General features: G+C 59.3%; 104 protein-coding genes and 1 tRNA gene (2 of these 105 only partly in view). 58 read left to right on the top strand and 47 right to left on the bottom strand.

From position 1 onward, the window contains the following. Together F0M18_RS08170 and F0M18_RS08165 are read right to left on the bottom strand one after the other, a co-directional pair. Positions 1-604, bottom strand: the 5' portion of a protein-coding gene (locus F0M18_RS08170) for an enoyl-CoA hydratase-related protein (protein WP_149610912.1). It extends 188 nt beyond the left edge of the window; only the first 604 of its 792 coding nucleotides appear in the window; its start codon is at positions 602-604; its stop codon lies beyond the left edge, outside the window. Between the two features lie 22 nt (positions 605-626). Then, positions 627-1,844 (bottom strand): acetyl-CoA C-acyltransferase, encoded by a 1,218-nt coding sequence (locus F0M18_RS08165; RefSeq protein ID WP_149610911.1) that lies wholly within the window; start codon positions 1,842-1,844, stop codon positions 627-629. A 152-nt stretch (positions 1,845-1,996) separates the two neighbouring features. Between F0M18_RS08165 and F0M18_RS08160 the strand changes: the two genes are divergently transcribed. Genes F0M18_RS08160 through F0M18_RS08135 form a run of 6 tightly spaced genes read left to right on the top strand, consistent with a single transcriptional unit; the run spans position 1,997 to position 9,312 of the window. Continuing rightward, positions 1,997-3,115, top strand: coding sequence for an acyl-CoA dehydrogenase family protein (locus tag F0M18_RS08160; RefSeq protein ID WP_149610910.1), 1,119 nt, complete (start codon positions 1,997-1,999; stop codon positions 3,113-3,115). A gap of 37 nt (positions 3,116-3,152) precedes the next feature. After that, the gene (locus F0M18_RS08155; protein WP_149610909.1) at positions 3,153-4,370 is read left to right on the top strand and encodes an acyl-CoA dehydrogenase family protein; all 1,218 of its coding nucleotides are present in this window, start codon (positions 3,153-3,155) and stop codon (positions 4,368-4,370) included. Positions 4,371-4,398: 28 nt separating this feature from the next. Continuing rightward, entirely contained in the window at positions 4,399-6,075 is a 1,677-nt protein-coding gene (locus F0M18_RS08150) for an acyl-CoA dehydrogenase family protein (RefSeq protein WP_149610908.1), read from the top strand. Then, complete coding sequence (locus F0M18_RS08145) at positions 6,075-7,283, top strand: CoA transferase (RefSeq protein WP_223177929.1); 1,209 nt, start codon at positions 6,075-6,077, stop codon at positions 7,281-7,283. The genes F0M18_RS08150 and F0M18_RS08145 overlap by 1 nt, the downstream gene beginning before the upstream one ends. Positions 7,284-7,330: 47 nt before the next feature. Further along, positions 7,331-8,083, top strand: a complete 753-nt coding sequence (locus tag F0M18_RS08140) for an SDR family oxidoreductase (protein WP_149610907.1) — start codon at positions 7,331-7,333, stop codon at positions 8,081-8,083. Positions 8,084-8,100: 17 nt separating this feature from the next. Then, positions 8,101-9,312: an acetyl-CoA C-acetyltransferase gene (locus F0M18_RS08135; RefSeq protein WP_262500873.1), complete on the top strand. Its 1,212-nt coding sequence runs from the start codon at positions 8,101-8,103 to the stop codon at positions 9,310-9,312. Here F0M18_RS08135 and F0M18_RS08130 read toward each other — a convergent pair. Beyond that, positions 9,309-10,589 (bottom strand): TetR/AcrR family transcriptional regulator, encoded by a 1,281-nt coding sequence (locus F0M18_RS08130; RefSeq protein ID WP_149610906.1) that lies wholly within the window; start codon positions 10,587-10,589, stop codon positions 9,309-9,311. The two genes, F0M18_RS08135 and F0M18_RS08130, sit on opposite strands and share 4 nt — an antisense overlap. A gap of 254 nt (positions 10,590-10,843) precedes the next feature. Here F0M18_RS08130 and F0M18_RS08125 point away from each other — a divergent pair, with 254 nt between their 5' ends. The 12 genes from F0M18_RS08125 (at position 10,844) to F0M18_RS20100 (ending at position 24,795) form a co-directional block, all read left to right on the top strand. Next, the gene (locus F0M18_RS08125) at positions 10,844-12,469 is read left to right on the top strand and encodes an AMP-binding protein (RefSeq protein ID WP_149610905.1); all 1,626 of its coding nucleotides are present in this window, start codon (positions 10,844-10,846) and stop codon (positions 12,467-12,469) included. A 29-nt stretch (positions 12,470-12,498) separates the two neighbouring features. Further along, entirely contained in the window at positions 12,499-13,932 is a 1,434-nt protein-coding gene (locus tag F0M18_RS08120; protein ID WP_149610904.1) for an aldehyde dehydrogenase, read from the top strand. Between the two features lie 4 nt (positions 13,933-13,936). Then, on the top strand, positions 13,937-15,142 hold the full coding sequence (locus F0M18_RS08115) for an acyl-CoA dehydrogenase family protein (protein WP_149610903.1): 1,206 nt from the start codon (positions 13,937-13,939) through the stop codon (positions 15,140-15,142). A gap of 25 nt (positions 15,143-15,167) precedes the next feature. After that, positions 15,168-16,676, top strand: a complete 1,509-nt coding sequence (locus F0M18_RS08110) for a class I adenylate-forming enzyme family protein (protein WP_149610902.1) — start codon at positions 15,168-15,170, stop codon at positions 16,674-16,676. A 35-nt stretch (positions 16,677-16,711) separates the two neighbouring features. Further along, positions 16,712-17,491, top strand: a complete 780-nt coding sequence (locus F0M18_RS08105; protein WP_149610901.1) for an enoyl-CoA hydratase/isomerase family protein — start codon at positions 16,712-16,714, stop codon at positions 17,489-17,491. 28 nt (positions 17,492-17,519) lie between these two features. After that, on the top strand, positions 17,520-18,668 hold the full coding sequence (locus F0M18_RS08100) for an acyl-CoA dehydrogenase family protein (protein ID WP_149610900.1): 1,149 nt from the start codon (positions 17,520-17,522) through the stop codon (positions 18,666-18,668). Positions 18,669-18,710: 42 nt separating this feature from the next. Next, positions 18,711-19,541, top strand: a complete 831-nt coding sequence (locus tag F0M18_RS08095; protein WP_149610899.1) for an enoyl-CoA hydratase-related protein — start codon at positions 18,711-18,713, stop codon at positions 19,539-19,541. Between the two features lie 25 nt (positions 19,542-19,566). Continuing rightward, positions 19,567-19,968: a nuclear transport factor 2 family protein gene (locus F0M18_RS08090; RefSeq protein WP_149610898.1), complete on the top strand. Its 402-nt coding sequence runs from the start codon at positions 19,567-19,569 to the stop codon at positions 19,966-19,968. A gap of 260 nt (positions 19,969-20,228) precedes the next feature. Continuing rightward, the gene (locus F0M18_RS08085) at positions 20,229-20,660 is read left to right on the top strand and encodes a cupin domain-containing protein (RefSeq protein ID WP_188109646.1); all 432 of its coding nucleotides are present in this window, start codon (positions 20,229-20,231) and stop codon (positions 20,658-20,660) included. Between the two features lie 37 nt (positions 20,661-20,697). Continuing rightward, positions 20,698-22,794 (top strand): outer membrane protein assembly factor BamB family protein, encoded by a 2,097-nt coding sequence (locus F0M18_RS08080; RefSeq protein ID WP_149610896.1) that lies wholly within the window; start codon positions 20,698-20,700, stop codon positions 22,792-22,794. Between the two features lie 81 nt (positions 22,795-22,875). After that, entirely contained in the window at positions 22,876-23,757 is an 882-nt protein-coding gene (locus tag F0M18_RS20105; RefSeq protein WP_262500872.1) for an NAD(P)-binding protein, read from the top strand. Positions 23,758-23,769: 12 nt separating this feature from the next. After that, the gene (locus tag F0M18_RS20100) at positions 23,770-24,795 is read left to right on the top strand and encodes a flavin monoamine oxidase family protein (protein ID WP_262500871.1); all 1,026 of its coding nucleotides are present in this window, start codon (positions 23,770-23,772) and stop codon (positions 24,793-24,795) included. Positions 24,796-24,891: 96 nt separating this feature from the next. On the opposite strand, the gene F0M18_RS08070 is transcribed toward F0M18_RS20100, so the two are convergent. Next, on the bottom strand, positions 24,892-25,314 hold the full coding sequence (locus tag F0M18_RS08070) for a cupin domain-containing protein (RefSeq protein ID WP_188109645.1): 423 nt from the start codon (positions 25,312-25,314) through the stop codon (positions 24,892-24,894). Positions 25,315-25,634: 320 nt separating this feature from the next. Between F0M18_RS08070 and F0M18_RS08065 the strand changes: the two genes are divergently transcribed. From F0M18_RS08065 to F0M18_RS08055, 3 genes are all read left to right on the top strand, one after another. Beyond that, positions 25,635-27,941, top strand: coding sequence for a TonB-dependent receptor (locus F0M18_RS08065; protein ID WP_149610894.1), 2,307 nt, complete (start codon positions 25,635-25,637; stop codon positions 27,939-27,941). A gap of 142 nt (positions 27,942-28,083) precedes the next feature. Then, entirely contained in the window at positions 28,084-28,509 is a 426-nt protein-coding gene (locus tag F0M18_RS08060) for a cupin domain-containing protein (RefSeq protein WP_188109644.1), read from the top strand. A gap of 37 nt (positions 28,510-28,546) precedes the next feature. Next, positions 28,547-28,951, top strand: a complete 405-nt coding sequence (locus F0M18_RS08055; protein WP_149610892.1) for a nuclear transport factor 2 family protein — start codon at positions 28,547-28,549, stop codon at positions 28,949-28,951. Between the two features lie 148 nt (positions 28,952-29,099). Here F0M18_RS08055 and F0M18_RS08050 read toward each other — a convergent pair whose 3' ends face one another. From F0M18_RS08050 to F0M18_RS08030, 5 genes are read right to left on the bottom strand one after another with little or no spacing between them, the layout of a single operon-like run. Then, positions 29,100-29,810, bottom strand: a complete 711-nt coding sequence (locus F0M18_RS08050; protein WP_149610891.1) for a hypothetical protein — start codon at positions 29,808-29,810, stop codon at positions 29,100-29,102. 40 nt (positions 29,811-29,850) lie between these two features. Continuing rightward, positions 29,851-30,279, bottom strand: a complete 429-nt coding sequence (locus tag F0M18_RS08045; RefSeq protein WP_188109643.1) for a nuclear transport factor 2 family protein — start codon at positions 30,277-30,279, stop codon at positions 29,851-29,853. 19 nt (positions 30,280-30,298) lie between these two features. Continuing rightward, positions 30,299-32,188, bottom strand: a complete 1,890-nt coding sequence (locus F0M18_RS08040; protein WP_149610889.1) for an NAD(P)-binding protein — start codon at positions 32,186-32,188, stop codon at positions 30,299-30,301. 21 nt (positions 32,189-32,209) lie between these two features. Next, positions 32,210-32,614 carry a nuclear transport factor 2 family protein gene (locus tag F0M18_RS08035; RefSeq protein ID WP_149610888.1) on the bottom strand — a complete coding sequence of 135 codons (405 nt, stop codon included), beginning with the start codon at positions 32,612-32,614 and terminating at the stop codon, positions 32,210-32,212. Between the two features lie 44 nt (positions 32,615-32,658). After that, on the bottom strand, positions 32,659-33,876 hold the full coding sequence (locus F0M18_RS08030) for a cytochrome P450 (protein WP_149610887.1): 1,218 nt from the start codon (positions 33,874-33,876) through the stop codon (positions 32,659-32,661). 170 nt (positions 33,877-34,046) lie between these two features. Here F0M18_RS08030 and F0M18_RS08025 point away from each other — a divergent pair, with 170 nt between their 5' ends. After that, entirely contained in the window at positions 34,047-35,231 is a 1,185-nt protein-coding gene (locus tag F0M18_RS08025) for a thiolase family protein (RefSeq protein ID WP_149610886.1), read from the top strand. Between the two features lie 44 nt (positions 35,232-35,275). On the opposite strand, the gene F0M18_RS08020 is transcribed toward F0M18_RS08025, so the two are convergent. Both F0M18_RS08020 and F0M18_RS08015 read right to left on the bottom strand, forming a co-directional pair. Further along, positions 35,276-36,028, bottom strand: coding sequence for an SDR family NAD(P)-dependent oxidoreductase (locus F0M18_RS08020; RefSeq protein WP_149610885.1), 753 nt, complete (start codon positions 36,026-36,028; stop codon positions 35,276-35,278). A 39-nt stretch (positions 36,029-36,067) separates the two neighbouring features. Next, a complete protein-coding gene (locus F0M18_RS08015; RefSeq protein WP_149610884.1) occupies positions 36,068-37,348 on the bottom strand; it encodes an FAS1-like dehydratase domain-containing protein in 1,281 nt (426 codons plus the stop codon). Positions 37,349-37,456: 108 nt separating this feature from the next. Here F0M18_RS08015 and F0M18_RS08010 point away from each other — a divergent pair, with 108 nt between their 5' ends. Next, the gene (locus F0M18_RS08010) at positions 37,457-38,449 is read left to right on the top strand and encodes an NAD(P)H-dependent flavin oxidoreductase (protein WP_149610883.1); all 993 of its coding nucleotides are present in this window, start codon (positions 37,457-37,459) and stop codon (positions 38,447-38,449) included. 56 nt (positions 38,450-38,505) lie between these two features. Here the strand turns inward: F0M18_RS08010 and F0M18_RS08005 are convergent, their stop codons facing one another. Together F0M18_RS08005 and F0M18_RS08000 are read right to left on the bottom strand one after the other, a co-directional pair. Beyond that, a complete protein-coding gene (locus tag F0M18_RS08005) occupies positions 38,506-38,916 on the bottom strand; it encodes a Zn-ribbon domain-containing OB-fold protein (RefSeq protein ID WP_223177928.1) in 411 nt (136 codons plus the stop codon). Positions 38,917-38,972: 56 nt separating this feature from the next. Continuing rightward, positions 38,973-40,460 (bottom strand): aldehyde dehydrogenase family protein, encoded by a 1,488-nt coding sequence (locus F0M18_RS08000; protein ID WP_149610882.1) that lies wholly within the window; start codon positions 40,458-40,460, stop codon positions 38,973-38,975. A gap of 119 nt (positions 40,461-40,579) precedes the next feature. Here F0M18_RS08000 and F0M18_RS07995 point away from each other — a divergent pair, with 119 nt between their 5' ends. The 5 genes from F0M18_RS07995 to F0M18_RS07975 all read left to right on the top strand — a co-directional run bounded on the left by F0M18_RS07995 (position 40,580) and on the right by F0M18_RS07975 (position 43,813). Next, positions 40,580-40,771, top strand: a complete 192-nt coding sequence (locus tag F0M18_RS07995) for a ferredoxin (RefSeq protein WP_149610881.1) — start codon at positions 40,580-40,582, stop codon at positions 40,769-40,771. 6 nt (positions 40,772-40,777) lie between these two features. Beyond that, on the top strand, positions 40,778-41,803 hold the full coding sequence (locus F0M18_RS07990; protein WP_149610880.1) for a histone deacetylase family protein: 1,026 nt from the start codon (positions 40,778-40,780) through the stop codon (positions 41,801-41,803). A 94-nt stretch (positions 41,804-41,897) separates the two neighbouring features. After that, on the top strand, positions 41,898-42,221 hold the full coding sequence (locus tag F0M18_RS07985) for a 2Fe-2S iron-sulfur cluster-binding family protein (protein ID WP_149610879.1): 324 nt from the start codon (positions 41,898-41,900) through the stop codon (positions 42,219-42,221). 2 nt (positions 42,222-42,223) lie between these two features. Beyond that, positions 42,224-43,093 carry an alpha/beta fold hydrolase gene (locus F0M18_RS07980; protein WP_223177927.1) on the top strand — a complete coding sequence of 290 codons (870 nt, stop codon included), beginning with the start codon at positions 42,224-42,226 and terminating at the stop codon, positions 43,091-43,093. Positions 43,094-43,144: 51 nt separating this feature from the next. Continuing rightward, complete coding sequence (locus F0M18_RS07975; protein ID WP_223177926.1) at positions 43,145-43,813, top strand: SDR family NAD(P)-dependent oxidoreductase; 669 nt, start codon at positions 43,145-43,147, stop codon at positions 43,811-43,813. Between the two features lie 704 nt (positions 43,814-44,517). Here F0M18_RS07975 and F0M18_RS07970 read toward each other — a convergent pair. After that, a complete protein-coding gene (locus tag F0M18_RS07970; RefSeq protein WP_223177925.1) occupies positions 44,518-46,104 on the bottom strand; it encodes a winged helix-turn-helix domain-containing tetratricopeptide repeat protein in 1,587 nt (528 codons plus the stop codon). Between the two features lie 166 nt (positions 46,105-46,270). Here F0M18_RS07970 and F0M18_RS07965 point away from each other — a divergent pair, with 166 nt between their 5' ends. Then, positions 46,271-46,492 (top strand): tautomerase family protein, encoded by a 222-nt coding sequence (locus F0M18_RS07965; RefSeq protein WP_149610878.1) that lies wholly within the window; start codon positions 46,271-46,273, stop codon positions 46,490-46,492. A 78-nt stretch (positions 46,493-46,570) separates the two neighbouring features. Here F0M18_RS07965 and F0M18_RS07960 read toward each other — a convergent pair whose 3' ends face one another. Continuing rightward, positions 46,571-47,590, bottom strand: coding sequence for a Kelch repeat-containing protein (locus F0M18_RS07960; RefSeq protein ID WP_149610877.1), 1,020 nt, complete (start codon positions 47,588-47,590; stop codon positions 46,571-46,573). Positions 47,591-47,844: 254 nt separating this feature from the next. On the opposite strand from F0M18_RS07960, the gene bicA reads away from it, so the two are divergent. Continuing rightward, on the top strand, positions 47,845-49,521 hold the full coding sequence (bicA, locus tag F0M18_RS07955; protein ID WP_149610876.1) for a bicarbonate transporter BicA: 1,677 nt from the start codon (positions 47,845-47,847) through the stop codon (positions 49,519-49,521). A gap of 66 nt (positions 49,522-49,587) precedes the next feature. Here the strand turns inward: bicA and F0M18_RS07950 are convergent, their stop codons facing one another. Then, complete coding sequence (locus F0M18_RS07950; RefSeq protein WP_149610875.1) at positions 49,588-50,823, bottom strand: phytanoyl-CoA dioxygenase family protein; 1,236 nt, start codon at positions 50,821-50,823, stop codon at positions 49,588-49,590. A 209-nt stretch (positions 50,824-51,032) separates the two neighbouring features. Here F0M18_RS07950 and F0M18_RS07945 point away from each other — a divergent pair, with 209 nt between their 5' ends. Together F0M18_RS07945 and F0M18_RS07940 are read left to right on the top strand one after the other, a co-directional pair. Then, on the top strand, positions 51,033-52,217 hold the full coding sequence (locus tag F0M18_RS07945) for a hydroxymethylglutaryl-CoA reductase (protein ID WP_149610874.1): 1,185 nt from the start codon (positions 51,033-51,035) through the stop codon (positions 52,215-52,217). A gap of 94 nt (positions 52,218-52,311) precedes the next feature. Then, positions 52,312-53,097 (top strand): SDR family oxidoreductase, encoded by a 786-nt coding sequence (locus tag F0M18_RS07940; RefSeq protein ID WP_149610873.1) that lies wholly within the window; start codon positions 52,312-52,314, stop codon positions 53,095-53,097. A gap of 75 nt (positions 53,098-53,172) precedes the next feature. On the opposite strand, the gene F0M18_RS07935 is transcribed toward F0M18_RS07940, so the two are convergent. Continuing rightward, positions 53,173-54,573, bottom strand: coding sequence for a phosphotransferase family protein (locus F0M18_RS07935; RefSeq protein WP_149610872.1), 1,401 nt, complete (start codon positions 54,571-54,573; stop codon positions 53,173-53,175). 5 nt (positions 54,574-54,578) lie between these two features. Beyond that, positions 54,579-55,844, bottom strand: a complete 1,266-nt coding sequence (locus F0M18_RS07930; protein ID WP_149610871.1) for an acyl-CoA dehydrogenase family protein — start codon at positions 55,842-55,844, stop codon at positions 54,579-54,581. A 331-nt stretch (positions 55,845-56,175) separates the two neighbouring features. Between F0M18_RS07930 and F0M18_RS07925 the strand changes: the two genes are divergently transcribed. Beyond that, positions 56,176-57,471, top strand: a complete 1,296-nt coding sequence (locus tag F0M18_RS07925; RefSeq protein WP_149610870.1) for a TauD/TfdA family dioxygenase — start codon at positions 56,176-56,178, stop codon at positions 57,469-57,471. 25 nt (positions 57,472-57,496) lie between these two features. On the opposite strand, the gene F0M18_RS07920 is transcribed toward F0M18_RS07925, so the two are convergent. Both F0M18_RS07920 and F0M18_RS07915 read right to left on the bottom strand, forming a co-directional pair. Further along, positions 57,497-58,549: a hypothetical protein gene (locus F0M18_RS07920; RefSeq protein WP_149610869.1), complete on the bottom strand. Its 1,053-nt coding sequence runs from the start codon at positions 58,547-58,549 to the stop codon at positions 57,497-57,499. Positions 58,550-58,614: 65 nt separating this feature from the next. Further along, positions 58,615-59,028, bottom strand: coding sequence for a nitroreductase/quinone reductase family protein (locus F0M18_RS07915; protein ID WP_149610868.1), 414 nt, complete (start codon positions 59,026-59,028; stop codon positions 58,615-58,617). Positions 59,029-59,231: 203 nt separating this feature from the next. Between F0M18_RS07915 and F0M18_RS07910 the strand changes: the two genes are divergently transcribed. Together F0M18_RS07910 and F0M18_RS07905 are read left to right on the top strand one after the other, a co-directional pair. Continuing rightward, positions 59,232-59,537: a hypothetical protein gene (locus tag F0M18_RS07910; protein ID WP_149610867.1), complete on the top strand. Its 306-nt coding sequence runs from the start codon at positions 59,232-59,234 to the stop codon at positions 59,535-59,537. A gap of 82 nt (positions 59,538-59,619) precedes the next feature. Then, positions 59,620-60,039, top strand: coding sequence for a DUF2784 domain-containing protein (locus F0M18_RS07905; RefSeq protein WP_149610866.1), 420 nt, complete (start codon positions 59,620-59,622; stop codon positions 60,037-60,039). A 61-nt stretch (positions 60,040-60,100) separates the two neighbouring features. Here the strand turns inward: F0M18_RS07905 and F0M18_RS07900 are convergent, their stop codons facing one another. After that, positions 60,101-60,898 (bottom strand): SDR family NAD(P)-dependent oxidoreductase, encoded by a 798-nt coding sequence (locus tag F0M18_RS07900; RefSeq protein WP_149610865.1) that lies wholly within the window; start codon positions 60,896-60,898, stop codon positions 60,101-60,103. Positions 60,899-61,259: 361 nt separating this feature from the next. Between F0M18_RS07900 and F0M18_RS07895 the strand changes: the two genes are divergently transcribed. Then, the gene (locus tag F0M18_RS07895) at positions 61,260-62,639 is read left to right on the top strand and encodes a DsbA family protein (RefSeq protein WP_149610864.1); all 1,380 of its coding nucleotides are present in this window, start codon (positions 61,260-61,262) and stop codon (positions 62,637-62,639) included. 30 nt (positions 62,640-62,669) lie between these two features. On the opposite strand, the gene F0M18_RS07890 is transcribed toward F0M18_RS07895, so the two are convergent. After that, on the bottom strand, positions 62,670-63,743 hold the full coding sequence (locus F0M18_RS07890; RefSeq protein WP_149610863.1) for an MBL fold metallo-hydrolase: 1,074 nt from the start codon (positions 63,741-63,743) through the stop codon (positions 62,670-62,672). Positions 63,744-63,999: 256 nt separating this feature from the next. Between F0M18_RS07890 and F0M18_RS07885 the strand changes: the two genes are divergently transcribed. Together F0M18_RS07885 and F0M18_RS07880 are read left to right on the top strand one after the other, a co-directional pair. After that, positions 64,000-65,106: a zinc-binding dehydrogenase gene (locus F0M18_RS07885; protein ID WP_149610862.1), complete on the top strand. Its 1,107-nt coding sequence runs from the start codon at positions 64,000-64,002 to the stop codon at positions 65,104-65,106. 159 nt (positions 65,107-65,265) lie between these two features. Next, positions 65,266-66,213: an NAD(P)H-dependent flavin oxidoreductase gene (locus tag F0M18_RS07880; RefSeq protein WP_149610861.1), complete on the top strand. Its 948-nt coding sequence runs from the start codon at positions 65,266-65,268 to the stop codon at positions 66,211-66,213. A 24-nt stretch (positions 66,214-66,237) separates the two neighbouring features. Here F0M18_RS07880 and F0M18_RS07875 read toward each other — a convergent pair whose 3' ends face one another. Further along, positions 66,238-67,563 (bottom strand): MFS transporter, encoded by a 1,326-nt coding sequence (locus tag F0M18_RS07875; RefSeq protein ID WP_149610860.1) that lies wholly within the window; start codon positions 67,561-67,563, stop codon positions 66,238-66,240. Positions 67,564-67,707: 144 nt separating this feature from the next. Next, positions 67,708-68,502 carry a methyltransferase gene (locus tag F0M18_RS07870; protein ID WP_149610859.1) on the bottom strand — a complete coding sequence of 265 codons (795 nt, stop codon included), beginning with the start codon at positions 68,500-68,502 and terminating at the stop codon, positions 67,708-67,710. A 286-nt stretch (positions 68,503-68,788) separates the two neighbouring features. Here F0M18_RS07870 and F0M18_RS07865 point away from each other — a divergent pair, with 286 nt between their 5' ends. The 4 genes from F0M18_RS07865 to F0M18_RS07850 all read left to right on the top strand — a co-directional run bounded on the left by F0M18_RS07865 (position 68,789) and on the right by F0M18_RS07850 (position 73,688). Then, a complete protein-coding gene (locus F0M18_RS07865) occupies positions 68,789-69,868 on the top strand; it encodes an SMP-30/gluconolactonase/LRE family protein (RefSeq protein WP_188109642.1) in 1,080 nt (359 codons plus the stop codon). Positions 69,869-69,995: 127 nt separating this feature from the next. Next, positions 69,996-71,768, top strand: coding sequence for an acyl-CoA dehydrogenase C-terminal domain-containing protein (locus tag F0M18_RS07860; RefSeq protein WP_149610857.1), 1,773 nt, complete (start codon positions 69,996-69,998; stop codon positions 71,766-71,768). 92 nt (positions 71,769-71,860) lie between these two features. Further along, positions 71,861-72,742, top strand: a complete 882-nt coding sequence (locus F0M18_RS07855; protein WP_149610856.1) for a TIGR03619 family F420-dependent LLM class oxidoreductase — start codon at positions 71,861-71,863, stop codon at positions 72,740-72,742. 73 nt (positions 72,743-72,815) lie between these two features. Then, the gene (locus F0M18_RS07850) at positions 72,816-73,688 is read left to right on the top strand and encodes a DMT family transporter (protein ID WP_188109641.1); all 873 of its coding nucleotides are present in this window, start codon (positions 72,816-72,818) and stop codon (positions 73,686-73,688) included. A gap of 2 nt (positions 73,689-73,690) precedes the next feature. Here the strand turns inward: F0M18_RS07850 and F0M18_RS07845 are convergent, their stop codons facing one another. The 3 genes from F0M18_RS07845 to bamE form a co-directional block, all read right to left on the bottom strand. After that, entirely contained in the window at positions 73,691-74,065 is a 375-nt protein-coding gene (locus F0M18_RS07845) for a phage holin family protein (RefSeq protein ID WP_149610854.1), read from the bottom strand. Between the two features lie 120 nt (positions 74,066-74,185). Continuing rightward, the gene (locus F0M18_RS07840) at positions 74,186-74,794 is read right to left on the bottom strand and encodes a hypothetical protein (RefSeq protein WP_149610853.1); all 609 of its coding nucleotides are present in this window, start codon (positions 74,792-74,794) and stop codon (positions 74,186-74,188) included. Continuing rightward, positions 74,772-75,128, bottom strand: coding sequence for an outer membrane protein assembly factor BamE domain-containing protein (gene bamE / locus F0M18_RS07835; RefSeq protein WP_149610852.1), 357 nt, complete (start codon positions 75,126-75,128; stop codon positions 74,772-74,774). Before bamE ends, F0M18_RS07840 begins: the two co-directional genes overlap by 23 nt. A 162-nt stretch (positions 75,129-75,290) precedes the next feature. Here bamE and F0M18_RS07830 point away from each other — a divergent pair, with 162 nt between their 5' ends. After that, positions 75,291-75,779 (top strand): DUF1003 domain-containing protein, encoded by a 489-nt coding sequence (locus tag F0M18_RS07830; RefSeq protein ID WP_149610851.1) that lies wholly within the window; start codon positions 75,291-75,293, stop codon positions 75,777-75,779. Beyond that, on the top strand, positions 75,776-76,312 hold the full coding sequence (locus tag F0M18_RS07825; protein ID WP_262500870.1) for a mechanosensitive ion channel family protein: 537 nt from the start codon (positions 75,776-75,778) through the stop codon (positions 76,310-76,312). The genes F0M18_RS07830 and F0M18_RS07825 overlap by 4 nt, the downstream gene beginning before the upstream one ends. A gap of 11 nt (positions 76,313-76,323) precedes the next feature. On the opposite strand, the gene F0M18_RS07820 is transcribed toward F0M18_RS07825, so the two are convergent. Further along, a complete protein-coding gene (locus F0M18_RS07820) occupies positions 76,324-77,628 on the bottom strand; it encodes a succinylglutamate desuccinylase/aspartoacylase family protein (RefSeq protein WP_262500869.1) in 1,305 nt (434 codons plus the stop codon). Between the two features lie 246 nt (positions 77,629-77,874). Beyond that, on the bottom strand, positions 77,875-78,882 hold the full coding sequence (locus tag F0M18_RS07815) for a hypothetical protein (RefSeq protein WP_149610850.1): 1,008 nt from the start codon (positions 78,880-78,882) through the stop codon (positions 77,875-77,877). Positions 78,883-79,389: 507 nt separating this feature from the next. Here F0M18_RS07815 and F0M18_RS07810 point away from each other — a divergent pair. After that, positions 79,390-81,384 (top strand): DUF3604 domain-containing protein, encoded by a 1,995-nt coding sequence (locus F0M18_RS07810; RefSeq protein ID WP_149610849.1) that lies wholly within the window; start codon positions 79,390-79,392, stop codon positions 81,382-81,384. Positions 81,385-81,467: 83 nt separating this feature from the next. Further along, entirely contained in the window at positions 81,468-82,838 is a 1,371-nt protein-coding gene (locus tag F0M18_RS07805) for a wax ester/triacylglycerol synthase family O-acyltransferase (RefSeq protein ID WP_149610848.1), read from the top strand. Here F0M18_RS07805 and F0M18_RS07800 read toward each other — a convergent pair. The 6 genes from F0M18_RS07800 to F0M18_RS07775 all read right to left on the bottom strand — a co-directional run bounded on the left by F0M18_RS07800 (position 82,835) and on the right by F0M18_RS07775 (position 92,104). Further along, entirely contained in the window at positions 82,835-84,424 is a 1,590-nt protein-coding gene (locus F0M18_RS07800) for a WS/DGAT/MGAT family O-acyltransferase (RefSeq protein WP_149610847.1), read from the bottom strand. The genes F0M18_RS07805 and F0M18_RS07800 overlap by 4 nt on opposite strands. A gap of 28 nt (positions 84,425-84,452) precedes the next feature. Then, positions 84,453-86,513: an SDR family oxidoreductase gene (locus tag F0M18_RS07795; protein WP_149610846.1), complete on the bottom strand. Its 2,061-nt coding sequence runs from the start codon at positions 86,511-86,513 to the stop codon at positions 84,453-84,455. Positions 86,514-86,590: 77 nt separating this feature from the next. Then, the gene (locus F0M18_RS07790; RefSeq protein WP_188109640.1) at positions 86,591-88,900 is read right to left on the bottom strand and encodes a dehydrogenase; all 2,310 of its coding nucleotides are present in this window, start codon (positions 88,898-88,900) and stop codon (positions 86,591-86,593) included. A 134-nt stretch (positions 88,901-89,034) separates the two neighbouring features. Beyond that, a complete protein-coding gene (locus F0M18_RS07785; RefSeq protein WP_149610845.1) occupies positions 89,035-89,235 on the bottom strand; it encodes a hypothetical protein in 201 nt (66 codons plus the stop codon). 176 nt (positions 89,236-89,411) lie between these two features. Continuing rightward, positions 89,412-91,196: a carboxyl transferase domain-containing protein gene (locus F0M18_RS07780; RefSeq protein WP_149610844.1), complete on the bottom strand. Its 1,785-nt coding sequence runs from the start codon at positions 91,194-91,196 to the stop codon at positions 89,412-89,414. A gap of 53 nt (positions 91,197-91,249) precedes the next feature. Next, positions 91,250-92,104: a phytanoyl-CoA dioxygenase family protein gene (locus F0M18_RS07775; protein WP_149610843.1), complete on the bottom strand. Its 855-nt coding sequence runs from the start codon at positions 92,102-92,104 to the stop codon at positions 91,250-91,252. A gap of 142 nt (positions 92,105-92,246) precedes the next feature. Here F0M18_RS07775 and msrA point away from each other — a divergent pair, with 142 nt between their 5' ends. Beyond that, a complete protein-coding gene (gene msrA / locus F0M18_RS07770; protein ID WP_149610842.1) occupies positions 92,247-92,825 on the top strand; it encodes a peptide-methionine (S)-S-oxide reductase MsrA in 579 nt (192 codons plus the stop codon). 9 nt (positions 92,826-92,834) lie between these two features. On the opposite strand, the gene F0M18_RS07765 is transcribed toward msrA, so the two are convergent. Then, positions 92,835-94,049 carry a serine hydrolase domain-containing protein gene (locus F0M18_RS07765; protein ID WP_149610841.1) on the bottom strand — a complete coding sequence of 405 codons (1,215 nt, stop codon included), beginning with the start codon at positions 94,047-94,049 and terminating at the stop codon, positions 92,835-92,837. 58 nt (positions 94,050-94,107) lie between these two features. Then, complete coding sequence (locus F0M18_RS07760; protein ID WP_188109639.1) at positions 94,108-95,658, bottom strand: gamma-glutamyltransferase; 1,551 nt, start codon at positions 95,656-95,658, stop codon at positions 94,108-94,110. Between the two features lie 156 nt (positions 95,659-95,814). Here F0M18_RS07760 and F0M18_RS07755 point away from each other — a divergent pair, with 156 nt between their 5' ends. Then, entirely contained in the window at positions 95,815-96,528 is a 714-nt protein-coding gene (locus tag F0M18_RS07755) for a YebC/PmpR family DNA-binding transcriptional regulator (protein WP_149610839.1), read from the top strand. On the opposite strand, the gene F0M18_RS07750 is transcribed toward F0M18_RS07755, so the two are convergent. The 3 genes from F0M18_RS07750 to F0M18_RS07740 all read right to left on the bottom strand — a co-directional run bounded on the left by F0M18_RS07750 (position 96,525) and on the right by F0M18_RS07740 (position 99,460). Continuing rightward, positions 96,525-97,103, bottom strand: coding sequence for a DUF3833 domain-containing protein (locus F0M18_RS07750; RefSeq protein WP_149610838.1), 579 nt, complete (start codon positions 97,101-97,103; stop codon positions 96,525-96,527). The two genes, F0M18_RS07755 and F0M18_RS07750, sit on opposite strands and share 4 nt — an antisense overlap. A 247-nt stretch (positions 97,104-97,350) precedes the next feature. After that, positions 97,351-98,889, bottom strand: coding sequence for an AbgT family transporter (locus F0M18_RS07745; RefSeq protein ID WP_149610837.1), 1,539 nt, complete (start codon positions 98,887-98,889; stop codon positions 97,351-97,353). A 127-nt stretch (positions 98,890-99,016) separates the two neighbouring features. After that, positions 99,017-99,460 (bottom strand): YybH family protein, encoded by a 444-nt coding sequence (locus F0M18_RS07740; RefSeq protein WP_188109638.1) that lies wholly within the window; start codon positions 99,458-99,460, stop codon positions 99,017-99,019. Between the two features lie 81 nt (positions 99,461-99,541). Between F0M18_RS07740 and F0M18_RS07735 the strand changes: the two genes are divergently transcribed. Together F0M18_RS07735 and F0M18_RS07730 are read left to right on the top strand one after the other, a co-directional pair. Beyond that, positions 99,542-100,903: a DUF2868 domain-containing protein gene (locus F0M18_RS07735; protein WP_149610835.1), complete on the top strand. Its 1,362-nt coding sequence runs from the start codon at positions 99,542-99,544 to the stop codon at positions 100,901-100,903. Then, a complete protein-coding gene (locus F0M18_RS07730; protein ID WP_149610834.1) occupies positions 100,900-102,321 on the top strand; it encodes a DUF3482 domain-containing protein in 1,422 nt (473 codons plus the stop codon). The genes F0M18_RS07735 and F0M18_RS07730 overlap by 4 nt, the downstream gene beginning before the upstream one ends. Positions 102,322-102,357: 36 nt before the next feature. Here the strand turns inward: F0M18_RS07730 and F0M18_RS20095 are convergent, their stop codons facing one another. From F0M18_RS20095 to F0M18_RS07700, 6 genes are all read right to left on the bottom strand, one after another. After that, on the bottom strand, positions 102,358-102,615 hold the full coding sequence (locus F0M18_RS20095; protein ID WP_262500868.1) for a hypothetical protein: 258 nt from the start codon (positions 102,613-102,615) through the stop codon (positions 102,358-102,360). Between the two features lie 358 nt (positions 102,616-102,973). Further along, on the bottom strand, positions 102,974-104,431 hold the full coding sequence (locus F0M18_RS07720; protein WP_149610833.1) for an NAD-dependent succinate-semialdehyde dehydrogenase: 1,458 nt from the start codon (positions 104,429-104,431) through the stop codon (positions 102,974-102,976). A gap of 182 nt (positions 104,432-104,613) precedes the next feature. Then, positions 104,614-105,600, bottom strand: a complete 987-nt coding sequence (locus F0M18_RS07715) for a YheT family hydrolase (protein ID WP_149610832.1) — start codon at positions 105,598-105,600, stop codon at positions 104,614-104,616. Positions 105,601-105,610: 10 nt separating this feature from the next. Continuing rightward, on the bottom strand, positions 105,611-106,795 hold the full coding sequence (gene kbl / locus F0M18_RS07710) for a glycine C-acetyltransferase (RefSeq protein WP_149610831.1): 1,185 nt from the start codon (positions 106,793-106,795) through the stop codon (positions 105,611-105,613). 9 nt (positions 106,796-106,804) lie between these two features. Continuing rightward, positions 106,805-107,833 carry an L-threonine 3-dehydrogenase gene (tdh, locus tag F0M18_RS07705; RefSeq protein WP_149610830.1) on the bottom strand — a complete coding sequence of 343 codons (1,029 nt, stop codon included), beginning with the start codon at positions 107,831-107,833 and terminating at the stop codon, positions 106,805-106,807. Between the two features lie 102 nt (positions 107,834-107,935). Then, positions 107,936-108,256: a hypothetical protein gene (locus F0M18_RS07700; RefSeq protein WP_149610829.1), complete on the bottom strand. Its 321-nt coding sequence runs from the start codon at positions 108,254-108,256 to the stop codon at positions 107,936-107,938. Between the two features lie 128 nt (positions 108,257-108,384). Here F0M18_RS07700 and F0M18_RS07695 point away from each other — a divergent pair, with 128 nt between their 5' ends. From F0M18_RS07695 to F0M18_RS07660, 8 genes are all read left to right on the top strand, one after another. After that, positions 108,385-109,068: an ATP-dependent zinc protease family protein gene (locus F0M18_RS07695; RefSeq protein ID WP_262500867.1), complete on the top strand. Its 684-nt coding sequence runs from the start codon at positions 108,385-108,387 to the stop codon at positions 109,066-109,068. Between the two features lie 7 nt (positions 109,069-109,075). Continuing rightward, positions 109,076-110,599, top strand: a complete 1,524-nt coding sequence (locus tag F0M18_RS07690; protein ID WP_149610828.1) for an inactive transglutaminase family protein — start codon at positions 109,076-109,078, stop codon at positions 110,597-110,599. Continuing rightward, positions 110,596-111,543 (top strand): alpha-L-glutamate ligase-like protein, encoded by a 948-nt coding sequence (locus tag F0M18_RS07685; RefSeq protein ID WP_149610827.1) that lies wholly within the window; start codon positions 110,596-110,598, stop codon positions 111,541-111,543. The genes F0M18_RS07690 and F0M18_RS07685 overlap by 4 nt, the downstream gene beginning before the upstream one ends. Then, positions 111,543-111,962, top strand: coding sequence for a hypothetical protein (locus F0M18_RS07680; protein ID WP_149610826.1), 420 nt, complete (start codon positions 111,543-111,545; stop codon positions 111,960-111,962). The genes F0M18_RS07685 and F0M18_RS07680 overlap by 1 nt, the downstream gene beginning before the upstream one ends. Positions 111,963-112,040: 78 nt before the next feature. Next, positions 112,041-112,415 (top strand): hypothetical protein, encoded by a 375-nt coding sequence (locus F0M18_RS07675; RefSeq protein WP_149610825.1) that lies wholly within the window; start codon positions 112,041-112,043, stop codon positions 112,413-112,415. Between the two features lie 43 nt (positions 112,416-112,458). Next, positions 112,459-112,875: a hypothetical protein gene (locus F0M18_RS07670; protein WP_188109637.1), complete on the top strand. Its 417-nt coding sequence runs from the start codon at positions 112,459-112,461 to the stop codon at positions 112,873-112,875. A gap of 104 nt (positions 112,876-112,979) precedes the next feature. Continuing rightward, positions 112,980-114,263, top strand: a complete 1,284-nt coding sequence (locus F0M18_RS07665; protein ID WP_149610823.1) for an acetyl-CoA hydrolase/transferase family protein — start codon at positions 112,980-112,982, stop codon at positions 114,261-114,263. Between the two features lie 124 nt (positions 114,264-114,387). After that, positions 114,388-114,464, top strand: a tRNA-Arg gene (locus F0M18_RS07660). A 20-nt stretch (positions 114,465-114,484) separates the two neighbouring features. On the opposite strand, the gene F0M18_RS07655 is transcribed toward F0M18_RS07660, so the two are convergent. Continuing rightward, positions 114,485-115,343 carry the 3' portion of a tyrosine-type recombinase/integrase gene (locus F0M18_RS07655; protein ID WP_027948881.1) on the bottom strand. 305 nt of this gene lie beyond the right edge of the window, so 859 of the gene's 1,164 nt are visible here — the last part of the coding sequence; its start codon lies beyond the right edge, outside the window; its stop codon occupies positions 114,485-114,487.

The following is a 115,343-nucleotide window of genomic DNA, read 5'->3' as shown; positions in this document are numbered from 1 at the left end:
CCTTGCGTGCCAGTTCCAGTGCCCTGGTCAGGGCTTGTCCCTCTTCAGTCAATTCGCTCACCAGCCCCAACTGGTACGCGCGCTCACCCGTGAGCGCCTCGCCGCACATGAGCATCAGGCTGGCGACGGGCTTGCCCACCGATCGCAGCAATCGCTGGGTTCCGCCGGCACCCGGCATGATGCCGACCTTGGCCTCTGGCTGGCCAATACGGGCACTTGTATCGGCAACGACAATATCGCACATCTGCATTAATTCGGAGCCGGCACCCAGGCAGTAACCGTTGACGGCGGCGATCACTGGCTTCTCGCAAGAGGCAACGGCGTGCCAGTAGCCTGCGAGGTTGAGTTCCGCCACTTCCTGCGAGCCCTTGTCAACCAGTAGCTTCAGGTCGGCACCGGCTGCGAATACCTCATCGCCGCCGGTCACGACGATGACCAGGATATCCGGTTCTGCCGCAAGTTCACCGAATGCGGCAGCAATGGCCTGCCGCATTTCCAGGTTCAGGGCATTGAGTCGTTCGGCCCTGTCCATTGTCACGATACCGATGCCCTGGTCCCGTTCCACTTGAACCGGGGGGGCGCTGCTGTTGTTTTCTGTCTGCATACCTACCTGTCTGGAGATCCAGTTACATTCTCTCGATAATCATGCTGGGAGCCAGGCCCCCGGCGGCACACAGGGTGACCAGGCCGCGCTTCAGCTCGCGCCGCTCCAGTTCATCCAGCAGCGTACCCAGCAGAATAGCGCCCGTGGCGCCAATCGGGTGGCCGAGGGCGATGGCCCCGCCGTTCACGTTGAGCTTGTCGTGATCTACACCCATTAGCTTCATAAAGCGTAGCGGAACCACCGCGAAAGCTTCATTCACTTCGAACAGGTCTATATCATCGACCGTTAATCCCGCACTGGCGAGTGCTTTGCGCGCCGATGGTACAGGTTCGTTCAGGTTGTACTCCGGGCTTCCCGCCACGGAGGCGCTGGATACAATCCTGGCCCGCGGCTTGAGACCGTTCGCCCGCGCATATTCGGGTGAAGCGAGCACAACTGCAGCGGCGCCGTCGACGATTCCCGAGGAGTTTCCTGCGTGATGAACGTGGTCAATCTCCAGGTCGGGCCAGGTCATGCGTGCGACCTCACCGAAAGTGTGGTTGTCATCCATGGGGTAGTCCAGGAAGTCGGCAAATACCGGCTTCAATTCTGCCAGTGCCTCAGCAGTGGTCCCAGGTCTGGGGTACTCGTCACGGGCCAGGGCGAGTGAACCATCATCATTCTTGATGGGGACTATGCTCTTCTCGAAATAGCCGCTGTCGATGGCCTGTAAAGCCCGCTGTTGGCTTCGGGCGGCAAAGGCGTCCACATCGCTGCGGCTGAAACCCTCCTCGGTGGCGATCACATCTGCGGAGATACCCACGCTGGTGATCGGGTGCTTTTCTCGCAATTGCAGGTTGTGCTGATCGGTGGCCAGGTTGGGTTTCTCGGGTAGAGACATCATCTCAACCCCGCCGGTTATAACCAGGTCATGCATTCCGGTGCTGATGCAATTGGCGCCGAACAGGGTCGCCATCAGGCTGGAGCCACAAAAGTGGTCTACGGTTGTGCCGCTGCTGTGCAGCCAGCCTGCGTCCAGCGCCGCCATGCGCGCAATATCACCTCTCTGGGTGCCTGCGGGATTGCCGCAACCCACGATCACATGCTCAATAGCGTCTGTTCGCAGCTGGTTGCGTTCAGCGATGGCGGCCAGTACCTGGGAGAGCAGGCGCTGGGGGTGTATGTGCGCCAGGCTCCCCTTGTCGGGGCGTCCCAGTCCGCGAGGGCTGCGGGCGGCATCGATAATCCATACTTCTTGCATAGTGTGTCCACATGGGTAGGGCGGGTGGATTGCGCAAGAGGCGACTGTTTGTCTTTCCCGCTTGCAGTGTCTTGTTGAAACTTTACAGTGGTGATAAGCTAAATGCAATCTTATGAGTAGGCACCAAAAATGATGGTCCAGGGTATCCAGTCGTGAATTTTGATTTCTCAGAGGAGCAGAAAGCACTGCAGAGTGAAGTGCAGCGCTTTCTTGCAGATCGCAGTGACCTGTCAGTGGCCAGGGCGGTGCTCGACGATGCCAGTATGTCTCATGCCGAAGCCGTCTGGCGTGAAATGCTGGAGTTGGGGTGGGCAGGAATAGCGATTCCGGAGCAGTACGGGGGTGTTGGCCTCGGTTACCTGGAGCTTTGTGTAATGGCCCAGGAGTTAGGGCGTTCACTGGCGCCGGTTCCGTTCTCGTCGACGGTCTACCAGTTTTGTGAGGCTGTTTTGCGCGGTGGCAGTGAAGAGCAGCGAGGCGCTGTGTTGGCCGCGGTCGCTGCGGGAGAAACCATAGGCACCCTGGCCTTCGCCGAGGGTGTGGGGTTCCCGGCCCCCGGTCGCATCAAGCTGCGTTGCGAGCAGGGCAGGCTGCACGGTGAAAAGTGGCCGGTGGCGGATGCGATGATTGCCGATGCCGCGGTGGTATTGGCAATCAATGAGAGTAATGAACCCTGCCTGTGCCTGGTCGACCTCGCACAGGATGGCGTGCAGCGGCGAGCGCTGGATTCTATCGACCCAACCCGAAACCAGGGCGCCCTTGTTTTTGAGGGTGCCGAGGCTCAGCTCCTGGGCAAAGCCGGCGACAGTGCATGGGCGGTGTTCAGGGCGGTACTCGATGCAGCGGCGGTCCTGTTTGCATTTGAGCAGGTAGGTGGTGCAGAGGCTTGCCTGCAAAGCGCCATCGACTTTGCCAATGAGCGAAATGCCTTCGGCAGGCCCATTGCCTCTTTCCAGGCAATAAAACACAAGCTGGCTGATGTTTATGTCGGTAATCAGCTGGCGCTCAGCAATGCCTACTACGGTGCCTGGGCCCTGGCCTCTGGCGCCGATGAGTTGCCCCTCGCAGCAGCCGTCGCCCGGGTAAGCGCCACTGAAGCCTATGAAAACGCCGCGGCAGAAAACGTGCAGGTGCACGGAGGTATGGGCTTTACCTGGGAGGCAGATTGCCATCTCTTTTTGCGCCGTTCCCGTTCCCTCGCAGTGCTGATAGGTGACCCCGGGATGTGGAAGAAACAGATTACCGCTGAATTTGAGCGCAAAGTGGCCTGACACCGTATCGCGGTGCAGGCGTAGTGCTGGAGAGATTATGGATTTTGAAGATACCCCGGAAGAAGCTGAATTTCGGGCAGAAGTTAAAGCCTGGTTGGCTGAGCAGGCGGCGGAGTACGACCTGTCGAATCACGGTGAGCTGAGCGTCGACCAGCAACTGGCGCTGGGCAGGGCTTTCCAGGCCCGCAAAGCGGACAGGGGCTATGCAAAAGTCACCTGGCCCAGGGAGCTGGGTGGCATGGGCGGTACTCCCATGCAGGCGGTGATTTACGATCAGGAGGAAGAAAAGTACGATTTTCCCACCGTCTTTTTTGGCATCAGCGTGGGAATGCCTATTCCTGTAATGCGCCGCTTTGCAACAGAAGAGCAGCAGCAGCGCTACCTGGTACCCGCGCTGCGGGGTGAGGAAATCTGGTGCCAGCTGTTTTCCGAGCCGGCGGCCGGCTCTGACCTTGGCGGCATTCGCCTTCGCGCGCTTCGCGACGGCGACGACTGGGTACTCAATGGCCAGAAAATCTGGACATCCTGGGCGCACATCTCCGATTACGGGGTCATTATTACGCGGACTGACCCCTCTGTGCCCAAGCACCGGGGCATGACTTATTTCTTTGTCGATATGAAGGCACCGGGAGTCGAAGTCAGGCCCATCCAGCAGGCAGCCGGCGGCGGTGAATTCTGCGAGGTGTTCTTCACCGATGTTCGGGTTCCCGATTCCGCCCGCCTTGGCGAAATCAATGGTGGCTGGCAGGTGGCCATCGCAACTTTGATGGAGGAGCGATTCGCGGTGACCGAAGCCTCCGGGGGCGGTGCTTCCCTTGAAGACACGGTGCGGTTTTTGCGGCGGGAGTTCGATGATGGCGAATCCGGCCTGGACGACCCTATAGTGCGCGACAAGATTGCCCAGTGGTATGTTGCCGAGTCGGGCATCAATAACTTCCATGCGCGCCAACTGACCGGATTGTCCCAGGGACAGTTGCCCGGCCCCGAGGCGGCATTGAGCAAGTTGGTGATCGCACGAAAGTTACAGGCGCAGTCAGCCTACATCATGGATACCTGTGGTCCGGCAGGCGCGATCTATCCGGATCACCCGATATCGCGGGCAAGTGATTACCGTATGGCCTGGCTGGAAGCGGCGGGTTATCGCATCGCCGGCGGTACCGATGAAATTCTGCGCAATACCATCGCCGAGAGAGTCCTGGGGTTGCCCGGTGATGTTCGGGTGGACAAAAACATACCGTTCGAGCAGTTGGGCTAAGCCTTTATCGATGGGAACAGCATCTTCAATGATCAATTTTAGTAACAGCGAAGGCTTCGGGAGTTTCTTTGATGGATTCCCTGGCCTGATTCAACAAGCGACCGAGAGCCTGGCGAAATCCTGCAGCAAAGATGGGGCGCTTGATCCACAGAGCCTGGATCAACAGCAGGTCGCCAGTTACGAATTGGCGCTGGCTTACGCCGAGTATCGGGCAGCGAAAGTGGCGTGGGAAAGTTACAACAGTCCTGCCACCCAGATGCAGCAGGCGCTTTGCGGGATATACATAGCCACTGCTGTACAGTCCATTAAGGCGCGACTGGAGCCATTGTCGCCGGTGTTTGGTATCGAGCAGTCGGACTTTGACCGGTTTTTCTGCGGGGGTGAATTGCGCTCGGCGATGCAGGCCTGTCTTGCGCCGGCTCACCTGGCGGAGGTAGGTCGGGAAGTGATTCAGCTCCAGGGGGAGGTTGGCCAGGTCGACATCGACGATGACAAGGGGATGATGCAAACGGCTTTTCGCAAGCTCGCTGCCGATATTATCGAGCCCCGTGCCGAAAGCATTCATCGCCAGGACCTGACTGTACCGGAAGAGATTCTCCAGCCGTTGCGAGAGATGGGCGTATTTGGTATCTCGGTTCCCCAGCAATACGGCGGTACTGCGCCCGATGCCGATGCGGACAATCTCTCAATGATCGTCGTCACCGAGGCCTTGTCTGAGGCCTCCCTGGCGGCCGCGGGCAGCCTGATTACACGTCCGGAGATCCTTGCCAGGGCGCTGCTCAGTGGCGGCACCCAGGAGCAGAAATCCCGCTGGCTACCCCAGGTGGCGTCCGGAGAAAAACTCTGCGGCATTGCCATAACCGAACCCGATTATGGCTCTGATGTGGCGGGGCTTTCTCTCAAGGCCTCACCGGTCCCGGGGGGCTGGCTGCTCAATGGTGCCAAGAGCTGGTGCACTTTTGCCGGCAAGGCACAGTTACTCTTTGTGATTGCGCGAACCGATACCGACAGGTCACTGGGGCACAGGGGGCTGAGCGCCTTTCTGGTGGAGAAGCCGGGCACCGATGAACATGAATTCTGTTTTGAACAGGAGTCAGGCGGCCGTTTGACTGGCAGCTCCATCCCCACGATTGGTTACCGGGGTATGCATTCCTATGACCTCGTGTTTGAGGACTACTTTGTACCAGAGGCGAATCTTATTGGCGGCGCTGAGGGCCAGGGAAGGGGGTTCTATCTCGCCATGGCCGGCCTTACGGGGGGGCGGATTCAGACGGCAGCGAGAGCGTCAGGTGTGATGCGTGCTGCGCTGAAAGCCGCTGTCCGCTACTCGCAGGACCGCAAGGTGTTTGGCGCACACCTGGGTGACTACCAGCTCACCCAGGCAAAGCTGGCCAGAATGGCCGCCCAGGTCGCTGTCAGCCGTTGCTTTGCCTACAGTGTTGGCGCACTGCTGGACAGCGGTGAGGGACAGATGGAGGCGAGCCTGGTGAAGTTGTTTGCCTGCCGATCTGCGGAGTGGATTACACGCGAGGCGCTGCAGATACACGGCGGCATGGGGTATGCCGAGGAGACCGCGGTAAGCCGTTACTTTGTCGACGCCCGGGTACTGTCCATTTTCGAGGGCGCCGAAGAGACGCTGGCCCTGAAGGTAATCGCCCGGCAGCTGTTACAAGATGCGCTGGACAACGGGGAGCGCCACTCCTGATGGGTATTCTGGCGGGCCTGCGCGTGGTTGAGGTTTCCGCCTTTGTGGCGGCGCCCTCTGCCGGGCTGGCACTGGCCCAGATGGGGGCCGAGGTGATTCGCATCGATGACATTCGGGGCGGGCTGGACTACCGGCGCTGGCCTGTCACCGAGGACAATACCAGCCTCTTCTGGCAGGGCCTGAACAAGAATAAGCGCTCCGTGGCCATTGATATTCGCAAGCCCGAGGGCAGGGAGCTCGCCCGATCGATTATCTGCGCCAGTGGGGAAGATGCCGGCATCCTGCTGACCAATTTTCCACCCAGGGGTTGGCTGGACTATGAAAGCTTGCGAGAGGCCCGCGAGGATTTGATCCAGCTGACCGTTATGGGCAATCGCCATGGTGGGTCCGCTGTCGACTACACCGTCAATCCCGCCATCGGTGTTCCGATGTTTACCGGGCCAGAAGAGCATAAGGGCCTTGTAAACAGTGTGATACCGGCCTGGGACTGTATTACCGGGCAAATGGCTGTCTCGGGTCTGTTGGCCGCAGAACGGCATCGCAGGCGCACCGGTGAGGGGCAGCACATCAAGTTGGCACTGGAAGATGTTGCCATGGCCACCATGGGTACACTCGGCTTTATCGCCGAGGCGGAACTGGGTGTTGATCGTGAGAGATCCGGCAACTACCTGTACGGCGCATTCGGGAGAGACTTTATCTCAGCCGATGGCTTTCAATTCATGGTCGTTGGCCTCACGCCCAAGCAGTGGCGCGGACTTTGTTCGGCCACGGGACTGGGCGTGGAGATGGAGCATCTTGCACAGCTCAGGAGGCTGGATTTCAGTCGCGAGGGGGATCGATACGAGGCGCGCAGGGAAATCGCAGCGCTGATTGAGTCCTGGGCGGCAACCAGGAACATCGGCGAAATTGAAGCGGCCTTTGCGGCAGAAAATGTTTGTTGGAATCGGTACCAGAGTGTCAAGGAAATGGTGCTGAATGATCCGGCATGTTCTGAGGAGAACCCCCTGTTTGTTCGACGGGAACAAGCGGGGATAGGAGAAATGCTGATGCCGGGTAGCCCGCTTGAATTTACCGGGCTGGATCGGGAGAGCTCTGCCGGAGCGCCCGGCCTTGGTGAGCACACCGACCAGATTCTAGCCGAGTTGTTGAATATGTCCCCCGGCGAGATCGGGCGGCTGCACGACCAGAAGCTGGTAGGCAGTGGCTGATCTCACCTAACCAGACGTTCAAATTAAACATACCAGAGGGTTTTACGATGTCATTCAAGGACAAGGTAGCGATTATCACCGGCGGTGGCCAGGGAATAGGGGAAACCTACGCCAGGCGCTTTGCCGCACAGGGCGCGTCAGTGGTCATTGCTGAACTTAATGAAGAGGCCGGACAACGGGTTGCCGACGAAATCTGCCGGGCGGGGAACGCGGCGGTTTTTGTGAAAACCGATGTGTCTAGCGAGAGCGACGCAGCAGCAGCTGCCGGTGTGGCACAGGAACAGTTTGGCGGTATTGATATTCTGGTGAACAACGCTGCGATTTTTCATGGCATGCGTTATGAAACCCTGCTGGATGTGGATCTCGACTACTACTACCAGATTATGAAAGTGAACATGCACAGCCCGCTGGTAATGACACGCGCGGTAGCCCAATCAATGTCCGAGAGGGGCGGTGGGAGCGTGATCAATCAATCTTCCACGGCAGCCTGGAAGGCACAGGGAGGCTACTACGGTGTCGCCAAGCTGGGCGTGCAGGGGCTGACAATGTGCCTGGCCAGTGAACTCGGTGAGCGCAATATCCGGGTCAATGCTATCGCCCCCGGCCCCACTGATACTGAGGCCACCCGGCAGGTGCCAGCGGAGATACTCGACCAGGTGGTGAATGGATTGGCACTGAAAAGACTGGGCGATACCGCTGATATCGTCAATATGGCCATGTTCCTGGCGTCCGACGAGGCGGCCTGGATTACCGGTCAAACCTTCAGGGTTGATGGTGGCGACACCATGCTGCCCGCCTGAGGCGCGGGGATAGAATGATGAAAATCAGGCAGACATATATCTGTGAGCCCGTGCGCACGCCGGTAGGCAAGTTCGGTGGCGCCTACAAGCAGTTGGACGCGCAATTCCTTGGCGCTGCGGTAGTGAAGGGCCTGCTCGAGAGAATGGGGCTTCCCGCCGATAGGGTGGACGATGTGCTCTTCGCCCAGTGTTACTCCAGTATGGATGCGCCTGCGCTGGGCCGCGTGGTGGCGCTGGACGCAGGCCTGCCGGAAACGGTGGGCGGGCTGCAACTCGATCGGCGCTGCGGCTCCGGTTTACAGGCGCTGATTTATGCCTATCTCCAGGTAGCAACAGGTGGCTCTGATGTGGTGATAGCCGGGGGCGCTGAATCAATGAGTAACGCGCCTTTCTTTACCCATCGCGCTCGCTGGGGTATTCGGGGGCCGGCGCTTGAATTACAGGATTCCCTGGCGCGTGGGCGCGTCACAGCGGGAGGTGTCAACTATCCGGTCCCGGGTGGCATGCTGGAAACGGCGGAAAACCTGCGTAGAGAGTATGGAATATCCCGTGAAGAGCAGGACATGTTCTCGGTGGAATCCCAGCGCCGAGCCATTGCCGCTCAACAGCAGGGCTTGTTTGACGACGAAATCGTTCCCGTCACTGTCCCGGGTCGCAAGGGCGATACCGTCGTGACCAAAGACGAGCCCCCCCGGGAAACCTCACTGGAGGCGCTGGCTGGCCTGAAAGCGATCAGGGCAGGTGTCGACCCACAATCCACAGTAACCGCGGGCAACGCCAGTACCCAGAACGACGGGGCGTCTGCCTGTCTCGTGGCGAGTGAGGAAGCAGTCGCACGGTATGGTCTCAAGCCCTTTGGTCGGCTGGTGTCCTGGGCTGTTGCGGGGGTCGAGCCCGCGCGTATGGGTATTGGGCCGGTACCGGCTGTGCAGAAGGTATTGCAGAACGCGGAGTTGAAATTATCAGATATTGACCTGATTGAGCTCAACGAGGCCTTTGCGGCGCAGGTGTTGGCCTGTACCCGGGGGATGGGCTTTGAACAGTCTGATTTCGACAGAATGAACGTCAACGGCTCCGGTATTTCATTGGGACATCCGGTAGGGGCGACGGGCGGCCGCATCCTCGCTACCTTGCTGCGCGAAATGGAGCGCCGGGGGAGCCGTTACGGTATCGAAACCATGTGCATTGGCGGGGGTCAGGGGCTGGCTGCTGTATTTGAGCGGGTTTAGTCCAGTTCCGGTGGCGGTGGCCATTCCGCTTTGGCGGGCGGCGTGAAAATACCCTCGAACACAAAGTTTTTGTAGGTCTTGCGAAAGCGTTTTGCCTGCTTCGCCCGCTCCTTTACCGAGTTAGCTTCGTTGAGCACCAGGAACAGCCCCGCCAGCGATGCGCTCGCGGTAATGATGGCGGTCATGTCCGGGTCCATGTCCTCCCGCAGATGCCCGTGCTTTGCGTGCCAGCGGAAGAGTTTGCGGTAGTGGGCAATAAGTGAATCCTTGCGGGCGCCGTCCCTGAGCATTTGCTGAATGCGAATCTTGAGCAGACTCAGGTCTTCCGCGCTGAGATCCGAGGCATCCTCGAAGGACTCGCGCTTGGCAAATGAACGGTCCAGTGTGTAGATGAGTCCCTTGTCGAGCTTCTCCTCGACAGCGGCAATCAGTTCTTCCTTTTTCTTGAAATGGTAGTAGGCACCGGGGCGCGTGACACCGGCCCTGCGCGCTACCTCGGATACGGAGACGGCCTGCTCCCCAACCTCTGCCATGAGCAGCATTGCAGTCTTCATCAGCAGCTCGCGGGTTTCGAGAGACTTGGCCTTTCTGCCATCCTGAATCGCAGTGTCTTTTGCGGTTTCAGGTTTTGCCGTGTCGCCCCCGGCAGGCGAATACCTGGGCAGTTTTGGCCAGTGTTGGAGCTTTTCCGGCAACAGGGCGCCATCGAAAACCAGTTGGTAATTGGTTTTACCAAAAAGCCTGGCTTGCTTGTGGCGGCGGCTTTTCTGCTTGAACTCGGAGACGGCCAGGAATGATGAAATCAGGGTGGTGCTGGTAATTATGGCGGCGATATCAGGTTCGATGCCAGGTTTCACCAGGCCTTCACGCGCTGCCCTGGTAAGGCCTCGCCGCCGAGAGCTTATGATCACGTCATCTGCGCCCTGTTCTAGCATACGTTGGATGCGCAGATAGATGGTGTCCTGGTCTTCTGCGGCGAACTCGGCGGCCTGTGAGTAAAGGTATTTGTCTTCCTTGCTGCCGGCGAGCGTCCTGACCAGTTGGTGGTCAGTATCGTTGCGCACGGCCTCGAGCAGGGTATCGCGGGTTTTGAAGTGATAGTAAGCGCCGGGGCGCGTAATTCCTGCCGCTTCGGCTACAGCAACGACAGATACCGAGTTTATACCCTTCTCAACGATCAGTTTCGAAGCGGCTGCAATCAGCTTCTGGCGGGTCGCCCGGCTGCGGGCTGACCAGCCGTTCTCTGGCGCAGGCGTAGACTCGATTTTGGATGCCATTGTCGTATCCAGCTTGTTGTAGTCTGGAGGCCTGATCCGTCAGGCCTCTCTGCCAATCGAGCATAACAGAACCGCTATGAAGTCTGCAAAGCGTCGTCTCCGCGTTGAACCTGAATCGCCGGAGGCGACTTGCATTCTTGCAGTTAACTTTACACATGTGATAAGCTAAAGATCAAGTCGCCGTGCCGAATCCGTCTGGGTTGCCGCCGGCGTTGAGTGACTTACTGGCTTGAGTTAAGAGGAATAGGGCGCTAATGACCAATCCTGCCTGGAGAACGGAGCAGCGACACACCATACTCGAACTGTGGAAAGAAGCTGTGGCCGCGTCGCCTGATACGGTGTTCCTGCACTTTCTCGACGACGACGAGAAGTACACCTACGCCGAATTCGACGAGTTGTCCAACCGCCTGGCGCAGGGTCTGTTGAGCAGTGGAGTCGCCCCGAGGGATCGCATCGCCACGCTACTGGACAGCCACGCGGATTCAGTCGCCCTGTTGATTGCGGCCTCCAAGGTCAACGCTATATATGTGCCGGTCAACACTGCCAATAAAGGCGAGTTCCTGAGGAATCCCCTGGCCAATTCCGGGGCCAGAGTCCTGGTCAGTGAAGCCAAATACCTGGAGCGGGTAGAGGCGATCAGGGAGGGCTTGCCCGATCTGCAGACTATCTACGTGCGGGGAGAATCCGGGGCGATGGCAATGGCCTGCGAGTCATTTACAGACCTGTACTCAGAGAACAGTGCCGATACGGATATCCGCCTGGAGCCCGGAGACATTGCCGGTATCATTTACACCGGGGGCACAACCGGCCCCTCCAAGGGCTGTATTCTCAGCCAGAACTATATTGCCAACCAGGCCCTCAGGACCCGGGAAATGTGCGACCCCCGGCCCGGTGAGGTCAATTGGACCTGCCTGCCCCTGTTCCACCTGAATGCCATCGTCGTCACCCTCCTGTATTCGGTTGTAAGCGGGACCACCGCTGCGATTACTCCCCGGTTCTCGCTTTCCGGCTTCTGGGCGGATATAGAAAAGAGTGGTGCCGCGGTAGCGTCAGTGCTGGGCTCCATGATACCCCTGATCGCCAATATGCCCGACAGCGAGGAAATGCTGCGCTGCAAGGGGCAGCTGAGAATGGCCAGGGGAGCGCCATTTCCCGGAGAACTACAGGATGTCTGGCGGGACAGGTTCGGCGCTGAGATTGTGGGGGCCCATGTTTACGGTCTTACCGAATCGAGCTTCATCTCCATGCTCTCCTATGATGAAGCCGCAGACGCACCACCGGGGTCATCCGGCAAACTGAACCATCGCGACTTCGAGGTGATGATCGTCAGCGACGACTTCCAGGAAGTACCGACAGGGCAGACCGGAGAGATAGTGGTGAGGCCCAAGCGCCCCAATGTGATGTTTGAAGGCTACTGGGGCAGGTCGCAGGAGACCCTGGATGTCTTTGGTGGTATGTGGCTTCACACGGGGGATATCGGCAAGTTTGATGAGAATGAATTTTTCTATTTCGTCGACAGAAAGAAGGATTACCTGCGCCGCCGGGGGGAGAACATCTCCAGCTACGAGATGGAGACCACCTTCGCCTTGCATCCCGATGTCAACGAGGTAGCAGTACACGCGGTTCCATCCGCGCTCACCGAAGACGACATCAAGGTCACTGTGGTCAAGGAAGCGGGATCGCCTTTGACCGAATATGAGTTGGCAACGTGGGCGATAGACAATGTCCCGTATTACGCGGTACCGCGTTACATAGAGTTCAGGGCCCAGTTACCCAAAAACCCCGTGGGCAGAATCCTGAAGCACCAGCTGCGCGACGAGGGCTGCACCGGTTCCACCTGGGATCTCGAACAGTCAGATATAACCTACAAAAAGGGCTGACCGGCCGACGGCCCTCAGTTGGAATAGTCATGGATTATCAGAATATTTTCGTAGGCGGGCAATGGCGTGAACCCGCATCAGGGAAACGTATATCAGTAGAGTGCCCGGCCAATCGGGAAATCATTGGTTCCTGTCCTGAGGCGACCGAACAGGATGTCGACGCTGCAGTAAATGCCGCCATGGCGGCCCTCGCCGCACCGGAATGGTCCGCAACCTCAGGCGAGGATAGGGCGTCCTACATCGATGCGTTGTCTGCAGCTATCAAGTCGCGAACGGATGACCTGGCTGCCTGTGCCGCGCAGGAGATCGCCGCGCCCTACGGCTTCTGCAAAGGCCAGGTTGCCATGGCCAGAATGACGCTCAAGTTTTACGGACAACTTGCCAGAGATTATGAATTTGAAGAACGCAGGCAGGGTTACTTCGGCCAGGTGCTGGTGCGCAAGGAACCGGTCGGCGTGGTCGCGGCGATTGTGCCGTTCAATGGTCCGCTATTTGCCGCGATGCTCAAGATTGGTCCCGCACTTGCTTCCGGCTCAACCGTGGTGCTCAAGGTGCCGGTGGAAACCCCCTTGTTTTCCTATGTCCTCGCTGAGTGTATTCAGGAGGCGGGGTTGCCGGCCGGCGTCATCAATATCCTCGCGGCCGACCGCGATGCCAGCGAGCACCTGGTGGCGCACCCCGACGTGGCCATGGCAAGCATTACTGGCAGTGTTGTCGCCGGCCGGCGGGTCGCCGAGATCTGTGGCTCCCAGGTGAAGCGGGCGGCCCTGGAGCTGGGCGGAAAGTCTGCGGCGATTGTCTGCGCCGATGCGGATCTCGCCATTGTCGTGCCTGAACTTGCTAAAGCGTCTGTGATTAACAGCGGACAGGCCTGCGCAGCCCAGACTCGTATTCTCATCCCCAGGAGCCGTTACGAAGAGTATGTTTCGGCGCTTGCCGACGCTTATGGATCGATGAAAGTGGGAGACCCATCGGACCCTGAAACAGAGCTCGGACCGATGATTCACGAACGCCACTTTAATCGTGTGAAAGCGTGTATTAACGCCGGCGTAGAAGAGGGCGCCAGGCTGGTGACGGGTGGTGGAACACCTGAGCACCTTGAACCGGGTTACTTTGTCGAGCCGACACTGCTCGCCGATGTGACCAACGATATGCAGGTTGCGCGTGAAGAAATATTCGGACCGGTGGTTTGTGCGATCGCCTACGATGACATCGACGACGCTATTGGCATTGCCAATGACTCCGAGATGGGGCTCTCCGGCTCAGTTTGGACGGCGGATGTGGAAGCCGGTATTGAGATAGGTCGGAAAATACAAACCGGGAATTTCACCATCAACGGTTTCTCGATGGATATAGCGGCTCCCTTTGGTGGTTACAAGTCCTCTGGGCTTGGTCGAGAACTGGGTGAGGAAGGACTACAAGACTACCTCGAATTCAAGTCCATAAACCTGCCGGCAGGCTAAGTCCATGGATTTCAGTGATACTCCTGAAGAGGCGAATTTCCGGGCGGAAGTAAGGGCATGGCTAAAGGCCAACGGCGGCGCTCTTCAATCCACCGCGCCGGATGAGCTGTACACAGAGGCAGATATTGAGCGCTGTCGTCAGTGGCAGCGCACGAAGGCCGAAGCGGGTTATGCCCACCTGGTCTGGCCACAGGAATACGGTGGCATGGGCGGCACCTGGATGCAGGCGGCAATTTTCGACCAAGAGGAGAGGCGACTGCCGCGGCCTTTCAATTACTTCTCGGTTGGCATAGGGCAGTGCCTGCCACCGATCATGACCTATGGCTCAGAGGAGCAGAAACAGTTGATCCCGCGGACGCTCCGCGGAGAGTTGATCTGGTGTCAGTTGTTCTCGGAGCCCAATGCGGGAGTTGACCTGGCTGCGGTGAGAACCCGGGCAGTTCGAGAGGGCGATAGCTGGAAAATCAGTGGCCAGAAAGTATGGACCTCCGGCGCGCAAGTTGCCGATTTCGGGATACTGCTGGCCCGGACTGATCCTGAATTGCCGAAGCACAAAGGCCTGACCTTCTTTATCGTAGATATGCGCCTGCCGGGTGTGGAGGTCCAGCCGATCAAGCAGATTTCTGGCCACAGCGAATTCAATGAAGTCTTCCTGGATGGCGTGGAACTGCCAGAATCCTGCCGTCTCGGTGAGGTAAACCAGGGATGGCAGGTGGCCATGCATGCCCTGTCGGCTGAGCGTTTCAAACGCTTGAACACGCGGATGCCGTCGATGTTGTCGGTGCTCGAGTTGGCCCAGAGCTGCGATATCGAGGGTACAAGCGCTATAGATCGGGATGATGTCAGGCAGTATCTCGCGGGAGCAATGGCCAACAAATGCGCCCTGGAAAATTTTATGTCGCGCATGTTGACGGTGCTTTCCGAAGGGGGCGAGCTGGGCAGCGAGGCCTCGATATTGAAATTGATGTCCTGTCAGCTAAATCAGGACCTCAGCGCCTACACCATGGACCTGTTTGGCGAGCAGGGCGCAATCCTGGATGAACAGACGCATGTGCTGCAGGACGAGCTCTATGACGCCTATCTATGGACTCCCGGTCTGCGTATTGCCGGTGGAGCCGATGAAATATTAATGAACATTATCGCGGAACGAACCCTGGGCCTGCCTGGCGAGCCGCGCCTGGACAAGGGCAAGGCATTCAAGGACCTGTGATGACAATAGTCGGACGAAACAGAAGATGAGTGAGTTAACTTTTGGCCAGATCATGCGCCGCAACTGCGAGATCGATGCACAGGCCGGGGCCATGGAATTTCAGGGGCAGTGGTATGACTGGGCCTTTCTGGCCGAGACCATTGATGGTTTAGCGGGCATATTTCAGGCATTCCATGTTCCAGAGGGGGCTGAAATTGCTGTTGTGTGTCGCAATCGCCCCCACCAAGTTGCGGCATTCTGCGCAGTAATCTGCAGTGATCGCTGTGTGGCGCCGGTCAATCCGTTTGCTTCCGCCGAGAAAATTGTGGCTGATTTACGGGACCTGGACGCCGCGGTGCTCATCGCCAGCGCGACGGAATGGGAGTCTCCCGTGCTGCAGGCCTACGCCGAGAAGAACAAAATACTTGGGATCAGCCTGGATGAAACGCGCAGCACCGAACACCTCGCGACCTTGCCTTATTGCAAATCTGTCGACGAGGTCACATCGGCGCGCCTGAATCCCGGGGTGGCGGTACTGATACAAAGCAGCGGAACCACTGGCAAGCCCAAGCGGATTCCCATGTACGCGGCCAAACTCAGCGCTGCTTACAGTAACATTCCCGTTGGCATGACCAGCGACGGTGGCGCAAAGATCAAAGGCAAACCGGCGCTCATTACCCAGCCCCTAGTGCATATCGGCGGCCTTTTTTGGGTGGTCCATTCACTGCTGGAAGCGCGCCCTATCAGCCTGTTGGACAAGTTCAATGTGGAGCATTGGGCACAAGCGGTGGAGCAGTATCAGATCAGGGTATGCTCATTGGTGCCCGCCATGATCAATATGGTGCTGGAATCTGATTTGCCCGCCGACAAGATTTCGAGCCTGATCTGCGTTCGATCTGGCACCGCGCCACTTTCGGTGGAAGCACAACAGGCCTTCGAGCAACGATTTGGGGTTCCCATCCTGCCTACCTATGGCGCCACCGAGTTCTCTGGTGCCGTTTGCGGCTGGACTCTGGAAAGCAAGAATGAGTTCGGCGACCAAAAAGCTGGCAGTGTGGGTCGTGCCTACGAGGGCGTAGATCTTCGAATTGTCGACCAGGAGAGTGGGCAGGTACTAGCCGAAGGTGAGACAGGCATACTGCAAGTCAGGTCTGTTCAAATGGCAGAGGAACATGAGTGGGTGTCCACCACTGATCTCGCCAGCATAGATGCCGATGGCTTCGTCTGGCTCAGTGGTCGCGCCGATGCGGCCATTAATCGCGGGGGTTTTAAAATCATACCTACCGAGGTCGCTGCTATTCTGGAGAGGCATGCGCAGGTGAAAGAAGCCAGCGTTGTCGCAGTCAATGACGCGCGCCTGGGCCAGGTACCCGTGGCAGCAGTAGAACTTGTCGAGGGCACGAAGGGGGTTTCCGAGGAGTCCTTGAAGTCATGGTCGAAAGAGAATATGACCAGCTACTTCGTGCCAGTGCGCTTTGCGATAGTAGACGCCTTGCCGCGGACGCCCTCGATGAAAGTGAGTCAGGGGGACGTAAGGCGCCTGTTCGAAAATTGATAGAGGCTGGATTTCCAGCCAGGGTGAGAAGCACTATGTTCGAGACGATAAGCTACGAGACCCACGAAGATCATGTGGCGACAGTGACGATCAATCGCCCGGATGCCATGAACAGCTTCAACAGCCAGATGGTTGAGGAGATGGCGGCAGTCTGGGAATTGATCAAGGCCGATGACCAGGTCCACGCCGTGGTGATCAGGGCGGCGGATGGCAGGGCATTTTCCACGGGTAAGGATGTCAAGGAAACAGATTCCATCTGGCGCGAGGGTGTGGTCTGGTCCCAGTGGGACCCGGGCAAGAAACTGGGGCCCAAGCAGAACGAAATGTGGAAGCCCATCATCTGTGCCGTACATGGCCTGTGCTGTGGCGGTGCGTACTACTGGCTCAACGAGTCGGATATTGTGATTTGCTCCGAAGACGCGGAGTTCTTTGATCCCCATGTGAGTTTCGGCATGGTCAGTGCCTGTGAGCCCATCGGTCTTACCCGGCGGATCGCCTATGGCGAGGTTATGCGCATGAACCTGCTGGGCAATGACGAGCGAATGTCGTCTGCAACGGCGCTGCGGATCGGCCTGGTCAGCGAGGTGATGGAATCCCGGGAAGCACTGTGGACGCGAGCAAGGGAACTGGCAGCCAAGGTTGCCAGCAAGCCTACCCTGGCTACGCAGGGCACGGTCAAGACCGTTTGGCAATCACTGGATAGCGGCCTCTCCACGGCCCTGGACAGGGCAATGCTCTATATACAGGTGAATAACCTGAGTGACGGCCAGGTTGACCGGGGCTCGGCAAAAAAATCTCCCCATGAAGTGCGCTGACTTGTGCCAATAACATAGATTTTTCTCAATGAAATTCGAATTTGACGAAGACCAGCAATTTATCCGTAACGATGCCCGCCGCTTTCTGGTCGACAGGTGTCCGATGGATGAAGTCCGCCAACACCTTGATAGCGACCCGGGTGTAGTCAGTCCGCTGTGGCGGGAAATTTGTGAGCTTGGTTGGCTCGGGGCGGCTATACCAGAAGCCTATGGTGGGCTGGGTATGGGATATCTGGAGCTTTGTGTTTTGGCGGAAGAATTGGGAAGAGTGGTGGCACCGGTGCCATTTTCCTCGAGTATCTATCTCGCGGCTGAGGCGATTCTGCAGTATGGATCTGAAGAGCAGAAGCAGCGGTATCTTCCTGGGCTGGCCTCCGGTGAACTCATCGGCACGCTGGCGTGGTGCGATGGCGGTGAAAAAACGGTAGTGCTAGAGAATGCTGCTATCACTGGAGCGAAGCGCCCGGTAGCTGCTGGCACCCTGGCGGACATCCTGGTCGTCAGCGCCGTGACGCCTGAAGATGGACAGGTTCTGGTGTTGGTAGATCTCGCAGAAGCAGCAGGGACGAGTGGTAAGTGCGTACAACGGGAGGCGCTGAAGTCTGCAGACCCCTCTGTGCGCAACGCTCAGCTCACATTTGACGCTTGCCCCGCGCAGATATTGGGCAATGGGGGGGAGGGCAGTGGGGCGCTTTGCGGGCTGCTCGACCGGGCTGCCGTGCTGCTGGCCTTCGAGCAGATAGGAGGAGCGGATCGCTGCCTTGAGTTGGCCGTAGATTACGTCAAAGAGCGCAAGACTTTTGGCCGTGCTGTGGGCTCCTACCAGGCGGTCAAGCATAAACTCGCAAAAATGTACGCGCACAATGAGCTGGCACGTTCGAATGCCTACTACGGGGCCTGGGCACTGGCATCTGGAAGTGAGGAACTACCTATAGCTGCGTCCGCGGCGCGCATCAGTGCTACCGAGTGCTTCGAGTTTGCCGCGCGAGAAGGGCTGCACCTGCACGGCGGTATGGGCTATACCTGGGAGGTCGACTGTCACCTGTATTTGAAGCGCTCCCGGGACCTGGCATTGCGCCTGGGAGGTTTACGGCAATGGAAGGAAAAGCTCGTCAGTGCAGCCCTGGCTGCGACAAGTTCCCCGGCGACTACGCCCACCTGGCTCGCCAACTCCTGAGGCGGATTCGGCACCAGCAATACATAGAGATTAGGCGGTTACATGAAAGCTGAAGACTTCGAGAAAATACACTACCGGGTATCCAGGGGGGTCGCACTGGTCACCCTCAATAACCCGGATCGACGCAATGCCTGGGGTGGTCGGATGTCTGTGGAATATCGTTGGGCCCTTTACAACGCGCATTCAGATGATAGCGTCAGGGTAGTCGTGGTTACCGGTAGTGGCGATGATTTCTGTGTCGGGGCTGACGCGAAGGAGCTGAACTCGATCGAGAGCGCCGGTGGCAACTACAAGAAAAGCAAGCTCGACCTTCCTCCTTACCCGGAAAATACACCAGAGCAATTCCAGCGTAATCACGCCTACCCGTTGTCTATCTCCAAACCCGTGATCGCTGCCGTTAACGGTAGCTGCGCCGGCGTCGGTTTTATTGTCGCCAGCTATGCCGACCTCCGTTTCGGCGCTGACAACAACATTATCAAGAGTGCGTTTGCGCGCCTGGGCTTGCCCGCAGAGTACGGCCTGGGCTGGATACTGCCGAAGATCATGGGCAGCAGTAATGCACTGCAGATACTGCTGGATGGGGACCGGATTGATGGCGCCGAAGCACTTCGCCTGGGCTGGTTGCAGAAAATTTTCCCGCCGGAAGAGCTTCTCGAGAAAACAGTGGATTACGCCGCCAGGCTGGCAAGGGAGAGCTCTGGCTTCTCCATGGCTTGCATCAAGCGGCAGGTCAATTTTGACGCAGAAGGGGATTTTTCTGCGGCTTACACCCGCTCTGTTGAGGATATGAACGCGGCGATCAAGCTACCCGATTTCAAAGAGGGGCTGCGAGCACTCAAAGAGAAACGAGCGACCAATTTTCTGGATAGTTAGACTTACTGACACAAGGAGAGCAACGATGAACACTGAACTGCTGGCGGACAAATTACTACTGGCCGAAATGGGCGCGCGCTACTGCGATGCCTGCGATCGCAAGGACTGGGATGCGGCACTGGCCCTGTTTGCAAAAGACGCCCACCTGGATGCCAGTGCAGTCTACGGAAAGACCTTTGATGGCCACGAGCAAATCCGGGAGTTCTTCGAGTCTGCGCCCGACTGCCTGGGGCATCATGCGACGGGCTTCTACTCCGATGTGGTCAGCGATACGCGGGCGACCGGGCGGCTCAAGATGTTGACCCTGTTCAAGCGCAACACATTTACCGTTGACTATGACTGGGAGCTGAACAAAGTGGACGACGAGTGGAAGATTGCCACCCAGAGCTTCAATATCCTCGGCAAGCAGGATATCAGCCCGGCTTGATAGTCTGGTATAGCCGGGGAAGTTTTCAGCTGGAGGGCTTGTAATTTAAACTAGACACATCTGTATAAAAATATTAATCTTTCGAATCTGGGTGCTGTAGATCTGTTATGGCATTCGGGGTGCGAGACCTCTTTGCCGGAACCTGGCGTGCGAGTCGGTTCCGGCCTTTTTAACCGCACGGTTTTCAGGATCGGGTTGTACGCTATCCATTCACAATGCCTATTCCGGCATGCAGTTTGCTACTTTCAGGACAAGACGTTATGAGCGAAGAATCTTCAGCAGAACCACAGGGAATTCTACCGATTGCCATCGAACAGGGCATTCTTGATGGTAAAGGCCTGACCCAGGGCGATATGAGCGAATTCGAAGACAAGGACAATGTTACCCAGGGTGAAGACGGATCCGCCGGTTTCAGCACCCACATGTTCCATACCGGTAAAATCATGGTGGCGGTCTATGAGGCCGAACCCGGCAAGGTCCATATTGATGGTGCAGTCTATGATGAATTCGTCCAGATTCTGGAAGGGCGGCTGATCCTGACGCCCGACAGTGGCGGGGAATTCGAATTCAAGACGGGTGAGTCCCTGGTGGTGCCAAAAGGGTACAAGGGCGGATGGCATATGCCTGAGAAATACCGAGAGTTGATCGTGATTGATACCGCCTATCTCGAAGAAAGCGGCGACAATTCCTGAAGATGCTCCTCCTTCCACTAAATATCAGGTAGCAGCAATGAATATCGAATGGCTTCGCGTAGTCGTGATCGGCGCCCTTTTCGCAGTTGTGGGCACCGGATATGCGATGGACGCAGTTGATGAACAAGTGCCCTCGTCGATGGCGAGCGACGCCAGGTCCACGAACTGGGAGTTGCTCGGCAACTCCCCCGACATGCAGCACCACTCCGGCCTGAGCCAGATCAACACCGAGACGGTGTCGGACCTGGGGCTCGCCTGGGCGATCGATCTCCCTACCCGGGATGGGCTCGTTGGCAATCCTCTCATCAGGAATGGACGAATCTTCCAGGGCGGATCGCAGAGCCAGGTCTTCGCCAACGATCTGCAGACGGGGAAGCTGCTCTGGACATACGAGCCTCTCGCCGACAGGCCTCCGGGGTCGTTTCTGGAGACCTGGTTGAGGAGTATTAATCGCGGAGTCGCGCTCGTTGATGACCTCGTCATCATCGGAACATCAGACTGCCGGCTCGTCGCAATCGATCAAGCGACCGGGGCCAAGCGATGGGAGACCGAAACCTGTGATGGCAGCCAGGCCTATATGATTACCGGTGCACCTCGCGTTGGGGGCGACAAGATCTTTATCGGCAACTCCTGCGCTGATATGGGTCTCAATCGCGGTCATGTGGATGCGGTTGATGCGAGAACTGGGAAACACCTGTGGCGCTTCTACACGGTTCCAGGCGACCCAAGCAAGTCTCAAGATAGTGCGCTCTATGAAATGGCGGCGAAGACCTGGGGTGAAGGGTGGTATGAGACGACCAGGGGCTGCGGCAGCGTTTGGGAAGCCATGGTTTACGACCCCGAATTGGACCAGCTCATCATCGGAACCGGCGCACCGGCACCTTCGGATCCGACCAAACGTGGCAAGGGCGCTGGCGACGAGCTCTTCACCAATGCCGTCGTCGCCCTGGATGCCCAGACCGGTGCGTACCGTTGGCATTTCAGCCAGGTGCCAGGTGACGGATGGAACTACGAGCCCGCTGTTGGGCTCATGACGGCCACCTTGCCGATCGACGGCGAGGACAGGCGCGTTGTCCTCAGCGTGCCGAAGAATGGCTTCGTCTATCTCCTGGACGCGAAGACCGGCGAGTTCATCTCGGGGCGCAACTACGTGCCGGTCAACTGGGCCAAAGGCCTTGACGGCGAGACCGGGCGACCGATCTTCGACTCTGCTGCACGCTACTGGGAAGCGGCCGACGGTGAGTCGACGATTGTTGTTCCGAGTAGCGCAGGTGCGCATGATTGGACCGCTCTGGCATTTGACCCCCAGAAGAATGTGCTCTTCATCCCCGCGATCACGATGCCTGAACGGTACGAGCGAACGGCCAGTGGAGATTACACCTACGATTACTCGCACGGCAGTCAAAGTGGCCCCGAATCGCAGGCATTCGCAGAGCTCGTTGCGTGGGATCCGGTCACCCAGAACGAGGTGTGGAGGCAGCGCAATGCATTGCCCCTGAACGGCGGGGCCTTGCACACGGCGGGCGGACTCGTCTTCCAGGGGACGGCCGAGGGCTATCTGAACGCCTACGATGCTACCTCGGGAGAGCTGCTGGAGTCGTTCACAGCCGGTGGCGCGATCCGGGCTGCGCCGTCGACAGTAATGGCCGACGGTCTACAGTACATCATCGTGCCTGCTGGTGCGCCTTCCTCATCCACCGCATCGTCCGGATTGACAGACTACAGCTCGACGAAGGAGTCGCGCAGCCGGCCACGGTTGTTGGCCTTCGTGCTGGGAGGGGATGCATCGACGCCCCCATGGGCCGCCCCGCTGACTTTTCGGAAACCGTCGGTCGACCCATATCCACCGGAAGTGGCGGCGATGGGGGAAGCTATTTATTCGCTCGCGGGATGCGTGGCATGCCACGGATATGGCGGCCAATCCGTCGGGGGCGCGGCAGCCGACCTGCGCATGCGCCTGCCTCCAACTATCGATTACTTGAAGGCAGTGCTGGGCGGAGCGTTCGCCCCGCGTATGCCAGAGGTGGAGCTAGACGATGCCAGCACCGAGGCGCTCTACGCCTACCTGGTTAACACCGCCTGGAGCGCATACGAGGATGCCAATACGCATACACGAGCTGTCGGCCAGGAATAACGGGAGACGGAGGCAGGCCCCGTCCCGGAGGACTCGCCAGGGAACCGGCAGCGACATTAACAAAAATGGCGCAAACCAAGCATGAAGAAAAGCATTAAACGCAGAGATTTTCTCAATGGAGCGGCGATCGCGATCGCCGCGGGCAGCACACTGCCCGCCCGAAGTTTAATCGCGTCAGATTCTGTCGAGCAGTTATTACCTACGCCTGCATCAGATGGCTTGGGAAAAAAGTACTACCCCCCTACACGGACGGGTATTCGAGGTAGCCACAACGGTTCCTTCGAAATCGCCCATGACCTGGCCTGGCGCGGCAACAAACCTGAACAATACAGTGAACTGGATGAGGGCTATGACCTCATTATTGTGGGTGGAGGCATCAGCGGTTTGGCGGCAGCCTACCTCTATCAACAACAGGCCGGCGCCGACAAAAAAATTCTTATATTAGATAATCACGATGACTTTGGCGGTCACGCAAAGCGCAACGAATTTCAGCTGGGGGATCGTACCCTGCTGGGGCCTGGTGGCAGTTTCAATCTCGAACACTACTCTTTTAGCGATACAGCAGCACGAGTCATCAGTGAACTGGACATCGACTTAGACAAGCTCGACGCCGCACGCGAGCCCGACTTTCTTCTGGCCCAGCTTAACTCGTCGCAGGGATACTTTCTCAACGAAGAGCATTACGGTCAGAATAAGATTATACAGGGCCACTGGCCCAGTGCCCTGGAGGGTGACGAAGAAACCGTTGAACTGATCCAGGAGCTGGGACTGCCCCCGGAACAACATCAACGCTTACTCGACCTGATCAATGGTGAAAAGGACCTGCTCGACGATCTCTCCCTGTTGGAAACCAAAGACTACATCGGCGCCACCTCCTACGAGGAGTTTTTGATTAAAAAAGCGGGGCTGTCATTGGATACCGTCAGGACGTTTGAGTCTTTTAATAAGATATTTATGGGTTAGGGCATCGAATCCGTGTCGGTGGAAACAGCATTCATGCTCGGTTACCCCGGTGCCAACAGCGTCGGTTATACCGGCAAGCTGCTCAACAAGCTGATGGATAGTCTCGTCGACAATATCAGTTTTCCGGTATTTCCAGATGGCAACGCCTCGGTCGCTCGCCTGCTGGTGCGCAAGCTTGTTCCTGCGGTTGCTCCCAACACATCCGGCGCATCCAGCAACGCAATGGAAAGTATCCTCACAGACCGTTTTGACTACAGCCAGCTCGATCGCAGCGATGCGCCTGTGCGTATTCGACTCAACAGTACGGCAGTTAATGTAAAGAATATTGATGATGGCGTAGAGGTATCCTACGTCCAAAATGGCAAGCCTTACAAAGTGCAGGCCAGGCACAGTATCCTGGCTTGTTACAATGGCCTTATTTCCCACCTGTGCCCGGAACTTCCTGAAGCACAAAAAGAAAACCTAAAGTACGGTGTAAAAGTACCGTTGGTTATGACCAGTGTACTTATACGCAGCGGTGCCTCGGTTCATGCCTCAGGTCCAGTACAATACCAATGCCCCGGCAGTTACTTCTCAGTCGTCACCAAAGCGCCGCCCGTAAGCCTGGGTGATTACCGCGATGGCAGCCGTGGCGACAACCCGCTGGTGCTGGTGATGCTTCATGCCCCTGCCCCCCGTAACAACGGCCAACAAAACGCCCGTGACCTTTACCGCCTCGGGCGCCATAAGCTTTATACCACCACCTTTGAAACCTATGAAAAGGAGGTAAAAGATCAACTAACGGCGATGTTTGGTGGCAACGGTTTTGATGCCGAACAGGATATTGAAGCGATTACCGTCAACCGCTGGTCACATGGCTACAGTTATGAATACAACAGTCTGTTTGATCCAGAGTGGGAAGAAGGGCAAGCCCCTCACGAGTTGGGACGAGCAGCAATAGGCCGTATCAGTATTGCCAATAGTGATTCAGAAGCGCAAGCCTATCTGCACAGTGCTATTGATGCGGCTGCACGAGCCGTTAACGAGATAATTGGATAAGCCGTTAGCGAGGCAATCACAGCGTAAGTACTCGAACAGGGCATTCCTGATCGTAAAGACCCGCCCCAGGGCAATAACTGGCGCGGTTCTGACCGGCTATTCCTCGCCCGCTTTTAAGGCATTCTCGTAGGACTCCCTTTCCACGACGATCAGCTCGCGGTAGTTCCCGAGCATCTGCCAGGTGCCAGTGAAGCCCTTCGGTACCATCAGCGAATCTCCCGCAACGAACTCCTGCATCTGACCATCCGCGTCCGTCAAAATCAGCTTGCCGCTAAGCACCATCACGTACTCATCGACGGGGAAAGGATTGGTGATTGCATGCGTGCCAGGATCATCTTCGTAGATTTCAACGACCAGCTCTTTGCCCCAATAGAGAGCGTCTCCGCGCGGTCGGTGATTTCCTTCTAGAAGGTCCTCGGGAGCGAGGAACGGCTCTCCCGCCGTGAGATCCACACCGGCGATTTTGTCGGGATTCATTCTCACCGGGGAGGGTGTAGTTTGTGTCTTGATCTCTTCCATCGTGTTTCCTCCAGCTTGTTCCGCCAGTGTGGGCTCCGCAACCAACAGGACCGCACACAGCGTGAGTCCCATGCATCCGATTCGCCCAGTTTGCTTTTTCGCCGGGCGGAGAGTTGTAGGTACGCCGAAGCGTGTTCTAGTAAGTGTGAGTACCGCCATTCTTGTTCCTCCTTCTGTTAGTTGCGACGGGTAGGCATTATGTATAGCTCAGCCTGGACTGGCAATAATTTACATAGACAGATCTGTAAAATAATAATAGGCTTTACATTGCTGTATAAATATAACCTGATTCACTTAAATATAATAGCCGGAGTGGTGAGATGAAAACCGTACAAAAGACCCTGATAGCCATGGCCATAGCAGGTGTAGCTACACCTTTCGCGGCTCATGCTCAACTTGAAGAAATAGTTGTTACGGCCCAGAAGCGAGAGCAGAGCCTTCAGGACGTGTCCATCGCGATCTCGGCGTTTGACAGCTCCCAGCTCACTGAGTTGGGGTTGACGAATCTGGAGCAACTGCCCTATGTCATCCCCAGCGTACAACTTTCTGATGCACGCGGTGCCGGACAGCCTACCTGGGTTATTCGTGGCGCCGGCCTGGCCGACTTCAACGCCAACAATACACCTGTCGCTGCTATCTTCTACGATGAAGTGTATATGACCTCCAATGCCCTGGGGGGAATAGGGCTATTCGATGTCGAGCGTGTCGAGGTGCTCAAGGGGCCCCAGGGTGGTCTCTATGGCCGTAATGCCACTGGCGGCGCGGTCAGAATTCTGTCTGCGCGTCCGGACCTGAGTGAAACAAGCGGTTTCGTGGGTGGGACCTACGGTGAATGGGACCGCTGGACCCTTGAAGGCGCTATTGGTGGTCCGATTATCGAGAATACACTGGCCTATCGGCTTGCGGTCAATACGGACCAGGGTGGCGGCTGGCAGGATTCCCTGGCTACGCCGGGAGATGACGAGCACGGCGATCGCGATTTCCAGGCGATAAGAGGTCAGCTGCTATTCGCTCCCAGCGATGAGCTCGAGTTTTTGCTGAAAATCGATTCTGGTAAGGATGAGTCAGAAACCACACTGGCTAGATCGACTGGCGCCTATGAGCCATTCTTTGGGTACTGTGATGCGATCCTCCAGGGGCGTCGTGACGATTCGACCTGTCTCGGGTTCCACAACCTGATCGGGGATCCGCTTCTGCCGTCTGATCAGAAGAAGAATGGTGAAACCGTACTGTCGAATCCAATCAATGAACTGGATAACGAGTGGACAGGATACAATTTGTACATAGATTGGGATTTAGGGTTTGCGGATTTCAAATCGATCACGTCCTATTACGATTACGATTACTACCAGTTCTTCGATTATGACGCCACTCCACTTGAAATTGTCACCAGTGTAGAGGGGTTCCCCGACGCGGATACCAATATCGAGCAGTGGTCGCAGGAGTTTCGTCTGACATCCACGGGTGATGGGCCTTTGACCTGGCTCGCGGGTGCCTCTTACGCGGAGGATACCAACGAGAGCATACAGAGTTTCTCAGTGCAAACGCTGGCAGACCTGGGTTTTGTGGAATTCACGCATGGCATCGCAGATTACACCCAGGATACCGAAGCCTGGGCTGTTTATGGCCAGGTGGGATATGACCTGACCGAACGCCTTAACCTTCATGGTTCGCTTCGCTACACGGATGAAGACAAGGACATTGACTATCTATCTACATTGATTATCGGTGGGTCCCCAGTTCCCCTTGGTGATGTCGAAGGTTTTGAGACATCCCTGGACGAGAACTGGTCAGGGCATATTGGTTTGGATTGGAGCGTAACCGACCACGTACTCCTGTACGCCAGGTTTTCCCGAGGTGTTAAGTCCGGTGGCTTCTTCGCCGCATTCACAGACAATAATGACCAGCTGACGCCTTATGCTGAGGAAGTCAATGATTCATTTGAAATCGGCGTGAAGTCCAACCCGACCGAAGAGCTGCAGATTAACGCGGCGGCTTTCTTCTACGATTACCAGGACGCCCAGGGAGGCATCCAGGTCGAATCGGACGGCTCCCCCAGCGGTACTCTCTCCACAATTGGTACGGTGGGTGACGCCGAGCACTACGGTGTGGAAGTGGACCTGGTGTGGGCACCTTCAGCTCTGCCTGGTTTTCAACTCGGTGTGGCCGCTGCCTGGCTTGACGCCGAGATAACCGACTCAGACGAGTTTTCTCTTGATCTGTCCGGAGGCCTGGTGGGCGAAAATCAACCGCAACCCCTGGAGGGCCTGGATCGCGAGTATTCACCGGAATGGAGCTATACCATTAATGCCCGACAGGAAGTCACCTTTGCTGACAACCTGCTCGGAAGTATATCGGCCATTTATAGCTGGCGTGACGACCCGATTACCCGGGATATGCGCTTGTCGGACGTGGACTACGGACTAATCCAGGAGGAGTCCTACGGCCTGCTGAGCCTGCGCGTTGCACTGGCCCACCTTGATCAGGGCTGGGAGATAGCACTCAGGGGCGACAACTTGACGGATGAAGAGTACACCACCATTTCCTCGGGGGATGGTGGCGGTAACTTCTGGGATATGCCCGGGCGTCCCGCCAGTTGGACTGTAGAGCTACGGTATGACTTTTAACACATGATACCTCTTTCCGGAGCTGGCACTCGGTGCTGGTTCCGGTTTTTTTTTGTCAACACGCTAACGCTTCCGGAGACTATCTATGTTCTACGCTAAACTTGCTACGTTTCTACTACTTATCCTTTCAGGAGCAAGCGTAATGAGCCAGGAGTCATATTCAGCGCCAACGACAGTGATACCGATTGCTATTGAACAGAGCTATCTGGAAGGCAGGGGACTGACCAGGGTTGATCCATCAGAGTTCGATGGCGAAAATATTACCCGAGACGATGACTATACCTCGGATTCCTATAAGCATGATTTTCATTTCGGGAAAATTCTGGTTGCTGTCTACGAGGCTGGGCCAGGCAGGGTCTACATTGATGGCGCCGTTTATGACGAATTCGTTCATATTCTGGAAGGGCGTCTGATACTCACCCCGGATGGCGGGGACCCTGTCGAATTCAATCAGGGAGACTCCCTGGTGGTACCCCAGGGTTATAAAGGGTACTGGCATATGCCTGAAAAGTATCGGGAGCTAATCATCATCAATACAGATTATGCTCAAACGGAAGATGGGTCTTAAAGAGGGGCTATACTGCTAAGTGACTGATTCAAACTCAATGGCAAGCCCTGAAGAGGTGGTCAGGGCCTATTATGCAGAAGTCTCTGAAGGGCGCTTTGAGGACGCTGCTGCGCGCCTGTCACCTGATTCCACGCTCTGGATACTGGGAGAGGGCCACTGGCCACTGGGCGGCCGCCATGATCTCTCAAGCCTGAAAAAGATACACGCCACTGTCGCAGAGCGATTCCCGGGCGGCCTTAAGGTAACTGTGAAGGGGCTGACCGTAGAAGGTGAGCGCGTTGCTGTGGAGGCCGAGTCCCTGGGCACTCGTATTGACGGTAAGATCTATCACAACAACTACCACTATTTGATAATCGTCAGAGACGGGTTGATCCGTGAGCGGCGCGAGTACCTGGATACCATTCACGCCAACGAGATGCTCTGCGGTCCCCTCACTAACTAGCCAAACGCCTGGCTGACGGTCTATATACTGGCCATTCAGTACTAATCACAGACAATACAAATGTCACTCGTAGTATGTGAGGGCGGCCTATGCCGGCTGCGGCAATAGGCCCTGATCACGTTCTTCCAGATCGCGTTGTTCATGTTATTCACGCGCCGGTTTTGGCTTCTCCGCGGCAGTAAATCCCCATTGCAAATGCCCCAACCCATGCCAACAGCATGAAGGTACTGTAGTCCATGATGTCGGCCAGAGGGATTACACCGGTGACCAGAAAGCCATAGAAGACGGGATAGATAATACCGAAGAGGCCCAGGCTGACAGCGGCAACCTTTGCACTGGTTGAGAATTGGAACAGTGGGCGGGCGACCAGTAGGCCGAACAGCGACCAGAGCCATAGCCCCAGGTAATCGAAGTAACTGGTCAGGCTGTAAGGGTAAGACTGGCTATTAATGGAGAGTAGGGTTAGCCCCGGCTCCTGGCTGGCTGATCCTGCGGCCAGATCCTGGGCGGCCAGGGGGAGGATCCAAAGTTCGGTGCCCTTGGTGATTAGTATCGCCATGGTGCCGAGCATCAATACGATGCCGCCTGATACTGCCGCCAGCGGGTTAATGCTGAAAGCCTTCCAGCATGCGGCAGCAAAAATTGCTGCAAGCGTGAACACCTGGACAATCTGGGTGACCCAGCTGAGAACAAAGGCGCCGTTGTTTTCATTCAGCCAGGCGACTTTCTCGGCGGCAGTGCTGCCAGCGGGGGCGTCATAGACGCCGAACATGCTCACGGCTGTGAACACGAAAAGGACGATAGCCGACAGGTATGTGGCTTTGTTGATTTGACTGTCTAATCGAGCGGTAGTGCTCATAGTTAACTCCATAGAAAATAACTGTTTGTTGTTTTTCGCTTTACTTCACTTTTTCAACCACGGCATTCACATCCAGGTCCAGTTCAACCCGGCGCCGATGATAGCGCCAGCCTTCCTCGGTTCGCTTCAGCTCGTCGATATACCAGCCTGAGGCGACAAATTCATTGCGAGTTCCCTTGCCGTCCTGGAGAACAGTGAGCATGCGAACGCGCTGCTGGGCGGTATCGCCGCTGATGTCGATTTCCGGTTCTGTAGTCACATGGACGGCCGTCGTGGTGGCGTTGCAGCGTGCGGCAATCTGCTCGCGCCCGACGTAGATTCCTTCGCCAACGATATTGAACTGTGCGTCCTCCGTGAAGAGATTGGAGTACGACGTGCCGTCTGCCAGGTCGGCATAGCGATTGTATTTGGCATTCAATTGCCGTATTGCCACATAGTCTAAAAGGTTCTGCAGTTCGGTTTTTTGCATGAAATATTCAGTCGCCTTGCTAGCCGATGTCCAGTTGCTCATTGACAGCCCGCCAGGCTGCGTCGATAGCAGCGTCGAGGTAGGCCTTGTTTTCGGAATCTGAGTTGGCGATGCTGATGCGACCAAAGCGCTTGCGGCCCAGTTCGTGAGGCGCTTCGCCTTCCGGCCATTGCGGGTCGTAGAGCTCCATGTAATCGTAGGCGTAGCCGTGTGACCAACGGTTGATGGTGATCGCTTCGATGTCGCGCTCGGCATCGAAGCCGAAAGCGCCAAACATACCGGTTAGTTGCTCGCGTATCTCCTGCTCATAGTCGGCAAAGGTCGTGGTATAGAGTTTATGCCTGGCCTGGCGGTAAAGGTCGCGGCCGGTCTGGCTGCCGTTGTTTCTGTCCGTAGGCGATGTCAGCATATAGATGAGCATGGGCGAATCGGTATCGTCGTTTGCCTTGTAATCACCGATCGAAACGGGTGGCGCGCTGGATACCAGATGGTAGTGGCTGGTGGGGCAGTGAAATACCTCAACGCCTGCTTTGTTGAAGGCCTGGCGATTACGAATCAGTACGTTGGTCGCCAGCAGTGGTACTTTGACGCTATAACGCAAGTTCTCCTTCTGCTCCTCGGGCATGTCCGGGCAGAGGTGAGGGATGAGTCCGTTGTAGCAGGCCATTACGCAATGCTTGGCCTTAACCCGATAGGCCGTCCCTTTGGTCACGTAGGCTACTGAAACCGAGCCGTCGGGGTTATTGCTCGCGTTGACCGCGGAGCTGTTTAGGCGAAGCCGTATCGGGTGGTTCGGTAAATCCAGTTTGTTGTAGTCGAAGCGGGCCGTGACCAGATCCTCGATAGTGTCGCCGGGGGCCACTGCGGGAATCAGTCGACGTACCATTTGCCTGGTCAGGGAAGCATTGCCATCGGGCATCCAGACGATATCGGATTCTTCCATAATCAGGGTGTCTGCGAGGGTCGCGTAGGCTTCCTCTCCAAGCACACTGAAGCCAGGCGCTCCCCACTTGACCGCCTCGGCAATCGAGATGGAATCGGGGTACAGGCAGAAAGTGACGCCGATGATGGTGTTCCACAGAGATGAGGTGGGTTCCGCCAGTCCAACGTAATCTGTCAGGAACGCCTGGTAACTCGTGCTCTTGAGGAAGCCCTTGATATTCTTCTCTGGTATTGCCTTCTGGAGCTCAAGGGTGCCCTCCACAAATGCGATGAGTTTTTTTTGCTCGGAAGCGGGTACCGTCAGGGATTGGATAAGCTCCCGGTAGTTGCCCATGCCGAACCAGGTGCCCATCCAGGGACCGTTGACGATTTTGTCCTCACCGAAGTGTTTTCTGTCGGTATACAGGCCAACTTCAACATCTGCGTCTGCCATGCCCCAGCCGGGTGCCATGGCATCCCTCACCTTGTTCAGATCAAAGCCGAGATCACTGATCAGATTTTTGGATTGCTGGGAATAGAGGTGAGAATCCTGGAAGTTACCGCTGCCACCGGGGCCGAGCAACATCTGGCCCTGACTATGAAATTCATTGCGCCTGGCGTGGCCGCCAAATTCATCGTGGTTATCCAGCAGCAGGATGCGTGCATTTTTTCGAGCCTTCTGCTGGTAGAACAGGGCGGCAGCCAGGCCGCTGATGCCCGCGCCTACCACTACCAGGTCATACTCTTCATCCAGGTCCTGGTAACTGGAAGGCTTTTCGCCGTTCCAGGCCAGGGCATGTGACACTTCAAATGCGCCGTCATGATTGCCGCGAATACCAGTCAACGCCGGCGGGTAGTAATCGCCTGAGTGTCCCGATGCTGACTTTACCGCCTCCGCCAGTGCTGTCTGTGGGCTGACCATGGCCGCGCCGGCCAGGCTGATGGTAACGCCGTTGAGAAAGTCTCTTCGTGTGATTTGCTTGGCCACGCTATTCCTCCGTCGGGGGCTCTATTGTTCCAGTAACTTGTAAAACAGGTTCGTGTCCAGGAACTCGGTAATACTGCAGATCTTGTCGTCTCGGTAGCGGAGCAGGTGCACATACTCGTTGTTGTAAGGCATACCTGTCCGGCCCTTTGCTTTCCCGTTGAACTGTACAAAGGCGATACCATCCGCTGTCACAATGTCATTTACGGTGATTGCGACGCCGTTCTCATCGATATGCTGGAAAACCTTCATCCAGCAATTTTCCAGGATGTCCTGCATCCCTTTGAATTCACGGCCCAGTTCTTGATGGGTGCCAATTGGCCTGAAAGTTATGTCCTCAGTGGTGTTCTTAAAGGCACCTTCCAGGTCGCCGCTGTTGACAGCATCGGAAAATTCCCTGTAGACCTTCTCTTCAACGCTCTTGCTCATATCAGCTCCTGATTTAGTTATCGTCTCGCGGGTTTACGGTACTTTTACCAGACCAGCGGAAGCCTGGCGAGGGAGACAACAGCGCCCAGGTTGACATCGATTTCTGCGTCTTCCTCAATGCTGAATTCAGGCAGCCGGTTGAGCCATTCCTCCAGAGCCACCCGCATCTCCAGTCGCGCCAGGTTGGATCCCATGCAGCGGTGGGGCCCGAACACGAACGCACAGTGCCGATTGGGGGAGCGCTCAAAGTCCGCTTCCAGGGGGTTCTCGAACTCCTTGCTGTCGAGGCTGGCCACCGCTGTAATTAGGTTGACGAAGTCGCCCTGTTTTAGCTGTACACCGTGAAATTCCACATCCTTTGTCACGCTGCGCCGTACTTCCACCACTGAGTGCATACGGAAGAACTCCTCGATCGCACCGGGAATCAGGTCCGGATTCTCCCGCAACTGCTGCTGCGCCTTGGGATTGGCCGCCAGGTAGCGCCAGGCGAAGCCCAGTGAAGAGGCTACCGTGTCCAGCCCGCCGACGAACAGCAGGAAATACATACCCAGTATCTCCTTGTCGGTCAGTTGACGGTCGTCGACGGTGAACCCCAGTATGGCGCTGGCCAGGTCGTCCTTGGGGTTGGCGCGCTTGTCAGCAAGCAGGTCGACAAGGTAGTCATAGATATCCCGGGCTGCCTGGCTTCGAGTTTCGATCGTATTGGATACGTGCAGCAATTTGTTTTCATAGTCGAGGATTCGGTCGAAATCCTCTGGTGGCATGCCGAACAGGTCCATGAAAATGCGCACCGGGAAATGAATAGCAAAGTCCTCCACGAACTCACACTGGCCACTGGATTGAAACTTCTCCAATAGTGAAATCGCCGTGGATCGAACCGACTCTTCCCTGGGCGCTATTGAGCGGGGGGACAGCGGTTTGTTGAAGTGGATCCGGTACTTCATGTGTTCGGGCGGGTCGATCTCCAGCGGGATCAGGTCCAGTTCTCGTCCCAACAGGAAGGAAAAACCCGTGTTGTTTTTCGAGGAAAACAGCTCGGGATTCTGCAGAACTTCCTTTATGATCGCGCCATCGGAGATCGACCAGCCTCCCGCTCCCTGAAAGGCCGCTGGATTGAAGAATATCGGCGGTGCCTCTTTATGCAAATCAGCGAATACCGCAAACGGATTTTTCTTTAATTGCGGGTGGGACTCACCATCCAGAGGAAAGATCAGTTCTTCTGGAATATGATCAGGTATCGTGTAATCGAACATGGTAGTCATATGGTATAGCCTGTGAGTTCGCGACGTGGCCGAGCCGGCCTATTCCGGTGTTGTGATGTGCCGTCAGATTACATAAACTGTACACATCTGTAAAGATAAATGCAGTTAGCTTGCCTGTCGGTATACTGAATTTCAGGCGCGTTGGTATTTATGTGAAGCGGGAAATCTGCATGTTTGATGCGAAACAGGTTGTTTTCAGCGGTGTAGGCCAGTCTCAGGTCGGGCGCAAACTCGACCGGTCGGCAATCGACCTTACGCTGGATGCCGCACTGGAGGCGATCGCCCATGCCGGCCTGGATATTGCCGATATCGACGGTCTCTGCTCCTATCCTGGGGTCCGCAAGGATATCTCACCGGGATTCGGTCCCGTAGCCCTGGCTGACGTCAAGAATGCACTGGGGCTGAAGTTGAGCTGGCATTCCGCGGGCTGGGAAGGTCCGGCCCAGGCCGGTGCGATCGTCAACGCCTGCGCCGCCGTGGCCAGTGGCTTGTGTCGCCACGTGCTGGTTTTCCGCACTGTGACGGAGGCATCTTCGGTAACAGCGGATCGCAAGGCCAGTGTCTCGGGGACGGGCGGCGAGCGGATTTCCGGGCCGTTTCAGTGGATGGTTCCCTTTCGCGGTTATTCAGCCGTAAATAGCGTTGCACTGTACGCCCAGCGACACTTTCACGACTACGGCACCAGCCGTGAAACGCTGGGAGAGATCGCCACCAACAACAGGCGTAATGCGGCACTGAACCCCAAGGCGGTGTTCACTGAGCCGCTGATTATGGAGGATTACCTCAACGCACGCATGATCAGTTCACCGCTGTGCCTGTTCGATTGTGATGTGCCGGTGGATGCCAGTACGGCGATTATTGTATCCCGTGCTGAGGTAGCGAAGGATGTTGCCAGCCCCATTTATCTCGAGGCGATGGGCTGCGCGCTTCACGGCCAGGATTCCTGGGACAACTATTCACCAGACCTGACCGAGATGGCTGCCCACGATGCTGCGTCTGCAATGTGGTCACAAACTGAGCTGACGCCGGCAGATGTCGAAACAGCGCAGCTCTACGATGGTTTTTCCATGTTGGCCTTATCCTGGATAGAGGCCCTCGGCTTTTGTAAAAAGGGGGAGGCCAGGGATTTCCTGCAGGGCGGCGGCAATATAGCCCGGGATGGCCAGTTGCCGCTGAATACCAATGGCGGCCAGCTGTCAGGGGGGCGCACCCATGGCTTTGGCTACTTTTACGAGGCGATCCTGCAATTGAAGGGGGAGGCGGGTGAGCGCCAGTTGGGCAGGCAACCTCGGGTTGCTGCGGTGGCGAACGGCGGTGGGCCGCTCGGGTCCTGTTTCCTGCTCAGGACAGACTAGCGCCCGCCAGGTCGGGCAGGCGATAGCCACGGCCCCAAGACGCTTTACATGCGTATGGCGCCGTCCAGGCGAATGGTTTCACCGTTGAGATAGGGATTTTCCGCAATCTGGGTGGCCAGCAGGGCGAACTCTTCCGGCTGTCCCAGGCGCTTCGGATACTGCACCAGGCGCTCCAGGCCCTGGCGAAAATCTTCTGGCATGGCCATCATCGCGGGCGTGCCCATCAGCCCCGGGGCAATCACGTTGATGCGTACGCCCAGTTCCGCGAGATCCCGGGCGATCGGCAGGGTCATGCCGACAATGCCGGCCTTGCTGGCGCTATAGGCAGCCTGGCCCTTCTGGCCATCCATGTAGGCCACGGAGGCGGTGTTGATGATGACGCCTTTTTCTTCACCCTCGTTGGCACTCATCTTCTCGACGGCGAGACGCAGTACGTTGAAAGTTCCCACCAGGTTGACGTTAATCACGTTCTGAAACTGGTCCAGCGGGTGGGGACCCTTGCGGCTGCTGTAGGTCTTCGCGCTGGGGCCGAAGCCGGCGCAGTTGATGCAGACATCGATAGCGCCGAAATCTTCCACAACCTGGTTGATATTGGCGGCGACATTTTCTTCGCTGGTGACGTTGGTCTCGTAATATTTTATCTGCCCCGGGTTTGCCTCGGCCAATGCTCCGGCGTCACCCTCTTGTAGGTCAAAGACTGCAACCTTTGCACCCTTGGCGAGATACGCCTTCGCTGCTGCCATTCCCAGGCCACCTGAGCCGCCAGTGATGATGGCGACTTTATTCTGTAAATCCATGTTTTTCTCCGTGAGTTACTGCCTGATCGCGGACTGGTATCAGGCGTGTTCCTGGTTGTATTTCTCGACCTCGAACTGAATCAGGTCGGTGAGATTGTCCGCTGGCGGCTCCGGTAGCAGAACTTCGCCATGCTCTTTGGAGGGCAGCAGTACGACGGCGTTGCCCAGGCTGGATTTTTCACCTGCACGGTTCAGGCACCACACATCCAGGTGTACCTCGAATCGGCCGTCCTGCTCGCGCTTGTCGGTGACCTCGCCATGCAGCCAGGAGGTATCCCCGAGAAAGTTGAACTTGCGGTGCTGCACCGAGAACTTCCACAGCCAGCCGTCATCACCCATCCAGTTGGTCAGCAGGTGCGTGAGCCATACCTCGCGCTGGCCGCCGTAATCGTAGGGCCCCGGGAAGCCCAGTTGCTGTGCCCAGTCCTCCTGCCAGTGGCAGCGCTGCACCGTGTCGGGCACCCCGAGGTGGTCCTTGGGGAACAGACCGGGTACCTTCTTGCGTACGTCGTAGGTCAGCTTGAATGCCCCCGGGGGCGAGATCTGCAGGCCCCAGCCCATGTGCCAGAGAATCAGGTCGGTGAGTTTCAGGGGGCCCTTGACCATCTTCGGCAGGCTGTCACCCACTGCCACATCTTCCCAGTAGCGGGGGGTTGTTCCTCTGCGAATGCCGTCCTCTGCTTCGTAGCAGGCATCGATTTCAGCAAGTTCCTCATCGCTATAGGGCTCAGGGAGCGACATCGGCTTTTTTTTCTTCTCGGTCTTTTTGTCACCCTTGTCCTGGCTGCGCTCGTTGGCGATAAACAGGCCTCGCCGTGCGGCTACAGGCTCGCCATCCTGGTTGCGCTGGAAGATCCCGCGTACTTCGTGAATCGACTTGCCGCCCACGCGACCCTCCGCCAGCCGGGTGCCGACCAGGGCCTTGCGTAAGTAGCAGCGATCGCCTTCGCGTAAGGGTTTCCACCACTCAAAAGTCATTTCCGCCTGGTACGCGCCCAGTCCAGTGAGCGGATCGCCCTTCAACTTCTGCTTGAGTTCCGGGGGCAGGGGAGGGACGTCATTCTCTCCCATGGTGTAGGTAAACCCGGGCGCGGTGATCAGGCCGCCCCAGCGGGTATCTTTGGCATAGTTGGCATCGCAGTAGAGCGGGTTGTCATCCCCATAGCCCCAGCAAAAGTGGCGCGATCCATCCTGGGTGACCACATCGTTGTGGTAGCGTCGGGGTTCCGGTACCTCTACGCCAACGCGTTCCTGCATTCGGCGCAGCGTGGTATCTGTGATTTTGCCGGTGTCGGACTGTTCGGTTTTGCTTTCACTCATCAATCTGGCTCCTGTGCATAACGGGGCATTGTATATTAACTTTACAGTAGTGACTAGTAATAGTAGGGTGGGCGATCTCTTTATTGGGCTGATAGAAGGTGCATTTGAATGAAGCGGGTCTTTACAACGCGAATCACGGAGCTTCTGGGGATAGACCACCCGGTAGTGTGTGGTGGAATGACCACGGTAGGCCGTGCTGAGTTGGCTGCGGCGGTTTCCAATGCCGGAGCGCTGGGTATGGTGACGGCCCTGACCACCGGCTCTCCGGAAAACCTGGAGCTTGAGATCGCCAGAACGAGGGAAATGACCGACAAACCCTTCGGTATCAACCTGACCATTCTGCCCACAATCAATCCGGTGCCCTTCGATGAGTACGCCGATGTTATTGCCAGCTCAAAGGTGGCAGCTGTCGAGACGGCGGGCCGCAACCCGGAGCAATACATCCCGAAGTTCAAGGAAGGGGGTCTGGTCTGTATTCACAAGGCGGTGTCCGTGCGCCATGCCCTGACCGCGCAGCGTATCGGCGTGGATATCGTCAGCATCGATGGCTTCGAGTGCGCAGGGCACCCGGGTGAGGACGACGTCTCCAATATGGTGCTGGTGCCAGCAGCAAGCCGGCAACTGGATATCCCGGTGTTAGCGTCGGGTGGATTTGGCAATGGGCAGGGACTTGTCGCGGCCCTGGCGCTCGGGGCCGAAGGCATCAATATGGGTACCCGGTTTGTTGCGACCCGGGAAGCCCCTGTCCACGACAATATCAAGCGCGCCTATGTCGAGTCGTCTGAGCGGGATACCCGCTTGCTCTATCGCCCCCTGCGCAATACGGCGCGGTTCTTGAAGAACGAGGTAACCGAAGCTGTCCTGCAGATAGAGCGGGATAAAGGCCAGGATTTACAGTTTGAAGATGTCCGCGAGCTGGTGGCAGGGCCGCGACAGCGAGAGGCCTGGCTGGAGGGCAACAAGGATCGGGGGGTGATTACCACCGGTATGGTGGTTGGCCTGATCGACGATATTCCCAGCTGTAGTGAACTGGTGGAGCGCATTGTTGCCGAGGCGGCTGAAATAGTTGAGCGCGGCCTGCCGAGTAAGTTAGCCGGGTAGATAGTTATTGGGGACAGACCACTTTTAAATGGCATTAAATGTGGTCTGTCCCCCATTTACGACCGGGGTTCAAACAGGGGGAGGTAAATATCTTCCTGCTGTTCGAATACCACCTGCACCGGCATACCGATGGACACCGCCTCGGGATCGATGTTGATAATTTCGGTGCTCAAGTGCAGGCCCTGCTGTTCGTCGAGTTCCACGGCGGCGAACACATAGGGCACGGGCAGGTCTGGCACCCAGGGCATATGGTTGACGGTATAGGACGCCACCGTGGCCATGCCTGACACGGCTACCGCGGTGACGTCTCTGCTGTGACAGGAGGGGCACATGGGCACGGGGGGGTGAACATAGCGCTGGCAGGCCTGGCACTGGTTGATCATCAGATGGCCTGACTTACCCCCCGTCCAGAATGCCTCGGTGTGCGGCTCAACGTCGGGTAGTGTTCTTGGTACGGGATTTCCCACTGATTCACTCTTCCTCGGAATTCTGTTGTCTGTCTTCGCCTGGGTGCACGAGCGGTTCAGGCGGCCCGGAAATCGATGACCTTGATTTCCAGGTACTCGTTCAGGCCTTCTTCGCCGTATTCGCGGCCAATGCCGGACCGTTTATACCCTCCAAAGGGTACGCTGGGATTCAGCCGGCCGCCACCCCCGTTGATCAGTACGCCGCCGGTGCGCATCTGCATGGCGATACGGTAGGCTCTGCCGGGGTCCTGTGAAAAGACACCGCCGCTCAGGCCGTATTGTGAGTCGTTGGCGATAGCAATGGCTTCGTCTTCGGTATCAAAGCCGATGACGCAGACTACCGGGCCGAAAATTTCCTCCTGGGCAATCGCTGTACTGTTGCTGGGGCAGTCGAAAATCGTAGGCTCGACAAAAAAGCCGCGATTCAGACCCGGTGGGATGCTGCCGCCGTAGACCAGCGAATTGCCATCGGACTTGCCCTGTTCGATATAGGCGAGCACCCGTTCGCGCTGTGCGGCGCTGATCAGTGGCCCCATGCCGGTATCGGGGTCGGCGGGGTCGCCCATTTTTACCTGGCTTGCCATCGCCTTGAGCATCTCGATGTACTGATCCTTGATGGAATTGTGCACTAGCTGCCGTGTTTGCAGAATACAGCCCTGGCCGCACTGGTTAGTGAAATTGACCACACCGGCGAAGGCCGCCTGTTCCAGGTCGGCGTCTTCGCAGACGATCATGGCGGATTTGCCGCCCAGTTCGAGGGCCACTCGCTTGAGAGAGGGGGCTGCCTGGGCCTGGATTATCGCGCCGACCTTGTCCGACCCGGTAAAGGATATCTGGTCCACCCTGGGATCCGTGGTCAGTTTCTCGCCCACGTCTACGCCACCGGTGACAATACTGAAGACGCCGGGAGGAATGCCCACTTCGCTTGCGATCTCGCCCAGAATCATCGCTTCCAGAGGCGTCTGGGGCGCCGGCTTCAGAATAAAGGTGCAGCCGGACGCCAGGGCGGGGCCCAGCTTGGCCAGGTTCAGGAAAAACGGGTAGTTGTAGGCGGTAATGCCCACGGACACACCCAGTGGCTCGTACACCTTGACGGTGCTGCCGAGGGTTTCGCCGCCTGTGGCCCAGTTGGTGTGTGCCGAGACGGAGCTGGGTATGACGAATTCGCGGCGTTGAATCTGGTCGATATAGTACTGCAGGCCGTCCAGGGCCATATCAAACTGCATGATGCTGGCGACGGGAATGATGGACCCGGCTTCCGCAACGCAGAGCTGGACAATCTCGTCCTTCCTGGCAACCAGGACATCGTGGAATTGCTGCAGAATCACCGCGCGCTCGCGCCAATCCATCCTGGGCCAGGGGCCGTGATCGAACGCTTCCCTGGCAGCGGCAATGGCGGCATCGGCGTCGGCGGCCGTTCCAACCGGTACCTCGCCGACGGCTTCCTCGGTGGCAGGGTTAATCACGGTATAGGCTTCGCCGCCTTTAGGCTTTACCCAGCTTCCACCGATGTACAGTGATTCGTAGTGTGTTGTGAGGGGCATTCTTCGTATCCTGTGTGGGCGCGTTGACAGCGACCCTTATGATAATTAAGCTTTACATAAGTGTATAGTATAAATTCCGTGTTAGCCGGTGTTTTTTGGCCGGGAATTGGAGATAGGGAATGAAGATTGTAGTCGATTGCGATAAGTGCCAGGGCCACGCCATGTGCGCCTCTCAAGCACCGGAAATCTATGAACTGGACGACACCGGTTATAACAGCATGGGTGAGTTCACTGTCGTCGAGGGGCAGGAGGAGGCAGCAAGGCTTGGCGCTTCCTGGTGTCCCGAGGGCGCCATTACAGTGATAGAGTAATGCGGTATGAGAACGATTTACAGTGAGCAGCACCGCCTGCGGGATGCCAGGACAGAGCTCTACGGGGGGGAGCTGGTGCAGCCCTTCGAGAAGCCGTCCCGGGCGGAAACCGTGCTCAGGGTGGTGCGGGAGTCGGGCCTCGGCGAAATTTCACCCCCGGAGGCGTTTTCGCTGGAACCGGTACTGGCGGTGCACGACGCCGACTACATCGCTTTTCTCGAGACCGCCTGGCAGGAGTGGCAGGACGCGGGCTATGCGGGGGAGGTGATTGCCAGTGTCTGGCCGGCCAGGCGTATGCAGTCCCGGGTGCCAAGGTTTATCGATGGCAAGGTCGGCTACTATGCCATGGCGGCGGAAACCTCAATCTCCGAGGGCACCTGGGCGGCGGCATTGGCATCCAAGGACGTGGCGCTCACGGGTGCAAAAGCCCTGCTGGATGGGGAGCGCGGGGTGTTTTCCCTGTGCCGCCCTCCCGGTCACCACGCCGCGCTGGATATGTATGGCGGCTATTGTTTCCTAAATAATGCGGCCATCGCGGCACAATACCTGCGCGATCACGGCGCCGAGCGCGTTGCCATCCTCGATATCGATTTTCATCACGGTAACGGTACCCAGGATATCTTCTACGCGCGTGACGATGTGCTGTTCTGCTCCCTGCATGGGGATCCCGAGGATGCCTTCCCGCACTTTCTCGGTTATGCCGATGAGACTGGCTCGGGGCTGGGTACCGGTTATAACCGCAACTATCCCATGCCACCGGGAACGCCATTTGCGCAATGGCGGGAGGCCCTGGCGGATGCCCTGGCCCGGGTGGGCGAATTCTCACCCCAGTACCTGGTTGTCTCCCTGGGCGTGGATGCCTTTGAGAACGATCCGATCAGTTTCTTCAAGCTGACCTCTCCCGATTTTCTGACTACCGGCCAGATGATCGGCGCGCTCGATATTCCCACCCTGTTCGTGATGGAAGGTGGCTATGACGTCGACGAAGTAGGCGTCAATGTGGTCAATGTTCTGAAGGGTTTTGATGCTTAGCCTGGTTTCCGAAAATATCCCCAAAGCGGGAAGAAATATCCAGTGAACACCGCCTGGGTGAGATACTTGCCCACCTGGGTTAGGAGTGTATGACATGACAACCATCACCTTTATTGAGGCCAGTGGTCGCAAAGTGGAGGCCACCGTGACTGGTGAAACGACACTGATGGAACTGGCCGTGGCGCACGATGTTGAAGGTGTGCTGGCCGATTGTGGCGGCGCCTGTGTTTGCGCGACTTGCCACTGCCAGTTGGATGCCAGCTACAGCGATACCCTGGGAGGGCCCGGCCCCATCGAAGCCATGATGCTCAACGAATTGCTGAATGTCTCCGAGCAGAGTCGGCTGGCCTGTCAGATTGATTTGAACGCCGAGCTGGACGGGCTGGTGGTGACAATTCCCCCCGTCGAGTATCTGTAAGTTTGAATTTGACTGATCACTTGCAGGAGACAAGGTTCGAAACCGCGAGCGGACTGACGCTCGCGGCAGATATCGGCGGGCCCGAGACAGGTCAGCCAGTTATCCTGCTACACGGGGGAGGCCAGACGCGCCATTCCTGGAGCAAGGCCGTCTTTGAATTGGTGGCAGCGGGATACAGGGTGATATCTCCTGATTTGCGAGGACATGGGGAGAGCCAATGGTGCCCCCTTGGCCGTTACACCTTGGATGACTATATTGCCGATCTGGGGCTCATCGTGGCCACCTTGCCTTCGGCGCCGGTATTGGTGGGCGCCTCATTGGGTGGCGTGGTCTCGCTAATTGGTCAGGGTGAACAGCGGCTGCCCCGCGCGCGGGCACTCGTGCTGGTCGATGTTGTACCGCGCATGGAGACGGCTGGCGTACAGGAAGTGATTGATTTCATGTCCACCAACCCCGGTGGATTTGTGTCGATTGAAGCTGCGGCCGATGCAGTTGCGCAGTATCTGCCGCATCGCTCTCGGCGTTCCAGCAATGATGGCCTGCTCAAGAACCTGAGGCAACGCAGCGATGGGCGCTACTATTGGCACTGGGATCCTGCGGTCCACAACGGTGCAGGCTCACCCGATTACATCGAGGCCATGGCACGGCGAATGGAAGAGGCTGCCAGGCTAATCGATGTTCCTACCCTGGTGGTGCGGGGAGGACAGAGCCGCGTGGTGAGTCCGGAGGGGGTGGCGCACCTGGCGGAACTGATACCCCACGCTGGCTATGTAGATGTTGCCGCGGCGGGGCACATGGTTGCTGGCGATCAGAATGACGAGTTTAACGCGATCATCCGAGAGTTCCTCGCCTCTTCATGTGGAAGTGCTTGAAATTCCCGATAGCATCCGAGGGGCTGCTCTTAACAATTTTGGAGTCAAATAGTGAAACCATTGGAAAATCGCACAGTTGTAATCACTGGTGCACTGGGCGGGCTGGGCAGAGCTGTATGCGCAGTCGCTGAATCCCAGGGCGCTCGTGTTATTCGTTTGGATATTGCCCGCGACGAGAGTCTTCCTGATTGTCATGCGGTCGATCTCACCAATGCCGATGCCACACGCGAGTTGATACAGAGTCTCGGACCTTTCGACAGCCTGGTCAATCTCGCCGGCGGCTTTGCCATGGGTACCGAGAGCTGGGACTCGGATGACGAGCAGTGGGGCCTCATGTTCAGTCTGAATGTGGCTACCATGCGCAATGCCATCAAGGCCGCTGTTCCTGTGCTGCTGGAACAGCCCTCGGGAAGTATCGTCAATGTCGGCGCTTTTGGCGCGCGTGAAGGGCAGGGTTTGATGGGGGCCTACTGTGCGTCCAAGAGTGTGGTGATGCGTCTCACCGAGACGCTGGCAGAGGAACTAAAAACCAGGCGTGTCAATGTCAATGCCGTGCTGCCTACGGTCATTGATACGCCCGCTAACCGAGCTGCAATGCCCGCCAGCGACCCTGCCGATTGGGTGTCACCAGACGACCTGGCCAGCGTTATCTGCTTCCTGCTTTCTCCGGCTGCCAGGGCGGTGCACGGTGCGCTGGTGCCTGTACGTGGATTGAGTTAGTGAGCGATTTGTTGTGGTGATTGTTGCAAATCCTCGGCGGTCATCCGCTATCGTTATATCTTTAAGCGTCGCCACAATGAATCCAAGCCCATCAATACTGGGGTCGTGCGCATAACGACAATTGATTTAAAACAAGAACGTTTCATAGCATTTTGGCAATGAGGGCGACGGTACCTCATTCTATGATTGGTTGGGTACCATTCACCATTCTGGCGCATAGACGTCAAAATATTCTAGTGAGAAGGAATCCATACTATTGCCCACGATACAGGGCTCATGGGACCACCTTGGGACCACGCCCCCGCCCTCAAATGCCATCCAATGCCAACCCCGTTTTTCTAACCCTTTGATTTTGAGGGCATTGAAGGGCATTCGTAGGCGTCAATTTCACTCTGTGAAGTTTCGAATCCCTCGCTCTCCGCCATCTAACGAAAAAGGGCTGCCCTCAAAAGGCAGCCCTTTTTCGTTAGCGGCGTTGAGCGAGGACTTGGTTCAAACCTCCGGTTCGACAAATTCGCCTTGGAGGCGAATTTAGACGCCGCAGGCGCCCGCAGGGTCAGAGCAGCCCCAAGGCTGTTCTGATCAATCCCTCGCGCGGAACCTTATAACAAAGCCGATTTTCAGTTTCGTCCGCGAGGTTGCTATACCGCCCAATCCCTCGCTCTCCACCACCCATAAACACACAAGGCCTGCCGCCAGCGCCCCTAGAAGCCCAGCGATTGGAGCGCGGTGTTCAGCGCGCGATGCAGCGCAGGTGAGCGCATGGGGAACGCCCCGAAAAATTCGGTCCGGGTCAGGGCAGGGTTGATCTTGCGGGCCTCGCCGGCCCAGTACTGTGCACGCTGCGTGTCGCCGGCAAGCACGTGTGCGGCGGCGGCAATCATTGCAATCAGCGCATGGGCACCCGGCGAGCGGGCACCGCGGTCGGTCCACTCGGCCGCTTCGCGATAGTCGCCGGCGGCGATATGGGTCAGCCCCCGGGCCGCCAGCATCGCATAGTACAGCGGATCCAGCGGACTGAGACGCATCGCGAGGTCGAGGTGTTCGCGGCTGGTACCGGCGTTCCCGGCCATGGTCTCTGTCCAGGCCCGGGCATAGAAGCCCTGCGCATAATTGGGACTGAGGTCGGTGGCCCGTTCCAGCCACGACAGCGCCCGGTCCAGGTCGCCTTCCAGCCAGTAGGTGCGACCCATGGTGAAATTGACGAAGGGGTCCAGTGGGTCGAGATCGACCGCACGCAGCGCCAGCTCTCGGGCCAGGGCGGTGGCGCCGGCAACATCGTCGGTGTGCCTGAGGAAAGCCGTCTGGAAATGCACAAAGGACAGGCCCGCGTGCGCGCGGGAGAAGCCCGGGTCCTGCTCCACCGCCCGGGTGAACAAGTCAGCGGCCAGCGAGTTATCCGCACGGCTGAATCGATAAATATGTTGCAGCCCGAGGTGATAGGCCGACCACGCATCAAGGCTCTCCGGCACCGCGAGCCTTGCGCCAGCCGCTTCGTGCAGTGGTATCTGTATCTCCAGGGCAGCCAGCGTGCTGCTGCGGATATCTGCGCGCATACTATGCAGTTCATTCAGGTTGTCCTGGTAGCGTTCAGACCAGACCACCTCGCCGCCCCGGGTGTCGGACAGTTCGGCGGTAACGGTCAACGCTTCTCCGCGCAGCTCCACCGTCCCTGAAAGGCAATAGCGCACCCCCAGCAATTCGCCCACGGTGCGCGGATCCAGTTCATCACCCCGGAGCCTGAAGGATGAACCCCTTGCAACCACAAACAGCCAACGCAGCCTTGCCAGTTCGGTGATCAGTTCATGGGGCAGGCCATCGGCAATGGCGGTCAGGCCGCCCGTGTCGCCGAGGGTGCGAAACGGCAACACGGCGATTGACGGCCTGCCCACCGGGGCGGCCTCGTTTGCCATGGGCTTGGCTGCAGGTTCTGCCGCCACGGTACTTATAGATGGCATCACGCTTACCGCCGCCACAAACCGGAGCCCCTGCCCGTGAACCGTTTTAATGACCGCCTGTCGCTGACCGTCGTCATCGACAGCCTTGCGCGCCGACTTGATACGGCTGGCGAGCGCCGCGTCACTGACCACACGGCCCTGCCACAGCTTCTCAAGCAGTTCATCGCGCGTTACCAGTCGGTCCCGGTGTTCGACGAGGTAAGCCAGCAGGGCGAACACCTGCGGCTCCACTGGCCTGGGCTTGCCATTGGCGCGCAGTTCCGCCCTGGCGAGGTCGAGTTCAAGCATGTCGAACGCGTAGATCATGTACGGGAGTGTAGTTGAGGGCTTCATGGGCGGCTAACCCTTTGTTGCCATTAAACTTTCAGAGCTCCATAAATTCCCCATGAAATCCTCATGGGATCTTCAAGCACCGGGGCGCCGACGCCCGCACAATACAATCACTGGCAACGAAGAGATTGTTGCCGACCACGACAAATCAACTGTAAGGAGAACTACCATGCCGCTCGTAACCATTGACGTTATCAAGAACGTGTTTACCCCCGAGCAGAAAGAACAACTCATTGAGAAGGTCACTGAGGCGATGATCGCGGTGGAAGGAGAAGCCATGCGCCCCGTCACCTGGGTGAGAATCAAGGAGTTCGAAGGGGGTGACTGGGCCATTGGCGGGAAGCGCCTTTCCGCCAGTGACGTACAGGCAATGTCCGCCGACGCTGCCTAGCGCCTGGCACACTGGCCGGCATCCTGTCCTGGATGCCGGTCAGCTTCCGGGCTCAGCTTTTAAACGAATATCGACCGCCTACTGGCCGTTCCCGCCCACTGGCAGCACCAATACCTCGTTCACATCACTGGTTCCGCTGCCACCCGGTTCCGTGGCGCCACCGATGACGAACACTTCGTCGCCGATACGGCCGGCACCGATGCCGTGTCGCGGAGTAGGCATCTGCGGCAGTTCCGTCCACCTGTCGTTGCTGAGTGAGTAACGCCAGACGTTGGGAAACACCGCGGCTTCCGGCTGGAAGATCTCACCGCCAAAAATGATCAGGCCGTCATCGACAACGGCACTGGCTGTTCCGGCCTGGGCCAGGGGTAGCGGCGCGGCCGAACGCCATCGGTCTTCTCGCAGGTCGTAAATCTCTGTGGTGTCGAGGTTGCCCGAGGCGGTGCGACCGCCGCTGACGATCAGTTGTTCTCCTACCCAGCCACCGGTGGCACTGTTGCGCGCGGTCGGTATGGGCGCGAGTGACTCCCAGCGGCGGCTGCCCGGGGCGCGAATCCAGTGATCGACCACTTCCACATGGTCTGATCGCTGGCTGTTGTCCTCGCCGCGCGGCGACTGGCCGGTGACCAGGTGAACGGTGCCGCCGGGACCGGTGGTCAGCACACCCTCGGCGCGTGGCCGTGGCAGGTTGCCGTCGTTCACCCAGCCTTCCTCGAGCAGGCGATACACTGCACCACGCATTCGCCACACGTGGCTATAAGCGCCGTTGAAACCGCCCGCAAGGATGACGTCTCCATCGTGTACGGTTAGGGCGGCATGGTGCAGAGCTTCGGGTAATGCCGCGAGTTCAGTCCATGCGTCCGTCGCAGGATCGTAGGAGTAGGCCTGTTCCGAGAACCAGGGCGCACCGAGTCTGCGCGAAATGCCTCCGGCCACTACCAGCCTGCCGTTATGGACTGTGGGATAGATCTCCTGTGTGCGGATGGGCAGGGCAGCGCTGGCGCGCCACTTCACTGTGGGCGTCCTGGCCGCGGCGGGCAGGAGGCCGGAACTGAGTAGAGCCGTGGTGAGCAGAAACTGGCGTCGTCGTATGGGCATTTCTCATTGCTCTTGCAAAGGTCTCAAACTGGGCCGCGAGGGTTGGGGCCCCGAAGCGCCAAAAGTATAGGGCATATTTGCCGCGCTGTGTGACGCGGCAATCAGGTTGTTCGTGCATACCTGAACGGCTAATTCGCTCGTGGTGATTTGAGGTTGCTGTCCCTGACAATGCAGTTGCAGGCAGGGTTTGCTATTCTCGCGCGCAAACCTGCGATCTTTACGAAGCAAACAAGCGGATAGTTGCGGCTGCCTACATGAAAAGTGTGTTCAATACCTTCGAGTTCAACAATCTACGGGGCGATATCTCTGGGGGTGTCACCGCTGCCATCGTATCTCTGCCCATGGCCCTGGCGTTTGGTGTGGCCTCTGGTGCAGGCGCCGAAGCCGGGTTGTACGGCGCCATCCTGGTGGGATTTTTCGCGGCCACTTTTGGTGGCACGCCCACGCTGATTTCAGAACCCACGGGCCCGATGACGGTGGTGATGACCGCCGTCATTACCACCATGATTGCCAGTGAACCTGAGCATGGGCTGGCCATGGCGTTCACCGTGGTGATGATTGCCGGCGTTTTCCAGATCCTGCTTGGCACACTCAGACTGGGGAAATACATCACCCTCATGCCTTACAGCGTGATATCCGGTTTTATGTCGGGTATCGGGGTGATCCTTATCCTGTTGCAGATTGCGCCATTCCTCGGGCAGGCATCGCCACCGGGTGGAGTGACCGCCACCTTGGCCAGCTTCCCGGACTTGTGGACGAATATCAAACCACAGGAAACGCTTTTGGGCGTTTTCACTCTCGCGATCCTGTTCTTCACGCCGGAGAAAATCGGTCGTTACCTGCCGCCACAACTGTTGGCACTGGTGCTGGGAACCGTTGTTTCCCTCACGCTATTGGCGGACGTGGATATTCGCAGGATAGGGGAGATCTCGCTCGGTCTGCCCAGTATCATCCTGCCAACCTTCACACCGGAACAAGTCACGTCCATGTTGCTCGATGGCATGGTGCTGGGCACCCTTGGTTGCATCGATGCGCTGTTGACCTCGGTTATCTCCGACAGTCTCACGCGACAGGAACACAAGTCCGATAAAGAACTCGTTGGTCAGGGCGTGGGAAACCTCATGGCCGGCTTGTTCGGAGGCCTGCCCGGAGCAGGTGCCACCATGGGAACCGTGGTGAATATTCAGACAGGGGCACGCTCGGCCCTATCCGGTGTCGTCAGGGCACTGGTACTGGTGGTAGTGGTTTTGGGTGCGGCTGAACTGACAAAAACCATCCCCCTGGCCGTGCTGGCTGGCATTGCGCTGAAAGTGGGCCTGAATATTCTCGACTGGAGCTTTGTGAAACGGGCGCACAGGGTGTCGCTGCACGCGACACTGATCATGTATGGGGTGATGCTGCTTACAGTGTTTATCGATCTGATCGTAGCGGTTGGCCTGGGCGTCTTTATCGCCAACATCATCACCATCGAGCGCCTCAGCGCCGTGCAGAACAACAGTATCAAGGCCATGAGTGATGCGGATGATGCAGTACCGCTTACACCCAAAGAAAAGCAACTGCTTGACAGCGCTGCCGGCAAAGTCCTGCTGGTGTATTTCAGTGGCCCGATGATCTTCGGTATGTCAAAGGCGATTGCCAGGGAGCATAACAACATCCAGAGGTATCAGTCGATTGTGCTGGATCTCAAGGAAGTGCCATTGATCGATACCACCATTTCCCTGGCGATCGAAAACACCATCAGGGATGCGGTGGGTCAGGAGCGCAGGGTGTTCATCGTCAAACCGCGTGACCAGGTCAAGACGACGCTGGAACGCCTGGGCGTCTTCGAATTAATCCCCGGGGCGCAACTGGCTGAGACCCGTGAAGAGGCGCTCGAGAAAGCGATATCCAATTTGCAGGCGATGGATGCGCCCACTCAAGGGCGGGTCTAGTGCAGGCGCTGCATCACCTTCGCCCAATGAAATGCGGGTCGTCGCCATCTGCGAGATAACGCAGCCTCAGGTTGGCGATTCTGTGTCGGCAATGCGCTCCTGCACATTGGTCAGCTTTGCCCTGGCCGCACGCTGTTTTTCCGCGGGAACGTCGTCGATCACGTCGCCCGGCATAAGCGGTTGCTGCAAGCTGGTGTAGACGACCTTGCGTGGACGTTCGATCGGAGGGTAGGCGCGGTGGAGCGTATCACTGCAATGCACGGTAATGTCCCCGGTTTGCGTGACCAGTTTGATTGCCGGCAGATCGAGACTGTCGTCTTTGCCCGCGCTTTGTACATTGGCGCGGTGGGAGCCGGGTACCACCCCGAGGGCGCCGCTGCGTTCGTCCGCCCCGGTTATGGAAATGCCCACAGTCAGGCCGTTGCACAGGTAAGAGTGGCGCCCCTGGCCACAGTCCTTGTGCCAGGGCAGGTCTGACAGCCCCGTCCTGATGTCGAGTGGTTTGATCAGGCCTTCCGCGCCCAGCTTGCCCGAGCCCTCTACGCTGCCAACGAGTTTGTCGCCGGTAATATTGGCCAGCCAGCCGATGCGTTCGTCCTCCATCAGTCTGCGTAGTGCGGTAGATTGTTCATGGAAAAACAGTACGCGCACCGCTTGCTGCACTCCCTTCGAATCTCCCGCCCACCAGGAGGCACCATCATCGGGCCGGGCGCGTGCCAGGGCCGCGTCGAGATCTGCGGACACAGCCGCCATCTCGTCCTCGGTAAATACGCCGCGTACATGGAGGAACCCTGCCTGGTGTAAAAAGTGAGAAATCTCGACATGATCATCATCGAGTTCGAAGCCTCGACTGAGGTCGAGTTCACTGCCGTCCAGGCCAGTCATGGTGATCGCCCCAGCTTCATGTACAGGGCGTCCGTCGAACAGGGCACGGAGCACCGGTTCCCAGCCAAGCCAGTGTTCGAAGCTGCCGCGGACGATCCTGACGCGCGAATTCATGGCCAGCCCCATGGTCGTTGCCCAGTCCTGGACGAGATCCGACAATGCATCGCTGTCCAGTTGTGCGCGAACGCTATCGGCTGCGTCGCCCGCCTCGAGGCGGAGTTCGCCGCCCTGGTCGCGCAAGGTGACGCTGCGGCCCGCGACACTGATTGAGAGGGCAGGGAGTTTCTTGTACCGCAGCCCCCTGGCGGCGATTGCGGCATTGCGCACCAGGACCCGGGGAATAAGCGAATCGAAGATTTCGTCCCGCTCCAGGGGCTTGCGCTCGCAATGACGTCGGGTACGGCAGTCGATGGACACAGTGCACTCCTGATCGTGTGAGCGGCCGATAGTACCATGGGCATCCGCCCGCAAGGTTTGCCGGCATGTCGGCTGGGGCAGGGCGGCGGCCTGTTGAGTCGGGGCAGAGCGCAGGCCCTTTCCGGGCCGCGCTCTCTGGCTAACAACCTGGCCTGTCGCGGTGTTAAAGTATGGCGTATATAGCTTGATGGTAGAAGGATAAAAATTTCATGAGCAATAAAATTCCCCGCAGTAACGAAAACGACTACAGCGCCGACATCATTGGCCAGCGCCAGCAGTTCCTGGAGGAAAAGACGGGCGCCACCCTGGAACACATCCGTCAATACAGCTTTGACCCTGCCAGTATGGACGGCAACTGCGAGCACCTGTTTGGCGTGGCCCAGGTGCCCATTGGTGTGGCCGGCCCGCTGCTGGTGAACGGCGAGCACGCCCAGGGTGAGTTCTATGTGCCCATGGCGACCATCGAGGGCACATTGATCGCCAGCTACAACCGCGGTATGCGGGTGATCCGCGAGAGCGGCGGTGTTACCACCACCGTCTGTGGCGAAGCGATGCAGCGGGCCCCGGCGTTTGTGTTCCGCTCCGGTCGGGAGGCGCGTGATTTTTCACTGTGGCTGAAGGAGCACTTTGCCGAGATCAAGGCCCAGGCAGAAGCCACTACCTCGGTGGGCAAGCTGGTCGACATAGAGAGCTACGTATATCACAACTGGGTGAACACCCGGTTCAACTACACCACCGGCGACGCTGCCGGCCAGAATATGACCGGGCGCGCGACCTATGTCGCCTGTGAGTGGATCAGCCAGCAATACCCCCAGCTGCGGCACTACATGCTGTCCAGTAATTTCGATACCGAAAAGAAACCCTCTGCGGTCAATTCACTCGGTACCCGGGGGCGCCGTGTTACCGCCGAGCTGACCATACCCAGTGATGTGCTGCAAAACCTGCTGCGAATCACCCCCAAGCAAATGGCGTACGGGCAGACCATCAGCCTGATGAGTTCCTATATTGCCGGTTCTTCCAGCAACGCCGCACACCCGGTCAACGGCCTGGCGGCCCTGTATATTGCCACTGGCCAGGATGCGGCCTGCGTGGGCGAAGCGGCCCAGAGCACTGTTTACTCCTATGTCGACCGCCGAGGCGACCTCTACTTCTCCATCACCCTGCCGGCACTGGTCATGGCGACCTACGGCGGCGGTACTGGCCTGGCAACCCAGCGCGAGTGCCTGGAACTGATGGGTTGCTACGGCAAGGGCAAAGCCTACAAGTTGCTGGAGATTGCCGCGGCCACAGTCGTTGCCGGAGAGCTGTCACTGGGTGCTGCCACACGGCGTGACAAGGACACCGGCAAAAATGAATGGGTTGACGCCCACGAGACCCTGGGGCGTAATCGCTGAGCCGAATACTGCCGCGTAGGGCGCAGGGCTGTAGCCTGTCGCCATCGCCAGCGGGGTCGTTTAAATCCATTAACAAATAGGAAACACAGCAAGCATGTCAGATTATCTTGATTCACTGTTCAGTCTCAGCGGTAAGTCCGCCCTGGTCACCGGTGGCGCCAAGGGTATCGGCCGCATGATTTCCGAAAGCCTGTTGCAGGCTGGTGCGCGGGTCTATATTTCGTCGCGCTCGGCGGAGGATTGTGAAGCGGCAGTCAGTGAGATGGCCCGGTACGGGGAGTGCAGGGCATTCCCCTACGATTTGTCCACGGTGGACAACATCGCGGCGCTGGCGGCGGATATAGAGCAGGCGGGTAATGGCCTGGATATCCTGGTCAATAACTCCGGTGCCACCTGGGGCGCGCCACTGGAGGCGTTCCCGGAGTCCGGTTGGGACAAGGTGATGGATCTCAATGTGAAGTCGCCCTTTTACCTGGTTCAGAAGCTGGTGCCACTGTTACAGGCGGGCGCTGCAGAGGCGGCGCCTGCGCGCATTATCAATATTGGTTCAGTGGCTGGGCTGCTCACGGAAAGCCAGAGCGCATACTCCTATATGGCCAGCAAGGCTGCCATTCTGCACCTCACCAAGGGTCTGGCCAGGGACCTCGCCGGCAAGCACATCACGGTGAATGCCATCGCTCCGGGCTTCTTCCCCAGCAAGATGACCAAACACCTGGTCAGTGATGAGGGCGTGAAGGACATGGTCATCTCACACATCCCCCTGGGCAGGCTCGGGGAGCCTGCGGATATTGGCGGGCTGGCCATCTTTTTGTGCAGTACCGCGGGCGCCTACATGACCGGCACGGTGGTGCCCGTTGCGGGCGGGGTGGAACTGACCTAGCTAGAGCGCTGTAGGAGCGGCTACAGCAGCGTATAAGCGATCCAGGACCCAAATGAATCGCGGCTGTAGCCGCTCCTACGGGTTCGCTCGGGAAAAACGCAGTGCAGAGTAGCCGGGCTGGTCGATACTCAACTGGCCGGCGATGGTGCGCCGTAGGTGCTCGGCCAGCCCGTCACTATCCAGGGCCATTCCGTCGCGCAACTGGCAGCTGAGCTGCCTGCGCAGTCGCTGCAGTGATCCTTTACCCAGCAAGGCGGCAAGTCGTTCCTGTTCTTCCAGGGCAAGTGCCGGGCCGTACAGGAATTCGCGCTGGGCGATGCCCAGCGAGTTGGCAGCGACTTTTGCCAGGAACCCGAAACGCTGGCTGTCGGCGGCCGCGACCTCGTCTTGCAAAAAGTTGCGCACGCCTTCCAGCAGTTCAGCGGGCATCGGCAACTGCGTGCCCTGGTCCAGTTCGATCGGGTCTGGCGGGTCAAAGTCACCCGGGATGATCAGGTTGACGCAGTCCATCTGTGCTTCGGAAGAGCGCCTGCCGATCACCGGCCGCTCCAGGCTGGGGGTCTCGCCACTGCGCCAGGAGGCAGCCATGTTAAGCGTGGCCACAGACCACCAGAATGAACCGAATACCTGCCAGAAATGCAGTGCTTCCTTACTGACGGCAATGCCGGATTGCTCCTGGTATCCCGCCAACAGCTCGTCAATCGTGCCAAAGCCACCCACCGGCAGATCGCTGATGCCAAAGCGCCATGAGTTCACGCACAGCCAGCCCAGGTCGCGCACGGGGTCGCCGATCTGGGCCAGCTCCCAGTCCAGTACCGCGACAACCCCGGACTCGTCGACCATCAGGTTGCCGTTGCGGAAGTCACCGTGCACCAGGGTACGCCGTGAATTCACCGGCAGGTTATCGAGCAACCAGCGCGCGGTGAAGTCGATCATGGGCGCCGGTATATCCAGGGCCTGGTAGGAATCCCATGTCTCTTGCACCAGTGCGGCCGGCGTGACGGCAGGGAGCCCGGCTAGCGCATCGTCATCGATTGCGATGGCATGCAGCCGCGCCAGCACCTCGCCGCACTGCCTGGCCAATCGCGGCCGGACGTCCGCCAGTGACTCGGAGCGCACAATACGCTGGCCCAAGGTCTCGCCTTCGAGCCACTGCATCAGGAAGCCCTCACCGAGCTTGTCACGCTCCTCCAGCAGGTAGATAACCTCGGGTACCGGGATGCCGGCCTCTGCGGCCAACTGCAGTAATTCTGCCTCCGTGGCCAGGCCAACGGTGCCCAGGTTCGACGCATCCTTGCCGGCGGCCTGGTTGCGGCGAAACGCGTAGCGCAGTTCGCCCCTGTCGGTTGCCACCAGCAGGCGATAGGTTTCCTGGCTGGCGCCGGCAGTGAGTTGCTGGCACTCCCTTAACTCCCGGAAACCGGTGACCTGACGTTTAAGCACTGCCTTCAGCGCAGCGAGAAAAGTCGAATCCATGGCGACTAATCCACCCCTTTGGGTTTTTGTTGTTGCATAAAGCCGAACAGGTAACCGGCCACCCGGCGCATCTGTATTTCATCGGCGCCCTCGGTGATGCGGTAGCGCCGGTGGTGGCGGTAAATGTGCTCGAAGGGTTTGTAACGGGAATAACCCAGCCCACCGTGGACCTGCATGGCGGTGTCCGCCGCTTCACAGCACAGGCGGTTGGCCTGGTAGTTGCAGATCGATACCTTGTCGGATACCGAAAAGGCGCCGTCACGGTCCATCAGCCAGGCCGTCTTGTGAATCAGCGCCCGCAACATTTCGCAGCGAGCCTGAAGGTCGACCAGTGGGAACTGGATGGCCTGGTTGCTCGCCAGTGGCTTGCCGAAGGGTTGCCGTTCCCGCGCGTACTTCACCGCCTCGTTCACGCAATACTGTGCCGCGCCAAGACTTGAAGCGGCCTGGCGGATGCGATTCTCGTTAAAGAAATGCTGCACAACCTGCAGGCCCTTGCCCTCGCCGCCGAAGATCGCCGAGTCGGGCACACGTACATCCGTCAAGGACACGCGGGCGTGGTCGGAGGGCATGTTGAAGGTCCACAGGTACTCCTCGACCTTGAGCCCCGGCGCATCCATGGGCACCAGGAAGGCAGTGATGCCGGTGGCGTCGCCCGGTTTGCCTGAGGTGCGGGCCATTACCATGTCGCTGTGCGCGATATGCACGCCCGTGTTCCAGGTTTTTTCGCCGTTGATGACCCAGTGATCCCCGTCCCTGACCGCGCCGGTTTCCATCCAGGTGGCATCCGAGCCGTGTTCGGGTTCGGTAATGCCGAAAGCGAAACCACGGGTCGCGTTTTTCAGGCCGTCCACCCACTCGGCTTTCTGTTCATCGGTGCCGTACTCCAGCATGAGTAGCAGGCCCACATTATTGCCCACCACGGAGTGCTCGTTCTGCAGGTCGTTGTGCAGGCCGAGACCTTTGCAAGCCAGATGTTCACGAATAATGGCCATGCCCAGGTTGCTGCCGTCGCGTCCGCCGTGCTCGGCGGGGAAGGGGTAGCTGTAGATGCCTGCCTCGATTGCCAGCTGCTTGGCCTGTTGCAGCAGTTGCTCCCACTGCTCATTGGGCAGCCCGTCCCGCTCCCAGTCCGTGCGGGCATCCTCGCGGCGATGATCGAAGAAACGGATGTTATCGTCCGCCTGTTCCAGGGGTTTTATCTTCGCCTCGATAAAGGCGTCGAGCTCGTTCAGGAAATTGCTGATGTCTTTTGGAATATCAAAGTTCATGTGTCTACAACCCCTTGCTGCGTATCTGGTTCCGCCATTGTGCCGTTTGAAACTGTCTCGTTTCGTGCAGGGCTTGACGCGCAGCGGATCCAAATTCGACGGTCACCGCGACCGGCAAAGCCCGGGCTAGACGCCAGAGTATATTGGCTCACGGAGCCAGGTGGTGAATTTTCGCATCAGTACCGCAATCGCGGAACCACGGTGTCCAGCGTAGCACGTCGTTAACTGCTGCCAAGTCCAGAAAAGTCTGGACTGCCTTGTCATGTATGGTAATTGTAGAAAGACAACGAACGGAGCCAGAGTGACTGGCGAAATAGCAGGTGCTTGATAAATGAGTGATCTGAATATGTGCGCGCTGGACACGGCCACGCCGGGGGGACCACTGCAGGTGTGCCCCGCTGCTGGTCAGGAATGGCATGAACTGCTGGCGGCGAATCGGGAAGAACTGCTGCAGGAACTGTCTGCACACGGGGCCATTCTTTTTCGTGGCTTTGCGATACGCAGTGCGCAGGATTTTGAAGCCTTTACCGGTGCGTTGGTTGAGAAGTGGATGGATTACAAGGATCGGGCGAGTAAGCGCAGCCTGGTGGCAGGTAAGGTTTATACCTCCACGGACACGCCGAGTGGGTTCAGGATCCAGCTGCATAACGAGAGCTCCTTCACCTCGAGATGGCCGGGAAAGATATTCTTCTATTGCCAGAAAGCGGCTGCACAGGGCGGGCGTACCCCGATTGCCGACAGCCGCAAGATTTACCAGACCCTGCCAGCGGAACTGCGCGCACCCTTCGAAGAGCATGGGGTGATGTACGTCCGCAACTTCGGGGAGGGCGTGGGCATGGATTGGCGAGATGTCTTCCAGGTCGAGACCAGGGAGGAGCTCGAGCAATACTGTACCGAGGCCGCGATACAGTTTACCTGGCTGGACCAGGACCGCCTGAGAACCATCCAGACCCGCCCGGCTAGCCTGCGGCACCCGCTGACCAATGAAACAGTCTGGTTTAACCACGCCATGGCGCTGCACGTGAGTTCCCTGGATCAGTCCCTCCGGGATGTACTGTTGCGCCAGCACGGCGAAGAAAACCTGCCGCACAATACCTACTATGGCAATGGGCAGCCTATTGACGATGACACCATGGGCAGCATCCGGCAAGCCTACGAGGGCGCAACCACCCTGTTCGAATGGCAGGCGGGCGATGTGTTGATGCTGGACAACCTGCTCTATGCTCACGGCAGGGAGGCCTACTCTGGAGAGCGCAAGGTGTTTGCCGCGATGGCGGACCCGGGTTCCTGGTCTGCTTGCGGGTACGCACTCGAACTGCCGAAAAGTGAGCCGTTGACCAGCGTCAATGTAAACGCGAGTGGTTTAGCAACGGCAGTTCAGAACCAGGAGACGGTGTCGGCATTAGAGGATTGGTTCCTGGATGCGGTCGCGCGCGAACTGCAGCTTGCATCCGTCCAGGGGGCGGATAATTTTGTGGATATGGGCGGTGATTCACTGTCGGCCGTGGCGCTGCTGGAGGATTCCTGTGAAAAATTTGGCGTCGAGATTGATCTTGACGTATTCCTGTCAGCGGAGACGCTGGATGCAATCCTGGCTGCATTGCGGGCTGAGCTAGAGGCGAATTGATCCTGAGCAGGTATCCAATGCTGGACTATGTATGCGGCTGTGTTTCCCGCTCTGCCCAGGCCAGGAGTTCGGCACGGCGCCACAGGTATGCCCAGGCCCAGGGTTGGTAGTCGCCGCGTTCGTAAGCCGCCGCGCGAACACGAGATCGACTTAATAAGGCATCGACATCCTTGCCGGTAATCGGCTTACAGGGCCCGTACCTGGCGCCGTTACTCACCGGCGTGGCAGAGAGAAACGCGAGCTTGGGTTCCATTGCGACGACCTGCGGATCAAGGAACCAGCTACTGCGATAGAGACCGACCAGGTCCTCCTCAGACTGGAGGAGCAGGGCGATATTCAGATAGGCCCCGCGAAGCTGGCGCTCCGAGAATAGCCGCCGATAGCGGTCTGCGGTGTGAATCACAAGATAGTTTTTATAGCGACCATTCAGCGCATACCATCTCTTGCGCATCGCGATAAGGAAGTCCCGGGCTCCGCATTTCTGCACAAGGCTCTTCACCCTCGCATAGGGGCCTGACGTCGCGGTTTGAACGGAGATGGCAGATGGACGTCTATCGGTGAATAATTTCTCATAAACCAGGTGGCGCCGCTCCACGATCCAGGCACCGCCAACGGGAAGCGCCCGACCCGCACAAACCGCAAAATCCCTCTTCAGGTTGTCAAGTTGCCTTGCGTCCGGTGACAGCGCATCGTAGTACCCTGTCTCCTGCTTGCCCACATCCTCTAGCACGCGCTCTAACCACTGGAGGGTGAGCTGTTGCAGTTCAGTCGGGAGATCGAGGAAGCATGTCTTATCCACTAGGTTTAATGACAGTTGTAGCAGTGCGAGCTGGTTATATGCACACGCCGTGTCGCTATCGTATGCCGCGTCGACCCTGTGCAAGTAGTTCACCTGGGGCTTTGGCAGGTCACAGGCGTAGTTGGTGCTGTCGTGGTATTCGCAGAGCTGGACGTAGTGTTGCAACGGGAAAAGTGCAAGCACGTCGCTGACGCTCTCCAGTTGCTGCGTCAGCGTGGCTGCCTGACGGATCAATGTTTCACGTAAGTTAGAAATCTTGAGCATTCTGGTGTTGTTCATTCACTGACAACTGAACACGTTACCGTACTCCGGATCAACGCTGAATTTTAGTGTTCGGTAGCAGGCTACACCCTGCGCAAATAGATTACCGGCAGCACTCTGTCGGTGTGTTCCTGGTGGCGACGTTGCGCAGGATTACGCTTGATAATTTCCGGCCACAGCTTTTTGCGCTCGTCACCGACGATTTCCTCCGCCACCACGGGGAAAATCTCCGCCCCCAGTTGTACCTCTACCCTCGGGTTTGCTTTCAGGTTCAGCCACCAGGCAGGGTCTTTGTCGCTGCCATTGTTGGAAGCGACAACGGCGACATTGTTGCCATAGGGATAGCAGGCAATAGGGGTGGGCCTGGTGCGACCGGATTTACGTCCGATGCAGTAGATGACCACCATGTCGATGCCCGCAAGGCTGGAGCCCAGCTTGCCCTTGCTTATACGGTATACGAACTGATGGACTTTACCGAACAGCTTCCAGTTTGCCATGGAACTCGAACCTCACACCTGATAAGCGCCCATTGAAGCAGTCGGTTCGTTCTTCTGCAATGGCTGTCGATACGCGTGGCGGTGGACTGCAGTCAGAACATAGCTTGTTTTTCTGTGAACGAGGGGCAGGCTGGTGGTGGTAAAAGCGCGCACAAGCGGCAATACTCAAGGGTAATGATTTGTAACACAGTTACTCAAGGCCAATGAATCCAACAGTATTTAACCGTGCCACGCATTTCAGCCTCATATGGGGTGTCATGCTGTGCTTCATCACTATCATCGAATGGCGTAGCCTGGACCGGGAGCCACTAAAGAAGGATATCCTCAGTCCATTTATCCATCGGGATGTGAAAATCATTGCGCAGCCCGAGAGACCCTCGTCAGCAGGTCAGGCACAGTACGTTGTAGAGCTGGATTTCAACGGCCCGCTGTTTCTGGCCTGCTTCTTTATCCCGATTATCATCTTCCACGGAATCGGCAGGCTATGGACGCGGATACGAGCCGGCTGAAATCGGGCAGGTCGCGCGGGAATGCCTGCCTGTGCGCAGCGCAACCTGTGCGTGAGGTGACAGGCGTGCTGTTGGCAGCGTCATGAACGTCTTCGTTTTGGCTGCCGATGCGATCCTGGTTCTGCACGTTGCGTTTGTTGCCTTCGTGCTCATCGGTCTGCTATGCATCGTCGCTGGGGGGCTGCGCAGCTGGGACTGGGTACGCAACCCCTGGTTTCGCCTGGTTCACCTCGGGGCCATTGCAGTGGTGGTAGGGCAATCCTGGCTGGGTCGTATCTGCCCGCTGACGACCTGGGAAATGATGCTGCGGGAGCGTGGCGGTCAGTCGACCTACGAAACCACCTTTATCAGTTACTGGTTGCAGAGAGTGCTCTACTACGACGCGCCGATGTGGGTGTTTGCGCTATGCTATACCGCTTTCGCCATGCTGGTGGTGCTGTGTTGGTGGTGGGTGCGCCCGCACAGCTTTCAGCGAACCCGTGTCTCTCGCGGTAACCCTTGAACCAGCGCGGCGCCTGGCACGTCCCGGTGGGTGGGGAGTAAAGCGCGGCTGAACGTACTCTTCACTCGTCGCGCGTGGTGTAGCGACCAACCAGCCCGGTCACTTTCCGCAGCAGCCACCGCGGCGTATTGCGTGTGGTGAAGGTCGAGACCTGGTTTAGCCTGCCTGGCACACAGATGACGTCTCCCTGCTTGCAGGCCTGGTAGCCCGCCCGCGCCACGTCAGCGGCGTCCCCGATCATGAAGTCGGGGATATTGAGTTGATCGCTTTTGGCCCGGGCCTGGCTCATCATATTGGTGTCGGTCACGCCCGGACAGAGCGCGGTTACCGTAACGCCAGTGCCCTTCAGTTCTTCCGACAACGATTCTGTCAGCGATAACACAAAAGCCTTGGTAGCCGCGTAGGTTGCCAGGGAAGGCAGCGCCTGAAATGCCGCGATCGAGGCAACGTTGAGCACCCGTCCACTGCCGTGGGCCACCATGAGTGGCACAAATGCCGACAACATGCCAGTCAGACCGCTGATATTCAGGTCCACCAGCTGCTGATGCCTTGTGGTCGGGATGTCGATGAAGCGGCCGTGTTCGAGCACGCCGGCATTGTTGACCAGGGCCGTAATCGACACCCCGGCCTGCTGCAGTGAACGCGCGAGCCGGGAGGCAGCTCCCTTCCTGGAGAGGTCAGTGGGTTCCACCCGGACCTTGATGCCGTGCTCGGCCTCCAGTAAACGGGCCAGATGCTGCAGCTTCGCTTCCGTGCGCGCGACCAGCACCAGGTCGAAACCGTCCGCGGCAAATTCCGCGGCCAGGGCTTCGCCGATACCTGAGGAGGCACCGGTAATCAGTGCGATTTCTCTGTTCATGAGTGCAGCTTAGTCTGGAATATGCTTGCCATCCATTTAAATTGGGTGCTTTTGCGCCTGTGCCTCAACATGTTATTGGCCACGTTCAAGCGCGGGCGGGTGCAATGCAGCGCCAGCAGTGCCAATTATCCTGTCCCATCCGCAGCAAGAGGAATATTATGTCCCAGCCTGTCGATGCCAACGTCGTGGGTGGTCGCCGCGCACACAGTGAACGCAGCAGGAAGCCGCGGAGGCTGTTGCTCGATCGAGATGTGGCATCGCCTGCGCTATCACCAGGGCCTCGGCAAACGAGCCGCCAGCGACGTGGTCGTCGGTGCTTACTTCATTGTTGCAAGGCTGAGTTAACAAGAGGGAGATTATTGTGGCTGAAGAATTCGAAGATCAGGGCGGCGTTGCCAAGATGGACCCGGGCGGGTTTTCACGTTGGCTCACCTCTACAGTGGTCCGGCGTGCCTGCAGCCCACAGCGACTGGAAAAACAACGCGCGAAGCTGGAGCGTGCGCGCATCAGCGCAGGCAAGTCTCACGTGGTGGAGTATTTTCACCAGGTTGACGACGGCTATAGCCACCTGACGGCGCAGGTCCTGCAGCAGCTTGGCCAGCGCTATGACATCGAACTGAAGTGTCACCTGGTGCATGGCCCGCAGGGAGGGAACTCGGCCGAACCCGATCTGCTGCTGCGTTTGTCACGCTACGACGCCAGCCACGTGGCCCCCGAGTACGGCCTGCAATTTCCCGAGCATACCGATGCTCCCGACCATGCGCTGGTCGAACTGGCGACCAGGGTGCTGGCGGCGCAGGAGGATGCCGATTTTATCGAGTGTGCAGCCTACGTGGGCGATGCATTGTGGTCGCGGGATGCCGGGCGGCTGCAGGGCCTTGCTGACAGTCTCGGTAGTGCGAGCCAGGAGGATTGTTCCGCGCGACTGCAGGCGGGAACGGAGCGCCGGTCCAAACTCAAACACTACTCAGGGGCCATGTTTTACTATGCCGGCGAGTGGTACTGGGGAGTGGACCGCCTGTATCACCTGGAAAAACGCCTGGCGGAGTTGGGCGCAGACCGAGAGCCCGGTGAGCCCATGCTGGTGCCCCGCCCGGCCGCAGAGGCTGGCCCACTGCGTGATGACGGCAGCCTGACCCTCGAGGTATACCCCTCCCTGCGTAGCCCCTACACCGCGATTGTCTTTGATCGTGTGCTGGAGCTGGCAAAAGAGAGCGGCGTCAACCTGACCGTGCATCCGGTATTGCCCATGGTGATGCGAGGGGTCTCCCTGACCCGTGAAAAGAGTTTTTATATATTGTCCGATACGGCCCGTGAGGCCCGCGAGGCCGGTGTGCTGTTCGGTAATTTCTACGACCCCATCGGCAACCCCGTGCGCCGATGCTATTCACTGTATCCGTGGGCATGCGAGCAGGGCCGTGGCAATGAACTGTTGTCCAGTTTCTTGAGTGCCGCCTTTGCACGCGGGATAAATACCAACAGTGATCGCGGGCTACGCAAGGTGGTGGAGGCGGCCGGCCTTGACTGGAGCGAGGCCAGGCAGCACCTCAGTGAATCGGGTTGGGAGGAGATACTGGAGAGCAATCGCCTCGCCATGTACGACGCCGGCCTTTGGGGTGTGCCCAGTTTCCGGTTGTTAAGCGCAGCCGGCGAGCAGCTGCTGGCTCTCTGGGGCCAGGATCGCTTATGGCTGATAGCCCGTGAAATACAGCGTCAGTTGGCCGCTCGCCAGGACACCTAGGTGCAGCCGGGTGCGGGCCGGGTCATACGCCTACATCCCTTTGCGGGTAAGCCTTATTTCAGTACTGTTGGCCGGCAGCGAAAAGCTGACCCCGTCTTCCCCGAGGGTGTAATCGGGGAAAATCTTCTCTGCGCCATTGAGGTAGAGCAGGTCCTGTCCCGGGAGTACCAGTGGCGGCACGATATGATAGTAAAGCAGGTGGCCGACTCCAGCAGCGCGGGCGGTTTCCGCGGCATCGACCGGGCTGGCGTGGTAATCGGGAATGTCACTGCTGATTTTGGCCATGGTGGAGTTGCCCAGGCTTTCAGCACTGTCCTGCATCAATTTGACAAGATTGGGCGCGAGAGCCTCGTGCACCAACAGGTCGACCCCCCTGGCAAACGCTTCAATGTTGGCGAGTTTCACGGTGTCGCCGGTGATCAGCAAGCTGCGGCCCTTGTAGCTAAATCGATATCCCACCGCAGGCTCTACAGGGGAATGATCCACGGCCAGTGCTTCGACCTGGAGACCATCATCCTGATAAACCAGGGCCAGTTCGCCTGTGGCGGGCGTGGTAAAGGGCACAGCTCGCATGCCGGCACCACTCAACGGCGCGACAAGGTCACCATGGTGTTCGTTGCGATAGATGAAATCCTGGGCGTAGGCCGCATTGAAACCGTCTACCACGCGTTCCACTCCGCTGGGGCCATACACGGGCAGGGGCGCTGTGTTGGCGCCGCCGGCCCAGCGCAGGGTGCTCATTTCGCCTAGCCCGTCGATGTGATCCGAGTGAAAGTGGGTGAGGAAAACGGCCTGTATTGCTCCGGGTTGGTAGCCAAGGCGTAACAGGTTGCGTGGACCGTCTGTGCCGGCGTCCACGACAAACAGGTTCTTGCCGGCAACAACGATAACGCAAGGACCCGACGCCCTGGGGCCCGGCATAGGACCGCCCGCTCCACACAGGGCCAGGTGGAGGCCGTCTTCGAGCTCCGCGATCGTATCTGCCGCCAGGCGCGATGCCATGCCTCTTTCCAGCAATATCGCGGCGATATTAGCTCGCTGGTAATAGAGGATGATAAAGGCGAAAGTGAGAGTAAGCGTCAGGATGAGCAAGCGTCTTTTCATGGTCTGCCCCGGTGTCTCTGGTGTTATGTCTTGTACGCTGAGAGATGGTGGCGCAATTTGTGCCATAAACCAGTCATCAGCCGCGAATTGCGTTAAAGTTTGCCCCGGACGCGCCCGGCTGTAGCATAATGCGCCCGCCCTGGAGTATTAGAGTAATAAAGCGTCTACACTGAGTGAAACTATATACCAGCGTTGATTCCCCGTCACACGGGCGGCATTTCACCGGGGCCTTATACCGACAGCAGGAGAGCACAAAATGACCACAGGAAAACAGCTATTCAGCACGCTTGCAGATGGCAAACTCACAGTAGAGGTGACAGAAACCGAGTTTGCAGATCCCAGCGGTAACCAGGTGCTGGTCCGGATGGAAGCCGCTCCCATCAATCCTTCTGACCTGGCGCTGCTGACCAGCGCCGCAGATTTGGAAAATGCGGAGTATTCGCCAGGCAAGTTTGTTGCCAGCATGCCGGAACCGTTCAACAGCGCGCAAAAAGGTCGCCACGGCCTGCGCTTACCGGTGGGTAATGAGGGCGCCGGCACCGTGGTGGCGGCAGGTGACAGCGAATCTGCACAGGCACTGGTCGGTCAGCGTGTCGCGTGTGTACCGGGCAACGCTTACTCGCAGTACTGCATCGCCGACGCAGCGATGTGCCTCCCGCTGGGTGATATCTCGTCACAGGATGGCGCCTCGGCGTTCGTCAACCCGATGACCGCGCTGGGCTTCGTGGAAACTGCAAGGAAGGAAGGGCAGGGCGCGATCATCCATACTGTGGGGGCGTCAAACCTCGGACAAATGCTGATCAAAATCTGCCAGGAGGACGATATTCCCCTGGTCAATATTGTGCGCAAGCAGGAGCATGTCGATTTGCTCTCCGGCCTGGATGCGAAGCACATCGTCAACTCCGCCGAAGACGATTTCTTTGATCAACTATGCGGGCAGATCGATGCCACCGGCGCCTATTTTGGCTTTGACCCGATTGGCGGCGGCAAGCTGGCCGATACCTGCTTCCGGGCAATGGAACAGGTTGCAGTGAAGAAGATGAGCGAGTATTCGCGCTACGGCTCCGATCAGCCCAAGAAGATGTATATCTACGGCAGGTTGGACATGGGGCCGACCATCCTCACACCGGCCTACGGCTTTGGCTGGACGCTGTCGGGCTGGCTGCTGACACCCTTCCTGCAAAATGCGGGCATGGAGACGGTGATACGCATGCGCCAACGTGTGCTCGACGGGCTCACCTCGACCTTTGCCAGCTCCTACAAGCGCAGCGTGTCGCTGGAGGAAATGCTGACCCGGGAAGCAGTGCTGGATTACCGCCTGATGAAAACCGGCGAGAAATACCTGGTAACACCGCAAGCCTGAGTGCGCCAACGCACCAGTTCACCCCAAAGGCAATGTCATGCCGCCGTGTGTCCGTAACGGGGCACGTGGCGGCGTTGGGTGCCGCGTAGGGTCGCAGTGGTGCGGCACCGCTGTTTTACCCAGCCCGTGCAGAAAACCCGCTAACAGAGGAGTCAATCAATGACGGCGCGTCCGATCAAAAATCGTGTTACCGAAATGACGGGTACTGATTACCCGATCATCCAGGCCCCGATGGGCTGGATAGCCCGCGCGCAGCTTGCCTCGGCGGTGAGTAACGCAGGCGGCATGGGTATCATCGAAACCGCATCCGGTGAGTTTGATAACATCCGCAATGAAGTGGCGAAGATGCGCGACCTGACTGACAAGCCCTTCGGCATGAACGTGGCGCTGTCGTACGTCAAGGGCAGCAACATTATCGACTTCGTGATCGAGCAGGGCATCAAGTTCGTCACCACCTCCTCGGGCAGCCCGAACGTCTGTACGCGTCTGTTCCAGGAGGCCGGTATCACCGTGTTTCACGTGGTGCCCACGCTGGAGATGGCGTTGAAAGCCCTTGACTGTGGCGTGGATGGCCTGGTGGTCGAAGGTGGAGAAGGCGGCGGTTTCAAAAACCCGAGCCCGGTATCCTCCATGGTGCTGCTGCCCTTGGTCCGGTCCCGCACCGACGTGCCGATTATTGCTGCCGGGGGTATGTGCGACGGCCTGTCAATGGCGGGTGCCTTTGCCATGGGCGCCGAGGGCGTGCAGATGGGCACACGCATGCTCAGCTGTGCGGAGTCGCCGGTACATGACAACTGGAAGCAGGCTGTGGTCAGTGCCCGGGAAACCGATACCGTCTTTCTCAACCAGGCGTCGCGGCCGGCGCTGCGCGCCTTGCGTACAGCACGCACGGCTGAACTCCTGCCCCTCGGGGCGTTCAATGCCATGGAGCATTTCGCGGGCGTCAACGAGCTGTATTTCGGCGGCGACATGGAGGCAGCCATTCCGCTGTCCGGCCAGGTGGTGGGACGCATCGATGAGGTCAGGACGGCAGAGCAGATCGTGCAGGACACGGTCACTGGTTTTTATGACGCGGTGAACGCAATGGCAGCGCGTTACGGCGCATAGCGCGGGGGCGTTCGGGCGCTGGTATCAATCTACCGGTTTCAGCGACAGGCACAGGGCAATCGCCGCCAGGCAGGTCCCCAACAGCAGCATGAGTACGGTACTCACGCCGTACAGCGTATCGACAACGCCCAGCAGGCCTCCGCTCAACAGGAACAGGCCGATCACGGTATTGCTGACGGCGGTATAACTGGATCGGTTCTCCGCAGTGGCCAGGTCGACGAGGTAGGTTTTCCGGCCAACACGGGCGCCCTGGTGCGCCACAGCGGCAGTGAAAATGAGCCCACCCGCCACAACCGCCTGCGACAGGGCGTCAGGTGCCAGCCATATGCACAGCAACGCTGCGGCGATGACCAGGGCGCAAAGACCCGCCGCCGCTGCCATGACATGGTGTGATGAACTGTCGGACCAGCGTCCCCACAGCGAGCCTGACAGCAGGCCGGCCGCGCCTTCAGCCAGCAACAACCACATGAGCTTGCTGACGCCGCCATTGCCTCCCTGCTGGATGATCACCACGATATAGGGAATGGCGAAAGCCGTCGCCACCAGCAGCATTCTTGCCAGTACAAAGTGCAGCAGGTCCCTGTCTGTCGTGAGCAGAGTGAGGCTCTTGATCGCCTCGGAGAAGGCGTTGCCGCCGCCCTCAGTGGCGCCGGGCACTTCCGGGATGCCCGCGTAGATCGCCGCTGCGGCCAGCCAGAGCAGGGCGGCGCTGCCCAGGAGCAGCGCAAACAGCCAGGTGTCAGCCTGGTCGGCCGGGGCGCTGCCGCTCGAGGAGAAAACCAGCAGGGTGATCGCTACCCCAAGCGTCACCATCCCTGCCGAGGAGGCGGCCATTCCTGTCAGCCTGCCGCGCCGGGACTTGGAGATGGTTTTACCCAATACGTCCTTGGCCGCTACTGAGCAGACACCCCGCGACAGGCTGAACAATGCCAGCAGGAAGACAATAGTCGGCGCGGCGATGTTGCCAGGTAAGGTCAGTAGCGCCACGACCATGGCGATGAGCGCGAGCGCCTGGCCGACGCTGCCAGCCACCCAGAACCACTTGCGCACAGCATGTTCCCTGATCCACTGGGCGATGAACAGCTGCGGTAGCAGCGACAGCGATTCGCGCAGGGGTACCAGCAGGGAGATGAAAACAGGTGGCGAGCCGATGCTCGATAGCATCCAGGCCAGCACCAGGCGGCTGGAGGTGAGCGCATCGCCGATCTTGGTCAGTGTCTGCGCCAGCAGTTGCCGCACGAAGGCTGAGGGTTGCTCAGAACAGGCGTCATCCGGAATGTCCCGGCAAACGCGCGCGTCTTCATCCTCAACCAGTAGGGTGTAAATAGTTTCCGAAGGGTCTTTGCTCATGGCGCTCAATGATACGCCGAAGATGGGCGATTGGCCCACCGCGACTTTTTCAGGTGTCACCGTGGCAAACAGTGGATGCCGCGGCAGTCCCGGGTCAGCCTCTTCTTGCCTCGCGTGTAGCCGGTCTTGTGGGTGGCGCTACCCTTACAGCAGAAACGGAATGAGTACTTTGCGCTCCTGTGGATAGTCCGCAAACTTTTTCCTGTACCAGGCGTGCACCTGGAAAGCGCGGGGTACGAGGTTGGCGGCACTTACCAGCAGTACGAACAGTGCGCCCGGCGACCAGGTGGCAATGGCGAAACCGGTAAATGATAACAGCTCGGTGAAATAGCTCGGGTTGGTGACGTAACGAAACAGGCCGCCTGCAGGAATCCGGTAAACCTTGTCGCCACGCTCTACTTCTTCCTTGCTGCGTAGATTGCGGATGATGGCATCGGAGTGGATATTGAGGATGAAGCCGGTGAAGTAGATGCTCATGCCCAGCAGGAAACGCGGGTCGGTCAGCCACTCCGGCGTCATATGGGTGCTGAGATGTGAGATGAAAACGGCGTTGAGGTAGCCGTGCAGTGTGGTAACGAAGATCCCGGAGACCACGACGACGAGAGAAAAAGTGCCTTTGGCGCCGCGCGGTACGCGCATGAGGAGTGGGAAGATAAAACCACGGTTACCGTAGTGCAGTAACCAGATGCCGAGAAAAATCATCGGTACCACCTGCCCGGCATTCTGGCCGTGCAGGTAAAACCAGAGGAAGCTCAACGTGGCGGGGAGTTCCATCAAAAACCAGCCCAGCCGCGGCGACAGGTTGATGCCGCGTCGTTCGGAGCCGAGTTTGCCATAAGGTGCCTTGGCTATGAACGCGCCGACGAGGATCGCGGCGGCATAGACAAAGCTGGCCAGCAACACGTAGTGGTAAACCTCGGCAGACATCAGCCATTCCATACTCTTTCTCCTCAACAGGTGCGCGCTGGGGCGCCGGCCACGCTTGCCGGTGCAGGTAGCGCTACTATGGAAGCTATGATGCCCGCTACCCGGTTGCCGGCCTAGGACGGGAAAGACCGATGACATTGATATCTGCGTCCGCTGCAATGCTCACCCGTCAGCCGTGCCTGGGTCGACAATGGTGCGGGCGCTGACCGGGCGCGGGGCTTGCGGGCGCGAGCAACAACAGGGTTGGTGTAGACTTTGCCAAAGAATAGATAACTGGAAACCTGCAGGTGGAGAACCTATGAATTCAATCAAAGCTACGCTGCTCGGCGCCACGCTGATCCTGGCCGGCTGCGTCGATGACGCAATGCACATCCAGGATTGCGCCAGCGCCGGTGATATCCGGCCTGTTTGCGGGATGCAGTCACCGGAAGACATTGCTGCGCTGCCGGATGGGCGTCACTTGTTATTGGCGAATTTTGGCGGCATGCATGGCGGCACCGGCACACTGTCCCTGTTTGATACACAGAGCGAAAATTCCAGGCGCCTGTTTCCGCCAGCCGGTGCTGTGCCCGCGGTGGTGGAGGAACTCTGGGGCGAGCCGGACTGTGCGCCGCCTGTTGCTGAAGTATTCAGCCCGCACGGCACACACCTGCACCGCCTGACCGATGGCCGCCTGCGCTACCTCGTGGTCAACCATGGTGGTCCGGAGACCATAGAGCTGTTCGAAGTCACGGGGCAGGGTGAGACCACAGAGCTGGCATGGCGCGGTTGTGTGCAGGCCGCCCCCGAGACTTTCATTAACGATGTAGTAGGGCTGAAGAATGGCGACCTGATCTACACGCGCATGCTGCATACCGAGGGCATGACAGAAAAATTGCTCAGTGCCCTTGGCAGGAACACGGGGGATCTATGGCGCTGGAATCGCGACAGCGGATTGCGTGTTTTGCCGGGTACCGAGGCAAACCAGCCCAACGGTATCGAAATTTCGCCTGATGAGCGTTACGTCTTTGCCAACATGTACTTTACCGGCGAGGTCTGGAAAGTGGACGCAGATACGGGCGAAGTAGTAGCCACTGCACCGGTGGCCAGCGGTGACAACAACGCCTGGGGCAGTGACGGCAGGTTGTGGGTGGTGGTGCACAGGGACAGCATGGTCAACCTGTTGTCCTGTTTCTCTGCCCAGGAACGCCCCTGCGGAGCCGGCTTTGAGGTGGTTGCCATTGATCCCGAAACGATGGCGCATGAGACGGTGTTCGCGCACCGGGGTGCACCCATGGGCGCTGCGACCGTGGCTGTACCCCAGGGAGGGCGTGTCTACCTGGGGTCATTTGTCGGCGACAGGCTGATTTCAGTCCCTGACTTCGGCAGCGCGCCATGATGAGGCGGCAACCCGTCGGGTGATCTGGGCGCCTGCTGCTGTCGTAATCTCACAGAGACCATATTGCGATTCAATATGGTGGCCGGCAACGGGTGTCGGCCAGTGAGATGGAGACACAGAGGCAGCGATGAACTACCAGGCCCCCCTGAATGACATGCAGTTTGTGTTGCTCGACGTACTCGGCGTCGGCAACCTCAGCCAGTTCGACAAGTACACCGATGCGTCACCGGAACTGATCGTGACCATCCTCGACGAGATGGGCAAGTTTTCCGCCGAGGTCCTGCATCCAATAAACAAGGCTGGTGACCAGCAGGGCTGCCAGTACGATCCGGAGACTCACGTGGTCACCACACCGGAAGGCTTCAAGGCAGCCTACAAGCAGTTTGTTGAGGCCGGGTGGACGGCACTGGACGCACCGGTGGAGTGGGGCGGTCAGGGCCTGCCCCATGTGCTCAAGTTCGTGGTGGACGAGATGGTCTGCTCCACCAACCTGTCACTGGGTATGTATCCGGGCCTGACTCACGGTGCGATCAGCGCCTTGCACGCACACGGCGCAGACGAACTCAAGGAGACCTACCTGGCCAAGCTGGTCAGCGGGGAGTGGAGCGGCACCATGTGTCTTACCGAGCCGCAGTGCGGCACCGACCTCGGCCTGATTCGTACCCGGGCTACACCGCAGGACGACGGCACCTACCTCATCGAGGGTACCAAGATATGGATCACTGGCGGCGAGCACGACCTCGCCGACAACATCGTGCACCTGGTCCTGGCCAAACTGCCCGGTGCGCCTGATACCACCAAGGGGATTTCACTGTTCCTGGTGCCCAAGGTCCTGCCCGACAGCGGCGAGCGCAATCCCGTGTACTGTGGCGGCCTCGAGCACAAGATGGGTATCAAGGGTTCGGCGACCTGCGTCATGAATTTCGAATCTGCGCGCGGCTGGCTGGTTGGTGAGGCTAACGACGGCATGCGTGCGATGTTCACGATGATGAACGAAGCTCGCCTCATGGTGGGCATGCAGGGACTGGGGATTGCCGAGATGGCGTACCAGGAAAGTCTCGGCTTTGCCCGTGAACGGCTGCAGGGCAGGGCGTTGACCGGCGCCGCCAACCCGGACGGACCGGCAGACCCGATCATTGTGCATCCCGACGTGCGGCGCATGCTCATGCGCCAGAAAGTCTTGAACGAGGGTATGCGTGCCCTGGCCCTTTTCACCGGGCACCAGCTCGACCTGTCGGTTGCGCATCCGGACGCCACAGTGCGAGAGGAGGCCGACGACCTCGTGCAGTTGCTCACGCCTGTGGTGAAGGCGTTTCTTACCGATGAGGGCTTCAACAACGCCAACGTCGGCCTGCAGGTGCTGGGTGGCGCCGGCTTTACTACCGACTGGCCGCTGGAGCAACTGGTGCGAGATTGCCGTATCGCACGCATCTACGAGGGCACCAACGGTATCCAGGCGCTGGACCTTGTTGGCCGCAAGCTCGGTATGGCGGGAGGCAGGCTGGTGGTGCGACTGTTTGCCCTGCTCAAGGCCTGGGCCGGAGCAGAGTCTGCGCCCTATGCTGACCAGCTGACATCGAGCATACAGGCACTGGAGCACGCCACCGGCTGGATAGCGGAGCAGGGTATCCCCGATCCGGACCAGGCCGCGGCCGCCGCCTCACCCTACCTGCGGCTGGTGGCGCTGGTCATGCTTGCCTATCTGTGGTCACGGATGGCTGCCACGGCGCAGGAAAAACTGGATCGTGGAGAGGGCAACGAGGCCATGTTGAACGGCAAGCTGGTATCGGCCCGCTATTACTTCGAGAAGCTGCTTCCCGAGGCCGAGTGGTTGCTGCGCGACATTACCAGCGGCAAGGAAAGCATGATGGCGATGCAGGAAGAATACTGGGCGGCCTGAGCGCCGCCGCAGTTTACTGAGTCGCTTCACGCTGGCCATCTACAGGCGTAAGATGCTGGCTTCCTAAAAGAAAAACCAGAGCGAAACCGCTTATGAAATTTGCCTACCACGCAACCATGTGCCCACCCGAACAGTACCTGCCCCTGGCAATCGCGGCAGAGGAGGCGGGCTTTGACACCTTCACCTTCCCCGACAGCATCTGCTACCCCAAGGAAGGCTCGGATGTGTACCCCTACAACGACGACGGCACCCGCGACTTTCTCGATGGGGTGCCGTTCCTCGAGCCCTTTGTCGCTATCCCTTATCTCGCCGCGCGCACTGAGAAGCTCAGGTTTACCACGTCCGTGGTCAAGCTGGCCGTGCGCCAACCCGTGGTGGTCGCGAAGCAGCTGTCGACCCTGGGTGTCATGATCGGGGATCGCTTCGGCTTCGGCGTCGGCATCAGCCCCTGGCCCGAGGATTTCCTGGCCTGCCAGGTACCGTGGGAAAAGCGCGGCAAGCGCATGGACGAGATGATGGAAATCGTCAACGGGCTGATGAGCGGTGACTATTTTGGCTACCAGGGCGAGATTTTCCAGATCGATCCGATCAAGCTCTGCCCGGTACCGGAGCACCATATTCCGCTGCTGGTGGGTGGCCACGCCAAGCCGGCCCTGCGCCGGGCCGCGAAGCTGGGCGACGGCTGGGTGTCCGCCGGCTCTTCCTTACAGGAACTGCGGGATATGATCGCCCAGATCGAGGCATTCAAGAAGGACTTCGGGCGCGAAAACGCCCCCTTTGAATACCACGCCATGACCGAAGCCGCCTACTCGGTAGAGGGGCTGGCTGACCTGGCTGATGCCGGGGTCACCGAAGTGATCATCGCGTTTCGCAATCCCTATGACGCAGAGCCCGACACCCAGAGTGTCGAAGAGAAAATCGGCATGATCAACTGGTATGCCGAAAACGTCATTCGCCCTCACCGTGAAGGTTGAACGCGCGCGTGACTAACGCGCCGTTGCGAGACGCCATGTCGTGATGCAATCGCCAAGGCCGGTACACTGGCTGATGCTGCTGTACCTGAGCCTGTTCTGGGGGCTCGCCTTCTACCTTATTGCCGTCGCGCTGCGCGGCTTCCCTCCATTGACCATCGTCTGGCTGCGCCTGGCGGTGGGCGCGGCGGTGCTGTACCTGTTCATGCGCTGGCAGGGCGGGCGTCTGCCCGGCGACCTGGGCTGGTGGGGCCGCTTCGTGTTGCTGTCGCTGTGTGGCAACCTGTTGCCCTTTACGCTCATTACCTGGGCGGAAACGCGTATCAGCAGCGGCCAGGCGGGGCTACTCATGGCACTGATGCCACTCAGTACTGTGCTGCTGGCGCATTTCTACGTCGCTCACGAACAACTCACCACACGCAAGCTGTTTGGCGTGGTGGTGGGATTCCTGGGAGTGACCATCCTGGTGGGCACAGATGTGCTCAGCGGTCTTGGCGGCGGCCAGTTGCTGGCGCAGTTCGCAGTGCTCGCCGCCACCTTGTCCTACGCTGTGAACTCGGTCTACACCAAGCGCTTGCCGCCGATAGAGACTCTCGTGGTCGCAGCCGGCTCGCTACTGGCCGGTGCGTTGGTGCTGTTGCCCCTGGTCCTGGTCGTTGACAGGCCCTGGACGCTGGAGCCGGGCCTGGATGCCTGGGTCGCGTCCATCTCTCTGGGGGTGTTCGCCACCGGCCTGGCCACCTGGGTCTATTTCAAGGTGGTTTCGGATTGTGGGCCGAGTTTTCTATCGGTGATCAACTACCTGATCCCGGCGATCGCTTTTGCAGCAGGCGCGGTGTTTCTGGGGGAGTCGGCACAGCCTTACCAGTTTATCGGCTTGCTGGTGATCTTTGCCGGAATAGCCCTGTCACAGTCACGCAGGCGCACTGTGGGGCGCTTCGCCGATTAGCTTCAGCGTTTGACCACGAGCACTTCGTAGCGCCCCTTCGGGCCGATAAAGCTGGAGCAGAGCCAGCTCACCAGGCTGACAATGATTGCGCCGAACACCGCGCTCCAGAACCCGGTCACGTCGAAGCCGTCAACAAACCAGCCTGCCAGATTCAGCATGCCCGCGTTAAGGATCAGCAGGAACAATCCCAGCGTCAGGATGGTAAAGGGCAGGGTAAGCACAACCAGTACCGGGCGCACGAATGCATTGATGAGGCCAAGGGCGATGGCCGCCCAAACCAGCGCGCCGGTGGACTGGGCGCTGACGCCCGGCACCAGGTAAGCCGCGAGCCATATCCCGAGCCCGATAATTACTGTTCTGAGTACGAAACCGATCATGGCTTTAAAGTAGCACCGTTGCCGGCATCACGCCAACCGCGACACCGCTCTTTAACGGGTGAGCTGATCCTGTCGCTGGGGTTATGCAATGACTGCGGGTGGCTCACAAGCTGCTTACGCTCAGTCCATTTCCAGCGTTTGTTGTCCGATGCCCGTGGGTGTGCCGCGCTGCTGTATGCCGCCCTGGCCCATATCGGGCCGGGAGGGCGTGTTCAATGCCCTGGGCAGGGTTTCCAGGTTTGCGCCACCCCAGCGGTGCTGGGGCATTTTTTCGAGGAGATCGTCCACCTCTACCAGCGACACGCCGATAAACGGTTGCAACGCGCTGCCGCCGCCCGCTCCGGAGTCCCAGGTCGAGTAGGCCGCTGCAGTTAACTCATGCTGGTGATTGAAGGTGGCGACGATGTACTCGCCCTGCATGCGCGCATCGCCCCAGTCCAGGGATAACATATCGGCGCCGAGTACACCGAGGCTGATGCCTATGGCATCTTCCCTGACCCGCCAGTGCTCCCAGGCCATCACGTAGCCGTCTGCGGTGGCGGAGATTCGCATCGGTGGCCCTAGGCGGTCCATAACAGACGACAACGACGGTGTCAGCGCGGGCGTCGGGGTCAGGGCCTCACTGAGTTCCGGTCCCAGTTCATGTCGCCACTGGCTGCAAGCGGATAGCAGCGTCAGCAGGCACAGGCAGAGCAGGCCTCTCGAACTATTGCTTGAGATACGTGGCATAGTCGGTCAGGCGTTCTGCATCATCAAAAAAGAACACGGCGCGATCGTAGTGGGTGCGGGTGACAAACCGGTTGTAGGCAACCAGTATCAGGCCGTTGCCCTCGGTGCGTTCAAACAGGTAATACAGCACGGTCTCATCACCCAGGGCGATAATCTGCGATGGCGGCCCCAGTATCTCCAGCACGTCACCGCGCGTGGTCTTGCCTGCCTCGAGCGTGTCCAGCACTGCCGGCTGCCAGGAGACGTCAACGCCGCGTTGGTTATCATACTGGGCGCAGCCCGCCAGCAGCGTCAGTAGTGCGAGGGCGGCGGTCAGCCTGCTGATTGTTGCCATAATGAGGGGGCCTCTGGTCAATGCGGTAGCCAAAGAGAATAAGGCAATTTTTCGCCCCTGCATACCAATGTCGCGGATAGCAGGGAAACGGCTCTGGAGAATTCGCGCACTGACCCCTATGCTATGCACTTTTCGCCATCGCAGGTCCGGGGGGATCAAAAGATGAAGAAGTATTTTGAGAATCTGGCCAGGGCATTGCTGGGGCAACCATACGGTGACTTACAGCCCGCAGAGCAAAAAGTGATAGACAGCATTGCCGAGCACACCACGGTGGCAGAGAACGTCAACACCACCTTCTCTGATTCACTCTCGGTTGGCCAGCGACTGGCAGATATGGTTGCCAGGTTTGGCGGCTCGTGGAAATTTATCGGGCTGTTTTTCGCTTTTATTGTCATCTGGATACTGATCAACACGCACTGGTTGATCACCGGGACTGCTTTCGACCCGTACCCCTACATACTGTTGAACCTGGGTCTTTCAACACTGGCGGCTTTCCAGGCGCCAATCATCATGATGTCGCAGAACCGGCAGGCCGCCAAGGACCGCATCAAGCAGGACGCGGCCTTCGAGATCAACCTGAAACTGGAATTGCAGATGATGCGCGTGCATGAAAAGCTCGACGCCCTGCGCGAAGGAGATAGCTCGTCGTGAAGTTTCTTATTACGCTGTCAGTTGTTATTGCCTACTTTCTGATGCTGGGCTTTGTTGCGCGCACCATCGAGAAAATCGGTGCCAACAAGTCGGTCAATACCTACCGCATAAAGTACATCAGCAAAACGCTTAATCTCTCTATAACCGCGTTTTTCCTGATTGTCCTGTTGATGTTGCTGGGCATCGAGTATTCCCAGTTGTCGGTGTTTCTCTCGTCCATGTTTGCGGTTATCGGTGTCGCCCTGTTCGCACAGTGGTCGATCCTGAGTAATATCACGGCGAGCCTGATTATCTTCTTCAGCTTTCCCTACCGGGTCGGTGATGCTGTCAAAGTGGTCGACAAGGACGACGACATATCCGGGGTCATTGAAGAAATCACCCTGTTTCACGTATTGATCAGGCAGGGTGAGAACCTCATCACCTATCCGAACACGCTTATTTTGCAGAAGGCGGTGGTCAAACTGACGGGGGCTGACAAACTGCCCCTGCCGGGTACGGAAGCAGGACAGGAAGGCCAGGAGGGCGGTTCATGAGACCGCGGTGGTCATTCGGCGAGAGGGTCGCTTTCCTCGGCTGATTCCTGCTCCGCCACGTCATCATCCGCAGACAGGTGATCATTGTCCAGCAGGGTGTCAGGGTCATCGCTGGTTTCCACGCCGATGCGATACGCGGCAAAACCGGGAAGCACGACCTGGTTCAGTGCCATGCCCAGGATCCTGCCCGCGTGCGGAGCGCGAATGTCCACGCGCACATTGGTTATCGGGTCCGTTACCGTGCCCAGCAGTTCACCAATGGCAACCGTCTGTCCCAGGTCCACCGAGTTGAGCAGGATGCCGCCGCGGTCTGCCCGTACCCAGTTGGACTGGTAATAAACGGGTTCAGGGTTACCCCAGAAGCGGAAGCGCTTGACCATTTTCATGTGTCCCAGCAGCGTTTCAATCCCGCGCACGCCCTCGTTGACACTGTCTTCGTCCAGGCGCATTGGCGCGCCGGCCTCAAGGGTGACGGTGGGAATGCCGTGCTCTGCTGCCGCCCGCCGCAGTGTGCCCGGGCTGCCTTCGCTTTGCAGTACCACCGTGGTGCCAAAGCCGTGCGTGAGCTCGAGGATAGCCGGGTCTTTGAGGTTGGCGCGCAACTGGGGCAGGTTGGTGCGATGGAAGGATCCGGTGTGCAGGTCGACCAGGGCATCACAGTGGGCTACGACATCACTGAAGAATGAATGCGCGATGCGCGATGCCGAGCTGCCTGTGGCGTTGCCGGGGAAATGACGATTCAGGTCGCGTCGATCGGTGAGATAGCGTGAACCGCGACGGAAGCCCTGCAAATTGACGATAGGGACACCGATAACGGCGCCGGCGAGCTCATTCGGGTCAAGGTTGTAGAGCACCCGCCGTACAATTTCGATGCCGTTCAATTCATCTCCATGAACGGCTGCCGTGAGGCACAGGGTAGGGCCGTCCTGCGCGCCGTTGACCACCAGTACCGGCGTCGGCACAGCAATGCCTTCAAAAGACTGGCTGGGTGACCAGGCCAGCCGGGTGGCGGTTCCAGGGGGTACGCGCGCGCCCAGCAGCAGCAGGGGGTGTGCCTGGTCGAGTTCGGGCAGTGACTCGGGATATATGACCTCACTTTCCAGGAAAGCCGGGCCGTACACGGCGTCGGACTGCAGCTCCGGTGGCGTGGAACTGGCCGGGCGCTGGTTGGTTGCCGATTCAAGCAGCGTTTCCGGAGACACCGGTTCGTTCAGGTCGACGCTTTGCGCTTCGGGAATGGTCTCTGGCGAATTTGCAGTTGCGTCGCTGGCGCTGTCAGCCAGTGCGACGCCGGGCCTAAAGGCCAGGCAAGCCAACAGGAAGACAGCTGCGACCAGCTGCCGCGAGATTATCGCTGTGCCCCCGCCAGCGGCGCGAGCTGTATGCCCCGGGTTGTACAACACGTTACCCACACGACTTATAGTCGTTTCGTAGTTCTGTGCCCTAGTTTACTGAATTATATCGAGAATGTCTTGCCGGGATTTGTAAATAGAAAGGTTTCTGACGCCCTGGCGATGGGCCCCGGGAAGAGTGGCCCTGGGGGTCTGGAGCAAGCGGATGAGTTACTTCGCCACCGAGGTGGGCGCAATGTGGTGCTTTACCCTTGGGGGGGCATAAGGCTGGCTGGTAACGCGTCGTGCCCATGCCATCATTTTTTTGCGGGGCCAGATACTGAGGTACTTGGTCGGCATATATTTGCCTTCCTCGAACAACCTGCGACGGGTCGTCGAACGGGTGAGAGCTCCACCTTCGATGTCGATACCCACACGGAAGTACTCACAGCCATTGGCTTCGGGGATCTCCCTGACCCAACGCAGCCTGGGGCTCACCTTTGGTATCAGCGGGTCCGTGAGCCAACTGATACCATACATGCCCTTGATCTCCGGGTGCCGTGCCATCATCTCGACAATGCGCAAATGACAGGCCTGCCGCTCTTCCAGGGTATGCCCCTGGGACAGTTCGTTGTGTATGTGCATGGAGTACAATGGACGATGACCGCGTGTAGCGAAGAGGTAGAGCCGGGCCATGCGCAGGAACTGACCCAGTCCGCCCTGAAACATGAATTTGCGACTGAACCCTCCAGCATGATCTACGACCCACGCACCACCGCCGGGAAAAGCGGTCTGCCGGCACAGTGAAAAATCCTTTATGAAGTTATCGCCATGGTGAGGATAGGTTCCTACAGGCCCGGTTGCTATGTTTTTTTCTATGCGAGCGAAGTTCTGGTGAAACAGTTGGATAATGCTGTTGGGGTAGTTGTGCTTCACTGCACGAGCTTCGAATCCTTGCATCAGCTCCAACATCGTGACGCGATGGTATATTTCCAGTGCTTCGTCCCCCCACTTCGCCACAATGCTCTGCCAGTGTGCCCGTACTTCGGGAGCAGAGTAGTACATTGACTTGTCGCTGCCTGTCTCGTCGAGAAGCCGTATGTAGCTGTCTATGGGATATTCATCGAACATCGCGCTGAAGTGTTCGCGAAAGTGATCAGACACGGCACGACGCGAGCCAGGCACAGGCGCGATGCTGGTCACTGCTGTGTGGGCGGCGCCCGCTTTAACCGTGTTCACTGTTTGATGCCTTTTCCGATAGATACATCCTTGTATCAATTAGCCGTTAGCAGGTGCAATACTGGTTTATGACTCAAAAGGGTATACGTCTAAACCCGGTAAAACGATCTTAGATGCTTAAAAAGCGAAGAAAAATCGCGTCTAATGCCGCTTGTTCGTGCCAGCAAGAGCACCGCTGTCCAGCGGCCGGGGCCTTGTCCTGATGCCATTCGCCGTCACAGAGTGCGCTAGCCGAAGACAGCTTGCGAATCGGCTCCAGACTCTGCCCCTGGTTTCGTTCAAATGGCGAAGCTTTAGCGAAGTTGTTGCGATATGACGCTATAGTGCGTCGAAAAGAGCGGTATTCAATCGTATTCGATGGAGTCGGCTCACTTGTTTATTGGCGCAAGTCGTGCAGCGAGAAATCTTTAGAAGCAAGCCTGCGGCGGCGATGAACCCTTGCCGGAACTCGGGTAAAGTAGCAGCCATGCAGTGTAGAATTTTTTTCATAATAAACCGGTATAAGCCATGACTCGAACGTATCTTGTTACACCCATTCTGTGTCTTTTGGCAATGGCCTGCAGTGACGGTCGCTCACTTTCCGAACAGGCCAATGACTTCGGTGGCCGTGGGGGCGGGCCCAACACCCAGTTGCAGCCGGTCACGGATTTACTGGATCGCAGCCCGCCGCCACCCAACCCCGAGCGCAACGCCTATTTTGGTGACCTGCACGTGCACACCGAGTATTCATTCGACGCCTACAATTTCGGCACCACGGCCACGCCCTATGATGCCTACCGTTATGCCAGGGGCGAGGCCATACAGCATCCCAGCGGTTATGAAGTACAACTGCGCACGCCACTGGATTTCTATGCGGTCACCGATCACGCGATGTTTCTCGGCCTGGTCAAGGAGGCGGCGGATACATCCACTGAGTTCTCCCGTTACGATGTCGCCCAGCCCATCCACAATATCAACGCCCCGGACAACCTCGGTACAGGAAGTCTCATCCAGCGTGTAGGCAATTTCGGTAACTTCGTGCCGGATACGCTGCAGGGTATCCAGGATGGAACCATTGACGGTGAACTCGCCACGGACGTGACTCGCCGTGCCTGGCTGGACACTATCGAGGCGGCGGATCAGTTTAATGACCCGGGCCGCTTCACAACATTTGTTGGCTACGAGTACACCACGGCGACCGACGCACGCGGCAACCTGCACCGCAATGTTATCTTCCGCGGCAGCGACAAACTGCCGGCGGTGCCTTTCTCGCGCCTGAACTCGCAGAATCCCGAGGGCCTGTGGGACTGGATGGACAGCCTGCGGGAGCAGGGCGTCGAAAGCCTGGCGATACCGCACAACTCCAATGGTTCCAACGGCCAGATGTTCAAACTGGTGGACTGGGCCGGTGACCCGATTGACGACACATACAGTGAGCGACGTTTGCGCAATGAGCCGCTGGTGGAGATCACCCAGATCAAGGGCACCTCTGACACGCACCCGCTGCTGTCTCCCAATGATGAATGGGCCGATTTTGAGATCTACCCCTTGCGCGTGGGCACCAATCTGCCCAGCGAGCCCAACGGCAGTTATGTGCGCCAGGCGTTGCAACTCGGCATGGCGCTCGAGGCGCGCGGCCTGAAAAATCCTTATCAGTTCGGCCTGGTAGCGGCCAGCGATACGCATGTGGCTGCCAGCAGTGATGACGAAGCCACCTTCTTCTCCAAGGCCGGCATACTCGATGGCGAAGCCCTGGGTCGCGGCTCGGTACCCGTGGGGCTGCTTTATGGCGCGGTGGTGCGCCTGCTTGCACCGGAAAACCTGGTAGAGGTAGAGGGCAGGACGTACATGGCAGGTGGCGGTTTCGAGACCTGGAGCGCTGCGGGCATTGCCGGCGTCTGGGCGGAAGAAAACACTCGCGAGGCTATCTATGATGCCTTCCGCCGCAAGGAGACCTTTGCTACCACCGGTCCGCGTATCAAGGTGCGCTTTTTTGCCGGTACCGATTTTGCGCCGGGAATTTTGCAGTCCGGGAGCCTGGCATCGCAGGCGTACGCTCGCGGCGTTGCCATGGGCGGCGAACTGCGAACGGGTGGGCTGGCACCGACGTTCCTGGTCTGGGCGGCGGCCGACCCACGCGGTACACCGCTGCAGCGGCTGCAGGTTATCAAAGGTTACGTGCAGGACGGAGAACCGCGAGAGCGCGTATTTGATGTTGCCTGCTCAGACGGCCTGTCTCCTGACCCGGCGACACATCGCTGCCCCGACAATGGCGCCAGCGTCGATCTCGCCACCTGTGCGGTCAGCTCCGGCCACGGCGATGCAGAGCTGCTGACACGCTGGCAGGACCCGGAATATAACCCGGAAATCGATGCTTTCTATTATGTTCGCGCGCTGGAAAATCCGTCCTGCCGCTGGTCCACGTGGGACGCCTTGCGCGCAGGTGTGGCACCGCGCGCGGACCTGCCCAGGACCCTGCAGGAACGTGCCTGGAGTTCACCGATCTGGGTGCGCAGAGGGTGATTTTGTTGCTTGAATCTTGATCCATTCGCTACACCCTGGCGCCAGATAGCGTTAGGTTTGCTGCCAGCAGAAAGGAGTTGACGATGGAAAAACTGAGTTCCCAGGATGCGGGTTTTCTCAAGCTCGAGTCTCCCCATTGCCCGTTCCACGTGGCCGGCCTGATGATTTTGAAACTCCCGGATGACGCACCGCGCAATTACATGCGCAGGCTGGTAGAAAAGTGCGGGCGCCTGAATGAACTCTGGCCCGTATTCAATAAACAGCTCAGCGAGCCGGAAAATATCGGTGATGCCGGTTGGGTGGCTGCAAGTGACTATGTCCCTGAGCGCCATGTGTACCACTATGCTTTACCGGCGCCGGGCCGCATGAGCGACCTGATGCAACTGGTGACCCGAGCACACGAGCGGCCCCTCGATCGAGGCCGTCCGCTGTGGGAAATTCATCTTATTGAGGGCCTGCCGCGCGATCGTTTCGCCATCTACTGCAAGGTTCACCACGCGCTGGTGGATGGCGTGGGCGCCATGAAAATGTTGCAGGGTTTATTTTGCGAAACACCCGGGGGACGACTTACGTTTGATAACGATCTCCCCCTGCACCGTAGTCATAGCCACAGCCTGCTCGCTCGCATCGGTGACATGGGCCAGGGCCTGGCCAGGCAGTACCGGGCGATACCGGAGCTGTCGCGCCTGATGGCGCATATGGGCATGGACGCACTGCGCGGCAAGGGCGACGCCATGCGTTTGCCATTTACCTCTCCCAGATCCCTGTTCAACACGGAGCTGGATTCGCGGCGTTCACTGGTGATCTGTGATCTGCCTTTGCGTCAGGTGAAGAGAATTGCCGCCGTGGCGGGTGGCTCGGTTAATGATGTTTTGCTCGCAGTCTGTGGCGGAGCGCTGCGTCACTACCTGCAAGAGCACGATGCCCTGCCGCGGGCCTCCCTGGTAGCAGGGATGCCGGTGTCACTGAAGTCCTCGGACGATGATCTGGGCAACAAGCTCAGTTATATCATGTGCCCGTTTTTTACCCAGGAGCCCGATGCCCTGAAACGGTTGCGGCGTATCATCAAGGTTACCTCGTCGGCCAAGAAAGAGTTGAACAGCGTGTCGGTAACTGCTGCGGAGGATTTCTACGCGCTGATTATGGCGCCGACCATACTGCTTACCATGACCGGTAATGCCACCCGGGTGCGGCCGGCCACCAACGCGATTTTTTCCAATGTTCCCGGCTCACCGCGCAAGCTGTATCTCGAGGGCGCAGAGCTGGAAGCGCTGTACCCGTTGTCCATCGTTACCGACGCGATGGGTTTGAATATCACGGTGGTCAGTCACGTCAACAAGCTGTGTTTCGCCATTGCCAGTTGCCCTCGGGACCAGCCCGGTATCGAGAGTCTCGGTGCGCTGATCAAGTCCAGTTACGCCGAGGTGCGTGACGCGGTAGGAGCGAGTGCCTAGCGTTTCCTGCCAGTTGTTGCCGGCTTCGCTTTCGGCCTGGCTTTGGTTTTGGCTTTTGATTTAGTTCTTGGTTTTGGCTTTGTGCCGGCATTCGTGCCGGCTGCGCCGCTTTTCTTTGGCTTCGCAGGCGCAACCTTGCGGCGTTTACTGCCAGTCCGTGTTGCCGCCGGGGTGCTGAGACCGGCAGCGTCTTCCAATTCGACCAGCGCATCTTCCATATAGTCGATCATCCGCTGCACCTGTGGCACGGAACGTCGGCAGGCGATAATGCCAAAGTCGACGTTCTCGGCGTAGGTCACCAGGGTGATATTCAGCGAGATACCGTCTGTGACGATGGACATCGGATAAGAACCGTCCATGCGCGCACCATTCCAGTACATGGTTTCGCTCATGCCGGGGACATTGGAGATTACCGTGTTATAGGGTGGCAGTCGGGAGATCAGCCCGAGGGGCTGCATCAGTAAGGACGGCGTCTGCATCAACAGGGTAAACAGTTCCGCTTCCCTGGGTGACATGGCGCCGAAATATTCCTTGCCTGCGCGCATGGATGCCTTGATGGCGCTGAAACGGCGACCGGGGTCCGGGATATGGGTGGCGAGGTCTGCGCTGATTGCAGTGACGGCATTGCCGGCTTCGACATCACCCTCCCGGCGCAGCGACACCGGCACCATGGCTTTCAGTGACGTTTCCGGCAGTTCCGCATGCAACTGCAGGTACTTGCGCAGTGCGCCGGAACACATGGCCAGAATCGCATCATTGAACGTGCCATCGTAGGCCACGGCGACGGCCTTGATGCGAGCGAAGGGCCAGGACTGCGCCACAAAGCGGCGTGCGCCATCGACTGAGGTGTTGATTGAGGTGCGTGGTACCGACAGGTGAGGCAGGTAGAGGTGCTCGTCGCGACCGGTCAGCGCCCGGGCCAGGCCGCTGACTGTATGGACGATGCTGCCACCACTGTCAAAACTGAACTTGATGGCGTCGCTTACCCTGCGCAGGTTGGTATCACTGTACCGGGGTTGAGGCGTGGCCGGGGCGCTTTTCAATCCCGCCTTGTAGGCATTCCAGGCCTGCAGCGACAGAGGCGACTCCTCGCGCACGAAACCGGGGTCAGTTGACAGCATGCAACGGGAGACATGTACAGATCGCGCGCCGTCGACGGCGGCGTGGTGGGTTTTGGTGTAGACCGCAAACTGCCTATTGCCCAGACCCTCGATCAGGTGTATTTCCCACAGCGGGCGTTGCCGGTCCAGCAGGGTGCCGTGCAGGCGGGAGACCAGCGTGAACAGTTCCCGGTAGCGGCCCGGCTTCGGCAGGGCGGAGTGACGCACATGGTAATCCAGGTCCAGCGACGGGTCTGGTTCCCAGTACGTCGCCCCGGTCAGGCCGAGGAGGCCGGTTTTCAGGCGATCGCCGAACGGCGGCAACAGGGTGTCTGCATTCCGCAGGTTGGCTGCCAGGTCATGCAGAAAGGCCTGTTCGTCGGCGCCATCGGGCAGCGTGTAGAGGCTGACGCCCCCCACGTGCATCGGCGTCTCCCGCTTCTCCGCGATCAGGAACCCCTTGTCCAGAACGCCTAGCTGTCGCATAGCTTGCTCCCGGCCGGTGCCACCAGTGTTACCAGTGCACGCCACGCATAATCTGCGCGAACATGCGTTGTGCCAGGGCCAGTTTGGAGGAGGGTACGTTTTCCCGCTCCTTCGCCGCCTCGGCCTCGCTCAGTCCCCTGGCTGCAGCGGAGTCCGGGAACAGGTCGTAGGCCTGCGCCAGGAACGCCTCGGTCACACTGGGAATGGTTGCCTGCGCTACTGCACCGGTCACGCCTAACCCGGTCGAGAGGCGCTTGGGTTTGGCAATGATAGCCTTCATTACCAGGTCGCGAGCCTGCTCCGGCGACAGCGTGGGGAATGCCTTGTACAGGCTGGTGGGGGCAATCATGGGGGTGCGCACCAGTGGCATATGGATCGTGGTGAAGGACACGTTCTGCGCGGCGAACTCCGGTGCGGCACAGAGGCTGAATGCATCCAGGGCGGCCTTGGAGGCCACGTAGGCGGAGAATCTCGGCGGGCTGGTGAGCACGCCGATGGACGAAATATTGATGATATGTCCACCCTCCTGCTCTTCCATGGGGGGGAGGAAGCCCAGGATCAATCGCAGTGCGCCGTAGTAGTTGAGTTCCATGGTGCGTTCGAAATCATGGAAGCGGTCGTAACTGTAGCGCACCGAGCGGCGGATGGAGCGCCCGGCATTGTTGATCAGGATATCGACACGGCCGTGATCCTTGAGCACATCCCGGACCAGTTTGTGGCAGTCCTTTTCCTGCGACACGTCACAGGAGTAGGCCTGCGCCTTGCCACCGTTTTCGGCAATTTCCGCCAGCGTCTCGTCGAGCTTTTCCACGGTTCTTGCGACCAGGATTACGGTTGCATCAGCGCGCGCCAGGCGTAACGCCACCTCTTTACCGATGCCGCTGGTGGCTCCGGTAACCACCGCCACCTTGCCGCGCACCTTGCGGCGCAGCGCCGACAGCTTCGGGCGCCCGATCATCTCATTGAACAGACCGTCCACCTCGCGTATCAGGTTATCCTTGTCCGGGCGCAGGAAGTTCAGCCAGTAGTCCCACAGGACCTCGGCGTAGTCCTCAAACGGCGGGCAGGCTATGTCACCGCCGGCAAGCAGTTTGCGTGTCTTGGTGGAGTCAAAACGGGTTGGGTAATTGATATAGCCGACCACCTGGGGTGGTATGCCGAGGCGGGAAATGGCTTTTTCGCCCAGCGATTTCAGCGGTGGCACCCGGCTGATGCCTTCCCCGGCGAGTTGTGTGGCGGTATCCAGTACCCCAACGTCGATTGCCTTGAGATTCGGGCCGCCGGCAACGCGCATCATGATGCGCAGCAGGTCGCCAACGCGGATGCCATCGGGGTCGGTGATGAAAAAGCACTCGTTGTCCTGCTCGGGCAGGTGGGCGAGATAGTCGATAGCATCGACCACGTAGTCCACGGGCACGATATTGAGCAGGCCGGCCTTGTTCAACAGTAGCGGAAAGCCCCGGGGAGTGACCGAGCTGAGATTCTTCAGCATGTCGAAGAAGTAATAGGGGCCGTCGACCTTATCCATCTCGCCGGTCTCGGAGTGGCCAACGACCATTCCCGGCCGATAGATGCGCCACTTCATGCGCTTTTCCTTGCGTACCAGGCCCTCGGATTCGTGCTTGGTCAGGAAGTAGGGGTGTTCCATGTCACCCGCTTCCTCGAACATGTCTTCCGTGAATGTGCCCTTGTACAGCCCGGCGGCCGCGATGGAAGAGACCTGGTGAAAACAGCCGGCCTTGAGCGCCTTCGACAGGGCGATGGCCTGGGCAGTGCCATTGACGTTGCTGATGCGCTGGCTTTCGGCGTCGGCCTTCATGTCGTAGATGGCGGCGAGGTGGAAGAAATGATCAATCTTGCCCGCGTGTTGCTTGATCCATGAAGGCTTCACACCCAGCTTGTTTTTACTGAGGTCGCCCTCCACGGCCACGACCTGGCGCCGGTCTGCGCCCCAGAGTTCGCGCAAACCGTCCACCTTGGCCATTGAGCTGGGTCTCACCAGCAAATAGACCGTGCCGCCGCGATCGAGCAGTTTGGGGACCAGGAAACGGCCTATGAAGCCGGTGCCGCCAGTGACGAAGTATTTCATTGTTATCCTCGTATGCAGGTTCAAGAAAGCATGGCGCTACAATGTAGCGCCGAAAGGTTAGCTTAGTACAGCATATTTCAGCGCGTCTTGCCTCCGGAGCGGGAGCCGCGAGAGGCTTTTTTTGGTGATGCGCCTGTGCCGGACTTGCGCTGGGAAGACGACCGCGTGGACGACTGACTTGCCCCGCCTTTTCTGCCTGCGCTTTTACCTCGCTTTGAATCGGTGGTGCGAGACTTCCCGGCTGGGGATCTGCGCGCCGCGGACTTGCCGGGCTGGGACTTGCCTTTGCGCGATTTGCCCGACCGTGAGCTGGTTTTCCCGGAAGCTTTGTCAGTTGATGCAATTTGCTTGCGCGCTGTCAGGGCACGTTTGCGTACGGCGGCGATATCGGCGTCCGAGTAAACGCCATTGACGCCGGAGATCGCGGCCAGCTGCATGCCGTGCTTGAGTCCCAGTTTGTATATTTCGTGTACTTTTTCCCACTCCAGGTTGCGACCCAGGGTAAAGTTCTCGAAACGGCCCTCGAGGGCAAGCACAATGGTCTCGGCCAGGCAGGCGTAGACCACATTGCGGTCGTCGAAGCCGATTGACTTCATATTGATGTCACCCGGCAGCGCGATTTCGCCGGACTCTATAACCAGTACATCCGGGCGCTTGGCCACGTCCTCGGGGGAGAGGTCGAGAGGGCGGGCCACATCTGTGATGACGCAGCCCGGCTTGACCTGCATGATGTCGAGAATTTTCTTGCCCGCACCGGAGGTGGCGGTGACGATCATGTCCATGTCGCCGATACTGGCATCGGAATCGGCGTAGGAAGACAGCACCAGCTTCACGCCGGGAGATTCCCGCAGAATCGACTTCTCCAGTATCAACAGTTTGGCCGCCTCCGGTGATACCAGGTGCAGTTCCTCCGCGGTCCTGGCCAGCAGTCGGGCACAGGCCGCGCCAATGGCTCCGGTGGCGCCAACCACCATGGCCTTGCCCTGCACTTTCTTGCCCTTTTCCAGTTTCACCAGGCCAAGGCGCTGTACCGCGTCATGCGCGGCCCACAGTGCCCCGGAGGCGCTGTAACTGTTACCCGTGGTGATCGGCAGCGGCGCGCGCTTGGCCACGGTAACGCCGGCATCGCCAACCACCTTGGTAAAGGCGCCCAGACCCATTATCTGTGCACCGAGATCCTTGGCGATGTCCGCAGCAGCCAGCAGGCGACGGTAGGTGAACTCCGGCGTGTGGCTCATGATTTCCTTTGGCGTGCCGCCCACGATGATGAGCCAGCCTTCGGCTTCCACCCCATCGGGTGAGCGAATGCCCTCAACTTTGCTGTAGACGAACGGCGGGGTGTAGGCAACGGCCTTTTCCACCAGGTCCATTACCGGCTGCGGCGACACCCGCGACAGCATTTCCAGGGGCTTGAGATGCTTTAGATATTGCTGCGACAGGGGATGGATGACAAAGGCAAAGCGATTGATGTGCTTGCGCCCCGGTGTGGGGTAAAGCAATCGCGGTTTCAGTTCCAGGTCAGTGAAAATCTCCAGGTAGTCGTCATGACTGATCTCTGTAGCCGGTTTGTCCAGCGCTGCGATGATCATGGCATCAATGACGTTCAGCCCGACAGTGTGTTTGAACGGCTGTATGCTGCAGTCCAGTACCAGCCTGACGCCTTTGTCGCGCAATTCCGCCAGGCGTTCATCAGACACCGTGGAGGTGATAACGGTCTTGCCCTCAAGTTCGCGTTTACCGTAGTGCTGCAGCTGCTCGTAGGGGGCGACCACGACGTGCGCGTCCCTGACTGCCCGGCGTAACACGAGGTGATTGAAGAACGTGAAAGGCGCCACTGAGGGAATGCGGTCCTTGCCGCCATCCAGGCGCAAAATCGGATGGCTGCCGCTGGCGTAGCGCTCCAGCGCACGCAGTGAGTGCAGCAGGTTGGGCAGGCCAAACTGCGCTACCGGGTCGGCGAAAGTGAGGTTGTCCGTGTATTCGGCCAGCACCGAGGCGAGACGGTAATTGAGTGTGCCGGAGAGAAACAGCACCTTGGCGTTGTTAAAGATATTGCCCAGTTCCAGCATGGCCGAGCGCAGGGTCCATTCCTGCACGATCTCGCGCAGCCTCGCGCCTGTGGTGATGGATGTCTGCCCGGCAAGGGCTTCCAGTTTCCTTGTTGCCGGCTGGATGAAACGATCCGTACCCACGGTGTAGTGCTCGCGGACCATGCCCAGGCCGAGGGCGTCAACGCGATCGCGATGTTCTTGCACCAGGGTGGCCGCCCGGTCCTGGTCCTTGTCCGTGCCGATACGCGTTACTGCAAAGGTCTCGCCGAGAAAGCGGTTCCTGAAGCTTACATCCAGGTCACCGGGTCCCAGACTGATACTGACGACGCGTTTCATAAGCAGATCTCCGCGCGGGTAAAATGACAAGAATACGCGAAACTGCGCACAGAGGCTTGATCGAAAGCGAAAAAAACGGTCTGGTTGGGCGCGACCGGGTCCCCCTGCAAGTGACCCTGTCTGGAAGTGGGGCGCTAGTGATGCGTAGCGTCTTGCTTGTTTGAGTGGTTCATCATGGCCAGGGCAGTGCGCAACAGTTCATCCAGGGCCTGACTTGTCGGCTCCTGCCTGTTTAGAGACAACCTGCCTTCTTCGACCAGCACCAACAGGGTGTCCAGTTCATGCCTGTCCAGATGAATATCCACGCTTTCCGGCGTGTGATCAATCAGTTCCATTGCGTGCGCCTCCCTGCTCGCAAAAGCTATTTATAGACCATGGTCGGGGGAATGCAAATCGTGTCGCAAAAGTTAGCTTTCCGTCGCCAATTCTGCGTCGTGCCTCCGGACGCAAGTCGTGCGGCCGTTTGCCGTGGTTTTGCAGCGGCAAGCTGCCGGCGAGCGTGACCAGCGATTCAACCGATTGCGTTCAGTATTACCTGGCGGGTCTGCGCCGGGTCGATGACGGCATCCAGTTCAGTGGCAGCGGCCGACTCTGTGGCCTTGCCTTTTTCGTACAGGCTGTCGAGCAGGCGGTTTAAAAGTGCCTCCCTGGCTGCGTCGTCCTGCGCCGCCTGCAATTCTTTCTTGAAGCCCAACTTGACCGCGCCCTCAAGACCCATGGGCCCGGTTTCGCCGCTGGGCCAGGCCGCGGTGATCACCGGCACCTTGAAACTGCCGCCGGCCATTGCCATTGCGCCCAGTCCATAGGCTTTGCGTAAAATAATGGTAATCACCGGTATCCGCAGTTTGGCACCGGCCCGGAACAGCTTGCCCATGCGTCGCGCGGCGCCTTGCTCCTCGCTCTCCGGTCCCACCATAAACCCGGGCGTATCACATAGCGACACCACTGGCAGGCCGAGTTTGCTACACAGGCTGAAGAATCGCGCCGCCTTATCGGCAGCCTCGCAGTCAAGGGCGCCGCCCAGGAAGCGGCAATCGTTTGCGATCAGACCCATGGGCCTGCCCTCGATGCGTATGAATCCGCTGACCAGGGCGCTGCCGAAACCCGGCGTCAATTCGAGGAAGCTGTCGCTGTCTGCCACCACGCGGATGATGTCACGCACGTCATAGGCAAAGCGGCGATCTGCAGGCAGCGCCGTGCGCAGGGCGTCCTGGTCGGCGCAGCGCCATTCCTGCAGCGTCCCCTGGGCATAGCCCAGCACCCTGCGGGCCAGTGCCGTGGCTTCTGCTTCGTCCGCGGCCACGATATCGACAACGGCGTTGCGTTGCTGCACGTCGATAGGGCCGATTTCAGTGGGCGCGTAGGTGCCCAGTCCGCCACCTTCAATCATGGCGGGGCCGGCCATGCCTATCCAGGACTTGCGTGTGGCAATGCGTATATCAGCGCAGCCGAACAGGGCGGCATTGCCGGCGAAGCAGTAGCCGTTGTTGACGGCGATGGTGAGCACCTCCTCGCTCAGGCGTGCCCACTCAACAAAGGAATTCACATCCAGGCCACCGCCGCCGATCTGTACATCGGTGTCGCCGGGCCTGCCACCGCCACCCTCTGTGTACATGATCGCCGGTAACTGCCTGGCGCGCGCAATGCCGATGATCCGGTCCAGTTTGAGGTGATGGTAGAAACCCTGCGTGCCGGCCAACACGGAGTAGTCGTTGACTATGACCGCCGCGGCGCTGTTCTCCCGGTCGAAGAGGTCAGCGTTGATGGAGGCCAGTCCGGTAATGACGCCGTCCGCCGGTGTGTTCTCGCGCAGGTCCTGGATATCGCGCCTACCCCGTTGTGCGGCAACCGCCAGTTGCCCGTACTCAACAAATGAACCGGCGTCGACGAGGTCTGCCAGGTTTTCGCGAGCGGTGCGATAGCCTTTGGCGTGCCGCTTTTCTGCCGCCTGCGGGCGGGCGGCATCCAGGGTCATCGCCTGTTGGTGCTGGAAATCCTGCAGCGCCTGCAGGTTGCTGCCAATCGCGTCTGGCGCAGCACCGCCGGTATCGACATCGGTGCCTCCGCTGGCGGGCAGTAGTTCCATGAGCACGGCATCGACCTGTACCGTCTGCCCGACCTGCACGCGGATCTCGTTTACGGTGCCGGCCGTGGGTGACATGACCGGTGATTGCAGCTTCATTGATTCCACCGTGGCGAGGCGTTGGCCCGCGACCACGGTATCCCCGACCGCGACATCAATACTGACGATAGCGGCGGCCATGGGAGGAAAGACAGGGGTAGGGGTTTCGTGCATAGCTGCGCCTGCGAAGTAGTTGTCGGCTCGAATGCAGCTCTGGGCTGCACTCGCTAGAATGTATTGGGGTAGGACTCCCAGTAATACTGCTCATCACGGCTTTTCCAGCCAGCGTAGATATTTTCCCAGTCAAGCCCCTCTATCCGCCAGCCGTGATGTGGTTCCAGGTTGGTGGAGAATACGGGGGCGCCGTAGTCACAAAAGCGGGTGTCCACGCTGATACGCACCTTGTCTGCGGCCGTATTCGGTTCCGCGCGATGCACGGTAGCCGAATTGAAAATCAGCACATCACCTTTCTCGAAATCGGAGACGTGCCAGTGCGTTTCGTGTTCGTAGATTTCGCACTGTACACCGCCAACTCCCTGCGCCTGGAACACGTCTCTCACGCCACCCTTGTGCGAGCCGGGCAGGACGGTCACGCGCCCCATGGAGGCATCGACATCGTGCAGGGCCACCCAGATGCCGGCCATGGTGGGCCCGGCATGGTGAGAGTAAGCATCCTGGTGCGGCGGGGTCTCATAGCCCAGCATGCGCGGCGTGGCCACGCGAGCCATCTTGATGGGGTATACCCATGGCCTGCGGCCCTGTATGCGTTCCATCAATCGCAGCATGGCAGGGCTGTGGAAAAACCGGTGGAACGCTTCCAGCCGCTGTATCCTCGGGTATACCTGGTCCCAGATGGCATCGGTCTCGTAAAAGGGCTGGCCCGTGAGCAGCGGCTTGGCCTGCACCGGGTCCCAAGTGACATGCGGGTGCAACACATCCAGCATCGCCGTGCGCAGGGCATCGCAGTCGTCCGCTGCGACCGCGCGCTTGAGGAACAGGTAACCGTCCTCGGCGAAGCGCTCGCGCAAGTCTTGTGCAGGCTCGTCAGCGTGCGAGACCTTATAGTCGGATGATGTGGTCAATGCCGGGGTGCTCTCTTTGCAACAGGGCGACGGGCCTGCATTATCCTTGAATTACCGGTGAAGAAAAGTCCGTACCCGCAGATATTGAACTGCCTCGCCATACTGTGGTCAATGCATGGACCACTGATCTTCGGAGCAAACCATGTACAAGGCCCTGTTTTTGACTTTTTTCGTGATACTTGCGTCCGGCGCGAGAGCCGATACGGAAGTGGCTTACTTCGCAGGTGGTTGTTTCTGGTGCATGGAGTCAAACTACCAGGAGCAGGACGGCGTGCTCGATGTGGTCTCGGGGTTCACCGGGGGCACGCTCGCCAACCCGACCTACAAGGGTAATCACGAGGGGCACTTCGAGGCGATAAAGGTCACCTTCAACCCGGAGGTGATCAGCTACCGCGAGTTGCTGGACCTGTTCTGGGTGAGTATCGATCCCTTCGACAATGCAGGGCAGTTCTGCGACAAGGGTTTCAGTTACCGCAGCGCCATTTTTCCTGCTGACACCGGGCAGCGGGCCCTGGCCGAGCAATCAAAGCAACGGGTGGTTGAGCGTTTTCCGGGGCAGACTGTACACACCGAAATTCGTGACGTCACGGAGTTCTGGCCGGTGGAGGAATACCACCAGGATTACTACCTGAAGAACCCCGTGCGCTACAACTACTACCGCTGGAACTGTGGCCGCGACCAGCGTACCAAGGAAATCTGGGGCGAGGCCGCGGCACACTGATCGCCGGCTTTACTCGCCAAGCGACTGGGCCAGGTCCTGCAGGTAGTCCACGTAGGCCAGTTTGTAGCGCGGATCAAAGTTTTTCTGGTCGGCGGCCAGTTTGACAATCACCACGCGGTTGCGTGGATGCACATAGATGTTTTGCCCCCAGATGCCGCGGGCGAGGAAATCACCGTCCCAGTCTCGTGGTGTCCACCACTGGTATTGATAGCCTGAAACATTGGATGAGGCCGGGTTGTCTCCCGGCATGAGGTGCGCTTCATTTGGCGTCACCGAGGCCTTGACCCAGCCCTCGGGCAGAATGCGCTGATCGCCGCGCATGCCGTTGTGGAGATAGAGCAGCCCCAGCTTGGCGTAGTCGCGCGCCGACGCCGCGAGGCCGCCCATGGCCAGTTCGAAACCCTGCTCGTCGAGTGTCCACAAGCCTTTTTGCTCCATGCCCAGCGGATGCCACAGTCGGCTGGTCATATAGCTGGTGAGGGACTCACCGGCAACTTTTACCAGCAGGATGCCCAATAACTGGGTGTTGATGCTGGCGTAATGGTTGAAAGTGCCCGGGGGGTGTTCACGCTCGAGCGTATTGATGTACTCCAGGTAGGTCATCGGCGGGACCATGGTGGTCATCTTGTTGATGTCCGCCTCCGGGTCGGTGTAGGTCTCGTTGAAGCGTACGCCGGATGACATCTGCAGAACGTGCGCGACGGTCACGCCGTCGAAGGTTTTGCTGGTGAGTTCGGGCAGATACTTGCGGATCGGATCATCGAGGCTGTCCAGTCTGCCTTCCCCGAGGGCAATGCCCAGCAGCGCCGAAGTAAACGACTTGGCGACTGAAAACGAGACATGCAGGCTGTCGCGGGAATCACCATGGGCGTACTGCTCATGAATAATACGACCATCTTTTATCACCAGCAGGGCCGAGGTGGCAGACAGGGTCATGAACCGGGCAAGGCTGGTGGGTTGCCCCAGGAAAGGGCCACTGTACTCGAGGGTGTTGTAGTTCTCGCCCAGATCCCAGGGAATGGGAGAGGGCGTCATTACTGAGGTCGGAACAAAGCGCTCCATGTGGCGGAAGTTTTCAAAGCGATCACCGGCAAACATCGCGGTCAGCCCTACCGCCTCGCCATCGGCAGGCGTACCGCCAATGGTCACGCCCTGGCCGGATGCCTGCAGGCTGAATAACAGGGCGATGACGGTAAGCAGGTAGTGTGTCCTGGTGCTGGGCATGGCGGCGCGCTCCGTGAAAGTGTAGTGCGCAGTCTAGTTTACTCGCGGCGCCTGTGCATCACGCCTGCTCGGAGACGAATTGGGCGCCGTGGCGACGGGTGTCAGCGAGTGCGTGAAGGCGCCCATCGGCATCGCTTCCGGCGACGTTCAGGGCGCCGAAATACATGTCGGGCTGGTCGAATGCGCGCAGGCGAAAGTGCCGTGCGGCCAGGCTGACATCGAGCCCTGGCTCATGCTGCACCACGAATTCGTCGTTGATCCGCTCCACGTGCAGCCGCGGCGCCCGCACCATATCTTCGAAGCTCATGCCTTCAAAGCCGAGTCGAATCCAGCCCTGCAGGATGGTCGTGGTGATACGGCTGGCCCCTGGCGAGCCCATGGCCAGCGCCATGCCATTGTCCTGCCAGACCACGGTGGGTGACATGTTTGACACCAGCCTGCCGCCAGCGGGTATGCGGAAGTAACCCGCCGGGTTGAGCTCCGGCTCGCCCAGGCTGTTGTTGGTGGGTATTCCAGTGCCGGGAATGGAAATTCCGGAACCGTAGCCGTTGCTCATGGTGATGGCGACCACTGCACCGTCCCCCGTGGCGACGCTCATATGCATGGTGTTTGGTGAAAACGTCTTGTGGAAAAACCGGCGCAGCCAGTCGGCCTCGAGAATGTGTGCCGCGCGCTCGTCATTCCACTGTGCTGAGCCTTCGCGGTGACGCAGGTCGAACATGGTGCGCTGGATGCGCGCGACCAGCAAGATGCGCTCTGCCTCGCTCATATCCTGCCGCCACAGGTCATCGTAGAGATTGACCATGGAACCGGCCATAGCGCCGCCGATGGAGGGCGGTGGGTTGAGAGCGAGGTGGTACCCGTGTGACTGCAGCAGCAGCGGCTGGCGCACCTCGGCCCGGTACGCGGCCAGGTCCTGGCGCGTGACGTAGCCGTTGTTGCCGAGAATTTCCTTGCTGAAAGCCGCTCCCAGGTCACCGCAATACAGGGCGTCGGCCCCTTCCCGCGCAATCAGCTCGAGGGACTGGTCAAGGTGTGGCGGTTTATAGAAATCGCCCTGGCGCAGCGGGGTGCTGCCATCGGGGAAAAACGTCTCCCGACTCTCACGTTGCTGGTGAAATACCGCGCGACCGGCCATGCCCAGCCACATGTCCAGCGTCTGGCTGGCAGTGGTGCCGCTGCGTGCAAGGGCCACCGCCGGCGCCAACACCTCTGCCCAGGGCAGGCTGCCGTGGCGCTGCCACGCCAGCTCCAGTGCGCGCAACATGCCCGGAACCGCAACAGAGGCATGGCCCACATTGATACTGATGCCGTCACCATAGGGGATACAGGCTTCCTGCCAGGCCTTCTGCCCGCTGTGCAGCGCTGCCTCGGGTATATGGGGCATGGCGTCGGCGCCGTCTATCAATTCGGGTTGTTGCTGCGGCAACTTGACCTGGATGAAGGCAGAGCCGCCAAGTGAGCACATCAATGCCTCCGAAACGGTAGCTGCCAGGGCAGCACCGACGGCTATATCCACCGCGTTACCGCCAGCCTCCGCCAACTGGCGCCCGGCAGCTACCGTGTCCGGTGCTTCCGATGCAATAGCGACAGCCGTCGATGCTTTCATACCAATGCCTCCGTCTTCCCTTTTTTTCATCATAGGCCATGCCCGCAAAGGCGGCAGGGAGATGGATCAATATTTGGCGCGCTCATGGCTTGTGCAGCGTGGATGAAAGCACGGGTCAATCTCGCTTATAATCGCGGTTTTTTTCAGGAGTAACCCATGGGCAGAGCCTACCAGAACCGCAAGGAATCCATGGCCAAGACGTCGGACCAGAAAGCCCGCGTCTACAGCAAGCACGCCCGCGTGATCTACGTTACCGCCAAACAGGGTGGTACTGACCCGGCGGGTAACCTGGCCCTGCGCAGCGCCATTGACCGTGCCAAGAAAGACCAGGTCCCGGCCCACGTTATCGACAAGGCCATCGACAAGGCCGCGGGTAACGCCGGTGAGGATTTTGCCGCGGCCCGTTACGAGGGCTTTGGCCCGGGCGGTTGCATGGTGATCGTTGACTGTCTCACGGACAACCCCAATCGCACTATCGGCGATGTGCGCCAGTGTTTTACCAAGACCAAATGTAAAATCGGCACGCCCGGTAGCGTCAGTCACGCCTTTGATCACTGCGCCATCTTTGTGTTCGCGGGGGAGGATGAGGAAGCTGTGCTCGATGCGCTGATGATGGCAGATGTCGAGGTCGAGGACATCGAGTGCGAGGACGGTAAAGTCAGCGTGTTTACGCCACACACCGAGTTCGCCAGGGCGAGGCAGGCCTTACAGGAGGCCTTCGGTGACATCGAGTTCGACGTCGAGGAAATTCAGTTCGTGCCCAAAGACACCGCGCCCATCGCCGAGAGTGATGAGCCCATGTTTGAAAAGTTCCTGGACATGCTAAACGATGTTGAAGACGTGCAGAAGGTCTACCACAACGTCGCCTAGTCCGGTGTGGGCAGGCGCCGAATGACCAGCAGCAGCTCGCCGACGCGGACGCCAAACTTGTTCAATGTCGATTCGTTGATCAGGATATCTGGCGTCAGCAGGTACATGCGGTCGTCGACGCGAACGTCGATGGTGTCGCCGCGGTAGGGCACCTGTAATACATAATCCAGGAACACGGCGTTGCCGGACTGGCGCAAAATGCCCTCGCCGGTGACATCCCCGGCAGTGCCGATGTAGGAACCGTCGGGCTGGCGGCGCAGTGTCCAAACCCGTTTCTGTTTCTCACCATCATTGAAAACGAAATCTTCATCCAGCACGCCCACGCCGTCTTCCCAACTGGCGTCAATGGTGGCATTGAAGGTCCTGATCACTTTGCCGCCGCGGTTCTTCACCACGCCGTGTGCGGCGAGCTTGCCATCGAAGAATTGCTCCACCTCGAAAGTGGGGCTGAAATCCCGGTAATCACTGACACTGACCTGGCTACACCCGCTGATCAGGCCCAGCAGCGCCGCCAGCACTGCGAAGCGTGGCAGCAATCGACGGCGGGTAGTGGCCCGCCCATGTTCTGCGTTCATGCGCTTTTGCCCCCGCTGGCCGTCTCCAGTGTGCGCCACGGCCGCCCGTCGCAGGTCGTGCGCCAGCGGCAGTCGGGCAGGCATCCGCGGCAGGGCAGCCGCGATGAGTCCTGGGGCTTGGCTGGTTCGCTCGATGTGTCAGTGGTCGCTTTCATCACGGTTCTCCATGTCATTACGCATTGATACGGTGTAATCCGCAGATAGGACTACCCGCTCGCCGCGCCGTGCAGAGCTGGACTGCGCGTCTTCAGTAAGTGTACGAGGACTGCAACCCCAGGGGTACGCCCAGGCCCCAGTAGGCCAGCAGGTAGAAACTCCATACCACCAGGAATATCAGCGAGTAGGGCAGCATCATCGCTGTCAGCGTGCCGATGCCGGCGCTCCTGATGTAACGCTGGCAGTAGACCACGACCAGGGGGAAATAGGGCATCAGCGGGGTGATGATGTTGGTTGTGGAGTCACCCACACGATAGGCCGCCTGGGCCAGGTCCGGGGAAATACCGAGTTCCATCAGCATAGGCACGAATATGGGCGCCAGCAGTGCCCACTTGGCCGACGCCGAGCCGATAAACAGGTTGAGCAGGCCGGTCAACAGGATGATGCCGACGATGGTCATGGCGCTGGGCAGGCCCGCGGCCTTCAATGCCGCGGCGCCCTCTACCGCGAGCAGTACCCCGAGATTTGATTGCGCAAAGGCGAAGATGAACTGGGCGATGAAGAACATGATTACCAGGTAGTAGGCCATGCTCTCCATCGCCTTGGTCATGCCGGCAATAATATCCCGGGCACTGGTTACCGTACCGGCGCGGTAACCGTAGACCACGCCGGGCAGCAGGAACAGCACGAATATCAGTGGCACGATCGAGCCCATAAGCGGGGCGCCCAGCTCGGTCAGCGCACCTGTACTGCCGCGCCAGGGCGACGTCTCGGGCCAGGCGCTGGCAACCAGCAGGGCAATGGCGATCACCATGGACCACAGCGCCGCACGCAGGCCGCGGCGCTCGTTTTCTGCCAGCGGCGCCATGGACGGGAGGTCTTCAAGATTCTCATCCACTGCGGTGCCCTGCAGGCGCGGCTCCACGATTTTGTCAGTGACCAGCCAGCCGAGGGCAATGATCAGCAGTGAAGAAGAAGCGGTAAAGAAGAAATTATTCAGCGGATTCAGGGTGATATCCGGATCGAGTATCTGTGCGCCGGACTGGGAGATGCCCTGTAGCATCGGATCAATGGCGGAGGGGATGAAGTTGGCGGAAAAGCCGCCGGAGACCCCGGCAAACGCCGCCGCGATCCCCGCCAGCGGGTGCCTGCCAGCGGCATAGAAAATAATGCCGCCCAGCGGGATCACCAGCACATAGCCGGCGTCTGCGGCGGTATGACTGACAATGCCCACAAGAATCAGCATGGGTGTAAGCAGCCATTTTGCGGTGACACTCATCATCGCGCGCAGGGCAGAACCGATAAACCCGGTGTGATCCGCCACGCCGATGCCAAGCATGGCAACCAGCACCACACCGATGGGGTGGAAGTGGGCAAAGGTCTGCACCATGGAGGAGAAGAACTGCACCATGGCCTCGCCTGACAGCTGGTTGACCACCACCAGGGGTGCACCGGTGCGAGGGTCACTGACGCCCCAGTCGACATAGGACAACAGCCAGGATAGCACCCAGACCACCACCAGCAGGGCGATGAACAGCAGTGTCGGGTCGGGAAGCTTGTTGCCAACCCGCTCTACGGTGGCCAATGCACGGCGGACAAAACTGGATTCATTGCCAGTGGCTGACGACATGGAAGTACCTGAAGACGGTTGTTGTGAGCGCAAGTCTAGCTTGGAAAGTGCGTCAGCACACTGGAAAATCCTCCCCTGGCCCTGCTATGGCAGGGTTTGCACGTACCGCTGCAGCCAGCAGGGGTTGCTATTGCCAGTGGCAACGCACCAGTTGCCAGTCGCCATCGATGCGTCGCCAGCGCCCCTCAAAACGGTACAGCCTGGCAGTTTCCGGCAGGCGCTGCGCAGCGCCGCTGAGAGCTGCTGTACCGCGCATGCTGGCGAGTTCGGGCTGGCCGGGGTCAGCTTCGATCTCCAGCTGTGTGATCAGCAGCCGGATGTCCCGGTAGCGCAGGAAGTAGCCCGCCAGGAGTTTGCGCACATCCTCCCTCTCGAGTTGCGCGCCACCCCGCGGGCCGCCAATGAAGTTCTCCGCGATATGCCGGCGCACGCCGGCGTTGTCCCGGTCGTCCAGCGCGGTTTGCATCTGTTCGATCACCTGCCTGATCTCGGTTTCGGGTCCGGCAGAGGGGGAACAGGCCGACAGCAGCGTCAGCAAGGCGAATACGGGCAGTAACAAGTAGGCTGGCATGGCGTGATATCCGCGGTCCGGTGCGTTGCAGTTTAGGTCGGGACAGGACACTATTACAGCTCCAGTCGCAAGGGAACCGGAATGCCAGCCAGCGCGCCTCCAGTCAAGCTCATTGACCTGTACCGCCTTGCCGAGCAGATGGAGGCGGATCGCGACGTTCCCGCTTCGGCACTGCGCGAGCGCGACCATCGTATTGGCCAGCGCCACGGCGGCGATGATGACGCAAGTTGCCTGCTCGCCTGGCTGGACCAGGTGGCGCCCAGGGAGCCGCAGAGTTTCTGGCTCACCCAGTCGCACATCGTACTGTTATTGCGCGCGCTGGCGCTGCTGGCGGGCGCCATGGCTTTGGCCGGCTTCCTGCTGGCAAGTGAAAGAGCACTGGTCAACGTGCTCCTGTTCCAGCTTTTCTTTGTCCTGCTGCCGCTGCTGCTGGGTATTGTGGCCGCGGTGGTAATGCTGCGCTCCGTGCGCGGCAGTCCGCCAGCCATATCGCCGCTGAACCCCGCCGGGCTGGTGGTGCGGCGCGCGGTGCCGGGACCTGGCGAATTGCGGGAGGCCGGCGCGGCCATGCGCCTGCTGGCGCTGCGCTATGGCCAGGAGCTTGGCGCGCTGTTCGCAGCGGGCGTGATGTTCGCATTCCTGGTATTGCTGGCGTTCACTGATTTCAGTTTCGTCTGGGGTTCAACCTTTGGTTTTAGTGACCAGGCCATTGATCATTTTAATGCGCTGCTTGCCTGGCCGTGGTCGTCCTGGCTGCCGCAGGCCGTGGTGCCAGCGGAGGTGGTGACGGATACACGCTACCACGCGGCACAGCTGGATTTCAGTGCCATCAGCGCAGCCAGTCGACGCGGCTGGTGGCCGTTCCTGCTGATGTGCCTGGCGACCTACGCGCTGTTGCCACGGCTGTTGCTGTGGTTGCTTTCGCGCTACCTCTATCGGCGTGAGTTGTTACGCAGCTTTGTTAATTATCCCGGCGCCGCGGCAGCCCTGGCGCGCATGCGCTCGCCGGTGGTGAAAACCCAGGCAGCAGAGTCAGAGCACGTTGACGTGCAGCCCTACGCCGACGTCTACGACGACAGTGCCCTGTTGCTGGATTGGGCGGATGCCCTCGCCGGCGGCGGGGTGCTGCCTGAACAGTTGGCCAGGCCACAGAATCACCTGCGAGCCGGTTGCGGCTCCCCGGCGGAGGACGTGGACTGCGTGGAAGCGATAAACCGCAGGCAGCCGGACCTGCTGCTGGTTGCCGTCAAGTCCTGGGAGCCGCCGATGGCGGACCTTGCCGACGTGCTCGCTGATGTACGTGGCGTGTCGCGCTGTCGACTGTTACTGGTGCCCCTGAAGGGGCGTGAGGTGAGTGAGCAGGGCCAGCGCGACTGGAAAGCTTTTGCCGTAGAACTGCCGTTTGCAATGAGTGATGCGCAGCCGCTGGAGCATCACCGGTGAGCCGTCATTCGGGGCAAGACCTGCCGCACTTCGCCGTGGTGGGCAGACCCAACAAGGGTAAGTCGTCCATTGTCGCCACGCTGGCCAGGGATGACTCGGTACACATCGCCGCGCGCGCAGGTTCAACCACCAGCACACGCTGTTTTCCCATGCAGGTTGATGGCGAGACCCTGTATGAACTGATCGACACACCGGGTATCCAGCGCGCACGGCAGATGCTGGCATGGCTGCACGCAAACTGTGCGGATGCGGCAGGCAGGCCCGCCGCAGTGCAGCGCTTTCTCGATGAGCACGCGGATCAGGAGCAGTTCGCGGATGAGTGTCACGCGCTGGCCCCGATTGTGGCCGGTGCTGGCATCATCTATGTCGTTGACGGCTCGGTGCCTTTTGGCGGCGACTATGAAGCCGAGATGGAGATCCTGCGCTGGACCGGGCGGCCAAGCCTGGCCCTGATCAACCCGATTGAAAACAGTGATTATGTGCAGCAGTGGACCGCCGGGCTCGGGCAGTATTTCCAGACCGTGCGTACCTTCGATGCGCACCGTGCCGAGTACCGCAAGCAACTCGACTTGTTGACGCTGTTCGGACACCTGGACCCGGAATGGCGGCAGCCGCTGCAGAGGGCGGTGTCAGTGCTGGAGGCAGATCGCTTGCGGCAGCACCAGGAGGCGGGCGAGATCATCAGTACCCTGATCTATGAGGGCCTGACTTACAGCGTGGAGCAGGCGGTGCCGGAGGGCGCCCCGGAGGAGCCTGTACGCAAACTGTTGTTCCATCGCTACCAGCGCCAGATGATAAAGCGCGAGCGCAGCAGCCGGGAGCGTGTCGAGGAATTGTTCTACTATCGCGACCTGCACAAGTCGGAGCAGGGCATCGAGTTTGAAGAGGAGGACCTGTTCCACCAGGAGAACTGGTACCTGTGGGGCTTGAATCGCAAGCAGTTACTGATTGCCGCGGGCGCCGCCGGCGGTGTCGCCGGGGGTGGCGCCGGTGTGGTGGTGGATGGCATGACCGGTGGCCTGCTCGGCGGCCTGGCCACTCTCGCCGGCGGTATAGGCGGTGCGGTGGCCTCTACGCGGGGCGTATTGCGGCGCTCCGATGACATCGCCAGGTGGACGGTGAGCGGCGTACCCACCGGCGGAACACGCCTGGCTTTCGGGCCCTCGCGCAACGCCAACTTCCCCTTCGTATTGCTGGGTCGGGCCATGCAGCACCACCGCGCGATCAGCCAGCGCACGCACGCCGTGCGGGAAACGCTGAAACTGGATTCACCGGCCCTGGACTGGCTGGAGGATCGGGAGCGACGGCAGCTGGCGCGGATCTTTGAGGATATACGCCGGGACAAACGTACCAGTGAACGCCGTGCCGAGCTGACCGCCATGTTGCAGGCCTGGTGCCGCGACGTGGACGGGTCCTGATGGCTGCTGCCGGCTGGCAGTGGTGGTTAGCGTCGCTCAGCCCGGTAGCAGGTAATCGCGGGTCATCATTTCTGCCTGTTGCCACAGCCTTGTGGCCATGGCGCTATCGGTCATGTGGTGTGGGCCGCTGATCGTTACCGGATTGCAATCCTGGAAATACGCGCCCGAGACCCCTGCGAGGGCCGGGTGCGTGGCCACGTAGAGCTGTGTTGCCGCGCCCTGCTGCGGGGTCTTGGCGATGACACCACCGAACAGTTCGAAAGCGGTGCGCGCCAGCGCCGGTGCCGAGTACATGGGCGCCGCGCAGTGCCCAGGACGCGCATGGTTTCCAATCCCAGCCCGGAGTTGCAGCCGGTCACCAGGGCAACGCGCCCGCTTAGATCCAGCCCGGCAGTGACCTCTTCACCGGTAGCGTCCGCATCGAAAGGCCCCACCGGGAGGCTGCTGTCGATGGTGACTACATAGTCCTCGCCCGAGCACCCCAGCGTCGCGGTGCCGAGGCCAAGGACGAGGCTGGTGCGCAGTAACTGTCGACGGTTGAGTGGCATGGTCTGGCCTCCTGGGGTTGCCTGCTCGCGCTGGCGTTAGCTCTTTGCGGCTGCATGCAGGCTGCCGGGGCGGGCCTGCCTGCAGTGTGCTGAAAGCGAGTGTGTCACAGCCCGCCCATCAGCATGTATTTTATCTCCACGTAATCGTCAATGCCGTACTTTGAGCCCTCGCGCCCCGAGCCCGATTCCTTGACGCCGCCAAACGGCGCCATCTCGTTGGAGATAATGCCCTCGTTGATACCGACGATCCCGTACTCGAGGGCCTCGGCGACGCGCCAGACCCGGCCGATATCGCGGGTATAGAAATACGAGGCGAGGCCGAACTCGGTGTCATTGGCCATGGCGATGACTTCCTCCTCGGTAGAGAATCGCACTACCGGCGATACCGGGCCGAAAATCTCGTTGCGAAATACCGCCATCTCCGGCGTGACATCGGTGAGCACGGTGGGCTGGTAGAAACATCCGCCCAGTTCGTGGGGGCCGCCACCAACCGCCAGGCCGGCACCTGCCTTGATGGTCGCCTGTACCAGTTGATCGACGTCCTCCACGGCGCGCTGGTTCACCAGCGGGCCGATGACGACGCCGTCATCGGCGCCGTTGCCAACGGTGAGTTTAGCTGTTGCCTTGACCAGCCGGTCGACAAATTCATCGTATACGCCGTCCTGCACGAACAGGCGGTTGGAACAGACACAGGTCTGGCCGGCATTGCGGTACTTGGAAATCATGGCCCCCTGTATGGCGGCATCGATGTCGGCATCGTCGAACACGATAAAGGGGGCATTGCCACCCAGTTCCATTGACGTCTTTTTCATGGTGTCGGCGCAGGCGGCGGTCAGTTTCTTGCCCACCGGCGTAGACCCGGTGAATGTCAGTTTGCGCACCAAGGGGTTTGCAGTGAGTTCGCCGCCGATGTCACCTGAGCCGCCGGCGACCACGTTGATCACCCCTGCGGGCACTCCGGCACGTGCAGCCAACTCCGCCATGGCCAGCGCGGAGAGCGGCGTTTCCGATGCGGGTTTGATCACAATGCTGCAGCCTGCCGCCAGTGCCGGGGCCGCCTTGCGCGCGATCATGGCATTGGGAAAGTTCCACGGGGTGATGGCCGCCACAACGCCGACCGGTTGCTTGATGCAAACGATGCGTTTGTCGGCGGATGGTCCCGGTATGACATCGCCGTCGACACGCTTGGCCTCTTCGCCGAACCACTCGATAAACGCGGCGCCGTAGGCAACCTCGCCGCGTGACTCGGCCAGCACCTTGCCCTGTTCCGCGGTCATGATCTGCGCCAGGTCCTCCTGGCTGTCCATCATCAGGTCATACCACTTGCGCAATATCTGCGCCCGTTCCTTGGCGGGGCGTTGTTTCCATGCCTGCATGGCGCGGTGGGCCGCTTCGACAGCACGGCGGGTCTCGGCGGCCCCGACTTTCGCGATATTCGCGATGACTTCGCCGTTGGCCGGGTTGCTGACCGGCAGGGTGGCGCCGTTGTCCGCGTCTACCCATTGCCCGTCGATATAGGCCTGGGTCTTGAGAAGGGAGTGGTCTGCCAGAGAGAGTGTCATCTTGTGTTTCCTTTGGTCTCGTCGGGTCGGTTAAACGCCTTACAGCTTAGCACCAGATGGGGGGAGACAGTCACATCGCCGTGCATTCTGTGAGTGGCAGAGTTGCGGTGTCTGGCGCGGAGGCTGTAAACCCGGCGGAGCGGGGGGCAGGGGGGCAGGCGGCGCGCTTCCCGCTCGTCCTGTCAGTAGTGCTCGCTTTGGCCAAACAGCTGCAGCAGGCGCCGGTCTATCCAGCCATCGAGTTGCCAGTTCACCAGGAAGCCGCAGTGGCCGCCATAGCGTGTGGTTTCAATGGTGAGTGCGTCTGTGCGGGCGATGCGTGTCAGATCGTCGGCGGGAATCATCGGGTCATCTTCGCTCAGTATAAGCTGTGCTGGCACCTGCAGGTTGGCGAGGGTGTCGCCGGTAAGCGCGTAAGCCTGGTAGTAGCTGCGTGAGTCCGGGTAGGGGGTATGTCGCGGCACGAAATAGTCGTTCATGTCAGCGAGGGTTTGCATTTCCAGCAGGCTGTCGGCGTAGCCCAATTCCGGAAAGTGATCCAGCTTGATGCGCAGTGAACGCTTCCAGCGGTGCACAAAATAGCGGTGGTAGATCTGGCTGCCGTTCTCCAGCGCGTTGATGGTCCTCCACGGGTCCAGCACCGGACATACCGCCACCACACGGTCGAGTTCGAGATGGTGCTCGGATGCCCTGGCAGCCACGCGCAGGGCGAAGTTGCCGCCCAGTGAATGCCCCGCGAGAAAGGTCCTGGCACGCGGATAGCGCTGCTGTATGGCCGCGACAGCATCGATCACCTCCTGCAAGCGGGTCGAGTTATAGAGCTCCGGATTCAGGTGGTGGCTGGGCCCGTGGTCGCGCAGGTGCAGGCGGAAGACATCAAAGCCCGCCCGATACAGTGTATTCGCAGTGGACAACTGGTAACTGGATTCGGCGTCGCCCTCCCAGCCGTGCAGCAGGATCGCCAGTTTGTCGCTGCCGCCGTCGCTGGCGTTGTAGAGCCCATGCAGGCGCACGCCGTCGCTACACGGCAGGATGACACTTTCCGCCTCGGCGCGCAGCTTTCGCGTGCGCCAGCGCAGGGGCCAGCTGCGCAGGGGGGTACTCGAAATCAGTGTCTGTACGTGCGCGTTACGCAGCAGGGGAGGTGGGTTGAATCCGCTGTCTTGCACCGGCGCGGTATCAGCCCAGCTCTGCTTTTACCGAGGCGAATGCCTCGAGGGCCAGACCGATGTCGTCGTCGCTCAGCGCCGCAGACACCTGGGTGCGGATGCGCGCTTTGCCTCGCGGTACCACCGGGAAGGAAAAGGCCACCACGTAAACGCCGCGGGCCAGCATGGCCTCGGCAAACTGCGCCGCCCGGGCGGCATCGTGCAACATCACCGGCACTATGGGGTGTTGACCCGGCAGCAATTCAAAGCCCAGCGCTTCCAGGCCCTGGCGAAACTTGCTGGTATTGTCATGCAGTCGCTGGCGCAGCTCGGGCGCTTCGCGCACGAGCTCGACAGCCTTGATGGCACCGGCGACAACCGGGGGAGCCACCGTGTTGGAAAACAGGTAGGGTCGTGAACGCTGGCGCAGTAAGGCCACGACTTCGCGGCTCGCCGCAGTGTAGCCGCCAGAGGCGCCTCCCAGGGCCTTGCCCAGGGTGCCGGTGATGATGTCGACCCGGTCCATGCAGTCGCGCAGTTCGTGGGTGCCGCGGCCGTTGCTGCCGATGAAGCCGGTGGCGTGACAATCATCGAAATGCACCAGCGCCCGGTACTTCTCGGCCAGGTCACAGATCTCATCCAGGCGTGCGATGTATCCGTCCATGGAAAACACGCCATCGGTGGTGATCAGCTTGAAGCGCGCGCCGGCGCGGTCCGCAGCCTGAAGCTGTTGTTCCAGGTCTGCCATGTCGTTATTGCGGTAACGGTAGCGCTGCGCTTTACTCAGGCGCACACCATCGATGATCGAGGCGTGGTTGAGTTCATCGGAAATCACCGCGTCCTCTGCACCGAGCAGGGTTTCAAACAGGCCGCCATTGGCGTCAAAACACGATGGATACAGGATGGTGTCCTCGGTACCGAGGAAGTCGCTCAAGGTCTGTTCCAGCTGTTTATGCAGTGTCTGGGTGCCGCAGATAAAGCGCACCGAGGCCATACCGTAACCCCACTCCTCGAGGCCGCGTGCCGCAGCCGCGTTAACCTCGGGATGCTGGGCCAGGCCGAGGTAGTTATTGGCACAAAGATTCAACACCTCGCCGTCCCTGACGCCAACATGTGCCCCCTGGGGGGTGGTGATCAGGCGCTCGTGCTTGGTCAGCCCGGCCTCTTCAATGCTGTCCAGCTCGGTTGCAAGGTGTTCGCGAAATCTGTCGTCCATGGTGTGCGCCTATGCCTCCCAGTCCAGAATGACCTTGCTCGCCTCGCCGCTGCTCATGACGTCGAAACCGTGCTGGAACTCGGTGTAGGGCAGGCGGTGGGTAATAACGGGCGATATATCCAGCCCGGAGTCCACCATAACGGACATCTTGTACCAGGTTTCGTACATCTCCCTGCCGTAAATCCCCTTCAGGGTAAGCATATTGAAAATGACCTTGTTCCAGTCGATGGCCGTATTTTCCTCGGGTATGCCCAGAATGGAAACCTTGCCGCCATGACACATGCTGTCGATCAGGCTGTTGAACGCCTGCGCGTTCCCCGACATCTCCAGGCCGACGTCAAAGCCCTCGGCCATGCCCAGTTCGCGTTGTACGTCGTCGAGGGTCTCGCGGGTCACGTTGACCGTGCGTGTGGCACCCAGCGCGGCGGCACGCTCCAGCCTGGCATCGATGACGTCGGTGATGACCACGTGCCTGGCGCCCGCATGCTTGCACACAGCCGCCGCCATGGCACCAATGGGCCCGGCACCGGTGATAATGACATCCTCGCCGAGGAGATCGAACTGCAGCGCGGTGTGCACGGCATTGCCGAAGGGGTCAAACAGTGCCGCCACGGCCAGGTCGATACCCGGTGTGTGCTCCCATACGTTTGACATCGGCAGGACCACGTACTCGGCAAACGCGCCGGGCCGGTCTACACCGATCCCCGAGGTCTGGTTGCACAGGTGGCGGCGTCCGGCCATACAGTTGCGGCAACGACCGCAAACCACATGACCCTCACCAGACACGATCTGGCCCGGTCGAAAGTCATTCACGTTGGAGCCAACCGCGGCAATTTCACCGACGAACTCGTGACCCACAACCATGGGCACCGGGATGGTCTTCTGCGCCCAGGCATCCCAGTTGTAGATGTGCATGTCGGTACCGCAGATTGCCGTGCGTTTGACCTTGATCAGGACGTCGTTGATGCCCAGTTCCGGTTCTGCGACGTCTTCGAGCCAGATGCCGCGTTCGGCGAATTTCTTTACAAGTGCTTTCATTGACGGGCTGTCCGCTTTAATCAGGTAGTATTCTAGACGTACTTGGCGTCCAGAAACGCAATTAATTGTTGCGGATAATACGGGGGCAGGGTATCCGGCGGTTCAGGATCCGGACGGCAGGTAACCAGATTTATACTCAGACTGGGTCAGGGGCGGCGCGTCTTCCATGTTGTCACGGCCGGAAACGGCGGTTTCGCGGTCACTTTTCCACACGCCGCTGGAGCGATTAGTGCGCACGCCCTGGCCAAAGTTGGTCGGTTCCACCTTGACTTTCTTGCCACTGCCCGCCGTGGGGCAGCCCTTGTCGGTAAAGGTTTTCTTGCCAGTGACCGGGTCGGTGCACATCACCACGCCCGCGCTGCCGTGGGCGGCGGTAAGTAGCAGTGTGGCCAGTGCGAGCCTGGCGACGGTTCCCTTGTACATCACAATATGTCCGTTGCGTTTCGCGTATTCGTCTACACTAGGGGGGCAGCACAAGTGACGTCTACCAAAAACCGGAGATTTCGACAGAAACCCGGATAATGCTGTGAAATTTGCCCGCCAGTTGGCGTATGTACATAAACAGGACGATTCTTTACTCTTCTGACATGACCTTTACCCGCCTATTTGCCATTGTCCTGCTCCTGCTGGGGGTTTCCGGCTGTGCGTCCGTCGAGCCCACGCCAGACAGTCAATCCACCCAGGTGACGACCGCGCCGGCCTGCCCCGAGCCGCCACCGTGCCCGGTATGTGAGCCCGCAATCTGTCCCGAGCCCCAGGTGATCGAAAAAATCGTCGAGGTGCCGGCGCCGCAACCGCCCCAGGCCACGACCGCCGGCGACATGCACCTGCCCATTGTCGGTGAGGTCGAGTGGGTGATGGTGGAGCCCGCCGCACTGCTACTCGAGGCGCGTATTGACACCGGGGCCGAGACCACGTCGATACACGCGGAGGACATACAACTGGTGGAGAAGGACGGTAAGCGGTACGTGCGATTCAACCTGTTGAACGAGGAGGGCGTCAAAATCCAGCAGGAGTTACGCCTGCGGCGCCGGGTGTTGATCAAGCAGCTGGTTGGAGAACCCGAGCGACGCTACGTGGTGCGGATGTGGGTCACGCTGGCGGGTACGCGCTCGCGTATCGACGTGAACCTGTCCGATCGCGAAGACTTCGAATACCCACTGCTGGTTGGGCGCAACTTCCTCGTTGATTCGGTGATTGTCGACGTCAGCCGCCGCTACACACAGGGGCGCTAGGAGAACCATGGTTTCTTCCCGCACGCGCATCGAGATTATTTCCGGCTTGCTGATCCTGATTGGCGTGGGATTGATGTTGTACAAGGTGTTCGTGCTGGGTTTTCCCCTGGCGCCGGGCGAATACCGCGATGTCTGGACGATTGAGGGCAAGATAAGTTTCAAACCGGCAGACGGTCCGGTGGAGGTGGAGCTCAAACTGCCGCGTTCCCAGGCGGGATGGGAGATCGTCGACGAGCACTTTGCCTCGTCCGGGTTTGGTTTCGACATTCGCCAGCACGACGACAAACGCTGGGCCGTGTGGTCACGTTCTTCCCTGGAACAGCCCACCACGCTCTACTACAAGGCGCAGGCCTCTCGCCTGAGCAACCAGGGGCTGCCGGAGCGGGCGCCCCGTCCGCCGGTTGAACCCATGCTGGAGACCGATCAACTGGCGGCCACAGATCGCCTGGTCGAGGTTATCTCGGCAAAGTCTTCCGGCCCTGAGCGCTTTACCGCCCTGCTGATCCAGTCACTGCTACCTGGCGCCAGTGACCCCGACGCGCAGTTTCTGCTCAGCACCTGGGAGGAAGAACGCCACCGGGTGATCCTGGCTGTTCTGGGTCGGGCGGGTATTCCGGCCAATGAAATTCGCGGTATTCGCCTCGAGGATGGGCGCCGCCGGCAGACGCTGTCGGCATTGATAGAAATCCACAACGGCAAGGACTGGGTGGTATTCGACCCGGAGACTGCCCAGCCCGGGCTGCCAGAGGGTTTCTTCGTGTGGCAGCGCCGGGGCAAGGAAATCCTCAGTGTGGTCGGCGCGCGCGACTCCCGCCTGGAGTTCGCACTGGTCAGTAACAGCCTGCCGGCGCGCACCGTGGCGGTGATGGGTGACCGGGCCGAGGAAATTGCCCTGCTGGACTTTTCGATCTACTCACTGCCGGTGGAACAGCAGGGGGTGTTCAAGGGGCTGCTGCTGATACCGGTGGCCGCGCTGGTGGTTGTGATCATGCGCCTGTTGGTGGGAATAAGCACCTCTGGCACATTTATGCCGATCCTGATCGCCCTGGCCTTCATGCAGACCTCCCTGTGGCTGGGTCTGGCGATTTTCCTGGGGTTGGTCAGCGCCGGCCTGGTGATCCGCTCCTGGCTCAGTCATATGAACCTGCTGCTGGTGTCGCGGATATCAGCGGTGGTCATTGTGGTTATCTTCCTGATGGCGGCCCTGGCGATACTCAGCTATCGCATGGGGCTGGACCAGGTGCTTACGGTGACCTACTTCCCCACGATCATCCTGGCCTGGACCATCGAGCGCATGTCGATCCTGTGGGAAGAAGAGGGGCCCCACGAGGTGCTGGTGCAGGGTGGAGGCAGCCTGCTGGTGGCGGTATTGGCCTATGCGGCGATGTCGAGCAAACTGGTCTCCCACCTGACCTTCAATTTCCCGGAGCTCACACTCAGCCTGCTGGGCATTATCCTGCTGCTGGGCAAGTACACCGGCTATCGGCTGAGTGAACTGTACCGATTCCGCAACATGGGTGACGCCGGATGATATCGCTGGCCTCACCCGCCGCACTGCGCCGGCGCGGCATCATGGGTATGAATGAACGCAACGTAGGCTATATCGGGCGTTACAATCCCCGGCGCAATTACCCACTGGTTGACAACAAACTGAAGACCAAACAGGCGGCGGGTGATCTCGGTATCGCGGTACCGGCCCTGCACGGCGTGGTGCAGTACCAGCACCAGGTACGCAAGGTCACCACCATGCTTGAAGGCCTTGATGGTTTTGTGATCAAGCCGGCACAGGGCAGCGGTGGCAAGGGCATACTGGTGGTCGTGGGCCGCCACGGCGATCGCTATATCAAGTCCAGCGGCCAGGAGATCGAAGCCGACGAGGTCAGGCGCCACGTGTCCAACGTGCTCGCGGGCCTGCACAGTCTCGGTGGACGCAACGACGTGGCCATGATTGAGGCCTTGATCGACTTCGACCCCGAACTGGCGGAGTACAGCTACGAAGGCGTGCCCGACCTGCGCGTGATCGCGTTTCGCGGCGTGCCGGTGATGGCCATGATGCGCTGCGCCACGCACGATTCAGACGGTAAGGCTAACCTGCACCAGGGCGCCGTTGGTGTGGGCCTGGATATCGGCTCCGGCCGCGCGGTGCGCGCGGTCCAGCACGGCCAGTTGGTGGAGAGGCACCCGGACACCGGGGCAGAGTTCGCCAGCCTGGTGATTCCACACTGGGGGCAGGTTCTGGACCTGGCGGCGCGCTGCGTAGAGATGACGGGTTTGCAATACCTGGGCGCGGACGTGGTGCTGGACAAACACCGCGGGCCGATGTTGCTGGAGCTCAATGCCCGGCCCGGGCTGGCCATACAGGTGGCCAACCAGGCGGGCTTGCGCCACCGGCTGGTGGTTGCCGCGCAGATAGCCGAGCAAACCGACGATCACGACACACGCATTGCCCTTGCCAGAAAATATTTTGCCGGCTGATGTTGCCGCCGTGGTTACAGCAACACCTGCCGGAGTTGGTGCTCTGGGGCACACTGTTGTCGGTGGGCACCTTGCTCGCCATCATCGTACTGGTGCCGCTGATTCTGTCACGCCTGCCCGCTAACTACTTCAGTGAACCGCGGCGTCATTCCCTGCGAGAACGCGGCGGTAGTGCCGGCAGCTGGCTGTTGACGGTGTTCAAGAATCTGCTGGGTGCGGGGCTGGTCGTGCTCGGCCTGCTCATGTTAGTCACGCCCGGACAGGGGCTGGTGACCTTGCTGGCGGGTCTGCTGCTGATGAACTTTCCGGGCAAATACCGGCTGGAGCGGGCAGTGGTGTCACGGGAAGGCGTTATGCGGGCGCTCAACTGGTTTAGGCGGCGCAGTGGGCGGCCGCCTTTCGAGCCGCCGGCAAATTAGGCAGCCGGCGTCTTCGCAGCTGGGAACGTGCCCCGCCTGGGCTTATAATCGTAGTACACACCGGAAGAGATAGAGCTGATGATCAGTAAGATGCTGGCGCTGGGATTTGACCTGGCCACCATGCCCGCTCGCCTTACCTGGCGCAGCGCGCGTGCAATAAGCATGAGCCCCGCGGAGTTTCAGCGCTTCACCGAAGAGCTGCGACAGGCCTCGGATGAAGCCGCGCGCGAAATTCAGGCGGTTATTGCCGGTGTCGATGCGGAGATGCAGTACAAGGCCGGGCATCTCAGCGGTGAACAGAAGGCGCAGGCGGCGTCACTGGCCTTGCAGGCTGCCGAGCAGCACCTGAGCATGGCGGCGGTGAATTTGCTGCGCGCGCTGTGGTTGTCATCCCACGCCAGCCGTGAAATCGCCCGTGACCAAAACGGGGTGATTATCGAGCACGAATCCTGAAATCCAAGCCGCCGCAGTATCGGCGTGAGGTACCTTGATGAAAATGATGAGACACACAATCCGAACACTTGTTGCCGTCGCGGCACTCGCGCCGGTGTCCGGCCTTGCGCAGGAGGGCACCTCGCTGGAGTCTGACTGGATCGAACTGGTGAAGGGCCATAAGGGCGCGACCCTGGGCCTGGAATTGCGCGATATCCAGGTCAACGAGGATGACGGTACGCGCACGGTGACACTGGCGGTGCCGAAAGAATCCATCGACGATCCCGACACCATAGAAGAGGTTGTGGTGCGTGCGCGCGGGCCGCAACAGCCCGAACCGCCGGCACCCCTACCGGTGCGCTTCCAGTGGCTGGACGACTACGATGCTGACAATTACGGCCTGGTCATTCACCTGGGCGAGGGCAACTGGCCTATCAGGCTCTACCTGAATTCCCGCCCCGGCTATGTCCGCGAGGAGTAGGGCGGCTGCGCTGATCGATCGGCATAAACCCCTTGTGATTCCCTGTTACGGGGCCGTCATGCTCGCCGCATACATTCTGGTATGCCTGATGCGAGGGAGCCGAAGTGGCTGAATTTACTGAAACCGCGCTGCAAGCGGTTAGCGCGATCCAGTCCGGGGAGTACGTCTGGTGCCACTCCATGGCGGCCACGCCGACCATTCTGCTGGAGGCGCTGGCACAGCATGCACGCACCATCAGCGATGTGACCATGATGCAGCTGCATCTCGAGCACGCTGAAGCCATTGCCGACCCGGAACTGGAAGGGCATCTGCGCAACCGGTGTTTCTTTGCCGGCAAGGCCACGCGGCACCTGATCAATGAGGGCCGGGCGGACTATGTGCCCATGTTCCTGTCCGAGATTCCCAAGGAATTTCGCAAGGGCCACCAGCGGGTGGACACCGCCCTGGTGCAGGTGTCGACGCCCGACCAGCACGGTAACTGTTCACTGGGGGTTTCTGTTGAGGCCACGGCAGCGGCCTGCGATGTTGCCGGGCGCATCATTGCGCACATGAATCCCAATATGCCGCGCACCCACGGTGACAGTTTTATCAATATCCGCGATATCGACTATGCCTATGTCGAAGAAGCGCCGCTGATTACGCTGGAGCACAAGCAGATATCCGAGGTGGAACAGCGTATTGGTGAAATCGTGGCCAGTCACATTCGCGACGGCGACTGCCTGCAGATGGGAATCGGGGCCATCCCCGATGCCGCCCTGTCTTTCATGGGCGACCGTCGCAATCTCGGCGTACATACCGAGATGTTTTCTGATGGTGTGCTGGACCTGATCGAAACTGGCGTGATAACCAATGAAAACAAGAAGGTCGCCCGTGGCCGCACTGTCACCGGCTTTGCGATGGGCAGTGAGCGCCTGTATCGCTTTGTGGATGACAACCCGGAAGTGACTTTCCTTGATATCGAGTTCGTCAACAACCCCGTGGTAATTGCCAAGAATCCGCAGGTGACATCCATCAACAGCGCCATACAGATCGACCTCACCGGCCAGGTCTGCGCCGACTCCATGGGCCACAAAATCTATTCCGGCGTAGGGGGGCAGGTCGATTTCGTGCTGGGTGCGACCTTCTCAGAGCACGGCAAATCGATTATCGCGCTGCCCAGCACCGCCAAGCAGGGCAGCCTGAGCCGCCTGGTGCCGGCGCTGGAGCGCGGTGCCGGTGTGGTGACCACCCGCGCCCTGGTGGACTATGTGGTCACGGAATTCGGCATCGCCGAGCTGCGTGGCCGCTCCCTGGCAGAGCGCGCCCGCGACCTCATCGCCATCGCCCACCCGGATTATCGTGAAATACTGGCCCGGGCAGCGAGGGATGACCTGGGCCTGATCATCTAGGCACTGTGCAGTTGCCTGATACCCCCTCCCTGTATGGGGCCAAGCGCGAGTATTGGCAGGCTATATTTTCCCTGGCCAACCCTTGACGAAAAATGGATTGGTCCCTATAGTACGCCCCCTCAACGCGCCTGTAGCTCAGCTGGATAGAGTACCTGGCTACGAACCAGGCGGTCGCACGTTCGAATCGTGCCAGGCGCGCCAATTCCGTAAGGGTCTGCAGCTTAGCAGCCACTAACCTTCCCGCGCATTTCCGGCAGTTTTCCGACACTTTCCTCCTTCTGCCGCTTTATCACTGTCAGGGTGGGCGATTGCGCGCGCCCACGATCGGTCACCTTCTCCGCGGCATCCAGCAGTTCGCCGAGTTCGGCTGCCGAGTAGTGGGTGGTGATATCACCACTGGCATGCCCCAGCAGCGCCTTGCGTGTTTCCAGTGGAACCGCCGCGCCTCGCAGCCTTCGGCCGAACGTATGGCGCAAATTGTGAACGCCTTTGAGTATGGTGCTGTCCGTCGGTAACCCGGCCTTCGTCCAGGCCCTGATCCACGCGCTGGTCCGTAACTTCCCGACCGGGTTGCCCCGATAGGTAAACACGAAGTCCTCGTGGATCCCCCGCCGTGAATCGACTACTGCCTTCGCGACCGTGTTGAGCACCACCACCCGCTCGGTACTGGTCTTGGTGATCGACTCGGGCAGGACAAAGGCGAAAGTGGATAGATCATCCAGTTTTACCTCCCATGCCCAGCGCAGCTGGCAGACCTCTTGTTCCCGGCATCCCGTATTGACCGCAAACATCGCGGCATCCGCCAGGTGGCGGGGGAGCCTTGAAAAAAGCCTGTCCTGTTCTTCCCACGACAAGGGGTACGGTCTTTTCTGGCACCCCTTGAGCGATAGCCGACTGAGTTTGGGCGGTGCCTGTTTTAGCCACGGCAGCCCTTGCTCATTTCGCCATACCCGCGCCGCGCGATTGAGAACTGCACTGGCTGTACCAATCGCATTGTTAATGGATTTCGGGGCCTTCCCCAGACGGAGCCGCTCATCCACGAATGGCTTTAAAGTGCCGTCGTGGACCTGCTCCAGGGGC

Origin of the sequence: Pseudohalioglobus sediminis (genome assembly GCF_008370495.1) — a bacterium.
Lineage (GTDB): Bacteria > Pseudomonadota > Gammaproteobacteria > Pseudomonadales > Halieaceae > Halioglobus.
The sequence above is the reverse complement of the archived record's forward strand: the minus strand, read 5'-3'. Positions and strand labels throughout refer to the sequence as shown.

Coding starts and splice junctions, on each gene's coding strand:
- F0M18_RS08165 (WP_149610911.1), bottom strand. CDS start 1,844: ATGCAAGAAGTATGGATTATCGATGCCGCCCGCAGCCCTCGCGGACTG.
- F0M18_RS08155 (WP_149610909.1), top strand. CDS start 3,153: ATGGATTTTGAAGATACCCCGGAAGAAGCTGAATTTCGGGCAGAAGTT.
- F0M18_RS08150 (WP_149610908.1), top strand. CDS start 4,399: ATGATCAATTTTAGTAACAGCGAAGGCTTCGGGAGTTTCTTTGATGGA.
- F0M18_RS08145 (WP_223177929.1), top strand. CDS start 6,075: ATGGGTATTCTGGCGGGCCTGCGCGTGGTTGAGGTTTCCGCCTTTGTG.
- F0M18_RS08140 (WP_149610907.1), top strand. CDS start 7,331: ATGTCATTCAAGGACAAGGTAGCGATTATCACCGGCGGTGGCCAGGGA.
- F0M18_RS08135 (WP_262500873.1), top strand. CDS start 8,101: ATGAAAATCAGGCAGACATATATCTGTGAGCCCGTGCGCACGCCGGTA.
- F0M18_RS08130 (WP_149610906.1), bottom strand. CDS start 10,589: ATGGCATCCAAAATCGAGTCTACGCCTGCGCCAGAGAACGGCTGGTCA.
- F0M18_RS08125 (WP_149610905.1), top strand. CDS start 10,844: ATGACCAATCCTGCCTGGAGAACGGAGCAGCGACACACCATACTCGAA.
- F0M18_RS08120 (WP_149610904.1), top strand. CDS start 12,499: ATGGATTATCAGAATATTTTCGTAGGCGGGCAATGGCGTGAACCCGCA.
- F0M18_RS08115 (WP_149610903.1), top strand. CDS start 13,937: ATGGATTTCAGTGATACTCCTGAAGAGGCGAATTTCCGGGCGGAAGTA.
- F0M18_RS08110 (WP_149610902.1), top strand. CDS start 15,168: ATGAGTGAGTTAACTTTTGGCCAGATCATGCGCCGCAACTGCGAGATC.
- F0M18_RS08105 (WP_149610901.1), top strand. CDS start 16,712: ATGTTCGAGACGATAAGCTACGAGACCCACGAAGATCATGTGGCGACA.
- F0M18_RS08100 (WP_149610900.1), top strand. CDS start 17,520: ATGAAATTCGAATTTGACGAAGACCAGCAATTTATCCGTAACGATGCC.
- F0M18_RS08095 (WP_149610899.1), top strand. CDS start 18,711: ATGAAAGCTGAAGACTTCGAGAAAATACACTACCGGGTATCCAGGGGG.
- F0M18_RS08090 (WP_149610898.1), top strand. CDS start 19,567: ATGAACACTGAACTGCTGGCGGACAAATTACTACTGGCCGAAATGGGC.
- F0M18_RS08085 (WP_188109646.1), top strand. CDS start 20,229: ATGAGCGAAGAATCTTCAGCAGAACCACAGGGAATTCTACCGATTGCC.
- F0M18_RS08080 (WP_149610896.1), top strand. CDS start 20,698: ATGAATATCGAATGGCTTCGCGTAGTCGTGATCGGCGCCCTTTTCGCA.
- F0M18_RS20105 (WP_262500872.1), top strand. CDS start 22,876: ATGAAGAAAAGCATTAAACGCAGAGATTTTCTCAATGGAGCGGCGATC.
- F0M18_RS08070 (WP_188109645.1), bottom strand. CDS start 25,314: ATGGAAGAGATCAAGACACAAACTACACCCTCCCCGGTGAGAATGAAT.
- F0M18_RS08065 (WP_149610894.1), top strand. CDS start 25,635: ATGAAAACCGTACAAAAGACCCTGATAGCCATGGCCATAGCAGGTGTA.
- F0M18_RS08060 (WP_188109644.1), top strand. CDS start 28,084: ATGAGCCAGGAGTCATATTCAGCGCCAACGACAGTGATACCGATTGCT.
- F0M18_RS08055 (WP_149610892.1), top strand. CDS start 28,547: ATGGCAAGCCCTGAAGAGGTGGTCAGGGCCTATTATGCAGAAGTCTCT.
- F0M18_RS08050 (WP_149610891.1), bottom strand. CDS start 29,810: ATGAGCACTACCGCTCGATTAGACAGTCAAATCAACAAAGCCACATAC.
- F0M18_RS08045 (WP_188109643.1), bottom strand. CDS start 30,279: ATGCAAAAAACCGAACTGCAGAACCTTTTAGACTATGTGGCAATACGG.
- F0M18_RS08035 (WP_149610888.1), bottom strand. CDS start 32,614: ATGAGCAAGAGCGTTGAAGAGAAGGTCTACAGGGAATTTTCCGATGCT.
- F0M18_RS08030 (WP_149610887.1), bottom strand. CDS start 33,876: ATGACTACCATGTTCGATTACACGATACCTGATCATATTCCAGAAGAA.
- F0M18_RS08025 (WP_149610886.1), top strand. CDS start 34,047: ATGTTTGATGCGAAACAGGTTGTTTTCAGCGGTGTAGGCCAGTCTCAG.
- F0M18_RS08020 (WP_149610885.1), bottom strand. CDS start 36,028: ATGGATTTACAGAATAAAGTCGCCATCATCACTGGCGGCTCAGGTGGC.
- F0M18_RS08015 (WP_149610884.1), bottom strand. CDS start 37,348: ATGAGTGAAAGCAAAACCGAACAGTCCGACACCGGCAAAATCACAGAT.
- F0M18_RS08010 (WP_149610883.1), top strand. CDS start 37,457: ATGAAGCGGGTCTTTACAACGCGAATCACGGAGCTTCTGGGGATAGAC.
- F0M18_RS08000 (WP_149610882.1), bottom strand. CDS start 40,460: ATGCCCCTCACAACACACTACGAATCACTGTACATCGGTGGAAGCTGG.
- F0M18_RS07995 (WP_149610881.1), top strand. CDS start 40,580: ATGAAGATTGTAGTCGATTGCGATAAGTGCCAGGGCCACGCCATGTGC.
- F0M18_RS07990 (WP_149610880.1), top strand. CDS start 40,778: ATGAGAACGATTTACAGTGAGCAGCACCGCCTGCGGGATGCCAGGACA.
- F0M18_RS07985 (WP_149610879.1), top strand. CDS start 41,898: ATGACAACCATCACCTTTATTGAGGCCAGTGGTCGCAAAGTGGAGGCC.
- F0M18_RS07970 (WP_223177925.1), bottom strand. CDS start 46,104: ATGAAGCCCTCAACTACACTCCCGTACATGATCTACGCGTTCGACATG.
- F0M18_RS07965 (WP_149610878.1), top strand. CDS start 46,271: ATGCCGCTCGTAACCATTGACGTTATCAAGAACGTGTTTACCCCCGAG.
- F0M18_RS07960 (WP_149610877.1), bottom strand. CDS start 47,590: ATGCCCATACGACGACGCCAGTTTCTGCTCACCACGGCTCTACTCAGT.
- bicA (WP_149610876.1), top strand. CDS start 47,845: ATGAAAAGTGTGTTCAATACCTTCGAGTTCAACAATCTACGGGGCGAT.
- F0M18_RS07945 (WP_149610874.1), top strand. CDS start 51,033: ATGAGCAATAAAATTCCCCGCAGTAACGAAAACGACTACAGCGCCGAC.
- F0M18_RS07940 (WP_149610873.1), top strand. CDS start 52,312: ATGTCAGATTATCTTGATTCACTGTTCAGTCTCAGCGGTAAGTCCGCC.
- F0M18_RS07935 (WP_149610872.1), bottom strand. CDS start 54,573: ATGGATTCGACTTTTCTCGCTGCGCTGAAGGCAGTGCTTAAACGTCAG.
- F0M18_RS07930 (WP_149610871.1), bottom strand. CDS start 55,844: ATGAACTTTGATATTCCAAAAGACATCAGCAATTTCCTGAACGAGCTC.
- F0M18_RS07925 (WP_149610870.1), top strand. CDS start 56,176: ATGAGTGATCTGAATATGTGCGCGCTGGACACGGCCACGCCGGGGGGA.
- F0M18_RS07920 (WP_149610869.1), bottom strand. CDS start 58,549: ATGAACAACACCAGAATGCTCAAGATTTCTAACTTACGTGAAACATTG.
- F0M18_RS07915 (WP_149610868.1), bottom strand. CDS start 59,028: ATGGCAAACTGGAAGCTGTTCGGTAAAGTCCATCAGTTCGTATACCGT.
- F0M18_RS07910 (WP_149610867.1), top strand. CDS start 59,232: ATGAATCCAACAGTATTTAACCGTGCCACGCATTTCAGCCTCATATGG.
- F0M18_RS07905 (WP_149610866.1), top strand. CDS start 59,620: ATGAACGTCTTCGTTTTGGCTGCCGATGCGATCCTGGTTCTGCACGTT.
- F0M18_RS07900 (WP_149610865.1), bottom strand. CDS start 60,898: ATGAACAGAGAAATCGCACTGATTACCGGTGCCTCCTCAGGTATCGGC.
- F0M18_RS07890 (WP_149610863.1), bottom strand. CDS start 63,743: ATGAAAAGACGCTTGCTCATCCTGACGCTTACTCTCACTTTCGCCTTT.
- F0M18_RS07885 (WP_149610862.1), top strand. CDS start 64,000: ATGACCACAGGAAAACAGCTATTCAGCACGCTTGCAGATGGCAAACTC.
- F0M18_RS07880 (WP_149610861.1), top strand. CDS start 65,266: ATGACGGCGCGTCCGATCAAAAATCGTGTTACCGAAATGACGGGTACT.
- F0M18_RS07875 (WP_149610860.1), bottom strand. CDS start 67,563: ATGAGCAAAGACCCTTCGGAAACTATTTACACCCTACTGGTTGAGGAT.
- F0M18_RS07870 (WP_149610859.1), bottom strand. CDS start 68,502: ATGGAATGGCTGATGTCTGCCGAGGTTTACCACTACGTGTTGCTGGCC.
- F0M18_RS07865 (WP_188109642.1), top strand. CDS start 68,789: ATGAATTCAATCAAAGCTACGCTGCTCGGCGCCACGCTGATCCTGGCC.
- F0M18_RS07860 (WP_149610857.1), top strand. CDS start 69,996: ATGAACTACCAGGCCCCCCTGAATGACATGCAGTTTGTGTTGCTCGAC.
- F0M18_RS07855 (WP_149610856.1), top strand. CDS start 71,861: ATGAAATTTGCCTACCACGCAACCATGTGCCCACCCGAACAGTACCTG.
- F0M18_RS07850 (WP_188109641.1), top strand. CDS start 72,816: ATGCTGCTGTACCTGAGCCTGTTCTGGGGGCTCGCCTTCTACCTTATT.
- F0M18_RS07845 (WP_149610854.1), bottom strand. CDS start 74,065: ATGATCGGTTTCGTACTCAGAACAGTAATTATCGGGCTCGGGATATGG.
- F0M18_RS07840 (WP_149610853.1), bottom strand. CDS start 74,794: ATGCCACGTATCTCAAGCAATAGTTCGAGAGGCCTGCTCTGCCTGTGC.
- bamE (WP_149610852.1), bottom strand. CDS start 75,128: ATGGCAACAATCAGCAGGCTGACCGCCGCCCTCGCACTACTGACGCTG.
- F0M18_RS07830 (WP_149610851.1), top strand. CDS start 75,291: ATGAAGAAGTATTTTGAGAATCTGGCCAGGGCATTGCTGGGGCAACCA.
- F0M18_RS07810 (WP_149610849.1), top strand. CDS start 79,390: ATGACTCGAACGTATCTTGTTACACCCATTCTGTGTCTTTTGGCAATG.
- F0M18_RS07805 (WP_149610848.1), top strand. CDS start 81,468: ATGGAAAAACTGAGTTCCCAGGATGCGGGTTTTCTCAAGCTCGAGTCT.
- F0M18_RS07800 (WP_149610847.1), bottom strand. CDS start 84,424: ATGCGACAGCTAGGCGTTCTGGACAAGGGGTTCCTGATCGCGGAGAAG.
- F0M18_RS07795 (WP_149610846.1), bottom strand. CDS start 86,513: ATGAAATACTTCGTCACTGGCGGCACCGGCTTCATAGGCCGTTTCCTG.
- F0M18_RS07790 (WP_188109640.1), bottom strand. CDS start 88,900: ATGAAACGCGTCGTCAGTATCAGTCTGGGACCCGGTGACCTGGATGTA.
- F0M18_RS07785 (WP_149610845.1), bottom strand. CDS start 89,235: ATGGAACTGATTGATCACACGCCGGAAAGCGTGGATATTCATCTGGAC.
- F0M18_RS07780 (WP_149610844.1), bottom strand. CDS start 91,196: ATGCACGAAACCCCTACCCCTGTCTTTCCTCCCATGGCCGCCGCTATC.
- msrA (WP_149610842.1), top strand. CDS start 92,247: ATGTACAAGGCCCTGTTTTTGACTTTTTTCGTGATACTTGCGTCCGGC.
- F0M18_RS07765 (WP_149610841.1), bottom strand. CDS start 94,049: ATGCCCAGCACCAGGACACACTACCTGCTTACCGTCATCGCCCTGTTA.
- F0M18_RS07760 (WP_188109639.1), bottom strand. CDS start 95,658: ATGAAAGCATCGACGGCTGTCGCTATTGCATCGGAAGCACCGGACACG.
- F0M18_RS07755 (WP_149610839.1), top strand. CDS start 95,815: ATGGGCAGAGCCTACCAGAACCGCAAGGAATCCATGGCCAAGACGTCG.
- F0M18_RS07750 (WP_149610838.1), bottom strand. CDS start 97,103: ATGAACGCAGAACATGGGCGGGCCACTACCCGCCGTCGATTGCTGCCA.
- F0M18_RS07745 (WP_149610837.1), bottom strand. CDS start 98,889: ATGTCGTCAGCCACTGGCAATGAATCCAGTTTTGTCCGCCGTGCATTG.
- F0M18_RS07740 (WP_188109638.1), bottom strand. CDS start 99,460: ATGCCAGCCTACTTGTTACTGCCCGTATTCGCCTTGCTGACGCTGCTG.
- F0M18_RS07735 (WP_149610835.1), top strand. CDS start 99,542: ATGCCAGCCAGCGCGCCTCCAGTCAAGCTCATTGACCTGTACCGCCTT.
- F0M18_RS20095 (WP_262500868.1), bottom strand. CDS start 102,615: ATGTACTCGGCACCGGCGCTGGCGCGCACCGCTTTCGAACTGTTCGGT.
- F0M18_RS07720 (WP_149610833.1), bottom strand. CDS start 104,431: ATGACACTCTCTCTGGCAGACCACTCCCTTCTCAAGACCCAGGCCTAT.
- kbl (WP_149610831.1), bottom strand. CDS start 106,795: ATGGACGACAGATTTCGCGAACACCTTGCAACCGAGCTGGACAGCATT.
- tdh (WP_149610830.1), bottom strand. CDS start 107,833: ATGAAAGCACTTGTAAAGAAATTCGCCGAACGCGGCATCTGGCTCGAA.
- F0M18_RS07700 (WP_149610829.1), bottom strand. CDS start 108,256: ATGTACAAGGGAACCGTCGCCAGGCTCGCACTGGCCACACTGCTACTT.
- F0M18_RS07695 (WP_262500867.1), top strand. CDS start 108,385: ATGTACATAAACAGGACGATTCTTTACTCTTCTGACATGACCTTTACC.
- F0M18_RS07690 (WP_149610828.1), top strand. CDS start 109,076: ATGGTTTCTTCCCGCACGCGCATCGAGATTATTTCCGGCTTGCTGATC.
- F0M18_RS07685 (WP_149610827.1), top strand. CDS start 110,596: ATGATATCGCTGGCCTCACCCGCCGCACTGCGCCGGCGCGGCATCATG.
- F0M18_RS07680 (WP_149610826.1), top strand. CDS start 111,543: ATGTTGCCGCCGTGGTTACAGCAACACCTGCCGGAGTTGGTGCTCTGG.
- F0M18_RS07675 (WP_149610825.1), top strand. CDS start 112,041: ATGATCAGTAAGATGCTGGCGCTGGGATTTGACCTGGCCACCATGCCC.
- F0M18_RS07670 (WP_188109637.1), top strand. CDS start 112,459: ATGATGAGACACACAATCCGAACACTTGTTGCCGTCGCGGCACTCGCG.